This is a genomic window from Acetobacter sp. AAB5, from assembly GCF_050106715.1.
Lineage (GTDB): Bacteria > Pseudomonadota > Alphaproteobacteria > Acetobacterales > Acetobacteraceae > Acetobacter > Acetobacter oryzifermentans.
Genome location: NZ_JBNIEW010000006.1, coordinates 1 through 115,343 on the forward strand (window position 1 = coordinate 1; position 115,343 = coordinate 115,343).

The window sequence follows — 115,343 nt, forward strand, 5'->3', positions numbered from 1 at the left end:
GCATCTGCGCGAGATCGCCAGCGGGCCAGAGGCCAGCCGGCCAGAATTCCATCTCCAGCCCAACCGTCTGGCAGACTACAAAACCGTCATCCACGTCATGGCCGACGCACAACGCCTCGGCGTTACAAAACTCGGAATCGTCGGGCAGGAACAGTTCGCAGACGGTAAAATATAGGGGGTAGAAAGCACTCTCTTTAAGATTTGTTACTTAAAGAGAGTGCCGTTTTACAAGGCGCGTTAAAGACAGGCATATTTATTTTTTGGGTTTTTTAGTGGGTTTTTCAGGTGGTTCTCTATCTCCGGTAAAACCACTTCTGGACGGTGGATCACTTGCAGGAAAGCTTTCATCCAAAGCTTCATCAAGTTTTTCATCTTGAGCTTGTTTTTTGCTGTCTTTGTTTTTCTTTTCGGCCATAACAAACCTCATACATATTACTGTGGAAACAAGCCGCACCAAAAATGACAGAATTTTTGAGTGTCTGCCTGATTGGTGTAGGGCGTTTAGATACAACGTTCCCGGCAAGTAAGGTTTCCGTTTTTGAGCATCTGAAAAATGATTTTGTTATCTGCTGATCAGGTTACAAGAACTGAGATGTCTGTTTTGTAGATATGCTTTTTTATGCAGGTGGTATTTTAAAAACCTCTGTGGCCAAGTTACGTTGGGCCCGGCATTCTTTCGCCAGAAAATCTAGCAAAGCGCGAACAGCGGGAACAAGCCCGCGACGAGATGGAAACACAGCGTGAATAATACCAGCCTGCGGATGCCAGTCTGGAAGAACGCGTATCAGGCGACCTGCTTCAATATCTTGCCAAACCATCATGGTGGGCATTTGCACAATACCAGCACCTACAAGGGCTGCTTCGCGCAGCACAGCCATATCGTCTGTTGCCAATCGTGGTTCATGAAAAATGGTCGCTGTTTGTCCTTCCTGATTTTCCAGTAACCATGAGTGTGAACCCGGTGTGGTATGAAAATCCAAGCTGGGAAAGGCGTTTAAATCTGCCGGGGAAGACAGTGGGTGCGGCACAAGGGTTGGTGCCGCAATCAAACACTGCGTACTGGTATCAAGCGTGCGCATAACAAGATCTGATGAAGCAATGGGCGGAAATCGCACGCGTATTGCAAGGTCCATACCTTCTTTCAGGACATCTACGCGCCGGTTGGTGCTTTCAAGTTGTAGCGTCACGGCTGGATACAGCATGATAAAACGGGCAAGTAAGGCACCAAACTGAAAGTTCAGCAAAGCTACAGGGCAGCTTAGGCGTACAAGCCCACAGGGTTCGGTTTGTAGCTGGGCTACAGAACGTTCTGCCGTATCTGCTTTTTCCAACATGGCAATACAGTGTTCGTAAAATCGGTGTCCTGTTTCCGTAACGCTAAAATGGCGTGAGGAGCGTTGGATCAGGCGCGTATGCAGGCGCTCTTCAAGAAGGCGGATACGGCGGCTGAGGAGAGATTTTTGTAGGCCAGTTGCACGGGCCGCCGCTGAAAATCCACCATATTTTACAACCTGTACAAAATACCCAAAGTCATTAAGGTCTCTCATTGTCCTACCTATGAAACGCAATGTTTTATTTAGGAATCTTTATGCGACGATAAGAAGAGCGCATGTTTCGTGTCAACAAAAGGCGCATAAAGCGCTCTTGCTTCAGACAGGACAAAAGTCATGCAGAAGAAAATTCTTGGTCGTTATGGAAATGAGCGTGGGCACTGGGTCGGTGATGGTTTTCCTGTACGCTCTTTGTTCTCCTATACTGATTTTGGTGAGCACCTTAGCCCGTTTCTGCTGTTGGACTATGCAGGCCCGCATAAGTTTGCGCCAACAGATACACGGCGCGGTGTAGGCCAGCATCCACATAAAGGGTTTGAAACCGTTACCATTGTTTATGATGGTGAAGTGGAGCACCGTGATTCATCTGGTGGTGGTGGCATTATTGGCCCCGGTGATGTGCAGTGGATGACAGCAGGCAACGGCATCCAGCACGAGGAATTTCATTCTCCAGCTTATGCAAAAGCTGGGGGAGATTTCCGGATGGTGCAGTTATGGGTCAATTTGCCAGCTAAAGATAAAGGTGCGCCAGCTGGCTATCAAACCCTACAGGCTGCAGAAATTCCAACCATTGCATTGCCGGATAATACGGGCAGCCTGCGGATTATCGCGGGAGATTATGAAGGTGAGCATGGGCCTGCGCGCATTTTCTCTCCACTTAACGTGTGGGATGGGAAGCTGGAAGAGGGCGCACACATCACACTTTCTCTCCCTGCGGGGCATAATGCCGCCATTGTTTCGCTTGAAGGAAAGTTGATTGTAAATGGCGCGGAGGAAGTAGGAAGCGCGCAATTTGTGCTGTTGGATCAGGAAGGCGCAGAGGTAACATTGCAAGCTACCAAAGCCTCCAGCTTTCTTATTTTAACTGGTGCGCCTTTGAATGAACCTATTGCCGGATATGGGCCCTTTGTCATGAACACGCGGGAGGAAATCCGTCAGGCAATCGAAGATTTTAATAGTGGGCGTTTTGGCAACATTTCAGCCTGATACAGCGTGGCATGTCTCGCAACGATCATACAGCTTGCACGTCATGTCATCCATGACAGGCTATTTTTTCTATAAACACCTCAAGGCAGGACAGAAGCATGACACAGGAAAAAGAACATCTACATTTTGTAACTGTATTGGGGAGCCTGCGTAAGGCATCTTATAACGGTATTGTGGCACGCACGTTACCTGCATTGGCTCCAGATGGAATAACTATTTCAGCACTTGGTTCTATCGCTGATTTTCCGCATTACAATCAGGATGTGCAGGAGCAGGGGTTCCCTGCTTCTGTGCTGACAATGGGGGAACAGATCAGGAAAGCAGATGGCGTTATTATTGTAACGCCAGAATATAATTATTCCGTGCCGGGTGTGCTTAAAAATGCGCTTGATTGGCTTTCTCGCCTCACGCCGCAACCGTTTGCACGCAAACCCGTCGCGCTTCAAACAGTCTCACCGGGTATGATTGGTGGCGCCCGTGCGCAGTATCATATACGCCAGAGCATGGTGTTTATGGATGCCCTTGTGTTGAATAGGCCGGAAGTTATGATCGGTCAGGCAGCGGATAAGTTTGATACAGACAAACTGGAACTGACTGACGAGAAAACACGCGCTTTCCTCACGCGCCAGATACAGGCCTTGGCAGATCTGGCACACAGAGAACAAAAATAGACTATCTGGGGATTTGTGAGGCTAAAGATAAAAATTAATAAGGGCCTCACGCTTCATTTATAATAAGAATATGTTCCTTACCGTTAAATAAATGTGTTTTGTGTATAATTTCTCTTTCATTTAAGAGCGAGATGAGTAGTCTGCGCGCTTTTCTTCGTGCAGGAGTTCTGTTTCATGAAGCTTTCTTTGGCTTTATCTATGCTAGATGCTGCCTTGGCAGAGGCGCGTCGGCTTGAAGTAAGCGTATGTGTGTCCATTGTGGATGCCGCAGCATGGCCAGTGGTTTTTGCGCGGATGGATGAGGCACCTTTAGGTGTGGTTGATGTGAGCCAAAAAAAGGCGCGCACAGCAGCTTTGTTCCAGATGGACAGTGCGGACTTTGCCGCAAAAGGCCGCCCGGATGGTGAGGCCTATACGCTGGAGAATACAAACGGTGGTTTAACCAGCTTTGGCGGTGGGTTGGTGATTAAAGCCGCAGATGGCTCTTTTTTAGGTGCCATAGGTGTTTCTGGTGCCAAAACGGAAGATGATATTGCAATTGCCCGTGTTGCAATGAAACAGGCCGTAAAGAACTGAACTTTCTTATTTTTGAGTTTTTAAATGACAACTGCTCCTCAGCCTCCTCCCGTACCGACCTCGTTCATTGAACCGCCTCATGGGCGTGCTGCGGCTTTATTCATTCTTACTTTCGGCACTTTTGTTGTTGGAACAGGTGAATTTGCCATTATGGGCATGCTGCCAGAATTTGCGCGTTCCTTACATCTGTCTGCGGCAGATGCAGGATATGCCATTACAGCATATGCCCTGGGCGTGGTAATTGGCGCACCGCTTATTACCATTTTGGGCGCGCGGCTTTCCCGTCGGGAACTGCTTCTTTCTTTATTGGTGCTGTTTTGTTTCGGGAATTTCCTGAGCATTTGCATGCCCACGCCAGAGCTGGTTGAAGTTGCACGGTTTATTACCGGCCTGCCGCATGGGGCATTGTTTGGTATTTCTGCGCTTGTTGCGGCTTCAATGGTAGAGCGCTCTCGCCGTGGGTGGGCTGTGGGGCGGGTTCTGTCTGGCATTGCCATTTCTACTCTGGTAGGCGCACCGTTTTCTACATTTGCAGCGGATCATTTCGGCTGGCGTGTGGCGTACCTTATTATTGGTCTGTTTGGTTGTATTACCTTTTTGGGGGTATGGCGCTATATCCCGGCAGACCAGCCCAATCGCAAAAACTCACCACTTAAAGAAGTTTCTGCCATGGGCAACACTCAGGTTTTGCTTACGTTGCTGGCAGCGGCTATTGGCTTTGGCGGCATGTTTGCCATTTATACCTATCTTACCAGTATCTTGCAGAATGTAACCCATGTGCCGGAATGGTCTGTCATGCTTTACATGGTTATTTGGGGCATGGGTATGCTGGTTGGGGCAAATGCAGGTGCGTGGCTTGTAGATCGCAAATTGGATCTGGCTGCAATTCTGGCGCTTGGTGGCAGTGCTGTTGTTATGTTGGGTTTTTCTACAGTGTTACATCAGCCGTTGCTTTTGGCGCTTGCTGTCTTTCTTATCCCTACATTTGTAAATGGCTTAGGGCCAGCCTTGCAGACACGTCTGATGGATTTTGCAGGGGATGCCCAAACTTTGGCGGCTTCTCTCAACCACTCTGCGTTTAATATTGCCAATGCATTAGGGGCAGCATTGGGGAGTATGCTGCTGGCGCATCAGTTTGGATATTCTGCGCTAGGCATTGGTGGGGCTATTCTTTCAGCAGGTGGCCTGGTTGTGTATTTGCTGGCCATTCTGGTGTTGCGTCGGAGCGGGCAGAAGGAAATCAGACAACCTATTTCCTGAATAGGAATGGTAGAGTGTTATAACAAATAAGGTTTTAACGCTTTATACTCTTTTTCTATATTGAGTTCTGCACGAACGCTTTAAGCTGGAAGGCTCATATGCCTTCCAGCTTTTTTTGCATTTATTGTGTGCCAACAGGCATGGAGTGGGGCAGGGGAGAAAGCCTGCTGAAGCTGGATTTATACGAACCCACCATAAATAGGATAAGAGTTATAAGACGACTGGTCTAATTATAAATTGACTTCATCTATATCCGTTCATATACAGATAACCAGAACAGGCCATACAGATTCGGTAGGAATATTTCCAGTTTGTATATGGATTTTTGCCATCAGGAATTTTCCTGCCCGATAAAAGTTGACCGGTCTATTTTTTGGATGAGGGAGACGATGCCACACATTGGAGCATTCTGCTCTGCCGGGTGCATGCCGCATTTGCGGGCTCGTTCTGCTTTTTCCATTTCACTGTTCACGAGGTAAAAATGGCGTACGCGACAACCAATCCCTACACAGGGGAAGTTCTTGCTAATTTTCCTGAAGCTACAGATCAGGAAGTCCAGACCGCACTGTCCGAAGCTCATGCCGCTTTTGAAAAATGGCGTGATACCTCCTTTGCTGAACGCGCTCGTATTATGAATGCCGCAGCTGCCATTCTGCGTCGTGATGTTGATAAGTATGCTCGTCTGGGCACGCTGGAAATGGGCAAGCTGTTTGCAGAGTCCAAAGCAGAAGTTATTCTTTCTGCTGAAATTTTCGAATACTATGCAAAATATGCAGAAGAACTTCTGAAGCCGGAATCTCTGCCGGTTGCTGATCCGGCAGAAGGTAAGGCTGTTCTGGTGCACGAACCTCTTGGCATCGTGCTGGCAATTGAGCCATGGAACTTCCCATTCTATCAGGTTGTCCGCATTATTGCGCCGCAGCTTTCCGCTGGTAACGCTGTTCTGCTTAAGCACGCTTCCAACCTGCCGCAGTGCGCTGCTGCTTGTGAAGAGCTGATGAACGAAGCTGGCCTGCCAAAAGGTCTGTTCCGTAACCTTTATACAGCACGTCGCCACACGGAAGTTATCCTGAACGATCCCCGCGTTTGCGGTGTGGCTCTGACAGGTTCTGAAGGCGCAGGCACCATTATTGCTGGTGTTGCTGGTAAAGCCCTGAAAAAGGCTACCATGGAACTGGGCGGCGCAGATGCCTTTATTGTTCTGGATGATGCCGACGTAGAAAAAGCAGCTAAATGGGCTGTTATTGGCCGCCATTGGAATGCTGGTCAGGTGTGTGTATCTGCCAAGCGTCTGATTGTTGCTGATGCAGTTTATGATCGCTTCTTGGAACTGTACAAAAAGGGTGTTTCCGAGCTGAAAGCTGGTGACCCGATGGATCCTTCCACAACGCTGGCACCGGTATGCTCCAAAGGCGCTATGGATGATCTGCACCGCCAGGTGACGGAAGCCATCAAGCACGGTGCAAAGGTTGAAGTGATTGGGCCAGAAGTGCCCGGTAAAGGCGCTTTCTTCCGTCCGCTGCTGATGACCGGCCTGGATGGCAACAACGAAGCCCGCCATTGGGAATTCTTTGGCCCGGTAACGCAGCTGTACCGTGCAAAAGACGAAAACGATGCAATCCGTATCGCCAATGATTCACCTTATGGTCTGGGTGGTGCGGTCTTTACCAAAGACGAAGCACGTGGCGCACGTGTGGCTGCAAAAATCCGCACAGGCATGGTGTTCATCAACCATCCGCTGGTGCCTAAGGCAGATCTGCCCTTCGGTGGTATTAAAAACTCCGGTTATGGTCGTGAACTGATTGGTCTTGGTATCAAAGAGTTTGTGAACCACAAGCTGATCAACACGGTCGATATTGACGCACCGTTCTGATCATACTGTTAGCAGGCACCTGTAAAGGTGCCTGCTTGCACAGAATACGCATAGTATAAGAAATATAAGTAAATAGAATTATATAGTGTAGTAACAAAATAATTCTTTTTAATAAAAATATTCATTCCAAAACATAACGTTATCTCCCGCTTACTTCCTGAAAGAGGCATGTAAACCTGATGTCGTCCAAGTCTGAAATTCTTATTGTCGGTGGCGGAGTGGCAGGACTTGCCCTTGCAACGCGTCTGGGTAAAACACTTGGCCGGCACGGAAAAGCACGTATCACACTTATTGATAAAAGCTTTTCACACGTATGGAAGCCCATGCTGCATTGCTTTGCTGCTGGTACAGTGCAGAATGAAAACGACCGCATCAGTTTTATGGCTCAGGCCAGCAGCCATAATTTTGAATTCTGGCCCGGTGAAGTTGTCTCCATTGATAGAGATAAGCGGGAAGTTGTTTTAAGCCCCTTACATGCATCAGATGGCAGCAAGGTTCTGGATAGCCGAACCATGACATATGATGCCATTGTCCTGTCTATCGGAAGCCGCGCCAATGATTTTGGCACGCCCGGTGTGCTGGAAAACTGTCTGTTTATTGATAACCTTGTTGAAGCAAATGCTTTTAATGAAAAGTTCAGAATGGAAATTCTGAAGTCATTTGCTGATAATTCTGAACTGGATATTGCTATTGTTGGGGGAGGTGCCACAGGCACTCAGCTTGCCGCGGAACTTCATAAATCTCTCGAAATTGTTGACCCAGTAAGCTTGCATGCTTTTGGTAAGGCGCCGCCAAAACTCAGCATTACGCTGTTGCAGTCTGGTGCCCGTATCCTGCCGGCTTTTCCGGAATCTGTTTCAATGGCTGCGCAACAGGAGCTGGAGCGGATTGGTGTAAATGTGCGCACATCTGCCCGCGTTGCCGCAGCAGATGCTACGGGCTTTACGCTTAAAGATGGCACACACGTACCAGCAACACTGCGGGTATGGGCTGCTGGTGTTAAGGCTCCGGCGGTAACAAAAACCTATGGTGGTCTTTCTCTAAGCCGCTCTGGCCAGATCAACGTAAAACCCAATCTGTGCTCTGTTGATGATGACCGTATTTTTGCAGTGGGGGATTGCTCCTATATTGTAGATGATCCGCTACCCGCTACGGCACAGGTTGCCCGCCAACAGGCGCACCATCTGGCGCAACATCTGCCTGCATGGCTGGAAAGTGGTAAGGAAGTGCCTTCCTGCATTTTCCATAACAAAGGCGCTATTGTTGCGTTGGGTAATTACAATGGCTGGGCAGCACTACCGGGTGGCCGGGTTATGGGCGGTGGTATGTTGCACGGGCTTTCTGCACGTATGGGGCACATTATGCTGTATCGTCAGCACCAGATAGAGCTGTTTGGCTGGGTGCGCGGTTTGGCGTCTATCTTTGCTGATATGGTGGAAACCGTTATTCGCCCTTCTGTGCGCTTGGATTAAGTTGATTTGCAGTGCAACCAAGAAGTGTGTGCGAAGTTTGCCATGCTTCATCCAAAGGATGGGATGAATGCGTAATTTTCGTCATCAAGGTTGCACCCAGCCAGAGCTGATAGAGCGATGATGCGAGTTTGTGGGCGGGCAGGGAGGATTGTAGGGATCCGTCCTGCTGCCCAGTTTTAATGACCTGAGAGAGATGAGTGATAACAGAAGCGGTGCCGGTTTCCATAATACGGCGCATGCGTTCTGAGATATCGGATACCTCTGCGGCAAGTTTAACGATGAGGCATTTATCTCCCACCTGCCCCTTGATATGAGAGCGGCGCCAGAAATCCAGATAAGAAAATAACTTCTGTGCGCCGTTTTTATCTGGTGTGGAAAAGAGTGCATGAATATTTATTAAATAATCATGCATGTAAGAGCGCAGAAGTTCCTCTCCAAATGCCTCTTTAGATGCAAAATAATGGTAAAATGAGCCTTTGGGGATGCCCGCAACTTCCAGAATTTGCGAAAGCCCGACGGCCGAAAATCCGCGTTCAGCAATAAGCGCGCGTGCAGAATCTACAATTTTCTTTTTTGCGATATCATGTTTTGTAGGCGTATTCATGGGCGCGGAAATATCCTGATTTCTTTCAAAAAAGTTTATATGTCTTTTTTAAACGGACATAAATATAGGCCTGATGATGCCAGGCATGAATGATGTAGCTGTATAATATCATGAGACATGTTCATTTGGAAAACATTGTAGTGGAAACATTCTCAGGAATATCTGTTCTGGGCTGTAGAATCTTCACGCCCATCTGAAAAATGAGTATGCAGATTTTACCCATGATATTTTATTTTTGGTCCATTACTGAGGCTTCATGAAACAGACAGCGTTTTGCAGGGCAGAGCTTGTAGCCGTTCTTTTGAATATCAGAAAGGATACGCCCTGCGTGCTTACGCTGGAAAACGGTCAGGCTCTGCCTTCCGGCCCGTTAACCATGGGCGGCCATTCCTTGCAAAAGGAACTATGCCGCTGGGTAGAGCAGCAAACAGGCGTGGTATTGGGGCATACAGAACAGCTTTATACATTTGCAGATACACAGGTGGCCGATAAAAGTCGGTTGGTGCGTATTTCCTATATGGCATTAATTAGTTCTAATGCAGACCAAACAATAGCAGAACGTTCCATATATGATTATTTTCCGTGGGAAGATCGCAGGTGTCCAGCGGCTCATGCTCTGTTGCAGCATATTATTGGATTACTGAAAAATTGGGTTGGAAAAAGCATTGCTAAACAGCAAAGATGCGCCAGACTGTTTGGCCTTTCTCCACACCCGTGGAACGATGAGCTGGCCTTGGATCGTTATGAGCTTTTGTGGGAAGCTGGCTTGGTGCGCGAAGCCAAACATTTTGATGGGCAAAGCCAGCTAGGTTTGCCCATGCAGGCAGATTACCGGCGTGTTTTGGCAACAGCCCTTTCACGCGTGCGGGCGAAAATTCGCTATACATCAGTTGTGTTCGATCTGTTGCCAGAAACATTTACATTGTTGCAGCTTCAGCAGGCCATGGAAGCCTTGGCAGGGTGTTGGATGCACAAGCAAAATTTCAGGCGTTTGGTTTTGCAACAAAAGCTGGTGGAAGAAACCGGTGCTTTTGATACGCCCCAGCAGGGGCGGCCTGCAAAGCTATACCGCTTTCGGCCAGAAGCAGGGCAAAATTGCTATCTGGCTGGTGCCAAATTGCCGCTAACGCCATTGTTATAAAAAGTAGGTTAAAAGCGCTTGTTTTTCCCTTGCGGTACATATACTCAAATTGAGCATATGTACCGCAAGGGAGGGTATTCATGTTGGCATTCAATATTCCAGACAGGGATACTCTGTATCAGCCTGTGGCTGGCATTATGGCGCGAGATTTGTGGGAAGAGCGTTATGCTGCTGATATTGAGGCCATTATACGCCTTAAAAAGCAGCATAACGCCGTTATTCTTGCGCATAACTATCAAACGCCAGAAATCTTTCATTGTGTGGCTGATATCCGGGGCGATAGCCTTGCTCTTGCACGTGCCGCACAGAATATAGATGCCGATATTATTCTTATGGCTGGTGTGCATTTTATGGCAGAAACTGCCAAACTATTGAACGCAGAAAAGAAAGTTCTGATTCCGGATGTAGCTGCGGGCTGCTCTTTGGCAGAAGGCATTACGGCCGAGAATGTACGTTATCTGAAACAGACGTATCCGGGGGTGCCTGTTGTAACCTATGTGAACAGCACAGCCGCGGTTAAGGCCGAAAGCGATATTTGCTGTACTTCGGGCAATGCGCGCAAAGTGGTGGAAAGCCTGAACGTTCCACGTGTTATCATGATCCCGGATGAATTTTTGGCACGCAATATTCAGGCCGAAACCGGAATTGAAATGATAACATGGCCTGCGCATTGTGAGGTTCATGAACGTTTTACCCCGCAGGAAATTAGGCAATATCGGCGTATGCATCCGGGTGTAAAAGTGGTGGCGCATCCTGAATGTCCGCCAGAAGTAGTGGAAGCGGCGGATTATTCAGGCTCCACAGCCCAGATGATTGCATATATTGCAGAAGAAAATCCCGAAAAAGTTCTTTTGGTAACTGAATGTTCCATGAGCGATAATTTGGCAGCGCAGTATCCAAACACCACTTTTGTGCGCCCATGTAATCTGTGCCCGCATATGAAGCGCATTACATTACCCGCCATCCGTAAGTCTTTGGAAAATCTTGAAGCAGAGGTTGTTATTCCTGAAGCCTCGCAAGAGCGTGCGCGTCTAGCTGTTGAGCGCATGTTGCTTGTTTAAGGGATAGGGTAGGAGCGCCCATACATATGTCTTACGCATGTTATTTGCCCAGTTTGTTATGGAAACCTGTTATTCAAGCAGCATTGTTTGAAGATTTGGGTCAGGGCGGAGATATAACTACACAAGCATTAGCAACGCCTGGGCAGAAAATGCGCGCCGTATTCTGCGCGCGCCATCAGGGGGTTGTTGCAGGGCTTGAGGGCGCACGGCAGGCTTTTGCGCTTTTAGATGAGCATGTGCATTTTCGTGTCTTTAAGCAAGACGGGGATATGCTGGCGATTGGTGATGTGCTGGCTGAAGTAGAAGGTGATGCTCTAACTGTTTTGGCAGGAGAGCGGACAGCCTTGAATATTCTCTCTCATCTTAGCGGTATTGCCAGCCAAACGCGCCAGATGGTGGATGCTGTATCTGGCACAAAAGCTGTTATTTGCTGCACACGCAAAACGCTTCCGGGGTTAAGAGCGTTGCAAAAATATGCCGTAAAGGCAGGCGGAGGTGGCAACCATCGTTTTCGGTTAGATGATGCTATTTTGATCAAAGATAATCATCTGGCTTTGTGTGGTGGGCAAGTTGATGTGGCCTTACAAAGAGCCCGTGCGCGTGCAGGCCACCTTATGAAAATTGAACTGGAAGTAGATACGCTGGAGCAGTTGGAAGCCGCATTAGCCTGTGGCGGTGCTGATGCGTATTTGCTGGATAATATGGATACGGATACTCTGCGCAAAGCTGTTGGCATGATTAATGGCATGGCCATAGCCGAGGCATCAGGTGGTATTACGCAAGAAACAGTGCGCGCTGTTGCTGAAACTGGAGTGGATGTTATTTCCGCAGGTTGGCTGACGCATAGCGTAAAAGCTTTGGATATTGGGTTGGATTACGTCTAGTTTTTTCAAAACATATCCAAAAGCTTTTATACTATACGCAAACAGCTTCATGCTTGCATCTGACAACCTGCCTGAACCGCCACAGCGGAAACGGGAGGCCAGAATTCAGATGCAATTTGCCCCTGCAATTGAGAAAGCTGCTGTTGTATCCAGCTCATGTAATCATGCAGGCCACGAATAATAATATCTTCCGCAGTTTGTTCGGCAAGAGTAACGCGTAGCTCTGCAACACATTCTTGTAGTTCGCTGCAACGTGAACGCAAGCCGGGATAAGAGGCTAAAAGTGCGAGTGTTTCATCCATTAAGCGTAAATTAGCGGCTAAGGAGCGGCAGAAACCTTCATTTTTTAGCAAAAATCCTACAATATTGGCAGGTGTAACTGTAACTGGGCGTAAACGGCGGAAGGCATGGTAAGCCGCTGCAGAGCGCAATACGGCTGTCCATTGCGTAATGTCGATTTCAGAGCCGGGAGCTTCTCCTTGGGGCAGCAGCATATGGTAGCGAATATCTACCAGGCGCGTAATCTGGTCACACCGTTCAAGCGTTTTGCCCAACTTATAAAAGAGCCATGCCTGATCACGGTAAAGCGTGCCTTCCGTAACGCCAAAATGGGCTTGGCAGTCCTGCTTGATGCGAGTGCACAGGTTTGAAAGACTGTTTTGATAAATATCCTTTTCTTTCAAATCTAAAACCCAGCGTGTGAACACATTGAGCTGTGCCCACATTTCAATAGAAACAAGGGGCCGAACAGCACGCGCATTTTCACGTATGGCATGGGCGGTTGCGCAGATAGATGCCGGGTTTGCTTGTTCAGTCAGATAAAAATTGGCTACGGCATCTGCATCGCCTGATGGATGTAAGGCAAGGAAGGTCTGTTCATCCGAGTTAATTTGCACAATAGAATGCCATGCAATTTGCCCATTGGCATCGCGCACAAATGTTTCTGTTACTTCTAGAAGGCGGGCCAGATTTTCTGTGCGTTCCATATAACGCGCCAGCCACATCATGCATTCTGCATAGCGAGAGAGCAGGTGCCCCTGTGTTTCGTTCATCATGATGCCATTACCCATGTATCTTTAGAGCCACCACCCTGAGATGAATTGACCACCAGAGACCCCTTGCGGAGCGCCACACGGGCGAGACCTCCGGGCAAAACCCACACAGAACGGCCTGTTAAGGCAAAGGGGCGGAGGTCCACATGCCGGGCTTCCACGCCATCTGGGCAGAGTGTTGGGGTAACAGACAGATTGATAACGGGCTGGCTGATATAGTTGGCAGGATCAGCCAGTAATTTTTCTCTAAAATCAGCCAGTTCTTTCTGGCTGGCGTGTGGGCCAATTAACAGGCCATAACCGCCTGATTCTCCAACAGGTTTGATAACAAGCTTGTTCATATGCGCTAGTGTATAAGCAAGGCCGTCTGGTTCTGCGCAGATATGGGTTTCCACACTTTGCAGAATAGGGTCCTGCCCTAAATAGTACCGAATAATGCGCGGCATATAAGCATATACGGCTTTATCATCGGCAACACCTGTGCCCAAGGCATTGGCAAGTGTAACGTTGCCACGCCGATACGCTTCTACTAGCCCGGGAACCCCAAGAAGGCTGTTTGGGTTAAAGGCCAGCGGGTCCAGAAAATCATCATTCAAGCGACGGTAAATAGCATGCACAGCACGGGGGCCGTTGACCGTGCGCATAAATACCCGATGATTTTCAACAAACAGATCTTTCCCTTCCACAAGGGGCACACCCATCTCGCGGGAGAGAAAAACATGCTCAAAATAAGCAGAATTATAAATGCCGGGTGAAAGAAGAACGACTTGTGGATCAGCAATTCCTTCTGGTGCCACTTCACAGAGGGTTTGATGTAAGCGCAGGCCATATTCTTCCACCGAGCGAATGGGCAGACCAGATGCCAGATCTGGCATAAGGCGCAGCATCATGTGTCTGTTTTCAATAACGTAGGACACGCCAGAGGGCGTGCGGGCATTATCTTCCAGAATCAGAAACTGGCCGTTATCATCGCGTATCAGGTCTGTGCCGTTGATATGCACATAAACGCCGCCCGGAACATCTACACCCACCATGGCATCACAGTAATTGGGGTTATTCAGCACCAGTTCGGCTGGCAATATGCCATCACGCAGGATGTTTCGGTCATGGTAAATATCATGCAAAAACAGATTGATAGCCTGAATACGCTGTTGCACACCCCGCTCTACGTGGTCCCATTCCTGCGCGGTAATAACACGAGGGATGGCATCAAACGGCAAAATACGATCAATGGCTTCCTTATCTGAATACACAGTAAAGGTAATGCCCATGCGGTAGAGTTGGGCCTCAGCAGCCTGGGTTCTACGGCGTAATTCTGGCAGGCTAAGTGCTGCAAGCCGGTCTTTTACGCACTGTAGGGCTGGGGGCGTTGGATCACGCCGATTCATCAACTCACAAAAAAAATCTGGGATATGGTAGTTGTCCAGAAGCCCTAAGGAAGCAGCCTGAGGGGGAGCATGCAGGGCTGTTGGTGTCATGGTTTCTCTCCCGTCAGGCTGGCGGCCAGTGCGGCCTCAACTTGTTTCACTACCGAATTAACTGAACAGGTTTCCAGAGGTTTGCCAAGTCTAAAATAGCGGCTACTTAAGCAAGTTTTTGATTGTGTTGGATATGTATTGCATGTGCGTGCCATGCTGCTATGGTTTTACGCTACAAGCACGTGTTCTTGTTGAATGCGGCAACACTGCTTGCCATGAATAAGATAAAAGACAAGGTTAGGGTTTGATGAGTTCTCACGTTATGCTGACACATCGAACCTGTTATCGGTATGATAGGCCTGTCAGCATGGGGCCACAAACAATTCGGCTACGCCCTACGTTGCATTCTCGTACACCTGTGCTCTCCTATAACTTGCATGTGCAACCAACTGAGTGCTTGGTAAAATGGACACAGGATGCATTGGGTAATCAGATTGCTTGCGTTGAATGTGCGGATCAGGTGACGCACTTTGATATTGAAGTTGCGCTTATGCTTGATCTTACGCCGTATGACCCTCTTGCTGATGCGGCCACATGCCTTGAACCTTTGTGTGAGGAAGAAGCGGTAACATCGCAGTGCATGAGCGAGAACATGCGGTCACTCATCAGGGCGCACCAAGTAACGATTGCGCAAGATCCACTGGATAAAATCAAGGCACTTAATCAAGTTGTCGCACAGCGGATCCAATACCAACGGCGTATGGAACCGGGAGTTTGGACAGCAGAGGAAACATTGCAGCGCGCAAGCGGTTCTTGCCGAGATAGCGCATGGTTGCTGGTAAGCGCTGCGCGTCACCTTGGGTTTTCGGCCCGTTTTGTTTCAGGTTATCTGATTCAGGAAGAATGCAAGGAGGGTAAGCTTACAACGCTGAATGGTGATCTGCACGCTTGGGCGCAAGTTCTTATACCGCAAAAGGGCTGGATTGGGTTTGATACCACATCTGGTTTTCTGGCAGGGGCAGGGCATATTCCGTTAGCAGTTGCAAATACGCCGCAGGATGCAGCGCCAGTTTCTGGCGTGCTGGATTGTTGTAAGGCTGTGTTTGATGTGTTCATGCAAGTGCAGCACTTACCTCGGCAATGAAACGTTTTTCCTGCCAATCCTGCAATCATCTGGTGGGGTTTGAAGCAACGCAATGTCATTATTGCGGTGTTACTGTAGGGTACTTGCCAGAGTTTGCGGCCATGACTGCGCTGGAACCACAGGCAGATGGCACATGGTTGCCTTTGGAAAAAAAGGCCAGAGGGCAAGCACAGGCTTTTTGTATCAATCATGCCTATGGGGTGTGTAACTGGCTGATATTGGCGGCTGAAAATGGTGCAAACTCTGGGTTCTGTGTTGCCTGTCAATTTAACCGTATGATCCCCAATCTGAATGTTCCGGAAAATAAAAACCGTTGGTACAAACTGGAAGTTGCAAAACACAGGATGTTTTACACAATCCTGCGGTTGAAACTTCCGTTTAAAAACCGGCGGCAGAACCCGGAAAACGGATTGGCATTTGATTTTCTGGATGATGCGGCAGATGGTTCGGTTGCTATTATGACAGGCCATAACAATGGTATTATCACAATTGCAACCAAGGAAGCGGATGATGCTTACCGTGAGAAAATGCGTATTGAAATGGGAGAGTATTATCGTACTCTCCTAGGGCATTTTCGCCACGAAATTGGGCATTATTACTGGAACATTCTGGTAAGAGACGGCGGAAAACTAGAAGCCTGCCGCGCTGTATTTGGAGATGATAGTGCAGATTATCAGGCTGCATTACAAACCTATTATGCGCAATCTCCCCCACAGAACTGGCGCGAAAATTTTGTAAGCTTTTATGCGACATCTCACCCATGGGAAGATTTTGCAGAAACATGGGCGCACTACTTCCATATTATTTCTACACTGGAAACAGCTTTGGCTTACGATATGACAGTAAGCGATACAGTAGGGGGAGATGCGCTTCTTTCCCCCCATGGAAACCCTTACACATCCATGCCTTTTGAAGAAATTATCAACGCATGGGTTCCATTAACTTATGCGGTCAATAATTTGAATCGTTCCATGGGGTTGCCAGATTTTTACCCCTTTACGTTAACGCAGGGCGTTGTGCACAAACTGCATTTTATTCATGATCTTATTCGAAATGCGCAGAATAAATCATAGACTCTTGGTTTTTGGAATATTTGATGTGTGTGCAAAATAAAACCCGATGTAGCCAAAAGTGCTCCATCGGGTTTGTGGTATCGTAATATGCTAGGCTAACAGAAGTTTACGATTATACGCTTTCTGCCACCCAGTTTTTGCGTTTTGTGGCTTGGCCAATGCCGGGGTTCATGCAGTTGCACGGGTCAAGCTGCTGATAGTGGTCCAGCATGTTTTGCGGAGCCTTATACAGGTGGCCCACATTATGTTCTGCCGGATAGCGTGCTCCACGAGCATCCAAACCGGGAAGCATTTCATGTTCAACCGCAATGGCATTATAACCCTTCTTCACCACGTAATCCTGATGCATGACATGGCAGAGGAAGTGGCCGTAATAGAGCTTCACAATCAGTTTGTTTTCAATATCCTGCGGCAGTTTTTCAAACCACTCGCGGTCATTCCGGCGGAGGGCAACGTCTAGCGCCACAATATCTTCTGCTTCCTTATGGTGCACAGCGCGGTATCTAACAGCCGCACCAGCCGCAGCAAAACGATGCAGGAAGGCCAGCTTGCCTTCTTCTGGCGTGCATTCAAAATATTCGCCAGTTACGCTGCCAAAATATGTTTGCAAATATTGGCGCATAGGCCCAGCCAAATCGTGCGAGACTTTAAGCATGAGATGATGTTCAAACTTGTCCCGATAATCCAGCATCCGCTTAGGTAGCTGACGTGGCAGCAGGTAGCTGAGCGCCTGCATGATCCGGTCACTTAGATGATCGGGTAGGAAACCAAGTTTTTTGGAAAAAATGTCAAACTGTGATTTCATGGCGAACATTTTTGGCAAAAACTTGGTGCCAAAATAGCGGATAACTGCAAAGGTATCCTTGCCGTATTTTTCAGCAATATTAAACGCATCGCGGTGGATATACTCACCGCAAATTGGCAGTTCATTAAATGCTGTCAGCACATGGCGGCGCAGGTTTTCCAGTTCGTCGGTATTGTTGGTGCCAATATAGAAAACAGACGTATCTTTGTTGGCGGGAAAGGTATCAAGGCGCACAGCAAATACAACCAGCTTGCCAGCGCAGCCTGCGGCTTCATACCAGCGTGCCGGGTCTGCATTGTAGCGGGCAGGGGTATCGGCATCAATTTCACGCACATGATTGATATAGTTACCGTCGTGCCCTTTGCCGGCGTTCCAATCAATATCTGCTTCTGTAAAGGTACCGGCTTCCAGCTTCTGCAATATCGCTTCCGGGTCATTCCCCAGTTGGATACCCAGATGGTTTACGAGCTGTAGTTTGCCATCCGGCCCGATCTGACCAAACACGGCCATTTCCGTGTAAGCAGGGCCACGTTGCACCAATGCGCCGCCAGAGTTGTTGCTCACGCCGCCCAGAACGGAGGCACCAATACAGGAGGAACCAATAACAGAATGTGGCTCCCGCCCAATGGCAGCCAGTTTGCTTTCCAGTTCGTAAAGCGTGGCGCCGGGTAGGCATACAATCTGCTTGCCGTTACCGATCAAGTGAGATTTATCTAGCCGTAGCGTGCTAATAAGTACGATATCGCGGTCATAATTATTGCCATCAGGGGTAGAGCCGCCCGTCAGACCAGTATTGGCGGCCTGCATGATAATAATTTTGCCGGCATTTACGCAGGCCTGCGCAACGCGCCAAAGCTCGATAAGTGATCCCGGCTGAACAACAGCAAGCACCTTACCTGCGCCAAAGCGAAAGCCATGAGTAAAGCGGTATGTGCTGTCTTCTCCGGTCAGGACATGGTGCTGGCCAGCTATATTCTTCAACTGTTCAAGCAGTTGCTTGTTGTTTTCTGCGGCGGTTGTCACGCATAAATCCTTTCTACGGCAGCCGGAGGTTCTATTTTCAGATACCGGCAAGAGTATAACGTAAGGCTGTTTTCACGAGTGCACCTGATATTGCGCTGTGAATAACAAATGGCAAGAAACATGTCATAGGCAAGCAAGAAAGTCTCTGGTTACCGTCGTTTCTGGTAACGCATGGCTGTTATAACATGTTGGGGCGCGTTTGTCGTATTATCTTGAAACACCCATGGATCTGGCAGTTATTGGGAGGGTGATCAAATGAATTGTTTGGGAAATTCAGAAAGATTTTTTATCAACGGGCAGTGGGTTTTGCCTTCTGCGCAAGCTCAAAAAGACATTATCAACCCAGCCACAGAACAGCCATGTGGCCGTATTGCATTGGCAAACACGCAGGACGTGAATCGAGCAGTTGAGGCCGCTTATGCAGCATTTGGGGCATGGAGCGCCACAACACGTGCAGAGCGGTTACAGATTCTGGGCCGTATTCCATCTATCTATCAGCGCAGGGCAGAAGAGATGGCGCAGGCAATCTCTTTGGAAATGGGAGCGCCCATTTCCCTCGCGCGGGAAAGCCAGACACCAGCAGGCTTGGCGCATATAGAAGAAACTTTAGATGCCTTGCGCCACTACCAGTTTGAAGAATGTGAGGGTGATATTCTCATCACTCATGAACCCATAGGCGTTGCGGGGCTGATTACGCCATGGAACTGGCCCATGAACCAGATAGCCTGCAAGGTCATGCCCGCCTTGGCTGCTGGGTGCACTGTTGTGCTCAAACCCAGTGAAGTTGCCCCTTTATCTGCCATCATATTTACAGAAATCCTGCATGAAGCAGGTGTGCCAACTGGTGTATATAATATGGTAAATGGCGATGGCCCTGTGGCCGGAGAAGCCTTGGCCAGTCATCCGTTGGTGAATGTGGTGTCTTTTACTGGGTCAACGCAGGCAGGTATTGCCGTTGCTCAGGCCGCAGCGCCTACTGTTAAACGTGTTTTGCAGGAACTGGGTGGTAAATCTGCCAATATCATTTTTGCTGATACAGATTTTGCAGATGCAGTAGAGCGCGGCGCTCAGGAGTGTTTTGGAAATTCTGGCCAATCCTGTGATGCACCAACACGTATGCTGGTGCCGCATGATCTGATGGAAAAGGCTATGAATATTGCCGCTAAAGTTGCGGATAGCCTGCGTGTGGGGGACCCAACAGATAATATGACAGAACTTGGCCCCGTTGTAAGTGCCCCCCAGTTTAACCGTATTCAGGCATTGATTGAGAAAGGCACGGCGCAAGGGGCTATCTTGGCTGCTGGTGGCGTAGGGCGCCCAGAAGGGCTGACGCAAGGCTATTACGTGCGCCCAACTGTGTTTGGGCATGTAACTGCGGATATGGTGATTGCGCAGGAAGAAATCTTTGGCCCGGTTTTGTCCATTATGGGGTACGCGGATGAAGATGATGCTATCCGGCTGGCGAATAGTACCCCATATGGTTTGGCAGCCTATGTGCAGTCTGGCAGCATGGAGCGTGCTCGTAGGGTTGCACGTAAACTTCGGGCTGGTACCGTTACCCTTAATGGCGCAGCCTGGACGGTAAAGGCACCATTTGGTGGGTATGGCCTGTCTGGCAATGGCCGTGAATGCAGCCGTTTTGGAATTGCAGAGTTTCTGGAAACTAAAGCGATTGTTGGATATGGAGCAGATTCAACAAAGCTGTAAAACTTCTCAGAAAGGAACTCTTATCGCCCAGAGGCATTATGCTCTGAGTGTAAGTCTGTTCCAATCTTTCCATCATTTTGAAATGTCCAAAAATACACATTTGCAAGAATTGATGCAGGTCATGGTTGGGATATCTGATTCAGGCTGGGATCAGCACGCAATGCAACGTAAGGCATAGGTAGGGGAAGTATTATGGCACGTGTAGCAGGCAAGGTTGCCATTGTTTCTGGAGCCGCGAACGGAATAGGCAAGGCTACAGCACAGCTTTTGGCTAAAGAAGGCGCAAAGGTTGTTATTGGTGATTTAAAAGAAGAAGACGGGCAGAAAGCCGTTGCAGAAATTAAAAATGCAGGTGGTGAAGCTACATTTGTCAAATTGAATGTAACGGATGAGGCGGCATGGAAAGCCGCGATTGAGCAGACGCTCAAGCTTTATGGGCGGCTGGATATTGCAGTGAATAATGCAGGTATTGCGTATTCTGGCAGTGTAGAAAGCACATCTCTGGAAGATTGGCGGCGTGTTCAGTCCATCAATCTGGATGGCGTATTTCTGGGCACGCAGGCAGCTATTGAAGCCATGAAAAAGTCTGGTGGCGGTTCCATTGTCAATCTGTCTTCTATTGAAGGATTGATAGGGGATCCAACGTTGGCAGCCTATAACGCCAGTAAAGGCGGAGTAAGGCTGTTTACAAAATCTGCGGCCCTACATTGTGCCAAATCTGGGTACAAAATTCGGGTGAACTCAGTGCATCCCGGCTATATCTGGACACCCATGGTGGCCGGTTTAACAAAGGAAGACGCCGCAGCCCGCCAAAAATTGGTTGATCTGCACCCCATTGGCCATCTGGGTGAGCCCAACGATATTGCTTACGGCATTTTGTATCTTGCGTCTGATGAATCCAAGTTTGTTACAGGAAGCGAACTGGTGATTGATGGTGGATATACCGCACAATAAACAGGGCGCAAATGGTAGCAGCATGCAAGTGTAAAGGGATGAAATTTCATGTCTGGTAAAAAGCACTTTTCTCCACGAAGGGAGAAAAAACACGCAACACGTGAGGATCTGATCCTTGGCTTGCTTAACCAGTTTGGTTCTTCTGTAGAAACAGATCGGGATAAATATCTGGATCTTGTATCTGAAATTGCAGAAGCGGTAGATGGACGCAGGAAAAGAGCCAGCAAGGCAGAAACCGCTGGCAATAATCCAGACGTTAGCGGTTAAATATTTTTAGAAATTAAAGCGCATTAAAAAGAGCCAGCCATTTGTAAGAATGGCTGGCTCTTGGTTTATTTATGGCAGGGGGTGAGCAGCGTTCAGCTTTTCACGCTCTTCCAGCACAACACCCGGCTGCAAGGGTGTAGCACGTTCCTTTTTAATATCATCCGCTGTGAAGGTTGGCGTAGAAGCCGCGCCACTCAGGGAGGAAACGTAGGTCAGCAGAGCAGCAATTTCTTCATCAGACATGGATGACATGGAAGGCATGTAACCCATGTAGGAACCACCAGCGGCCTTCAGGCTGCCAGCAAGACCATTCAGCAGTACGTGTGTCACGTAGGTTTTGCCTTCAGGAGAAGCCGCAATTTTGTCAATGCGTCCTTTCAGGGGGGGGAATTGCCCTGGAACGCCATCGCCGCTGCTCTGGTGGCACATGGCGCAGTGCGTTGCATAAAGCTGTGCGCCATCCGCCGCTGCATGCGCCGCACCAGAAAAGCCTACGCCTCCGGTAAGAGCTGCCAGCAGAGCGAGAACGGTCTTTTTCATAAAATACTCCTGAAAACTGTTCGATAATGAAATGACTATACACGGATAGCCTATCTTCTCAACCTAAGGGAGCTGAAAGAATATGCTTTCTTTATTTCGAACAATCAGGGCGGAAGAAAGGCTTTATGCCTGCACATAAGGGATGAACTGATGAGATAGCTGCGCAAAAAGAGAGAACAGGCCGTATGCAGTCACACGCATTTTGCGTGAGCAAATCTGTTTTTCTAAATGGAATTGGAAGGTATTTTTGAAGGAACTGAGCCGACCGCAGCTGTAAATAAGCAACGTGCGGCTAAAACCACAAAAGGTGATTACACCAAATTATGTCAAACTATTTTTTGGGGAAGGGTGGCAGTTTACTGCCGTTTAATGGTGCCCAAGGGCGGGATCGAACCACCGACACTGCGATTTTCAGTCGCATGCTCTACCAACTGAGCTACTTGGGCACCGCAGCCTCGCGGCGTGAGAGAGCATGTATCTCACTCTTTGCAGGAGATCAAGTCACCTTTCGTCATTTCTTTCAGCTTTTTCATCATTTTCGATCACGGCAGGTGCGCCCGGAATACGATAATCGCCCGAAAACCAGCGGCCTAGATCAATATCTGCGCAGCGTTTTGAGCAAAAAGGGCGGAATTCTGCCTGTGCGGGCTTGCCGCATACGGGGCATTTAGCTGGTTTAGAAGTCATGCGTCCTGAACCGTCCAGAAAAAATCAGGCAAAGCAGGATCAGCCTTTAGGGCCAAAGGTTTGCCGCGGAGTTGTACACAGTCTGCCACGGCTTGCGGGTCCTGCTCCAGCGCCCGAATAAGGGGGATACTGCCACGTAAGATGGTTGCCGTAGGGGCTTGTGCCAAGATGGTTCGGAGTGCCTTAAGCGCATGCCCATGAGGAGAGTTGAGAAGCTCTGGAAGGGAGGGGTGAATGCGCGGGCGTACAATCTCAATCAACCCTAAAGCGCTCACACCAAGGCAGCGTGGGCGAAGTGGATCTGCCCGCAAAGCCTCTTGCACGACATCTTGCAAAGCCTGACGCTTGCGCATGGCCATGCCTGCTGGATCAATGACAATTGCTCCAGAAAGATTGCGCAGGCGGATTTGGTGTAAAAGTTCAGGCAACGCATCACGATTTGCGGCAAACTGTGCTGTCTGCTTGGGGCGGGAACCCGCAACAGGTGGTGCATCCATATCAATGGCAATAAGCGCGGGGGTTGGCGTAATGGTTGCCTGCATGTTGCCTGGCAGATCTACAGTGCTGTCTTCCAGAGCATGACATGCTGCCATAATTTCTGGCGGCATGGGCGTAAACCCGGCTTCTCTTTTTGCACGTAGGGACGGGGGCACAAGGGCGGCTGCCTGCGGGGTATCTACGGTAATGATCGCATTTGGCCATTGGGCCGCCAGACGTTCCAGAGGGGTTGGACCGGTGGTTACGAGGCCAACATCCTTACCCTGAGCAGAAGGCTCCAGCATGCGCACACGCACGCCTTTGCCGCCTTGCGCTGCGCGGGAAACGCAGACCGTTATGCTCTGGCCTTCGGTGAGGTGAGAGACTGCTTTCTGGTCGGATAGAAAGCCTTGCAGGCCATGCCCTAGATCCACAAAAGCCCCGCCCATAAAGGCAGCTTGTGCCGCTATGCGCGCAACATAGATATTGCCAACAAGATCGGGGGTGGCTGGCCGCCAGAGTGCGTAATCCAGCAGCGTATCATCTTGGGTAACAGCAAGGCGCATTTCACCCGGAAAGGTGGCAACGCGCAAATAATGCATCACGCCAGCCAGTGCCCGGGTTGCCCGCGTAAAAGTTGGGCTGTTTCAAATAGCGGCAAACCGATAACAGCAGAGCTGCTACCAGATAGAAAGCGAATAAAGCCTGCAGCATGGCCTTGCAGGGCATATCCGCCTGCTTTGCCTGTCCAGTCTCCCGTATCCAACAGCGCATTGATCTGATGCGGTGTTAGGCGATTAAACGTAACCGCTGTTTCTACTAGTCGCTCTGCTGTTTTACCTTGAGGCCACCTGGAACTAGGCATAACCGCAACCGATGTTATGACTGTGTGCCGTCTGCCAGAAAGGCGTTCCAGACAGAATTGCGCTGTTTCCCGGTTTTCTGCTTTTGGCAGAATACGCCGCCCCAATGTAACCACTGTATCTGCGGCTAGAATTAAGGCTGGTTCGGTAACGGTGGCAGCTACAGCACGCGCTTTTTCCAACGCCATACGGCGCGCATAAGCACGGGGAAGTTCTGTTTTTGCGGGTGTTTCGTCAATATCAGCCGGAACGATGCGGTCAGGCACTACGCCAATCTGGCGCAGCAGCTCTACCCGCCGGGGCGAAGCAGATGCCAGTATAAGGAGAGGTGCCTCTCCTTTAACGGAGTTCTGCTGGCCGGAAACTGTCACGGCTTTATTTGAAGCGGAACGTAATGCGACCCTTGGAAAGGTCGTAAGGTGTCATTTCAACATTCACGCGGTCACCCGCCAGAACGCGAATACGGTTTTTACGCATTTTGCCGCTGGTATGCGCCAGAATAACGTGTTCATTGTCCAGCTTTACGCGGAACATGGCATTAGGCAGCAGTTCAGTTACCGTGCCGCTAAATTCAATCATGTCTTCTTTAGACATTGCATCCTTCGTATGTTTCAGAGCCGTTAAAGGTCAATCTTGGTGAGCAGATATGGGTTAGCGGCAGCCTATGGTCAAGCATTAGGTGTTGAGGCTGCCAGAACATCCAATCTGGCGGAAACGCTAAGTGCGTGGGCTTCCAGCCCTTCGGCCTGAGCCAGCGCCACAGCAGCGGGCCCGATCTGGCGGAGGGCATCCGGGCCGCCAGATAAAAACGTTGTGCGCTTCATGAAGTCAAAAACAGACAGGCCAGAAGCAAAACGCGCGGTGCGGGATGTAGGTAGCACATGGTTGGGGCCGCCTACGTAATCCCCTATGGCTTCGGGGCAGAAACGGCCCAGAAAAGCAGCCCCAGCATGGCGTACATGGGCAAACAGGCTTTCCGGGTCATCCACCATCAGTTCAAGATGTTCAGGTGCTAGGCGGTTGGCCAGTTCTACGGCTTCCTGCATATCGCGGCTAATCAGCACTGCGCCGTTACGTGCCCAGCTTTCCCCTGCAATAGCTGCGCGGGATAGTACGCGCAGTTCAGCTTCCACAGCCTGAATAACGGTATCTGCAAATGCTGCATCAGGAGTAATAAGTGTGGCTTGCGCGCATTCATCATGCTCGGCCTGTGCCAGCAGATCCAGCGCAATCAAGCGTGGATTCGTATTCGAATCGGCAATCACCACCACATCAGATGGGCCAGCAATACTGTCTATGCCCACATATCCAAAAACCTGACGTTTGGCTTCGGCCACATATGCATTGCCTGGGCCAACAATGCGGTCCACCGGGCGGATGGTTTGCGTACCATAGGCCATAGCGCCCACAGCCTGCGCACCGCCAACACGGTAGATTTCTGTCACACCGGCTCGGTGCGCTGCGGCCAGTACCAACGGGTTAATCACCCCATCAGGAGTTGGCACACACATGGCCAAACGCTGCACCCCAGCAACCTTGGCGGGGATGGCGTTCATCAACACGGAAGATGGATATGCTGCTTTGCCACCGGGCACATACAGGCCGACTGCATCTAGCGGAATCCAACGCATGCCCAATGTCATGCCCACATCATCTGTGTAGCGGATATCAGAAGGCAGCTGGTTTTTATGGAAGGACTCGATACGCTGCGCGGCAATATCCAGTGCTTCCAGAAGTTCAGGGCTTACTTTTGCGCGTGCCTGCTCAATCTCTTGTGCCGTAAAGGCAAGCTGTTGAGCAGTAAGGGGCAGGCGGTCAAAGCGCTCTGTAAAAGCACAAAGTGCGGCATCACCTTCTTTGCGCACGGCAGCCAGAATATCTGCAACCGGTTTATGAACTTCCTGCCCTTGCTCCTCACGATTGGAAAGAAGAGCGGTAAAGGCGGTTTCAAAATTCGGTTCGCGCGTATCAAGCCGTTTCATGGAATGCGTCTGCCTTACACATTTTCCGCAACGGGCGAGGATGCAGCAAGCGCCGTGCGAAAGCGGGAGAGAATGCGGTCAATCTGTTCCGGGCGGGTTTTAAGGGCCGTTCGGTTAACAATAACGCGGCTGGTGACCTGAGCGATGGTTTCTACTTCCTTCAGGCCGTTGGCTTTCAGGGTAGAGCCTGTATCCACCAGATCCACAATGAGGCGGGAAAGCCCGAGCATTGGGGCCAGTTCCATGGCGCCGTGTAAGTGCACAATGGTGGCGTTGATGCCGCGTGCTGCAAAAAAGCGACGTGTGATAGCGGGGTATTTGGTGGCTACCCGCACTTCGGACCAACGCTTCCATTCCTGCGGATCATGCGGAAGGTGAGCAGGCTGCGCCACAGAAATGCGGCATGCGCCAATACCCAGATCAAGCGGGGCGTAAATTTCGGGGTAATCGAATTCCATCAGCACATCAGCGCCGCAAACGCCAACTTGTGCACCACCGCTGGCCACAAAGGTTGCAACGTCAAACGAGCGCACGCGCACCACATCAACCTGTGGGTCCTGCGTGGGAAAGCGCAGTTTGCGGCTATCTCCCCCCAGGCATTCTGGGGCGGGGGCCATGCCTGTGCCAGACATAAGGGGTGACACAGCTTTGAGGATACGGCCTTTAGGGAGAGCCAGAACAATACGCCCGTTATCTTCCGTGCCGAAAGATGTTTCGGTCTGATGGGCAGGGCGGGGATGGTTCATGAAAACTCCGGCGGAGGCAAGGCGTGTCAAATTAAGCCTGCACTCCTACCACAAGGCGCAGCAGAAGAAAAATATGTAGTGGCCACATCTGCCATCAGTTTGCTTCTGGCAGATATGGCCACTTACCAGATCTAAAGGAGAAAGCCCTTTAAATCTGGTAGAAGCGTGGTGTGATTTACTTTTTCCACCAGCCGGTACGCCTGCGCGTTGCCGGCGGGCTATCTTCGATCACGATAGGCTGAACAATAGCTTCTTCTTTATCAGCAACTTCAGATGCGGCCTCTTTAGGTGCGGAAGTAGCGACTGCTTCGCTTCCGCTGGCGGCTTCTGGAGTAGGTGCTGGTTCTGCCTTTTTACGAGTGGTGCGCCGACGCGTTGTTTTCTTCGGCTTTTCCTCGGCAGTGTCCGCTGTAGAAGCTTCAGCCGTTTCTGTGGCCTCATCCTTTGCCGCTGTTTTGCGGCGGGTTGCACGGCGGCGCACAGGTTTTTTGGGGGCCTCTGCTTCCGTTGGTGCAGCGTCTGCTTCTGGTGCGGCTACAGATGCTTCTGCCTGTTCGGCATTTTCTTCTGCTGCGGGCTCTACCTTCTTGCGTGTGCGGCGGCGGCGCGGTTTAGGCGCTTCTTCCGTTTTTTCAGGCTCTTCCGGTGCAGCCATAACGGGCTGAGGTGCAACCTCTTCCGTTTTGGCGGGTTCTACTGGCACGCTTGCAGCTTCTTCCTGCACGTCAGCCGCTTTAGGTGCTGGTGCAACGTCAACAGCCTGTTGGCGCGCAGTGTTTTCCAGGAGTTCGAAAATATCCGGCGCGCCGCCAAATGGATTGGCCGGTGTTGGGCCTTCCCATGCTGGCATATTGGGCCGTGGCGCGGGGCCTTCTTCGATATCTACGTGGATTTCTGTGCGTGTTTCAGCTGGTTTGCGCACACGGGAGCGGCGGGTTCTGCGTCGGCCCGGCACCAGATTGGTTTCTGCTTCGGCTTCTGCAACAGGTTCTGCCGTGTTTTCAGAAGCCGCAATGGGTGCGGTTTCAGCAGATTCTGGTGTTTCCGTATCAGACTGTGTCTGTGTTTCAGATACCTGATTGGTATCCTGATCACTCCGCCGGCGACGCCGACGCCGACGCCGACGGCGTGGCTCATCAGAATTATCGGCAGTTTCCTGAATGGCAGAAGGTTCTGCGGCCGGAATTTCTGGTGCGGCAGCAGCAACTTCATCTGCCACAATGTTTTCAACCGGCGGCAATGGCGGCTGAATCCGTGGCGGACGTGCATGCTGGCGGCGTTCGATCCGAACTTCCGGAGCTGGCAGCGTATTGTCTGCGGCAAACAGCACTTCCATCTGGTGGCGCTGTTCAATCTGGGTCAGCCAGTCCCGCTTGTTGTTTAGGATGTAGAAAGCAATATCCGCGGCAACATGCACGGTAATGGCGGAAGAACGGCGGCGTGCGCCTTCTTCTTCTACTGCACGCAGAACATGCAGGGCAGAGCTTTCAATGCTGCGCATCATGCCTGTGCCATTACAGTGCGGGCAAGGCATAAAGGCGGCTTCTGCCACAGAGGGGCGTAGCCGCTGGCGCGACATTTCCAGCAACCCGAAATGGGAGATAGAGCCAATTTGAATACGTGCCCGATCATGCCGCAAGGCATCTTTCAGGCGGCGTTCGATCATGGAGTTATGGCGGCGAGACTCCATATCAATGAAGTCGATTACAATCAGGCCAGCCAGATCGCGCAGGCGCAACTGGCGGGCTACTTCATCAGCAGCTTCCTGATTGGTGCGGAATGCTGTTTCTTCAATGTTACGCTGGCTGGTGGCTTTGCCCGAGTTTACGTCAATGGCAACCAAGGCTTCTGTCTGGTTGATAACCAGATAACCGCCGGAGCGCAGAGACACCACGGGGGAGAACATGGCATCCAGATGCCCTTCCACGTGGTAGTGGGTGAACAGGGGCTGGTTTTCCTTGTTCCACAGCCGGACTTTTTCTGCGTGCTGAGGCATCAGCATCCGCATGAAGTCCCGCGCGGCCTTCCAGCCGTTTTCTCCATCCACCACAATTTCGCTGATTTCGCGGGTGTAAACATCGCGGATAGCGCGTTTTACCAAGCTCGCTTCTTCGTAAATCAGTGCGGGGGCCACGGATTGAAGCGTATGTTCGCGAATATCATCCCACAGATGGAGCAGATACTCGCAGTCTCGCGTAATTTCTGGGCCGGGCCGTTGCGCGCCAGCAGTCCGCACAATCATGGCCATGCCGCGGGGCAGGTTGAGGTCGGAAACAATATCCCGCAGGCGGCGGCGGTCTGCCACAGATGTAATCTTGCGTGAAACGCCACCACCACGCAGGGCATTGGGCATAAGCACACAATAACGGCCAGCCAGAGAAACGTAGGTGGTCAGGGCTGCGCCCTTGTTGCCACGTTCTTCTTTAACCACCTGCACCAGCAGCACCTGCCGGCGGCGGATAACTTCCTGAATACGGTAGTTACGCAGGAATCGGGCAATGCGTTTTTGAATAAGGGCTTCTTCACCCGTATCTGTTTCGCCGCCTACGTAGTCTGGAGCATCCTGCTTGTTGGCAGAACGTTCTTCCCGTTCAGAACCTTCGCCTTCATTCTGAGCGGCGGTGTCAGATGCTTCTGTGTCCTGTTCTGCATCGGATGCCTGAGTTTCTGCATTGTCAGATGCATCATCCTCATCAGAACCATTTTCGCTGTTTTCCAGCAGGGCTTCTTCTTCCGCCTGAAGAGCCAGCAGCTTTTCGCGGTCAGAAACCGGGATCTGATAGTAATCCGGATGGATTTCGCTAAAGGCCAGAAAACCGTGGCGGTTGCCGCCATATTCTACAAAGGCGGCCTGCAGGCTTGGCTCTACGCGAACAACGCGGGCAAGGTAGATGTTCCCTTTAAGCTGCTTTTTTGCAGCAGATTCAACATCGTAATCTTCAAGCCGATTTCCGTCCATCACAACAACACGCGTTTCTTCCGCGTGTGTCGCGTCGATCAGCATACGCTTTGACATAAAAAGAAAAACTCCGGTGCGCCGGTGGCCAGCCTGTGTGGTGCTGCCGTGTAAATGGCATGGCACGACGGAGCAGGGGCTCTTCCGGCGGATATAAACAGGCGTGCGATAAAAATTGGAAGGCGTACGAAGTTTCCACAGCTGCCCCTGTATCAGCATCCTTCAGGCACGGTACGGCCTGTGGTCTGGCTGTTTTCAGCAAAGGGATGGGGCGGGCGATGGTCATGTATCCTTCAGTCAGTGTTTCTGCCCCTGATCTTTATGCGTGCGGGCGCGGTGTTGATGTAACCGGCGGCCCCCGTTCACGGCATGGACGGAGCGGAAAAAGCGCATGACGGGCATTTCTACCCTTGTGCCATACTGTGCGAACATGGCTCAAATAACCATAAATCGCAAGCCATTCGTAACAAACGCTGTTTTAGGGTGCCGATACATCTTTTTTCTGTCATTTTTAGTGCACACTTTAGCGTAAAGTGAACAGGAGCACTTTAATGGCTTTTCAGGCAGGCAAGATGAGCGGCAAAATCGTTGCTTCTGCAACGGTGCAGCGGGGTGTTACACGCCGTTCCGGGCTGCTGTATTTAGGCGGTGGCGGACTGGTTGCTGCTGCTACGCCAGCAGATGTTTGGGCCGCAAATAAGCAGGCAACAGGGCATAAACTGGCAGCTCCGGCTCTTGTAGGTAAGGCACGGCCCGCAGCCCCGCTTGTTATGCTAGACCCTGGGCATGGAGGCAAAGATCCTGGGGCCATTGGGTACACTGGCACGTATGAAAAACATGTAGCGGAAGCTGCTGCGCAGGAGTTAAGGCGGCAATTGTTGGCAACGGGACGTTACCGCGTGGCCATGACACGCGCTGGAGACCATTTTGTACCGCTGGATGGTAGGGTGGAACTGGCGCAGCAGCACGGAGCATCGCTTTTTATTTCCATGCATGCAGATGCTTTGCATAGTCCGCAGGTGCGTGGGGCCAGTGTTTACACCCATTCGCACGGCGCATCAGATAGCCAGACCGCAGACCTGGCCAAAACCGAAAACAGCGCAGACAGATATGGCGGCCCAATGGTGCATAGTGCATCACCAGAGGTGCAGCAGATTCTTGCTAGTTTGGTAACAGAAGAAACCCGCAAAGGCTCAGCCCATATGGCGCAGGCTGTGGTGTCGGCCTTTAATTCTCGGGTGCTATTGCTGCCGCATCCGCACAGGCATGCCGCTTTTGCGGTGTTGAAATCTGCCCAAATCCCCTCGGTTCTGGTTGAAATGGGCTTTATGTCTAACCGAATGGATGAGGCCGCGTTGCGTCAGGCAGGCCACCGAGCCATGGTGGCCGGGGCCATGCGAGACGCCGTTAATCGTTACTTTGCATCAGCCGGGGTAGGGCTTGCGGGCTGAAGGCGCGCCTGCTTGCGTGCAAGGCGCCGCTGTTTGAGTGCTAGCAGATGCTTGCGGAACCAATCCAGCATGCCGGATAAGGTAACAATTGTTACGCCAATAATGGTCCATTTATCCAGCGGTTCATGGAACAGCAAATAGCTAAACAGCACAGCCCAAACCATTTGGGTGTATTGTGGTAATGCCACGCGGCTGGCGGGGGTAAGGGCGGCCGCCAACATAATAAGTAATTGGCCTAGAGCCGCCAGAAATCCGTAACCAAACAAAAAGCTCCAATCCGTAACTGTATGGGGCCACGTAAAGTTGGGAAGGGCCAAAAGGCCATCTCCCAGCAGTGGCCCGGCCAGGCTAGAGCCAAGAACCCCCAGTTTTGTGGTGCCTGTGCCAGCTACACGGTAAGCAATAACATTTACGGCGCTGGCAATGGCAGCGGCTAATGCGCAGGCATGGCCAAAATGGAGTGGCCGCACGCCGGGGCGCAGCACAACCAGAACGCCCGCAAACCCGATAGCCACAGCAACCCATCCCCATGGGGATACTTTTTCCTTAAGTGCGACAACAGAAAGAATGGTGGCAATAAAGGGCATAAGGAACATCAGCGAGAGTGCTTCTGGCATGGACAGAAGCATGAAGGATTCTACGCTGGCGGCTGTGGCAATAAATGTTGCGACAGCCCGAATCCACCACATACCCGGTTTTTGAATGGGCAGAATGTTCAGCCATGATTGCCCGCGCGATTTAACAAACGGAACCAATAGCAGCCCAAAAACGCCACCAGAAAAGGCAACCTCAAACGGGTTGAGCCTGCCGGTAAGCAGTTTAGAAAAAGCATCACTTATGGAGAAAGCTGCAAACCCCAATAAAGACAGCAGCAGGCCCTTAGTGGGCGGGCTAAGTTTCATGTGTTGTGCTCTGCCTAATGGCGCGTAAGTGAAAAGAATAAAGAGGTGTCATAAACAGCCCGAAGGCTGAATTGAATACTCAATTCTTTATATTTACCATTTAGGGAGAAGAAAATATCATATAAGCTATATATGATATTTGGTGCCCAGAAGAAGACTCGAACTTCCACGACCTTGCGGCCACAGGTACCTGAAACCTGCGCGTCTACCAATTCCGCCATCTGGGCTCAAATGGCAACCAGGAGTGTTCCCGGCTGGTGAAGAGCCGTTTACCCCTCTGTGATGAGAGCGTCAACAGGGAAAATGATTTTTCTGACAGATTTGTGTCATTTGCCTGTCTGGCGTGGGCGGAGGGAATGGCACACAGTGCACAAAACACTGGATAAACGTGGAAGACGAGGGTGACTTATGGGTGCGCGTAAAATTGCAACCGTATTAGGTGGTGGCGGATTTGTAGGGCGTTATGTGGTGCAAAATTTGGCACGGGCCGGGTACGAGGTGCGCGTTGCCAGCCGTCGGCCAGATTTAACTGCGCGTTTACGCGCGTTAGGGCATGTTGGGCAGATTGCACCTTTTTATGCATCTGTTCTGGATGATGCATCTGTGGCCTGTGCGGTGCAGGGGGCGGATGTGGCGATCAACCTTGTGGCTGTCTTATCTTCCGTCAAGCAGCAAACACTGCAAGCCGTTAATGTAGAGGGCGCGGGGCGTGTGGCGCGTATAGCGGCAGAAACAGATGTGCCTGTATTTGTGCATATGTCGGCGCTTGGTGCTTCAGAAACGGCTCTTTCTGCTTATGGTAAAAGTCGGGCTGCGGGAGAAAAGGCCGTACGCCAATATCGGCCAGATGCTGTGATTATACGGCCTTCTGTTATTTTTGGGCCGGAGGATCATTTCTTTAACATGTTTGCGGGTCTTGCACGGTATTTGCCGTGTTTGCCGGTTTATGGTGCGCATTCGCGCTTGCAACCTGTTTATGTGGGAGATGTGGCGCAGGCAGTATTTGCGGCGGCGCAGTCTTCTGCGTTTGCGGGGAAAGAACTTTTGTTGGGTGGCCCGCAGGAAATGACCATGCTGGATATTGCGCGGTTTGTGTTGCGCGTAACGCAGCGCCATAAGCCTGTTTTTATTGTGCCATCAGCGCTGGCAAAGTTGCAGGCTATGGTTTTGGAGCGGCTGCCGGGGCATTTTCTGACGCAGGATCAATTGCGGATGTTGGCAACCGACAATGTTGTGCCCACAGGGAAATCCGGTTTTGAGGCGTTGAGTATCGTGCCGCAAAGTGTTGCGGCTATTGTGCCGTCTTATTTGGCACGGTTTAGGGTGGGTGAGGCTCAAAAAGACATATCCTTTTCGGTATAATGGGCTGGAGATAAAAAGGTCCGAAAATATACCTTTTTATCTGACCAATTGGATGGGTTTTGGTTTTATCATGAGGAAAAATATAAAAAGGTAAGCATTGCTGTCTTTTTATATTTACGGAGAACAAGCACCTTAGCCCCAGCAAAGTTTAGGGGCGGAGTCTGTCTGGCGCGCCCTTTCTCCGGGGATGCCACATGACGACCAAGATGCTTAAATTTGTCTCTGTGCCGCAAAAGCAGCCAGACAAGCGCACGGCTACGGCGCGGCGGGCAGATTTTGATGAAATTTATGAGGACTTCGCAACACCAGAAGCAACCGAGCAGGCCAGTCGGTGCTCGCAGTGCGGTGTGCCTTTCTGTTCAGTTCATTGCCCGCTCGGCAACAATATCCCTGATTGGCTGATGCTCACAGCACAGGGGCGGTTGGAAGAAGCCTATGGCGTTTCCTCCGCTACCAATACTTTCCCGGAAATTTGCGGTCGTATTTGCCCGCAGGATCGGCTGTGTGAAGGTAACTGCGTGATCGAACCGGGTTTCGAAAGCGTGACCATTGGTGCCGTGGAACGCTACATTACCGATACCGCATTTGAAAAAGGCTGGGTTAAACCTGTTAACCCAGTGCTGGAGCGCAGCCAGTCCGTTGCTATTATTGGTGCTGGCCCGGCTGGTTTGGCTGCGGCAGATCAACTGCGCGCGCAAGGTTACAAAGTACATGTGTATGATCGGTATGATCGGGTAGGCGGTCTGCTGGTTTACGGTATTCCCGGCTTTAAGCTGGAAAAACACATTGTGGCCCGCCGTCATAAGCTGCTGGAAGAAGGTGGTGTTGTTTTCCACCTCGGCCAAGGCATTGGGGATGGTGAAGGCGAACTGTCTTTTGCAGATTTGCGTAGCCGTCATGATGCCATTCTGATTGCAACAGGCGTTTACAAATCTCGTGAAATCGGAGGCCCCGGCGTTGGGCTGGCGGGTATTGAAAAGGCGCTGGATTACCTTACGGCTTCTAACCGGCGTTCCTTGGGGGATACCTTGCCGCCGGAAGCGCAGGCATTGGATGCCGCAGGTAAAAACGTAGTGGTTCTGGGTGGTGGTGATACCGCAATGGACTGCGTGCGCACGGCCATTCGCCAAGGTGCAAAATCTGTAAAATGCCTGTACCGGCGCGATAAAGCCAACATGCCCGGTTCTGCCCGCGAAGTAAAAAATGCGGAAGAAGAAGGCGTGCAGTTTGAATGGCTGGCAGCCCCTGAAGCCTTTTTGGGTGAAGGCCATGTTTCTGGCGTGCGGGCTGTGCGGATGAAGCTGGGCTTGCCAGATGCCACGGGCCGTCAGTCAGTTGAGCCGCTGGAAGGCTCTTCTTTCACGCTGGATGCTGATCTGGTTATCAAGGCTCTTGGGTTTGACCCAGAACCTCTGCCGCAGCTGTGGGGGCAGAAGGATCTGGCTGTATCCCGTTGGGGTACGCTCAAGGTTGGTCAGAAAGATTTCATGACATCTCTGCCGGGCGTGTTTGCCGCAGGGGACATTGTGCGTGGGGCCAGTTTGGTTGTGTGGGCCATTCGTGATGGGCGCGATGCAGCCGCCTGCATGCACACATGGATTCAGGAAAATGTAACGGCTACCGCCAAGGCGGAGCAGGGTTAATGGATATGGAACAGTTTCCCAACACCGTTTCCGCTGAAAGTAGCGAGGAATTTCTGAAAGCGTGGGATGCCAACGTGGCCGCGCTGGATGGGCTGTATGATCCGGCGGATGAGCGCGATTCCTGTGGTGTGGGCCTTGTGGCTGCACTGGATGGCAAGCGCCGGCGTGAGGTGGTTGAGGCTGGCATTGCCGCTCTGAAAGCTATCTGGCACCGCGGCGCAGTAGATGCCGATGGCAAGACAGGCGATGGTGCGGGTATTCATGTAGAAATTCCGCAGGAATTTTTTGCAGATGCCATTACCAGCACAGGTGATCGGCCAGATGAAAGCCGGATTGCGGTGGGGCAGGTGTTTTTGCCCAAAACCGATCTGGCAGCACAGGAACAGTGCCGCCAGATTATCGAAACCCAGATTCTGGCGTTTGGATACGGCATTTATGGCTGGCGTCAGGTTCCGATTGATACTTCCTGTATCGGTGAAAAAGCCAATGCAACGCGCCCGGAAATTGAGCAGATCCTTATCCGTAATCTTCCTAATAAAGGGGAAGAAGAGTTTGAGCGTGATCTGTATGTGATCCGCCGCCGGATAGAAAAAGCCGCCATTGCCGCGCAGGTTGATCTGTATATCTGCTCGCTGTCATGCCGGTCTGTTATTTATAAAGGCATGTTCCTTGCAGAGCATCTTACAGAGTTTTACCCAGATCTGCTGGATGAACGCTTTGTCAGCCGCTTTGCCATCTATCATCAGCGTTATTCCACCAACACCTTCCCTACATGGAAGCTGGCGCAGCCGTTCCGTCGCCTTGCGCATAATGGTGAAATCAACACCATTTCCGGTAATATCAACTGGATGAAAAGCCACGAAACACGGCTTTCTCACCCAGATCTTGATCCGTGGATGGCAGATATCAAGCCGCTGGTGCAGGCCGGTGGCTCCGATACCGCAACGCTGGATAACGTTTACGAACTGCTGACTTTTGCTGGGCGTGATGCACCTTTTGCCAAGGCGCTGATGATTCCGGCAAGTGTTGGCGGTAATTCCTCCATGAAGCCCGCGCACCGTGATATGTTCACGTATTGCAACGCGGTAATGGAACCGTGGGATGGTCCCGCAGCACTGTGCGCCACAGATGGCCGTTGGGTTGTGGCTGGGCTGGATCGCTCAGGCTTGCGCCCGCTGCGTTATACGGTAACAACCGATAATCTGCTGATTGTCGGTTCTGAAACCGGCATGGTACGCGTGCCTGAAAACGCCATTGTCAGCCGTGGTCGCCTTGGCCCGGGTGAGATGATTGGTGTCGATCTTCAGGAAGCCAAGCTGTATGGTAATACCGAACTGCTTGATCTGCTTGCCGCACGGCAAGATTTTTCCAGCTGGATCAAACGCACCCAGAAAATTGGCCATATCGTCCGTTCGGATGTGACAGAACCAGTTTATTACGAAGGCGAAGAACTGCGCCGCCGCCAGTTGGCTGTGGGCAGCACGCTGGAAGAACTGGAAGCCATTCTGCACCCAATGGTTTCTACCGCCAGTGAAGCCATTGGCTCCATGGGTGATGATACGCCTCTGGCTGTGCTTTCTCCGCGCTATCGTGGGTTGGCACACTATTTCCGGCAGATGTTCAGCCAGGTGACCAATCCGCCAATCGATTCCCTGCGCGAATCCCGCGTGATGAGCCTGACAACGCGGTTAGGGAATTTGGGCAATATTCTGGATCAGTCTCCCGAACAGTGTGACATGCTCCAACTGCCCAGTCCGGTGCTGACATCTGGTGAGTATGAAGGGCTGCGCCACTTTACGGGCACTTCTGGTTGCGTGATTGATTGCACATTCCCCGCCAAGGATGGGGAAGCAGGGCTGCGCGAAGCCATTGCCCGTATCCGGCGTGAGGCAGAAGAAGGCGTGCGTGGTGGCTGCACCCACGTATTCCTGACAGATGAAGATCAGTCTGCTGAGCGTGCATCTATTCCCATGATCTTGGCGACCGGGGCTGTGCATACGCATCTGGTGCGTACATCCTTGCGTACGTTTACATCCTTGAACGTGCGCACGGCTACAGCACTGGATGTGCACGCCATTGCAGTAACAATTGGGGTGGGTGCCACCACGGTTAACCCTTATCTGGCGCAGGAAAGCATTGCAGATAGGCATCGTCGTGGCCTGTTTGGGCAGATGAGTCTGCGTGAGTGCATGGAGCGCTACCGTAAAGCGGTAGATAAAGGCCTGCTTAAGATTATGTCCAAGATGGGTATTTCCATCGTGGCGTCTTACCGTGGTGGGTGCAATTTTGAGGCTGTGGGCCTTTCTCGCGCGCTTACGGCAGAATTCTTTCCCGGTATGCCTTCGCGTATTTCTGGTATTGGGCTTTCGGGCATTGCACGCAACGTGTTGCAACTGCACGAAAGTGCATGGGCCGCAACCAATACGCTCACCTTGCCTGTAGGTGGCCTTTACAAGCTGCGGCGGAGTGGAGAACAGCACGCATTTGATGGCGGCCTGATCCATATGCTGCAAACAGCAGTGGCTACTGGCAGCTTTACCATCTACCAGCGTTATGCAGATGCCGTACATGCGCAGCCACCTGTAGCCCTGCGTGATCTGCTGGACTTCCGTGATGGGCGTACGCCTATTCCGGTGGAAGAAGTGGAAAGCATTACGCAGCTGCGTAAACGCCTGATTTCCCCGGCAATTTCCTTGGGGGCCTTGAGCCCGGAAGCGCATGAAACGCTTTCCATCGCCATGAACCGAATTGGCGCAAAGTCCGATTCGGGTGAAGGTGGGGAAGATCCGGCACGTGCTAAACCGCGCCCGAATGGGGATAACGCATCCTCCGCTATCAAACAGGTGGCATCTGGCCGCTTTGGTGTAACGGCGCAGTATCTGAATGATTGCCGTGAGCTGGAAATTAAGGTGGCACAGGGTGCCAAACCGGGTGAAGGTGGGCAGCTTCCGGGCTTTAAGGTAACGGAACTGATTGCCAAGCTGCGCCATGCCACGCCAGGTGTGACGCTGATTTCTCCACCCCCGCACCATGATATCTATTCGATCGAAGATCTGGCGCAGCTGATTTACGATCTCAAGCAGATCAACCCGGAAGCAACGGTTACCGTTAAGCTGGTGGCGCGTTCTGGTATTGGCACCATTGCCGCTGGTGTGGCCAAGGCAAAAGCCGATGCCATCCTGATTTCCGGCCATTGCGGTGGCACAGGCGCAAGCCCGCTGAGCTCCATTAAATATGCGGGCTTGCCGTGGGAGCTTGGGCTGGCGGAAACGCATCAGGTGCTTATGCTCAACCGTCTGCGCCATCGGGTGCGTTTGCGGGCCGATGGTGGTATCAAAACCGGTCGTGATGTGGTTATTGCCGCCATGCTTGGGGCAGAGGAATTTGGTATTGGCACAGCCAGCCTTGTGGCCATGGGCTGCATTATGGTGCGCCAGTGCCATTCCAACACCTGCCCAGTGGGTGTGTGTTCTCAGGACCCCAAAATGCGTGCCAAGTTTGAAGGTACGCCCGAAAAGGTTATCAATCTATTCTCCTTCATTGCAGAGGATGTGCGGAATATTCTGGCTTCGCTGGGCTTCCGTTCTCTGAATGAAATTATCGGGCGCACAGATCTGCTGCGGCAGGTTTCCCGCGGGGATGATTATCTGGATGATCTGGATCTGAACTCTCTGCTGTCTCAGGCAGATCCGGGGCCGTTTGCACGCTACTGCACGCTGGATGGCCGGAATGAAGTGCCAGATACGCTGGATGCGCAGATGATTGGTGATGCCAAGCCGCTGTTCGACCACGGTGAGAAAATGCAGCTGCACTACAATGTGCAGAACACCCAGCGCGCCATTGGCACGCGCATTTCCTCTCTGATCGTGCGTCAGTTTGGTATGAAAACACTGGCGCCGGGGCATCTTACGGTGCGTCTGCGCGGCTCTGCGGGGCAATCTCTAGGGGCGTTTGCCGTGCAGGGGCTTAAGCTGGAGGTGCTGGGTGATGCCAACGATTACGTGGGCAAAGGGCTTTCTGGCGCAACCATTACGGTGCGTCCTTCCCCATCCTCTACGCTGGTGTCTAACAAAAACGCCATTATCGGCAACACGGTTCTGTATGGGGCCACTGCGGGTGAACTGTATGCCGCAGGGCAGGCGGGGGAACGCTTTGCCGTGCGTAACTCTGGTGCGATAGCTGTTGTAGAAGGCTGTGGTTCTAACGGGTGTGAATACATGACAGGCGGCACCGTGGTGGTGCTGGATGATGTGGGTGACAACTTTGGCGCTGGCTTTACTGGCGGCATGGCCTTTGTGCTGGATAAGGACAATGTGTTCGATAGCCGGGTAAACCCCGAATCCCTGTTGTGGGTGCGTGTAACTGAACCGAAATGGGAACAGATGCTGCGCAGCCTTGTTGAACGGCATGTGGAAGAAACAGGTTCTGCTTATGCCAGCATGTTGCTGCATAAATGGGATGAGGTTCTGCCACACTTCTGGCATATCGTGCCCAAGGATTATGCCCGGATTATCGGCTTTACGGTGCCGGAACAGCAACTGGAAAAAACAGCCTGAACCATAAGGCTGCATGTGAGTTGACAGAAGCAGATGGGCGGAGGGGAAACCTTTCGCCCATTTGTTTTTCATATCTGTTGTGCATGTGAACCGCGCTTATGTTTGCGGCCTCTCGCTTCCAGCAGAAATGCACTGTAAAGTGTTAGATATGGAACACACAGCGCATTCCCTCCGTTCACATCCGCTTCCGGTTTTTGCAACGGAAGCCGGTACCGTTGCCAACACACCTGCAGGGCAGGGGGCGGCCTCTCTTCCGCGTTGGGATCTTTCAGCCCTTTACGCGGGTATGGATGATCCGAAGCTGCATGCTGATTTGGCTGAGGCAGAAAAAAAAGCTCAGGCTTTTGCCAAGCAGTATCAGGGCAAAATTAGCGGCCTTTCCGGCAAGGAATTGGCAGACGCCATAGCAACCTTTGAAATTATTGAGGAAATGCTGGGCAAGGCAGGTTCTTATGCCTCTTTGCTGTTTGCCGCAGATTCTTCAGATGCTTCCATCAGCCAGTTTAGCCAGTCCATCAATGAACGGCTGACAGCCATTTCCACCCATTTGCTGTTTTTTACGCTGGAACTGAACCGTCTGGAAGAAGCAGACCTTCGGGAAAAGCTGAAAGACCCCGCACTGGCGCATTGGCAGCCTTACCTGCGTGATATCCGCATGTATCGTCCGCATCAGCTTTCTGATGATGTGGAAAAGGTTCTGCTGGAAAAATCTGTAACCGGTGGACAGGCATGGTGCCGCCTGTTTGATGAAACCATTGCGGCTTTGCGCGTCACACTGGATGGGCAGGAAATTACGGTAGGGGATGCGCTTAACCGTTTGTCCGATACAAATCGGGCAACAAGAGAGCAGGCAGGTAAAGCTGTAGGTGGCGTTTTTGAAAAAAATGTCCGCCTGTTTGCGCTCATTACAAACACACTGGCCAAGGATAAATCCATCTCGGATAATCTGCGGCATTTCGCACGGCCAACTTCCTCCCGCAATCTTTCCAACATGGTGGAAGATGAGGTGGTGGATGCCCTTGTTTCTGCCGTGCGGTCTGATTATCCGCGCCTTTCCCACCGCTACTATGCCCTGAAAGCCAAGTGGATGGGGCTGGATAAGCTGGAGCATTGGGACCGCAACGCCCCACTGCCCGGGAATGATGATAAGCTGATTCCGTGGTCTGAAGCCAAGAACATTGTGCAAAAGGCATATGATGGGTTTGACCCACGTATGGGGAAGGTTATCAACACTTTCCTGACCAATCCGTGGATTGATGTGCCACCAGCACCGGGTAAATCTCCCGGCGCTTTTGCGCATCCTACTGTGCCTTCAGCTCATCCTTATATTCTGCTGAACTATCATGGTCGTATCCGCGATGTCATGACACTGGCGCATGAGCTGGGCCACGGTGTGCATCAGGTTATGGCGGCAAAGCAGGGCTACTTCATGTCCGATACGCCGCTGACACTGGCGGAAACGGCCAGTGTGTTTGGCGAGATGCTGACATTCCAGTCTTTGCTGGATGCAGAAAAAGATCCACAGCGCCGCCGTCTTCTGCTGGCTGCCAAGGTTGAGGATATGCTCAATACCGTGGTGCGCCAGATTGCGTTTTATGAATTTGAAACCCGCGTGCACGATGCCCGTAAAAAAGGCGAGCTGCTTCCTGAACAAATTGGTGCCATCTGGCGCAGTGTGCAGACAGAAAGCCTCGGCCCGGCCTTTAACTTTACGCCGGAATACGATGTGTTCTGGGCTTACATTCCGCACTTCATCCATTCTCCATTCTATGTGTATGCCTATGCATTCGGAGATTGCTTGGTGAACGCGCTGTATCAGGTGTTCAGTGAGGGCGCGCCGGGTTTCCAGGATAAATACATTGCCATGCTGGAAGCCGGCGGCACCCTGCGCCATAAGGAGCTGCTGGCCCCCTTTGGGCTGGATGCATCTGATCCGGGTTTCTGGCGCAAAGGGCTGGATGTTATTTCCGGCTTTATTGACCAGTTGGAGCAGGGCTGATTATGGCGCGAGATATGGATAATACCGGCGTTTTTGGTGAACTGCGCCGTATGGTGCAAACAACCGGAACCGTTGGTGGCATTGCAGCCCGGCTGGCAGGCAACAAAATAGGTTTGCGCTCTGGCGGGGCTTCTCACGCAGAAGATCTTAAATCCATGCTGGGTGGGCTCAAAGGCCCGCTCATGAAGGCAGCGCAGCTTCTGGCCACCATTCCCGGCGCGTTGCCCGATGAATATGCCGATGAGCTTGCGCAGCTTCAGTCCAACGCGCCGCCAATGGGGTGGAGCTTCGTGCGCCGCCGCATGACGGCGGAACTTGGCCCGGGGTGGGAAAAGAATTTCCGCTCCTTCGGGCGGGAAGCCGCTGCTGCTGCCAGCCTTGGGCAAGTGCATCAGGCAGTGTTGGCCGATGGCCGCCGCGTAGCCTGTAAGTTGCAGTACCCGGATATGAAGGCCGCTGTTGAGGCCGATCTGCGCCAGTTCCGTATGGCTATTGGGGTTTACCACAAGCTGGATAACGCCATCCGGCAGGATGATGTGGTGGAAGAGCTTTCTGAACGCCTGCGGGAAGAGTTGGATTACCGGCACGAAGCCGCGAATATGCGCCTGTATCATTCCGTGCTGGCAGATTGCCCCGAAGTTACGGTGCCTTTGCCAATAGATGAACTCTGCACGCAGCGGCTGCTGACGATGGAATGGGTGCAGGGGCAGAATCTGAATGCAGCCATAAAGGCAGGTCTTACGGAAGAGCAGAAAAAACGCATTGCGCGTGCGCTGTTCCGGGCATGGTATGTGCCGCTGTATCAGTATGGCGTGGTGCATGGTGACCCGCACATGGGCAACTTTACCATGCGGGAAGATGCAGGCCTGAACCTACTGGATTTTGGGGCCATCCGTATTTTTCAGCCTTCGTTCATCAAGGGGAATATTGACCTGTATTACGCGCTCCGTAACAAGGATATGGACATGGCCGCCCATGCTTATGAAGCATGGGGTTTCCGTGACCTGACGCGTGAGAAAGTGGCTGTTCTGAACGAATGGGCAGGGCTGTTATATGCCCCGCTGATGGTGGATGAAGAACGCTACATTCAGGATGACAACAACCCAGCCCTTGGGCGGGAAATTCTTTCCAAGGTGCATGATGGGCTGCAAAAAGCCGGAGGCGTGCGCCTGCCGCGTGAATTTGTGCTGGTTGATCGTTCAGCCCTTGGGCTTGGATCTGTGTTCATGCGGCTGAAAGTTAAGATGAACTGGTACCAATTGTTCCATGAAATCGTGCAGGATTTTGATGAACAGGCTTTGGCCCAGCGTCAGCAGGCAGCCGTTAAGGCAGCACGTTTTCCACCAGAAACGCAGTCGGCTTCCTGATTAAAGGCAAAGCTTGCTTTGCTGGGGTGCGCCAAAAGCCCCCAGCAAAGTAAGGTGGCTTACCTCAGTAAGCCTGATAAGCCGCGCGTTTAAGATGAACCTGATTATATTCAAGCTGATCCTTGGTCAGCTGAAAACCAATTTCAAACCGATAATCTGAATCCACGTTTTTGGGTGGAATGGGCAGATCCACCGTGATCACCTTTGTATCGTCTTCAAAGGTGGAGAGGTTGGCCGGGAAGGACACGGTGTGGTGGAAGACATGCTTGTTCACAATTCTGTCTCCATGCAGCACGGCAATAAACCACGGTAGGGTAAGCGTATTGGCTGCCGCCGCTGGGCCGCGTTCGATCACAAAGCGCAACACGATTCGGGTTTTCAGATCCTTGGGGCCAGCGGCAAGGCAATCCCCCTGTAATTGCAGGATGCTGGCGCGGGCGATCATATTCTTAAAGCCCGTCCCCTTGCCTTGGTAGAGGTAGTAATCTGCGGCTTCGGATGGAATATGCGTAATGGGGCAGGTGGGCGCAAAATCCATGGATTTGCTTTCACCATCACCGCAGCCGCCAAGTGTGGCCAGCAGCCCAAGAGCTGCCAGACCCGGAGCGGCAATACGGGGGAACAGGCTGCGCCGTTGGTTGTGATTAAGGAACATGTATGGATCCGGCATTATCGGTTAAAACGGGTTGAACACAGCAGATAGCAGCCATCACACCCGGATAGGTATGTTTTTCAAGGCTTTGATGCCGTAAAACGGGTTGCATCCCATGCGTCCTTTGCGTAGGCCACAACTTCCGTCACCTTTATGGGTTTCGGGCATAGCCTGTTTTCAATATGCTTCTTCATAGCCAGTTTTCTTCTATACAGTCCGCTGCAACTTTGGGGAACACCATGCCCGATCAAACTGATACCCTTACCCCGCCCCAGAGCGCAGATGCTCAGCACGGCAGATCTCTTAAGGTTCTGCTGGCAGGCCCACGTGGTTTCTGCGCAGGGGTGGACCGTGCCATCCGTGTGGTGGAAGAAGCTATCCGCCGCTACGGTGCGCCTGTTTATGTCCGCCATGAAATTGTCCATAACCGGACAGTGGTGGAAGAGCTGGAAGCACAAGGCGCCATTTTTGTTGAGGAACTGGATGAAGTTCCCGTAGATGGCCACGTTGTTTTCTCTGCTCATGGCGTGCCAAAAACCGTGCCTGTTGAGGCCGAACGCCGTAACCTTCTGTATCTAGATGCCACATGTCCGCTGGTTTCCAAGGTGCATCGTGAAGCTGAGCGTCATTTTGCCGGTGGTGGGCCAGAAAGCCGCCATATCCTGATGATTGGCCATGCAGGCCACCCAGAAGTGGTGGGCACAATGGGCCAACTGCCACCGGGTGCCATGACGCTGATTAACGATGCAGAAGAAGCCCGCACGGTAGAGCCGGAAGATCCAACACGTCTGGCCTTTATCACTCAGACAACGCTTTCCGTGGATGATACGGCAGAAATTGTGGATATTCTGCGTGCGCGGTTCCCGCTGATTGAAGGGCCAAAGCGCGAAGATATCTGCTACGCCACCACAAACCGTCAGGAAGCCGTTAAAACCATTGCGCCTGAATGCGATCTGGTGATTGTTATTGGCTCTCCCAATTCTTCCAATTCTCAGCGTCTGCGTGAAGTAGCGGAACGCTCTGGCACACCGCGTGCGCTTTTGGTGCCTCGTCTGGATTCTCTGGATTGGTCCGTGCTGGAAGGCGTAAACACGCTGGGTATTACGGCTGGTGCTTCTGCGCCGGAAGCATTGGTGCAGGAAATGCTGGCAGAAATGGCCAAGCGTTATACGCTGTGCATTGAAGAGCGGATTGTGAAGGAAGAAAACGTAACGTTCCGCCTTCCCGCACCGCTAGGCTAAAGGTGCTGCATGGCCGTTTATACGGACGTTGGGAACGAGGCCCTAGAAGCGTTTTTACAGGATTACGCCATAGGGTCTCTGGTTGCGTTTCGCGGTATTGCCGAAGGGGTAGAGAACAGTAATTTCCAACTGCGTACAACAGATGGAGATTACATTCTTACCCTGTACGAAAAACGGGTGAATGCGCAGGATCTGCCTTGGTTTTTAGGGCTTATGCAGCATCTGGCGCGTGAGGGGGTAACATGCCCCCAGCCTGTGGCTGATTCGCAGGGCCACGTGCTCAAAACACTGGCAGGCAGGCCCGCTGCCATTACCACATTCTTGCCCGGCGTTTGGCCGCGTGTTGTCAGGCTGGAGCATTGTCGTCCATTGGGGCGTGCTTTGGCACAACTGCATGTGGCGGGGCGTTCCTATAAGCCGGAACGTCAGAATGGTTTGGGGCCAGATGCGTGGTTTGCGCTGCTAGAAAGCTGCGGTGCAGGTGCAGATAACGTGTGTGCAGGTTTGCGGGATGAACTGCAAAATGCACTGGAGCATATTCTGCCGTTTTGGCCGGGGCGGGGGAATAACCCGCTGCTGCCGCGTGGGCAGATTCATGCAGACATGTTTCCTGATAACGTTTTCTTTCTGGATCATGCAGTTTCAGGCGTGATTGATTTCTATTTCGCCTGCACGGATTTTCTGGCTTACGACATTGCCATTTGTTTGAACGCATGGTGCTTTCAGGCCGATGGGGCGTTTAACATCACCTTTGCCCGGCATATGATGCAAGGGTATGAGGAAATACGCCCATTGGAGCCAGCAGAACGCAAGCTTATGCCTGTTCTGGCCAGAGGTGCGGCTATGCGCTTTTTGCTGACCCGGTTGTATGACTGGATCAACACGCCAGCAGATGCCTTGGTAACGCCTAAAAATCCTATGGATTATCTGAAGCGCCTGCGCTTCCATCTGGAAACGGAAAGTGCTGATGCCTACGGATTCTGAAAATACCAGCGCAACAGAACAACCTGCTCTGGCGGTTGAAATCTGGACGGATGGTGGATGCCGCCCAAACCCTGGCCCCGGTGGCTGGGGTGTTCTGCTACGCTGCAAAGGCGTGGAACGAGAACTCTCTGGCGGTGAGCGTGAAACCACCAACAACCGTATGGAGCTAACAGCCGCAGCAGAAGCGCTGGAAGCTCTTACGCGCCCTTGTGTGGTGAATTTGCACACAGATAGTGAATATGTGCGCAATGGCATTACCCGGTGGCATACAGGGTGGGTAAGGCGCAATTGGCGCAATGCATCGGGTGATCCGGTTGCCAATATGGATTTATGGCGCAGGCTGCTAGATGTCTCCAAGCGGCATGAAGTCTCATGGCACTGGGTCAAGGGACATTCCGGCGTGCCAGAAAATGAACGGGTGGACCAACTCGCAACAGAAGCCCGAGAAAAAATAGAACAGTCTCTTTTAGAGAGCTAAAAACAAACCGGCTGAAAGGCCGGTTTTTTCATGAGGCATTGCGAGGGAAAGCCACTGTGGTTGAACGCAAAACATACCAAAACGTAGTAGGCTATTTGGTGGCGTTTGTGGTTTTAACGCTGCTTTATACCGCTTTGGGTATGACGCAGCCTTTTAATTCAGACAGTGTTTCGACCTTGCTGGCCGCGCAGGATATTCTGCACGGCAATGTTTTGCTGAAAGGGTGGGATCTTTCTACCCAGTCCTTCTATTTTACTGAAATACTGCCTTATGTTGTGGTGTTCGGCCTATTTGGTTGGCATGTGTCTTTTTATTACATTGTGCCAGCCATGTTGTGGGCTGTTGCTATGTTGCTGGCGTTTTGTATCGTACGTTCGGCAAAGGGCAGTGCCGGGTGGCCGCTTCTGGTTTTGTTAGGGGCGCCGAGCGCTTTTGCTATCCATCTGGTGTTGTCGCCCTGTTATCATGTCGGCGCATATGTGGGCATGTTGCTGTTTTGGCTGATGTGGTTACGCAAACCGCAATGGTTACAACCTAAAAGCGTATTCGGAATTTGTACGCGTTGGAGCGGCACTGTCCTGTTTGTCGCCCTGCTCCTGAGCAGTGATGATCTGGTTAAATATACTCTAGCTTTGCCGATTATTCTGGCGGCTATCGGATGTAGTCTTGAACAACGCAGCCCAAGATATTGCGGAATTGCCAGCAGCATGGTGGGGGCCTTGCTGCTGGAGCACGTTATTAAAACAGTGCTTGCCCATAATGGAGCGTTCCATGTGCCGGGGTTGTGGAGTTCATCTTTTGGTTCACAAAGTCGGGCTTCGTATAATCTAAGCGTTCTGTTTTCCGGCTTCTTACAGTATTTTGGTGCCGATTTTTTTGGAAAGCCGATAACGCTTTCTGGCTCTGGGCGTGAGCTGTTTCATCTGATGTGTGCAGGTGGCACGGTGTGGTGCTGCTTTCATGTGCTGCGTAAAAACCGGCAATGGACGCTGTTTGATCTTTCAGCCGCCCTCGCTATTCTTATTATGTTGGCAGCCTTTATTTTTGGCGAACTGACAATGGATGAGCAGTCATTCCGTTATCTGGTTTTTCCATGCCTGTTGTCTGTTTTGCTAGTTGTTCGGCATGCGCAGGTGCCGTGTGGTTATGGCTTTCTGTTTGGTGGCTGCTGTATTTTGTATGCGGCAACAATTCTGCCACGTCCCGTTTTAGGGTATGCGGCAGCAAACCAGAACTTTGCCGTAAACCACGCTCTGGAACAAATGGGCCTGAAGCAGGGTTTTGCGCCATACTGGAGCGCTGCCCGCAATAGTCTGCCATTTCAGGCACGGCTTGCGCCTATTGAGGTCACGCCATCAGGCATCAAAGCGTTTCATACCCTCAGCAAGCGACAATGGTATGAAACGGGTGGCAATTTTATTGTGTGTGAAAGTGCAGATCAGGCCGCGCAGGCTCAAACACAGTTTGGGCCTGCACAAAAAGGAATACGCATAGGCAGCAATATGCTGCTGGTATGGTCACACCCCTTTAAGGTGCCTGAAAACTGAAAAGATGCTCGTTTTTAGGGCACAACGTCAGACTGATAAATATCAATATAATCCTGCGGTGTGTTGGGTGCGGATTGTTTGGGCAGGCCAATAACGCGCACGTAAATGCGGGTAGAGGGTGTGCCACCATTCATGAGCACGCTGCGCGCAGCCAACCCACGGGCCAATGCCATACGCCGCGGCAATGATGGATCATCTACAGCGCCGGAACTGTAGGCATCTATCAGGGCGCGTTCATGCGGTTTGTCAGACAAACGCTGCCCAAATGCCAGAATGGCCTGATGTGTTTCTGGGTTAAGTGTTGCCGCATCTGGCGCAAAGGTAATGCGTACACCGCCTTCAATAGGTGTCACGGTGCCTGGGGCTTTTAAATCCACAGTTGGCTGCGGAGGCACCGGAAAGGGATGGGTTTCCACGTCTGATGGGGCAGGGGTAAGCTGCGGCAGCGGAGGTGGGGCATTTGGTATTGTTGCTGGCGGTGGCGGTTTATGTGGCTGGGCCGCAGGTGCTACGCTTTTGCTGTCTTGCGTCGGGGCAGGTGCGGCTTTAGCCACGGGTGCGGGTGCGGGTGCGGGTGCGGGTGCGGGTGCGGGTGCGGGTGCGGGTGCGGCGGCTGGTTTGGCTTCAACCGGGGGCTTGGTAACTGGCTTGGGGGCAGGTGCACTTTTAGGCGCTGCTGCGGCGGGCTGCGTGTTTTTTACGCTGGATGTTTCTTTTTTCTGTGCTGTGGAAGCTTGCGGCTTTTCCACTACGCGGCGGCGCGTTTCAGTATGCGCAGGCGTTGTTGCCCGGCGAGGTACCGCTTCATGCACAGGTGCCGCAGGTGTTGTGGGCGCGGTTACGGGTGCTGCTCCGCCCAAACTGTCCAGAGCCTGACTGTTGGTAACAATCTGAGCATGTGAAACCGCGCTGGTGGCAAGCAAGCTTGCGGCACACAAAAGGACAAGGCGGCGAGAGAAAGGAAACATGTTCTGCATTAAATGGAAGACTAATCCAGAAAAAGAGGAAGAAGACCAGAGGGAACCTGCTTTTGGTGCCTGAAAGCGGCCACACTGCGGCATCATGCAGAAAACTGTTCCGCTGCAATACGTTCAGAAAGGGTTTGCCCAGGGTCAAACAACAAGGTTACGGCCAATTCACGGTCTTCCCACGCCTGCACAGAAACAACATCCCGAATTTCTATCGAATCGGCAACGGCTGCAACCGGGCGCTTGTCGTGTTCCAGAACACTAAAACCGACATGGGCCGAGGAGGGCAGAAGTGCCCCGCGCCAGCGGCGTGGGCGAAAGGGGCAGATAGGGGTAAGCGGAAGCAAGTTGCCAGAAAGTGGCACAATAGGCCCGTGGGCAGAAAGGTTATAAGCGGTGGAACCGGCTGGGGTGGCCAATAAAGCGCCATCACAAATCAACTCGGGAATGCGCACCAGCCTGTCCACATCAATGCGTAATTTGGCGGCCTGTCGTGTCTGGCGGAACAGATAAACGTCATTCAGCGCCAGTGCTTCATGTGCTTCGCCATGTGCCGTTACGGCTTTCATGCGTAAAGGGTGAATGATTGCAGCCTGTGCGTGCGCCAATCTGTAAGGAAGATCTTCTTCATCCGTAGGGTTCATCAAAAACCCCACGGAACCACAGTTCATGCCATAAACTGGGGTTGTCAGCCCGGCTTCCAGAATAACGCGCAGGGTTTCCAGCATAAAACCATCACCGCCCAAACAGATCACCACGTCTGCTTCACCGGGGTGGCAGTTGCCATAACGGGTCACCAGCCGGTCAAGCTCATCACGGGCGGTTTCTGTAGGGGCCGCCATAAAAGCCAGATGTTGCGGAGGCCGCATAAAAATGGAGGGCGGGGTTGTAAGAGAAGTAGCAGTCATGTCTGTGTCCTGCTTCCTTCCAGGTCAGGAAAATTAAAGTCTTTCTTCCTTATCCCGCAAATGTTGGTTCCTGAAAGAGGGCAGGGTCATTTTTAATGCCAGCAAAGTGTTCTGCCAGAGTGGTGCCAAGCAGTTCATCATACACAGCCAGTGTGGCATGTTGCATGGCAAAGGTGCTGTAATGGCTCAGTACCATCTGGCGTGCGGTGTATCCGATAGCTTCCAGAATTTCTGGGGGCGCAACCAGCACGTCATAAATGGTCTGTGCCAGTTCGTTGGCGTTTTCTGGGGCAAAGCTAAAGCCCGTTTGGCCATGGGCAACGGTTTCTACTGCTGCACCATGATGCGCCACAATAACCGGGCAACACATGGCCTGCGCCTCCACCACCACACGGCCAAAAGGTTCAGGGCGGAGGGAGGGCACAACCACCATGTTGGCAAGCATCATGGCGGCAGGCATATCATCGCAATGGCCTGCAAAGCGCACGCGGTCAGTCAGGCCTAATTGTGCCGCTTTTGTACTGAGTTCCTGCGCATATTTATCTTCGGGCGAGCACCCGCCAGCAAACACGCAATGCCAGTTTATATCTGGCAAAAGGTCTAGAAGTTGCGCCAGCGCATCCAGCACAAGGCTCTGGCCTTTCCAGGCTGTTAGTCTGCCGGGCATAAGAATAACCGGTGCATCAGCCGGAAGTGCCCATGCTTCTACCAGACGGTGCACACGCTGGCCGGATACCATTTGCGGCGAAAACTGATCGGTATCTGCCCCGCGCGGGATAGTACGCAGCCGATCTGGCCCGACATGATAGTCTTCCGCAAGGCGCTGGGCGATGTGGTTGCTAATGGCAATAACGCGGTCCCCAGATGCTAAAACAGCGTTGTAGTGCCGCTTGCCGGGAAAGGTGTTGGCGTGCACGCCATGCCATGTTGTTACAAAGGGCGTTTGTGTGCGCTTGCAGGCCATTTTGGCCACCCATGCAGGCGCGCGGGACCGGGCATGAACAAGTTGCACATTGTGCTGGCGAATAATGTTGCTGAGGAAATGACTGTTTTTGGCAATCTTCAAAGGATTTCGGCTGCCGCAATCGGGAAGGGTAATGTGCTCTGCGCCACTATGCCGCAGCAGAGGTTCCATACGCCCACCAGCGCTGATGACAAGCGCCTTGCCCCCAGCTTGCGTAATGGCCTGCGCCATTTCTATGGTGCCTCTTTCCACTCCGCCCTGCTCCAGAGCGGGCAGGATTTGCAGGATGGAGGCAGAGGCCAGAAAACTGCTCATGAACAGGGTGTTATCATAATTTGCACATTTTGTGCCATAAGATCAGTAGGGCAGAACTGTTCTTCCTTTTCAGGTTCCCGGCCTGTGCGTGAATGAACCTGTTTGTTATGGAGGCAGGATGAAGTTTTCTTTTGTGCCTACACGGCGGCATCTTCCCTGCGTGGTTGCAGGTACAGCGTTGCTTGTTTCCGCCCCAGTTATGGCGGCTACAGCACGCGGCCATGCTGCGGCTACATCCGCGCCAGTAAACGGGCAGAAATGGTCTGTAGAAGCTTGTATGGCCATGGTGGGGGATGATCCATTTGGCGCAAGAGATTACGCACTGGACTGGGAGCGCCACGGTAACGGAGGGCAGGAAGCCAAGCATTGTCATGCCTTGGCATTGCTGGAAGCCGGGGATGAAGAAAGTGCAGCAGCGGAACTGGATGAACTTGCACACCAGCCCATAGAGCACGCAGAGCGCGCGCCTTCCAGCTTTCGGGCCGGGCTGGAGGAAGATGCCGCGGATGCCTGGCTTTCTGCTGGGCAACCAGAAAAAGCTTTGCGCAGTGTAGAGTATGGGCTGGCGTTTGAGGATGATACCCGCCTGCACCTGTTACGTGCTCGCGCTTTGCTGGCGCAGGATCAGGCCGATGTGGTGGTGAAAGAACTCTCTGCGCTGGTGGCTAAAAAGCCAGATATTGGAGCCGAAGGGTATGTTTTGCTAGCATCGGCGGAACGTCGCGCAGGCCAGCTTGATGCTGCGGCCATGCACGTAGCACATGCTTTGGAAATAGAGCCGGAAAACCCGGCAGCTTTGCTGGAACGCGGCATTGTGCGTGAACGCAAAGGGGATGCCACCGGCGCACAGGCAGACTGGCAGCGCGTGCTTGATCTGGCGCCAGATAGTCATGAAGCAGATCTGGCTCGGCAGGATCTTGCTGTTATGGCCGCAGATCCGGATACACCATGAGCCATTTGATACATTCTGAAAAACCCCAAGGGGCTCCCCCGCAACGTATTCTTGTTATCCGTTTGGGGGCGTTGGGAGATTTCGTGCAAAGTTTTGGCCCGTTTCAGGCCATCCGGCAGGCATATCCTGCTGCACATATCACTTTGCTTACAACAGCGCCGTTTGTTGAACTGGCCCAGCTTTCACCTTGGTTTAATGAAGTTCTTACGGATACACGCCCACATTGGGCAAATGTGCCGCAAATATGCGCACTGCGTAAGATGTTGCGCGGGTATGACCGGGTTTATGATCTACAGACATCAGCCCGTACAGCGCGTTATTTTGTGCTGGCAGGACGGCCCGCTTCATGGTGTGGGCATGTAGGAGAGGGCAAGCTTGCCCATTTAAACCCATGGCGGGATGAGATGCACACGCGTGCCCGCCAGCGTGATCAGTTGCGTATGGCTGGCATAGAAAATGTGCCGCAGCCAGATGTTTCATGGTTGCGTGATAAAGGGCCAAAGCTTGATACCCCCTATGTGCTGATTGTGCCGGGGGCAGCCGTGCATCGGCCAGCCAAACGCTGGCCTGCCAGACGGTATGGTGAGCTGGCGGCAGAAATTGCCCGGCGTGGTTTGTGCCCAGTATTGGTGGGGCATGAAACTGAACAGCCCTTGGCAAAGGATATTCTGTCTTATTGCCCACAAGCCCTAAATTTAATGGGCCAGACCACTTTGCCAGAACTTGCAGGGCTGGCAGCGCGGGCGCAATGCGCTGTGGGGAATGATACAGGCCCAATGCATTTGGCTGCCGTTATGGGCTGCCGCTGTGTTGTGCTGTTTTCTGCGGATAGTAACCCCGCGCTTACGGCTCCTTTAGGGTGGCGGGCAGGGCAGGTGCGCGTACTCCGTGTGCGTGATCTTGCATTGCTTTGTGTGCAAAGGGTTGCAGCCGCGCTCTGGTGGCGTCATTAAGCATCTTCTATCAGTTTCTGATTTTCTTTTCTGGAGCCTTTGACCATGCCCGCCATTACCTTGCCTGACGGTTCTGTTCGTAGTTTTGACGGGCCGGTAACAGGCACGACGGTGGCGGAAGCTATCGGCCCCGGTCTTGCTAAAGCCGCACTGGCCATGGAAGTGGATGGAAAGCTGTGCGATATCCGCCAGACCATCCAGAAAGATGCCGCCCTTCGCTTTATTACCCGCAAAGATCCGGAATCTCTGGAGCTTATCCGGCACGATGCCGCGCATGTGCTGGCCGAAGCCGTGCAGGCGCTGTACCCGGGCACTCAGGTTACAATCGGTCCGTCCATTGAAAACGGCTTCTATTACGATTTCTATCGTTCCGAACCGTTCTCCCCGGAAGATTTCGCGGCCATTGAAGCTAAAATGCGGGAAATTGTCGCCAAGGCTGAACCGTTTGTGCGCGAAGTCTGGAAGCGCGATGATGCGATCCAGTTTTTTGAAGATCGCGGTGAAAAGTTCAAAGCCGAGCTGATTCGCGATCTGCCGGAAGATGAAGAAATTTCCATCTATCGGCAGGGTGAATGGCTGGATTTGTGCCGAGGCCCGCATCTGCGCACCACCAAGGATGTTGGTAACGCTTTCAAGCTGATGAAGGTGGCTGGCGCCTATTGGCGTGGGGACCATCGTAACCCCATGCTCACCCGTGTTTACGGCACGGCATGGCGTGATCAGAAGGAGCTAGACGCGCATCTGCACCAACTGGAAGAAGCAGAAAAGCGCGATCATCGCCGGATCGGTAAGGAAATGGGCCTGTTCCATTTTCAGGAAGAAGCCGTGGGGCAGGTGTTCTGGCATGCCAAAGGCTGGCGGCTTTATACGGCGTTGCAGGATTACATGCGCCGTGCTCAGACACGCCACGGTTATCAGGAAGTGCGCACGCCACAGCTTGTTGACCGCGCACTGTGGGAGGCTTCTGGCCACTGGGACAAATACCGCCATCACATGTTCATTGCGACGGTTGAGGACGAAAACAAAACCCTCGCACTCAAGCCTATGAACTGCCCTTGCCACGTACAGATTTTCCGTCATGGCCTGCGCTCTTACCGTGAGCTGCCGCTGCGTATGGCGGAATTTGGCGCGTGCCACCGGTATGAGCCTTCTGGCGCATTGCATGGCCTAATGCGCGTGCGCGGCTTTACGCAGGATGATGCGCATATTTTCTGCACTGAAGATCAGATTGCAGATGAAACCGTGCGTTTCGTGAAAATGCTGCACGATGTGTATCAGGATCTGGGCTTTGAGCATGTGCGCGTAAAGTTTGCAGATCGCCCAGAACAGCGTGCTGGCAGCGATGAGGTGTGGGACAAGGCTGAAAACGCCCTGAAAGAAGCCTGCACCGTGGCGGGTGTGGAATACGAACACAACCCTGGTGAGGGCGCATTCTACGGCCCCAAACTGGAATTTGTGCTGCGTGATGCCATTGGGCGTGATTGGCAGTGCGGCACCTTGCAGGTTGATCTGGTTCTGCCTGAACGACTCGATGCTAGTTATATTGGTGAAGACTCCGGGCGGCATCGCCCCGTTATGTTGCATCGTGCCATTCTAGGATCTTTTGAGCGGTTCCTTGGTATTCTGATCGAACAGCACGCAGGGCGTTTCCCGCTCTGGTTGGCGCCTGTGCAGGTGGTGGTGGCCTCTATTGTAAGTGACGCCGCACCTTATGCAGAGGAAGTGGCTGCCGCTTTGCGTGAAGCCGGGCTGGCTGTGGAAGCCGATGTGCGGAATGACAAGATCAACGCCAAAGTGCGCGAACACAGCGTGGCGCGTGTTCCGGTGATTCTGGTAGTTGGCCGGCGTGAAGCAGAAGAGCACACCGTTGCCATGCGCCGTCTTGGCACGCAGGCGCAGGAGACTCTGAGCTTGAATGATGCGGTTGCACGCCTGAAAAATGAGGCAACGCCGCCAGATTTGCGCAAAAAAGGGTGAAGCGGAGTTTTCTTGTCACAGCAGGGCAGCAATGAAGATGTTTTTGTGCTTGCCCTGCTTGATAAAGCGCAGATAATTGCGCACATACTAACAACAGGTAGAAGCGCCCAAAAGGTGCCTCTGCAAATTATTGAAATGTACTACAGGAGCCGACCATAGCCAGATCACCGTATCCCGCGCCGCCCAGCCGAGAAGGGCCGCGAGTGAATGAAGAAATCCGTGTGCCGCAGGTTCGCCTTATTGATGAAAATGGCGAAATGGCCGGTATTATGACCGTGCGCGATGCTTTGGCAAAAGCGTATAGTGTTGGGTTGGATCTTCTAGAAATAAGCCCGAATGCCGAGCCGCCTGTTGCGAAGATTCTTGATTACGGCAAGTTCAAATACGAACAGCAGAAAAAGCGCAACGAAGCCAAAAAGAAGCAGAAGGTCATTGAAATCAAGGAAGTCAAGGTTCGTCCGAATATCGACGAAAATGACTACCAGGTTAAAATGCGTGCTGTGAAAACCTTTATTGGTGAAGGTGACAAGGTAAAGGTTACGCTGCGCTTCCGTGGTCGTGAAATGGCGCATCAGGAACTGGGTATTAAGGTTCTGGAACGCATTCGTGGCGAAATGGATGAGGTTGCCAAGGTGGAGCAGATGCCACGCCTTGAAAACCGCCAGATGATCATGGTTCTGGCCCCGCGCTAAACCGTGTTTTTAGTCTGATTGCCAGTAAAACCCCTGCTTTCTTATTAAGGAAGCAGGGGTTTTCTGTTTTACGGACCAAGCAGGATAGTTGCACGCGCGTTTGCGCGAACATGCTGGGTTTGTGCGGTGCTGGATGGCGCTGCTGCCGGGGCATCTGCACTGCGCGCCATGGACATCATCATAGGCATGGGGCGTATGATGGGGTTTTCAGATATAGTTACGTTTGAAAAGCGCACGACATGCAAGCCCAGAGATGCAGCCACCGTGTCTGCCTGCTTTTTTAGCTCGGCAATGGCGTTCTTTTCTGCATCCAGCAGCAGATCTTCACGCTTGTCATCAGAAATAGACCAATCCAGACTTTCCAGAATAAGGCCATTTGCCTGCAACTGTCCGGCTAAGGGCAGGAGCGCGTTGCCATTCTGGGCTTTCAGGCTCAATCTCTGGGTAGCTGTCCAAAAAGCGGGTTCTTTGTCTGGGCGCGTTTCAGAAACATCGTACCCTGTTATCGCCAACTGCACGGCATCATTTTTGCCGGTCTGTTCGGTAATCTTCTGCACTAGCGCATTTACAGCCTGCTGGGCTGTTGCTGCATTTTTGTTACGTGCTTCTGCCCGGAATGTGGCGGTAAGCTGATCTGGGGCGGAATCTGTTGTGCCAGAAGCAGAAAGCTCAAGCTTGGTAAAAGTATTTGTATCTTCCGCATGAGCTGGGGAGAGCATTGCCATGAATGCGCAGGAACTTGCGGAAAGCAGGAACAACATGGAGCGAGAATAAAAACGCATCAGCGGGTGTTTCCTTTTGATGTCAAAGTTGTTGGGCAAAAATGAATGAAGTTAGATGTTTCCCCGTTGGCAAAGAGCAGCGCTTTTTTCTGAGGCTGTCCACCACAGGTGAATACTTACTACTGCGATAACAATCTATCAGTAGGGCAAGTTCAAGGCAGAAAGGCAATGTATCTGCGGCAAAGGGATAATTGTATCAAAAACGTTAGATTAACGATTAATTTCCATAATCTTACTGATTTTAGTGCGAGGCAAGGGTACCTCAATATGCACGATTAACCCCGGATTGTTGTTGGCTAGATGAAGTTGGCCACCATGACGTTGCACAATTGCCTGCACAAGAGAAAGCCCAAGACCAGAGCCTGAAATATGGTGTGTCTGCTCGGCCCGAAAGAAACGTTGTGTGGCATGTGGCATGTCTTGTGGCGTCATACCTACGCCGTGGTCAGTTATGGTGATTTCTACGATACCGTCATTTTCTGAATGAGGGGAGGGTAGAACAAGCTGGGCGGAGCAGGCAATGACGCCTTTGGGCGGAGAAAATTTAATGGCGTTGTCCAACACATTGGCAATGGCTTGCTGGAACATGGCGCGATCACCATAAAACGGAAGTTTTTCGGGAAAAATGGTCTTGATTGTTATTCCACGATCTTCCGCAACAGCGGTGTAAAGTTCCAGAACATCCCGTAGGGCAGGCAGCAGATCAAACTGGCTAAAGGCCGAATGGCGGCCTCCAGCTTCTATCTGCGTAATACGTAACAGTGCGTCACAAATACTGGTCACATGGTCAAGCTGCTCAATAGCACGGTCAATGGCTGTGCGTAGTTCAGCTTCAGTGCGTGCGTGTAAGGCTCCATCTTCCAGTTGGGAACGTGCGCGGGCAATAGGGGCACGCAGATCATGCGCAATGGCGTTGGAAGTTTGTCGTACGTTATCCATCTGCTGGCTGATACTATCCAGCATGGTATTTATGGCGGCGGCAACCTCATCCCCTTCATTTCCGTTTCCGGTGAGTGGGATGCGCTGTGAGAGATTGCCATGAGTGATGGCGGCCGTAGTTTTGTGAATGAGATGAATAATGCGTTGGAACATTTCGCAGATCACTCACTCAAAACGGTAAAGATAGGCTTGCCAATTTAAACCGCATAAAAAGGTTTTTATCTGATCCTTTGGCCGCAAGAAATGTTCATTCTTGCAGCATGTATCCTGCATTACGGATGGTATGAACCAGCGGATGGTGGAACGGTCTGTCTATTTTTTGGCGTAGGCGGGAAATATGCACGTCAATGACGTTTGTCTGGGGGTCAAAATGGTAATCCCACACGCCTTCAAGCAGCATGGTGCGCGTAACAACCTGACCGGCATGGCGCATCAAAAATTCCAATAGGCGGAATTCACGCGGTTGCAATTCAATCTTCTGGCCAGCACGTCGCACATTGCGCGAGAGCAGATCTATTTCCAGATCTCCAATAGTAAGGCGCGTCTGCGGTTGGGCCTCGTTTCTGTTACGGCGCACTAGCGCTTCCAGACGTGCCTGAAGCTCGGAAAATGAGAAGGGTTTTGTAACGTAATCATCCCCTCCGGCTTTTAGTCCGGCCACTTTTTCATCCACATCAGCTAAGGCGGAAAGAAGGAGTACAGGGGTTAAGTTATTTTGGTTCCGCAATGTTTGCAGGATATGAAGGCCCTCAACACCACCCGGCAGAATGCGATCTAGAATGATCACATCAAACTTTTCGCTGGCGGCAAGAGATAACCCGCTTTTGCCATCTTCAGCCTGTTCAACCAAGTGCCCAGCTTCTGCAAGGCCTTTGGCTATAAAATTGCGAACTGTTTGATCGTCTTCAACAAGAAGAACGCGCATGATCCAGACCTTACATTATCCAGAGCGTATTACCAAAACCTTACGATAAATATACATTCATGTCACGGTCCGCGTTTAAATCTGGTCTTTTTCATCCAGCTTGGGGGTAAGGCCATCCAATGTCGCCATCAACACAGCCGTAAGCGGAGAGGCAAAAATCAGGCCTGGAAAACCCAAGATGGCGCCAAAAAGCGTCTGTGACAAAACTGTAAGAGCAGGGGGCATTTGTACGGCGTGGCGCTGAATAACCGGGGCCAGCACATTACCTTCTAGAAACTGGATCACGCTATAAAGTACAGCCACCATAATGGTTTCCCGCGTGCCAAGAGAAAGTGCCAGCAGCAACGCAGGAACGGCTCCCATAATGGCGCCAATATAGGGGATAAAGTTACACAACCCAGCAAGCACACCCAGCGCCAACGCCAAAGGCACGCCAATAAACCACAGGCCAAGGCCAGAAAGCGTGCCAACTACCAGCATGTCCAAAGATTGCCCGGCAACCCATGCCCAAAGTGTCTGTCCAGCCCGAAGCAGAAGATCACGCACTTTGGGGCGTTTGGAAACAGGCACCAACCGTAGAAAGCCGTTGGCGTAAACTGCGGGGGACATGGCAAAATACAACCCGGCTATCAGCACAACCAGCAATGTGCCGATAGCCCCAAAAGCAGACCCCAGAATGCCTGTCATGGATCCGGCAATGCGAGAGCCAAGAGAGGCAAGGCTGCTGGTATCTCCACCGCCAGCCTGATGCCCCCCCAAGGAAGCAGGCAAATAGTTCAGGATCATCTGGCCTGTGGGAGTGCTTTGCAAAGTGCTACGCAGTGCTGTTTCCTGCTGGCGCAAGGCATCTTGCAGGCGCAAAGCTTCGCTGATCATGGCCGGGCCGCTGTTCCAGACCAAAAAGACAGCACTGCCAATTAACCCGCAGATAACGGCACTGAGCGCCCACCCATATGGCAGCCGCAGATGGCGCACCAGAATTTTAGACAGCCCATGCAGCACCACAGCACAAAGCACGGATGCAAACACAACCATCAACACATCGCCCATCAACCAGACCACCAGAGCAATAACAGCGCCGCTGAAGGTCATACGCAGGATTCTGGAGATGGATTGCAGCCACTCTGCAGAGTGCGGCTTGCCTTCATACGGCCCGCCAGCAAGAGGGGTGGCAGGAGAAGAAGGGATGTCTGAAGGCATGCGCAAGTGTCTTTCGGAAGGCTGCTTGAAGCTGGAATGTTGGGAAGGGGAGGGCGTGGAAGCAGTGCTACTGCGTTTAAGATGTATTCTTATCCATGTGTCTTACGATCTGAGAAGGAAATTCTGAAAAGTCAGACACAAAAAGCTGGCGCATTGGCAAAAATGCCTCACGCCAGCAAAGACATCAGGCCTCGTTGGCGGCTTCTTCCATTTCAGCTTCGGCAGTTAGCCAACGTTCTTCCACTTCTTCCTGCTCTTTTTTAAGGGCGGCAAGGCGTGTGTTCAGGCGCGTGAGATCCTGTGTTTTTCCTTCGCTATACAGTGCAGGATCAGCCAAGCTGGCTTCAATTTTTTTCTGTTCCTGCGCCAGTTTGGCAAGGCGTGCTTCTGCATCTTTTATAATTTTGCGCAAAGGGGCCAAGGCTTTGCGTGCTTCTGCGCGTTCACGCCGGTCATCCTTGCGGCTGGGCTGGGCGGCATTATCTTGTTTTGGACGGTTTGCAGCGCGGTTGTGTTCGATCAGCCACGCGCGATATTCCGCCATATCGCCTTCAAATGGGGTAATCTTGCCATCACCTACCAACCATAGCCGGTCAGCCACCAGTTCAACCAGATGTGGATCATGGCTGATCAGAACTACTGCACCTTCATAGTCTGCCAGCGCACGAATAAGCGCATCGCGGGCATCTAGGTCCAAATGGTTGGTTGGTTCATCCAACAGCAGGAGTTGCGGGGCATCGCGCGTTGCCAAGGCCAGCAGCAGGCGTGCTTTTTCTCCGCCCGAAAGGTCTTTAACTGCTGTTTCTGCCCGTTCTGCATCTAGCCCAAAGCGTGCAAGCTGGGCGCGCACAACCGGGGGTGTGGCTTTTGGCAGGGCGCGTGCCATGTGGTCTATAGGTGTTTCGTTCAGGCGTAGTTCTTCCGCCTGATGCTGAGCAAAATACCCAATTTTAAGGCGGGGGTTACGCTCTACCGTGCCAGATAGTGGCTCCAACCTGCCTGCAAGAAGTTTGGCAAAGGTGGATTTACCGTTCCCGTTGGCGCCAAGCAGGGCAATGCGATCATCCATATCTAACCGAAGGGAAAGATTGCTGAGCACAGGCTTGCCCTCATATCCCACGCTGGCACGGTTCATGCTCAAAATAGGCGGAGGAAGTTGCTCGGGTTCTGGAAATGAAAAGTGAGCGGGCGTTTCTTCCACCACGGATTCGATAACGGGCAGTTTTTCCAATGCCTTTAGGCGGGCTTGTGCCTGCTTGGCTTTGGTAGCCTTGGCCCGGAATCTATCAACAAAGGACTGCATATGCGCCCGCTGGGCCGCAATTTTTTCAACCTGCCGGGCCTGCTGTAAAGCTTGCTCTGTGCGAATGCGCACAAAATTTTCGTATCCACCCGGCGTTAGGCTGAGCTTGCCATGGTCCAGATGCGCAATGGCATCCACGCAGGAATCCAGTAGCCCTCTATCATGGCTGACAATCAGCGCAGCCCCTGCGAATCGGCGGAGCCAATCTTCCAGCCACAGAGTGGCTTCCAGATCCAAATGGTTGGTGGGTTCATCCAGCAGCAGCAAATCTGGTTCAAGAAACAGCGCAGTTGCCAAGGAAACGCGCATACGCCAGCCGCCAGAAAAGTCTGAAACAGGGCGGGCCTGCGCAGCGGCGTTAAAGCCTAACCCAGCCAGAACAGAAGCCGCGCGCGCCGGGGCGCTATCTGCACGTATGGCGCGCAGGCGTTCGTGTATTTCCGTAATGCGCACAGGGTCAGTCGCCGTTTCGGCTTCTGCCAGAAGGGCGCTGCGTTCGGTATCACCAGCCAGCACGGTATCAAGAAGCGATGCGCCATCTGCTGGAGCTTCCTGCTTTACGCGTGCCATACGAGCGCGGGCAGACAGGCGAATTTCCCCACCATCTGGGGAAATATCACCCGCAATGGCGGCCAACAGGGTAGATTTTCCGGCTCCGTTGCGCCCGATAAGGCCCACCTTACGGCCGGGCTCTATAGACAGGTTTGCTTGGTCCAGAAGGGTGCGGCCTGCCATACGCAGGGTAAGATCGGATATGACAAGAAGGCTCAACGCAACTCTCGTTTCTTTATGAATCGTGCATTACATCCGGCATGGTACCTACCAGCCCGCGCCGATATGCTCTAGATGGAGCGCTACGGCTGCCACCCTTATGGTGCTGGTATGCCAGAAAAAAGGAGAAACCCAATGGCTAAAGAACGTACGCTATCCATTATCAAGCCGGACGCAACCCGTCGCAACCTGACCGGCAAGATCAATGCCGTGTTTGAAGATGCAGGTCTGAGCATTGTTGCCCAGAAGCGCATTCAGCTGTCCCCAGCTCAGGCTGGCGCATTCTATGAAGTGCATAAAGAACGCCCGTTCTATAATGATCTGGTGTCCTTCATGATCTCCGGCCCGGTTGTGGTGCAGGTTCTGGAAGGTGACAACGCAGTTGCTAAGAACCGCGAAGTGATGGGCGCAACAGACCCCAAAAAGGCAGAACCCAACACCATTCGCGCTCAGTTTGCTGAAAGCATTGAAGCAAACTCCGTGCATGGTTCTGACAGTGCAGAAAACGCAGCGAACGAAATCCGCTTCTTCTTTGCGGAAACCGAAATCCTGCCCTGATCCGTTTTTTTCGGATTCACTCTGGCTGGTGCATTTGCTGCCAGCCAGAGCGATATAAATATGTTGCTGCGGCCCTCTAATTAGGCGCAGTATGCAAGAGGTAATCACCTTTTGCATGGGAGGTGTGGCTGCAAAGATGGGGTCACGCCTAACATTTGCTCTATAAGCATTCCTCTAATATGTAAGCGTCCAGAGAATTTTTCCGGCTGCGTGTTGAGGAAACCTCCGCGCGCTGTTGGCTTTGCGAGCGAAAAGGAATGACATGAAAGTTCTGGCGGTTCACCCCAGCGCCCTGATGTACACGCGGGTCTTTCTCCGTCTGGAGCCTCTTGGCATGGAGCTGGTTGCTGGCGCAGCTCGGAGTGCCGGCCATGATGTGCAGATTTTGGATCTTCAGGCCGAAACGCATGAAGATTACTGGAAAATGCTTGATGAGTTTCAGCCCGATGTGGTGTGTTACTCCGGCAACTATCTGGCAAACGTGCCAGAAATTCTGGATCTGTGCCGAGAAACCCGCTACCGCAACCCCAATATCTTCCAGTTTGTAGGCGGTCACTCTGTGTCCTTTATTGCAAAGGATGTGCTGGAGCTTTCTGAAGGTACTATTAACTGCATTCTTAAAGGTGAAGGCGATGCCACGGTTGGGCTGCTGCTGGAAGCCGTGCAGAATGGCAAGGATATTCTAGAAGTACCCGGCGTTATCACCAAAGATGGTGAAGGGCCGCCACCTATTTTTGTAGAATCTCTGGATAAAGTGCGCCCAGCGCGTGATCTTCTGCGGCATCGCAACAAATACTTTATTGGCACGCTGGACCCGGCAGCCTCTATCGAATTTGCACGTGGCTGCCCGTGGGATTGCACGTTCTGTTCTGCATGGACATTCTATGGCCGTTCCTATCGTACAGCCAGCCCGCAGGTGATTGCGGATGAGCTGGAGGAAATTAAGGAACCCGGCATCTTTATCGTGGATGACGTGGCTTTCGTGCATGAAGAGCACGGCATGGCCATTGCCAACGAAATCAAGAAGCGCGGCATTAAAAAAGAATACTACCTTGAAACGCGTGCAGACGTGCTGCTGCGCAATAAGGAAGTGTTCAAGGTCTGGAGTGAAATCGGGCTTTCCTACATCTTCATCGGCATGGAAGCTGTGGATGAAGAAGGTCTGAAGCAGTTCCGTAAGCGTGTTTCTCTGGATAAAAACTTTGAAGCGCTGGAATACGCACGTTCTCTGGGGCTGATTGTTGCCATTAACATCATTGCTGATCCTTCATGGGATCGGAAGCGCTTTGAAACAGTGCGTCAGTGGTGCTTGGAAATCCCGGATATTGTGAATATTTCTGTCACCACGCCGTATCCGGGCACAGAAATCTGGCACAAGGAAGCACGCCGTCTGACAACGCGGGATTATCGTTTGTTCGATATTCAGCATGCGGTGCTGCCCACCACGTTGCCGCTGCCTGAGTTTTACGAAGAACTGGTGAAAACCCAGCAGGTGCTCAACACCAAGCACATGGGTTGGGAAGCGCTGAAAGACACCGCCGGTATTGCGGCGCGTCTGCTGCGTAATGGCCAGACCAACTTTGTAAAAATGCTCTGGAAGTTCAATTCGGTCTTTAACCCCAAACTTCAGCTGGCGGATCATCAGCGCCCTGCACGGTATCTGATGCCTGTGCAGCCTGATGCTGTTACCAAGCTGAATAAGAAAGACCTGTACGTGCATGGTCCCGGTGGGCGTAAAACACGTGCGCTGGATGATGATACTGAAAAGTTTGTTGATACAACCCGTATGGGTGAATGCGCAGAGGCTGACGCCGAAGCCTAAGATATAAGCAAAGGGGTTTTCGTTTATGCTGGCATGGCTGGCGGCGGAAACCCCAATGCTTCTGCGGTGTAGGTTTCAATTACCACACAAAAAGCGTGCCCTGTTTGCGTGCGTAGCACCGCCATATGGCGGAACAGATAGGGCGGCAGGCCAATAGGCTTGCCTGAGCCAGCCGGTATTCCATGTTGTTCCCATTGATCTGGAAGAGGGAACCACAGGCTCTCCCGTTTGATAAGTTGGCGAGAGAAGTTAAGTGCCGCCACAACAAGCCCAAAGGGCTTGTCTGTTGTGTCCAGTTGTGTGGCCATTTCCGGGGATAATCTAGCCGGAATATACCAGTTTTCTGCTTCTGAAAAAATCTTCCCATGTGCGGTAAGCTGCACCTTCCTGTAATGCACATCTTCTGTTTGCGTATCACCGGTGCCTAATAGCGTTTGCAGCAAGAATGGCGGGCAGGGCGCAGCGCCTTCTGTTTGTGTTTGGCGATGAGCATGCAGGTTGTTGTCTGGTGCCAGATTGTAAGTACTTATCCATTGTTCCAGAACACGTGTGGCACTGGGGTTGGCAAGCAGCCTGTTTTCCAGTTTTTCTATAAGAGTCGCCAACATCAGGCGGTGGAGGGGGATATCCTGCCACTGAAATAGGGTGGTGTGCATCTTGTTGGGGCCGGAATACATGGAAAGGCTGCTCATCCGGGCAGCATATCATGAGAATGCAGGATGGCAGACTGCCTATCTGCTTATTCCGTCTGGGCCAGAGCTGCGCTATAAGGCGGGCCACGTTAAATATGTTATTTTATAAAGGGAAAGATAAATGACCCAAACCACAGCAAGCTTTATGGTGGATGGTATGACGTGCGATGGCTGCGTGTCTGCTATCAAGCGCGCCCTTGCTGCTATTGATGGTGTAGAAGCCACAGATGTTAATCTGGCAACGCGCGAAGTGAAAGTAACGTATGATCCAACACGGGCTGGCGTTTCTTCCTTGCAGAATGCAATCCGTGGCGCAGGTTACGAAGTAAGCTAAAAGCGGCATTTTTCATTTTAGCCAGTTCTGCCATGCGGCAGGCAGACAGGGGGCGTGATGTTCCCTGTCTAGCTGAGGTAGGCAGAAACTGGCAGTATGAATGTTTCCGAATAACACGCCAGCGCGGCCTCCAGCCGCTGTTAAATATGCTGAAGCAAGGTGGCTGATCCGTTATGCAGATGAAAAATACATTACGCCTTGGGTTTGTAGCGGTAGGCCTAACCCTGCTGGGTGGTTGCTCTTCCGAGGTTGGGCGTCTGCCATTGGTTGATACGGATATTACCTGCCTGCGCAAGCAAATGGCCGGGCCGATGTATCTTAGCTTTCCGCTGGCCGCCAATACATGCCAGCGCATGACCAACCATAACTTTATGTTTGGTGAGAAAAACGCAAAACCGATTCCGCTGAACCTGAAAGATGCTCCGGATCTTCAGAAACAGGCAGATGAATACGGGTACAGCTATACGCGCTAAAAAGTGGCTGCCTGATTAGTTTTCTAGCTCTGTGTCCCAATACAGGTAATCGCGCCAGCTTTCATGCAGATAGTTGGGGGGAAAGGCGCGCCCATTTTCCTGTAGCTGCCACGAAGATGGACGTTCTGGCCGATGCCGGGGCAACATGCCGATAACATGCGGAAGGTGAGAGCCTTTGCGCAGATTGCAGCACCCGCATGCGGTTACAATATTTTCCCAGCTTGTTTTGCCGCCTTTGCAGCGCGGAATAACATGGTCAAACGTCAGTTCCTGCGTAGGATGGCGTTCCCCACAATACTGGCAGGAAAAATTGTCACGCAGGAACACATTAAAACGGGTAAAAGCTGGTTTGCGGGCTGCGGGAATATAGTCTTTTAAGGCAATTACACTGGGCAGGCGGATGGTATGGTGCGGAGAATGCACTTCTGTTTCGTACTCGCTCAGCACAGAAACCCGATCCAGCCAGACAGCTTTAATGGCATCCTGCCAAGCCCATAGGGAAAGGGGATAGTAGGAGAGAGGCCGGAAATCTGCATTCAGAACCAATGCAGGAAAGTTGAGGGCACTACCGTCAGGCAAGACTTGTCTCCTCGGCTTATCTTCGAGGGCGCATCTTTCTGCGATCGTAAAACTCGGAGCCGATTGCCTGCAAAAGGTGCGTCGTCGAGGTAATTACTACATGTAGTATTGCAGAGGTTCTGGAGTGAGGCAACAAAACGACTGTCTGTTTGATGTGTCTTTTGAGAGTTTAGTAATAGTTTCACGAAAAACATGAACAATTTATTACATAATAGTCAAACAAAGCATGCCGGGTGGGTAACGCGTTTTGCACCTAGCCCCACTGGTTTTCTGCATCTGGGGCATGTGGCCTCGGCTTTGTATGGGTGGCAAAAGGCCCAGCCGGATGGGGAATGGTTTGTGCGGCTGGAGGATATTGATACCCAACGCTGCAAGCCGGAATTTATTCCCGCCATTTTGCAAGATCTGGAATGGTTGGGCTTGCGTTCCGCTCGGCCTGTTTTAAGGCAATCGGCCAATATGCCTGCCTATCAGGCAACGTTGGCGAGGTTGGATACAATGGGGGTGCTATACCCCTGTTTTTGCACGCGCTCTGATATCCTGCGTGAAAGTGCCGCCATATTCTCAGCCCCACATACGGCCCCAGATGGCAGTTTGTGCTACCCCGGAACGTGTCGCCATCTTTCCGATCAGGAACGGCAGGAGCGCATCAGCCAAGGGCAACCCCATATGTTGCGGCTGAATATGAGCAAAGCCCTGCAATGGGTAAACCAATGCACACATGGCGCGCCACTGACGTATCAGGATCAAGAACGCGGAACAGTTTTATGCCATCCTGAATTGTTCGGTGATGTGGTGCTTGCACGCAAAGACATTCCCGCATCTTATCATCTTTGCGTCACGCATGATGATGCCGCCCAAGGCGTTACACTGGTAACACGCGGGGAAGATTTGCGCCCAGCAACAGACCTACACCGGGTATTGCAAGCCCTTATGGGTTGGAACGTGCCAGACTACAGCTTTCATCCGCTATTATGTAATGCAGAAGGCCGCAGGCTGGCCAAGCGGGATGGTGCATTGGCTGTGCGCGCTATGCGCAAAGCAGGCCTTTCAGCGGAAGATGTGCGCTGCAAGGCAGGTTTCCCACGCATTTTTGAGAGATAAACGCTGAATTGCGTACAAAAAACGCGGCGTATGAGAAATCTCCGGTTCCGCCAGAGGCCGAACAGGATTACTGTGCCGCCCCAGAACCGAATGTCTGTTTCAGGGGCATGTATGGTGTCCTGGTAACTGGCATGAAAAACATAGTGTCGGAAAGTAAGAGAACCATGAGCATTGTTGCTGACCGCATGAACAGGATCAGCCCGAGCCAGACGATTGTCATTTCGACACGGGCGCGTGCACTTAAAGCTGAAGGCCGGAACATCATCAGCCTTTCTGCTGGTGAGCCAGATTTTCGCACGCCCGAAAACATCTCCCGCGCAGCAGCCAAGGCGATTGAAAACGGCCAAACCCGTTATACCGATGTTGCTGGTACGCCAGAACTGCGTAAGGCTGTGGCAGAGCGTTTTAAGCTGGATAGTGGTCTGGATTATACGCCGGAGGAAATTATTGTTTCCACAGGTGGCAAACAGGTTATCTACAATGCCATGATGTCCACCCTTAATCCGGGTGACGAGGCAATTATTCCGGCGCCATGCTGGGTTTCCTACCCCGATATTGTTACGTTGGCAGAAGGCAAGCCCGTTATTGTACCCTGCAAGCGTGAAAATGGTTTTCGGATTACAGCAGAACAGCTGGAAGTCGCCATTACGCCGCGCACAAAATGGTTTTTTCTGAACTCACCCTGTAACCCTACAGGTGTGGCCTATTCTGCCGAAGACCTGCGCCCGCTGTGTGATGTTCTGCTCCGCCACCCGCATGTGTGGATCTTTACAGACGATATCTATGCCAAGCTGGTTTACGATGGCTTCCGCCCCGCTACGTTTGTGGAAGTAGAACCTCTGCTGCGTAGCCGCACCGTTACCATGAATGGTGTTTCCAAGGCGTATGCCATGACAGGCTGGCGCATTGGTTTTTCTGGGGCTCCGGTAGAGCTAACAAAAGCCATGAACAAACTTCAGGGGCAGTCCACCTCCAACACCTGTTCCATCGCACAGGCTGCGGCTGTGGAAGCACTTACCGGCCCGCAGGAGTTCATTCAGGAAATGGTTGCCACCTATCAGGGGCGGCGCGACATGGTTGTTTCCATGCTGAATGAAGCCGAAGGGCTGGAATGTGATGTACCGCAGGGTGCGTTCTATGTGTTCCCTACAGTTGAAAAATGCTTGGGCAAAACGTCTCCGGGTGGCAAAAAGCTGGAAACGGATGAGGATTTCGTAACAGCTCTGCTGGAAGAAGAAGGCGTTGCCGCTGTGCATGGTTCGGCCTTCATGTTCCCCGGTCATATCCGTATCTCCTATGCTACGGATACAGATAGCCTGCGCGAAGCTTGCGCACGTATTCAGCGCTTTTGCAAAGGGCTGCTGTAAAATATGGCGCGGTCTTTTGCAAACAGGCTGAAAGGTTTGCCTGCGCCTGCCACTATTGAAATGGCACGGCGTGCACGCGCGCTTAAGGCGGAGGGCAAGCCTGTTATCTCCCTTGCTTTGGGGGAGCCGGATTTTGCCACACCGCCTGCCGTGGTAGAGGCCGCCCATCAGGCCGCCTTGGCTGGGCAGACCAAATATCCACCCGTAGATGGTACGCCAGCCCTTAAGGCGGCCATTGCCCGCAAGTTCACGCGTGAAAACGGGCTGGATTACAAGCCGGAGGAGATTATGGTCTCCAACGGTGGCAAGCAGGTTATCTTCAACGCTTTTATGGCCACGCTGAATGCGGGTGATGAAGTGGTGGTGCCCACGCCTTATTGGGTCAGCTATCCGCTTATTGCCCGTATGTTTGGCGCAACACCTGTTTTTGTACCCTGTCGGGAGGAAGACGGTTTCCGCCTGAAGGCGGATGAACTGGCAAAAGTGCTGACACCGCGCACACGTTGGGTGGTGTTGAACTTTCCTAATAATCCAACAGGCGGTGTGTGCTCAGCGGATGATCTGCGGGCTATTGCGGAAGTGTTGCGGCAGTATCCAGATATCTGGATACTTTCAGATGAGATTTACGAACATCTGGTGTTTGATGGTGCAAAATCAGCATCTATTGCCGCTGTAGCGCCTGATCTGAAAGAACGCACCATTACCCTCAATGGCGTTTCTAAAGCTTATGCCATGACAGGCTGGCGCGTAGGTTTTGCGGGCGGTCCGGCAGATCTTATTGCCACCATGCGGGGTGTTCAGGGCAATGCCACATCTGGCGTGTGCTCCATAGCGCAGGCGGCGGCAGCGGCTGCGTTGGATGGTCCGGCAGATTTGGTGCAGGAAATGGTGGCAACATATGGCCGCCGCCGTCGGATGGTCGTGGAAGCATTGCGGGCCATTCCGGGGTTTACCTGCGCTATGCCCGATGGTGCGTTTTATGCGTATCCGGGTGTTGCCGGGTGTCTGGGCCGAACGACCGCTGCGGGTAAGCGGTTAGAAACAGACCATGACTTTGCATTAGCTTTGCTGGAAGAGGCTTTTGTAGCCACTGTGCCAGGAAGCGCCTTTGGGCATTCACCTTATTTGCGGTTGTCCTGCGCAACGGCAGATGAAACACTGCGCGAGGCCTGCCAGCGTATTGCTCAGTTTGTAGAAGGCTTGCAGTAAAGCTTTCAAGTAAAGTGCAGGCGCAATTAAAAATGTGCCTGCACTTTCTTTATTCTTTCAAAACATTCCGCGCATAATGATGAGCAAGTGCTGTGCTGTCTTCCGTGTCGGGCAGCAGGCCGACCAGTTGCAGTTCATCGCAATACTGCGCCAGTTGTTCGCGCAATGATTTGCCAATAACGGGCCGGATAGCAGGTTCGCTGTGTAGCATTGCGCGTATGCTGGCTGCGGAAAGATCCGTAATGTCTGGCGCAATCAGGGTTGCTGCATCATCGCGGTGGGTATCTGTCCAGCGTGCTGCATCACGTAGGGCCAGCACAAGGGCAATGGCGGCATCTGGGTCATCTTGAAGGGCAGAACTGGAGGCGCCAAGCACCATACTTGTGCGCTCAGCATAGTGGCCAGTATTGCTGCCTGCTAGCTCAATAAACAGATCAGGGAAGGATTGAAGCAGCCACCATGCCTGATAATCATGCGCAACAACGGCATCAATTCTTTGGCTGCGTGCGGCATCATCAATTTGTGGGAGAGGTAGATCCAGCCAGTTGATGCGATTCATGGCGTCCAGCCCTTTGCGGCGCATCATAATGGCAAAAAACAGCTTATCTGCTGCGTTCTGATCCATAACGGCTACAGTGTGGCCCATAAGCTGGTCTAGCCGTGTAATATGGCTGCTGCGGCGTACTAACAGCCGAAAATTGCCCGGCTGCACGCCAATAAGCAACTGCGCATTTAGCCCTGCATAAAGGTGCCTAAGCCACGTAAGGGCAGGGGCTACGGCGTAGGAAATATCCCCTCTGGCCAGTGCATTAATGGTGTCTTCCCCATTTATGGTGGCGAAGGGCAGATCTACATCCAAGCTATAATGCGCAAAAAAATCTTTTTGTGCAGCCACAGCCAAAACTGGTGCCGATCCAGAATTTGGCCAACCTATTTTGATCTGCCGATAAGCACCATCCGGCTGCTTGTGTGTGTGATGCTTGCCTCGTGTTGCCAGAAAGGTTCCTCCGCCAATGGCGGCAATACCGCCCATACCGGCTAGCAGGAGATTACGACGTGTTTGGGAAGGACCTTGGGCGTTCATTTTTGTAGGTTTACTATGTCTTGCTGTGTCTGTCGCTTTATGAGTGATGGAGGAAATATGAAAAAAAATAAAAAAGGGGGTTTACGGCGCGATTTAGGTTAGCTATATGCTCCCTCGCTGGTCCCGAATAGCTCAGTTGGTAGAGCAAGCGACTGTTAATCGCTGGGTCGTAGGTTCGAGTCCTACTTCGGGAGCCAGCCTTATTTCCCTTTAAAATTTATAAATTATATCAATGCATTAAAGCATTTGTTTATGCTTCGTTCTTTGTGGTGAACGGCTGGCAAATAGCCGTCCACCATTAAAGTAACTATGGCTGAGGCAGCGCGGCAATTCCGGTGAGTTCCACCTTCCATGTGGGGTCTGCCAGTTTGGCTTCTACCGTTGCGCGGGCGGGTTTGTTGTTCTTGTCCAGCCATGCATCCCATGCACGATTCATGCCAGCCATATCATTCATGTCGGCCAGAAAGATCTGCACGGAAATAAGGCGGCTTTTGTCCGTGCCAGCTTCAGCCAATAAGGCATCTACCTGCCGTAGAATATCAGCCATCTGGCCTTCTGCATCCAATGTGGAATCATCGGCAATCTGGCCAGCCAGATAAATAAGACCATTATGAATAACGGCGCCTGTTAAGCGTTCTTCGGGGGCAAGACGTTTGATGCTCATGATTTTGGGTTCTTTGCTATCGTGGAAAAAATTTTATGGAAAACCAAAGTTAGGCAAGCGGCATATTATCAATAAGCCGGATGTCTCCTAAGCTGGCAGCCACAAACAAACGTGTATCTTTGCTGGCAATAGGGGCAGGCGCCAGATTTTCCGCATGGCGGAGTTCCAGATAATGAACGTGAAAGCCTGCATTCTTCAATGCTTCACGGCATGTGGCCAAGCTGCTTTCTACACTTGTGCCGTTCCGCATGGCTGCAAGGCATGCCTTTAGGGCTTGGGGCAGGAACGTGGCTTGTTGGCGTTGTTGTGGCGTAAGCCTGCGGTTGCGGGATGAAAGGGCAAGCCCGTCTGCTTCTCGCAAAGTGGGTACGGGTAAAATATCTACAGGTAGATCCAGATCCTGCACCATGCGTTTGATGAGGCAGAGTTGCTGGTAATCTTTTTCACCAAAGGCCGCGATATTGGCGCGTGTTTGTAAAAACAGCTTGGTAACCACAGTGGCAACGCCATCAAAATGGCCGGGCCTGTCTCCCCCACACAGCATAGTATCCAGCCCGGAAACACTTATACGGGTTGCAAAGCCGGGAGGGTACATTTGGCTTTCATCTGGGGCGTAAAGCACGTCCACTTTGCCGGTATTGCGTAGCAGGCCAGCATCATCTTCCAGCCCGCGCGGGTAATGCTGGAAATCATTGGTGTTGTTGAACTGGATAGGATTTACAAAAATGGACACAATCCGACGGGAGGCTTTGCCATCCAGCGCATTTATGAGTGAAAGATGGCCTGCATGAAGTGCGCCCATGGTCGGCACAAAGCCAATAGTCTGGCCATCTTTCCGCCAACTGGTGCTGAGAGCTGCCAGTTCCGCTTTGGTTTTTACAATCTGCATGATGAATCCTGAGCGCCAGTAATTTAGTCAGCCGGAATAGGTGTTCCAAGCTTCAAAGTGCTGCAATGTATCCATGAATATGTCACTATTCCAGAAGTGGCTGGGCCCTTTTGTGGCTGGTAGATTCTTTGACAGTAAAATAATGCTATGGAATCAAGTGGTTCCACAAAGAGTGTTCCCCGCACACGCAGGGATGAACCGATCATCTTGTCCGACAACTCAAGCCAAGTGGCGTGTTCCCCGCACACGCAGGGATGAACCGGACCGTTGGGTTCTGTTTTTCAAAGACGAGAGGTGTTCCCCGCACACGCAGGGATGAACCGATGGCTCTAACTCAGGCTGATATTGCTGATTAGTGTTCCCCGCACACGCAGGGATGAACCGCACGCTCTCCGTGCCTCAAATCCATTGTGAGAGTGTTCCCCGCACACGCAGGGATGAACCGGTTGCATCTGGTGCCTGCTGCCACGTTCAAGGGTGTTCCCCGCACACGCAGGGATGAACCTCCGGCTGCTGTGCTCTCTCTATCTCTGGCATCGTGTTCCCCGCACACGCAGGGATGAACCCGTTGCAGATACCAATTTGCTGGTTGGTAGTTCGTGTTCCCCGCACACGCAGGGATGAACCGATAAGGGTGACGGCGCTCTGAATGAGCTGTCAGTGTTCCCCGCACACGCAGGGATGAACCGATATTGAGGGGCATCTCTCTGATCTGGTGGCGGTGTTCCCCGCACACGCAGGGATGAGCCGGGGCACGCAACGCAGGCTCTGGGCTGTCACAAGTGTTCCCCGCACACGCGGGGATGAACCGTCTCACCCGGATTACGGTCAATTGCAGCAATCCGATTTAGCACAGAACGAATAGGCTGCGTTGATCCAGAAACAATAACTGAGGGCATGACAGCGCCTTTCTTATGCTGCTATACAGGTTTTGCGAATGACATGCTGTGATCTGGCGATATTCTCCCGACCAGGGCACGCCTTAGTGGCGGAGCAAATTGTGGGGTTACTGGGAGGCCCCACCAGCATGTCATTCCGTATTTCCTGCTACATTTACATTCGGAATGTCCAGACGGCCTAACAGGCAGTGTTTCCTCCACACGTGGGGACTAACTTGAAACAAAACTTTAGGCAGAGTGAAAAGCTTCAAGTCTGTGCTATAAAGACGCATGTCTTACGCTGATTTTGTTCATCTTCGTGTTCATTCTGCCTATTCGCTTAGCCAGGGGGCCATTCGTGTTCCCGATATTGTGGGGCTGGCGAAGGAAATGCACATGCCTGCTGTGGGTATTGCAGATTCAGGTAACCTGTTCGGGGCGTTGGAATTTTCTCAGTATTGTACCAAAAGCGGTATTCAGCCTATTATTGGCAGCCAGATCGGCCTGCCTGCGCGTAATGACAAACCCGGTGCCCCCGCCGAGCCTGTAGTGCTTCTGGCGCAGAATGAAGCAGGGTTGGCGAATCTCCAGTTTCTTTCTTCAGCCGGGTTCCAAAATTCAGATCCGGCAGACCCTTTTGTTTCTCTGGATTTGCTATGCGAGAAAGCAGAAGGGCTGCTGCTGCTGACAGGTGGCACACGTGGGCCGCTTTTTCAGATGCTGGCAGAAGGACAAACGGAAGATGCCGAAAAATGGCTGGCCCGTGTGCATGAAGCCTTTGGTGATAGGCTGATTGTAGAACTGCACCGTCATGGATTAGGTGTTGAAAAAGCTGTGGAACCGGGCGTGCTGACATTGGCCGATCGGTTTGGTCTGCCATTAGTGGCAACGAATGAGTGCTTTTTTCCTACACCAAAAATGTACGAAGCACAGGATGCCCTGTTGTGCATCGCCCAAGGGCGCACGATGGCAGAAAAAGACCGCTTTCGTGTAACGCCGGAGCATTGGTTCAAGCCGCCGGAAATGATGCGCGCACTTTTTGCCGATCTGCCAGATGCGTGTGACAACACTTTGGAAATAGCCCGCCGCTGCGCCATTAAGGTAGAAACCCGCAAGCCTCTTTTGCCTGTTTGCCCTAAGGTAAGAGAAGGCGCGACAGAAGATGAAACCCTGCGTGCTATGGCGTGGGAAGGGTTGGAACACCGTATGTCCGGCATGAAGCTGGATACAGAAACAGTAGAAAAATATAAAGAACGTTTGCGTTTCGAGCTGGATATTATCTCCAAAATGGGGTTCCCCGGTTACTTCATGATCGTGGCGGACTTTATCCAGTGGGCCAAGGCGCATGGCATACCGGTTGGGCCGGGCCGTGGTTCTGGTGCGGGGTCTTTGGCTGCATGGGCGCTTACCATTACGGATATTGATCCTATTCCGTTTAATTTGCTGTTCGAACGTTTTCTAAATCCAGAACGCGTTTCTATGCCTGATTTTGATATCGATTTTTGTCAGGATCGGCGAGACGAAGTGATTTCCTATGTGCGGCATGAATATGGGGCAGATCGTGTTGCGCAGATTATTACCTTCGGTAAACTACAAGCGCGTGCTGCCGTGCGCGATGTTGGGCGTGTGCTGGGCTTGCCGTACGGTATGGTTAACCGTGTGGCAGAGCTTATCCCTAACAATCCTGCCAAACCGGTCACCCTGAAAGAAGCCATTGCAGGTGAACCCAAGCTGCAAGAAATGCGTGATAATGATGAGGCCCTGCGCAGGCTGCTGGAAATAGCCCAGCAGTTGGAAGGGCTCTTCCGCCATGCCAGTACGCATGCGGCCGGGGTGGTGATTGGCGATAGGCCGCTTGTGCAGCTTGTGCCGCTGTACCGAGACCCGAAAAGTGATACGCTCGTCACTCAATATAACATGAAGTTTGTTGAGCAGGCGGGGCTCGTTAAGTTCGACTTTCTTGGTTTAACAACACTCACTATTCTCAAACGGGGTGTCGATTTCATCCGCCGTATGGGCAAGGATGTAGATCTCAGCCACATTCCGCTGGATGACCCCAAAACGTATGAAATGTTGGGGCGCGGTGATACCGCCGGCGTGTTCCAGTTTGAAGGCGCGGGCATGCGCGATGTTCTTAAACAAATGCGCCCAACCCGCATAGAAGATCTGATTGCAGCTGTGGCGCTGTATCGCCCTGGGCCAATGGCGAACATTCCCGATTATTGCCGTAGAAAACACGGAGAGGCATGGGAGCCCCCGCACGAGGAAATTCGCGATATTCTTGAAGAGACCTATGGCATCATGGTCTATCAGGAACAGGTTATGCAGATTGCCCAAAAAATGGCTGGCTACAGCCTGGGCGGCGCAGATTTGCTGCGTCGTGCCATGGGTAAAAAGATCCGTTCGGAAATGGATCACCAGCGCGAAATTTTTACAGAAGGCGCCACCAAACGCGGGATTGACCGTGATAAAGCCGTTGAGGTTTTTGACCTTATGGCTAAGTTTGCAGATTACGGCTTTAACAAATCTCATGCTGCTGCTTATGCTTTTGTTTCGTACCAAACAGCATGGATGAAGGCCAACCATCCAGTGGCCTTTTTGGCTGCTTGTATGTCTTTGGCGCGGGAGCGTACGGAAAAACTTGCTGCTTTGCGTCAGGAAGCAGAGCGGATGCACATTGCAGTGTTGCCGCCAAATATCAATAAATCAGAAGCTGATTTTTCGGTCGAAAAACAGCCAGATGGAACATACGCAATCCGTTATGCGCTGGCTGCCATCAAAAAGGTGGGCTATGGCGCAATGGAATCTCTGGTGGAGGTGAGGGGAGAAAAACCTTTCAAAAATCTAGCAGATTTTGCAATCCGTATTGATCCCAAGCACATCAACCGGATGCAGTTGGAAAATCTGGCAAAAGCTGGTGCGTTTGAATGTATTGATAAAAACCGGGCCCGTGTTTTTAGATCAGCAGATGTTATTTTAAGGCGGGCGCATAGTCAGGCGCAGGAGGCAGCTTCTGGCCAGATTGGGTTGTTTGGTGGCCCAGGTGAAGTTGAGCCTCTGCGGTTGGTGGAAGGGCACGATTGGCCAGAATTTGAACGTCTGGCGATGGAAGCAGAAGCTATTGGCTTCCATATGACAGCCCACCCGTTGGATGCTTATGGTTCGGTACTGCGCCGTTTGGGTGTTACGCGCACATCTCAGTTGCTAACTGCGGCGGAGCTGGGTGGTGGCCGTGTTAAAATTGCTGGCTGTGTGGTGGATAAAAAGGAACGCCCAACACGCACAGGTAATAAAATGGCATGGGTACGCCTTTCCGATGCATCTGGTGGTTGTGAAGTAACTGTTTTTTCGGAAGTGCTGACGCGTGTGCGTGATATTCTGGTAGCTGGCACCGCTATACTCGTAACAGCCGATTTAAAGCTGGAAGGCGAAGCCCTGCGGCTTACCGCTACAGATATTGTGGATTTGGAAGCCGCTGCGGCGCAAGGGCAAAGCGAAATGCGGGTATGGCTAGAAAAGCCCGATGCCTTGCCAGACTTGCAAGCTATTCTGGAACCACAAAAGGGCGGAGCAGGGCGGATTGTTTTGTTGCCGGGTGTTGCAGATAGTTGCGATGTAGAGGTGCGCCTACGTGGCCGTTACAAGGTTACGCCCGTTTTGGGGCAAAGGCTGCGCACACTTTCCGGCGTTTCTCGGGTGGAACAGGTCTAACATTGGTTCAGGTAAAGGAGCTACAATGGAGGGACCCCGATGTTGTTTTATCGGTATGGGGTCAACAGCCATGGTGTGCTTTTCTGGATAGTGGCGGCAAGATAGATAATCGAAGCCGATGGCAGATTTTTTGCCGCAACCCATGCCATACAGTGGTGGCGTGGCCTCATGAAATAGAGGTAGATAGCACAAAAAAACCGATAATTTCTGCTGATGATATTTTTGAAATTCTACGTATTTTTCATAATGAGTTAAAAGAAGATATGGTTGGAACATGCCCGCAAGGCATTCCATTCTGGGGTGGTCTTATTGGGTTTGCCAGTTATCAAATGGGAATGATTCTGGAAGGCGTTTTGTCTCGCCATAAAGACCAGAATACACCCGCATTGGCGGCGGGTATGTATGATCATGCCTTTATTTGGGATCGTTTTGAAAAACGTGTGTTTCTTGCAGGAATTTCAAGTTTTTTTGTGAATGAAACCAATGTGGCGCAGTCTATAAGGGAATGGAACATGCTTCCTGAGCATGTTCCACCATATAAGCTACATGCGGCCAAGCCGTTTGTTCCAGACCAAAACCATGCAGCTTATTGTCAGAGCGTTACGCAAACGCGGGATTATATTGCTGCGGGAGATATTTTTCAGGCAAATATAACATGCCGGCATACAGCGGATGTGGCTGAAAATATGCTGAGCGCTGAGGTTTACCGTGCATTGCGGCAGCAAATACCAGCACCTTTTGGTGCGTATTTGTCATGCGGTCCAGATTTTGCGCTGCTATCTTCTTCCCCAGAAAGATTTTTGAAAGTGGATGCGAATGGTTGTGTCTCATCACGGCCTATCAAAGGCACGGCACCACGAGGGCAAACGCCGGAAGAAGATGCGTTTTGGCATAATGCACTTCTACATGATGAAAAAGAGCGTGCCGAAAACCTGATGATTGTTGACCTCATGCGGCATGATATCGGACGCATGGCACAAATAGGCAGCGTGTATGTGCCAGACCTACTGGTGGTAGAGCAGTTTCCGCATGTGCATCATCTGGTTTCAGAAATTCGTGGAAAGTTGCTGCCTGATAAAGATGTTTTTGATCTTTTGAAAGTAACATTGCCCCCGGGGTCTGTAACAGGGGCCCCAAAATATCGAGCCATGCAGATTATAGATGAGCTGGAAGCCTCTGCCAGAGGTGCGTATTGCGGCACTGTGTTTCGTATTGGAATAGATGGCAGTATGGACAGTTCCGTAATTATTCGCAGTTTGGAGCATTCCAAAAATCATCTGAGTATTGGTGTTGGGGGTGGTGTAACCATTCTATCTGACCCAGAAAAGGAATATAAAGAAATGTGCCTGAAGTTTGCACCATTTCAGAAGTTCTGGGGGCAGGCGTGAGTATTATCTGGTTAAACGGCAAAATATATCCCGTAGAACAAGCTGCTATCAGCCCGCTAGATCGTGGCGTAACATTGGGAGACGGGTTGTTTGAAACTTTGCGTATAAAGAACGGCACAGTTTTGCATTTTTTATGGCATTATCAGCGTCTTTGTAACGGTGCTCAAGTTCTGGGGCTGTCTGTTCCAGAGCAAGATAACACTTTGCAGGCGATCCGGGAATTTTTGGCATATGCGGGTTTTGAGAATGGCTCTGCCCGGTTGACTGTAACGCGTGGGGTGGCGCCACGCGGCTTGCTGCCGCCAGAACACTGCAAGCCAACAGTTTTCATAACAGGTGCTGCCGGTGTCTTTAGGGAGCAGGCTGTTCGTGTGTGTGTGAGTGAGCTGGTGCGCAGAGATGAGCTTTCCCCACTTTCTCGCATTAAATCGCTCAGTTATTTGCCCGGTATTGTAGCAAGGCAGGAAGCGGATAGAAAAGGCTGCGATGATGCCCTTTTACTAAATATGCAAGGGCATATAGCGGAAAGCACAATTAGTAATATTGTTGTGCAAACAGAGGCAGGATTGATAACGCCTCCTGTTATAGAAGGTGCTTTACCGGGCATTGCCCGTAGGCTGCTATTAGATGCAGGCGTAATGCAAGAGCGGTCTATCTGCTACGAAGATATTGTAAAAGCGCAAGGGGTGTATTTAACAAATAGCCTTTCCTTGCGCACTGTTACGCATTTGGATGGAAAAGCGCTCTCATGCCATCCAGAATCTTATGGAAAAATAAGGGAAATTCTGAAAAAATAAAATTTGCAACTCTTCCAAATTGCTGGCGTTGGAAAACGGGATACCTCATTTTATTAAAAGGAATATCCCATGCAGAAAATCTTAACTTCTATGCTGCTTGGCGCGTCTTTAAGTGTGATGCCAGCATTGGCTATGGCGCAGGATAATAGTGGCACGCCGCCTACAGCAGAGGGCGCAGCTTCCCAGCAGGGGCAGCCTCCCTCAAAAGCGGCCGAAGGGCCGAATGGTGAACATGTTGATCCATCTAAAAAGCTATGGAGCAACCCACGCACGGTAGATGAGCAACCCGGTACGCAACCGCCTTCTAACGATGGCAAGCACCCGGCTCATCCGGTTAAGGAATACCATCCTCACCATAATCCGCATGGCAAGAAATACGGGGTGATGGAAAGCCCAAGTGAGACAATCCCCGGTAACAATCAGCCGTCTTCTACGCATCTTCTGGAAAATCACGCCCCGCAATAATGCAATGAAGATTACCTGTTCTGTGAGGCATACGGTCTGGCAGGATAGGACCGTTGCGGCCAGTGCACAGCTTGGTTGGCTGTTTGCATCTGGGCGCAGCGTACAAAATCGGCTAACCTTCCCACCCATGTGATGGCGCGGCAGGGCTGAGCAAAAAGCAGCTTCAATATCTTGAAGGCGTCATCCCCGCCCATGTTTGCTCAGGCAGTTTCGTTATGCGGAACTGTAGGGCACGTGGGCATAGGCATGTTTTTAAGGTGATGTTGTTCCTGCTGCATCGGCCTTGTTGGATTCTGAAAGGGTGACGTCATGCTGGTGGAAGAGGCCAAGGGCAAACAGGCGGACGGTTCTAATACGCCGCATTATGATCTTCGGCAGATCGATTGTGATCCCAATTTCTGGTACCCTGTGGCGTGGTCGCACAAGGTGCGCCCCGGCAAAACATTTGCCGCGCGTTATGCTGGCCACCCCATTGCACTTATTCGCCCTGAATATGGGCCTGTTTATGCGCTGGAAGACCGTTGCGCACATCGGCAGGTGCCGCTGAGCAAGGGCGTTGTGGATGATAAGGGTTGCGTAAAATGCTGCTACCACGGTTGGGCATTTGACCGCGCAGGTAAGTGTGTAACCGTACCTTACCTGAACAAGGAAGGGGTAGGCCGTCCGGTTAAGTCTTACCCTTGCCGTGAAAAAAGCGGCCTGATCTTTATCTTCCCCGGTGATCCGGCTTTGGCTGATAAAGTGCCCGTGCCAGACGTGGCGCAGGTGGGGAACCCGGAATACAAAACCCGCATGTTCAGCCCGCGGCTGAAATGCCACTACACCTTTATGCATGAAAACCTGATGGACATGAACCATCAGTTCCTGCATCGGCGGCAGATGGGCTCTATCACGGCGCGTTTCTTGGGGCAGGATAAGGGTGATGATTTCCTGGAAGCACGCTACAGCTTTGCCCGTAAAGGTGGGAATCAGCCGCTGGCTGAAGCCCTGATTTTTGGCAAGCATCATGACTACGAAGACCGGGAGCAGCCGGTTGAAGAAGTTGTGTCCATCCGCACTACCTATCCATACCAGACACTTCAGATTCACGATAAGGATGGCGATCTGATTATGGATTTGTGGACATCCTATGTGCCGCTGGGTGAAACACAGCAGGTTACGCAGGCGTTTGGTCTGCTTTCTGTTAAAAAACCCAAATGGAACTTCCTGCTCAATCTGGCATGGCCTGCGCTGGGTATTTTCACACATCGCATCTTTGAAGAAGACCGCGAAATTGTGGAAATGGAGCAGAACGCATGGCGTGAACTGGGCGGAGATCACAACGTTGAAGTGTTCCCTGTTGTAAAGTCACTTCGTGCTCTGCTGGCGCGTAGTGGTGTGCCTAACAAATACGCCCATCCAGTAGAAACAGTCTCCAAGGCAGAAGACGCAGCCTGAAAAGAGCGTTTTTTATCTTGTCCGGGCGCAAAAAAACGGCCATAAGGGCCGCGCTCGGTCAAGGCCGGGAGCATAACGCACGCGAGGAAAACACCATCTGGTGCTCTGCCTGTCCGGCAGGGTAACGCCTCGCGGAGGAATAACCAGAAAGGTAGGAATACGCTTATGGCGATGCCTGATTTTACCCTTCGTCAGCTTCTGGAAGCTGGTGTTCACTTTGGTCACCACACCCGTCGCTGGAACCCGCGCATGGCGCCGTACCTGTTCGGTGTGCGCAACCAGGTTCATATCATTGATCTGCAGCAGACCGTTGGCCTGCTTGATCGTGCTCTGCAGGCTATCCGCAACACCGTTGCTGGTGGTGGCCGCGTTCTGTTTGTTGGCACCAAGCGTGCTGCGCAGGATCCGATTGCAGAAGCTGCTCGCCGCTGCGGTCAGTACTACGTCAACCACCGCTGGCTCGGCGGTATGCTGACAAACTGGAAGACCATTCAGGGTTCCATCAAGCGCCTGCGTGGCATTGAAGAAACGCTGGACGGCGCAACCGCTGGTCTGACCAAGAAAGAAATTCTGGACATGACTCGCCAGCGCGACAAGCTGGAACGCTCCTTGGGCGGGATCAAGGAAATGGGTGGCCTGCCGGACATCCTGTTCGTGATCGACACCAACAAGGAAAAGCTGGCCATTGAAGAAGCCAACAAGCTGGGTATCCCGGTTGTGGCTATTCTGGACAGCAACTCCGATCCGCGTGGTGTTACCTTCCCGATTCCGGGTAACGATGATGCCATCCGCGCTATCGGCCTGTATTGCGATCTGGTTTCTTCCGCTGTTCTGGACGGTATTTCCGCAGAACTGGGCGCTTCCGGTCAGGATATCGGCGCTGCTGAAGAACTGCCTGTTGAGCCTGCTCTGGAAGCCGCTCCGGCAGCTGCTGCTCCTGCAGCAGAAACACCGGCACCAGCACCGGCTGCAAGCTAACGGAATACACAAACAGCCCGGTTATCATGCCGGGCTGTTTTTTCCTGCATGAATGCCTGCATTGGCAGGCCATGGAATATTCCGGTTCGCGCCCCTATGTGGGCGCGTTCGGGTTTTTCAAGGAGTATAGAATTATGGCGGCAATTACGGCTGCACTGGTCAAGGAACTGCGCGAAAAAACCGGCGCAGGCATGATGGACTGCAAAAAAGCACTGAACGAAGCCAACGGTGATATCGAAGCCGCTATTGATTGGCTGCGTACTAAGGGCCTTGCTGCTGCGGCAAAAAAATCTGGCCGTGTTGCTGCTGAAGGTCTGGTAGGCGTTGCCTCTGCAGACAAAGTGGCTGCCATGGTTGAAGTGAACGCTGAAACCGACTTTGTAGCCCGTAACGAATCCTTCCAGAACTTTGTGGAATCCGTTGCTAAAGTTGCGCTTAAGGTTGGTGAAGATCTGGAAGCCATTAAGGCTGCCACGTTGGAAACCGGTCGTACCGTTGCTGATGAACTGACACATCTGGTTGCAACCATCGGTGAAAACATGACCCTGCGCCGGGCACGTGTGTTTACTGTGCCGTCTGGCGTGGTTGCTACCTATGTTCACGGTGCCCTGCGCCCCGGTCTGGGCAAGATTGGCGTTCTGGCTGCTGTTGAAGCCCCAACCGCTGATGAAGCCATCGAGCAGCTTGGCCGTCAGGTTGGCATGCACGTTGCTGCCACACGTCCTTCCGCTCTGGATGTTACCAGCCTTGATCCGGCAGAAGTTGAACGTGAACGCGCAGTGCTGATTGAACAGTCCCGCGCTTCCGGCAAGCCAGAAGCTATCATCGAAAAGATGGTCGAAGGCCGCATCCGTAAGTTCTACGAAGAAGTTGTGCTTCTGGAACAGGTATGGGTGCATGATGGTGAAACCCGCGTGAAAGACGTGCTGAAGAAAGCTGGCGTTAAGCTGGTTGGCTTTGATCGCTTCCAGCTGGGTGAAGGCATCGAAAAAGAAGAAGATGACTTTGCTGCTGAAGTCGCCAAGGTTGCTGGCGTCTAAGGTCGAGCTTTTTGAGTGATGGACAAGGGCGGGACTTCCTATGAAAAGGAGGCTCCCGCCCTTGTGCTTTTTGCAGGTGTGCAGGGTGAAACCAGCGCACGCATACATGTTCTAACAGAAGATTACGGCCCTCTGCGGGGTATAGCCTATGGCGGTGCCAGTAAAGCGGGCCGCGCCCTATGGCAGCCGGGCAATGTGGTTAAAACCAGCTTTCATAAACGCAGCGCCGCAGCACCATTACAAATTTCTGGCGAACTACTTTACGCCTGTGCAGCACGATTGCTGGATGCTCCGTTAGCGCTAGGCATGGTGCAATCCGTGTGTGTGTTGGCGGATGTTACGTTGCCAGAAGCTGATCCTTGCCCATTCCTTTTTGCAGAAACAGTGCGTTTACTTACCTTTTTGGGGTATGATCCTGTTGTTGCAGAACGGGAGGGTATGCCTCACGTAGTGCGGTGGGAAATGGCACTGCTGGCAACTTTAGGTTTTGGGCTGGATCTTTCCGCTTGTGCGGTTACCGGCAGCACAGAAAATCTGCATTATGTCTCACCACGCACGGGGCGCGCAGTTAGCGAGGAAGGTGCAGGAGAGTGGAAAGATCGGCTTTTGCCACTTCCGTCTTTTTTGCGAGATACAGAACAAACCGGTCATGCGGCAGATTGGTTGGAAGGTTTACGCTTAACAGGCCATTTTCTGGCGCGCGATGCCTTTGGCCAGCGCCATTTACCCTTACCCGCAGCACGCCAACGGCTATATGATCGGCTGGAAATGCGTGTTCTGGCAGACCAAACACCTATAACCGAGTAGCGCAAGACTGGCACAACCGATACGAGGGCTGTATGTCTTGTTTTTAATGGATCATGCACAGCTTTCCAGGGATGGCAGATGAGCGAAACCGCAGGACATATTGAGGAAACAAAACTGGCAGAGGCGCTTAGTGAGCGTTATCTGGCCTATGCGCTTTCCACCATCATGTCCCGCTCTTTGCCGGATGTGCGGGATGGGCTTAAGCCGGTGCATCGGCGCTTGGTTTATGCCATGCATCAGCTCCGGCTAGATCCGGCTTCCGGTTTTAAAAAATGCGCCCGCGTGGTGGGTGATGTTATCGGTAAGTTTCACCCCCATGGTGATGCCTCTGTTTACGAAGCACTGGTGCGGCTGGCGCAGGATTTTGCCGCACGTTACCCGCTGGTAGAAGGGCAGGGGAATTTTGGTTCTGTTGATGGTGATAACCCGGCCGCCATGCGGTACACGGAAGCTCGCCTGACAGAAGTTGCCGTGGCCCTGTTGGACGGCATTGAAGATGATGCAGTAGATTTTCGCCCCACCTATGATGGTGAGGAACAGGAACCCGTTGTTCTTCCATCGGCTTTTCCCAACCTGCTTGCCAATGGCGCGGCAGGCATTGCTGTGGGTATGGCTACCAGTATTCCGCCCCATAATGCAGCAGAAGTTTGCGCTGCTGCTGCTTTGTTGGTGCGCAAACCCTCTGCCACTACGCAGGAGCTGCTAGAGCTTATGCCGGGGCCGGATTTTCCCACCGGTGGTCTGATTGTGGAAGATTCGGATGCTATTTTGCAGGCGTACGAAACAGGCCGAGGCAGCTTTAGAATGCGCGCGCGGTGGGAGGTCGAACAGGGCCGTTTTAGCACGTGGCATATTGTGGTTACGCAAATTCCGTATCAGGTGCAGAAATCTCGCCTGATTGAGCAGATTGCTGATTTGCTGGACCAGAAAAAACTGCCTCTGCTAGGGGATATCCGTGATGAAAGTACGGATGAAATTCGTCTGATTCTGGAGCCCAAAACACGCGGTATAGAACCAGAAGTGCTGATGGAAACATTGTTCCGCGCCACACCTCTGGAAAGTCGCTTTGGCCTGAACATGAATGTGCTGGGGGCAGATCGTTCACCCGGTGTAATGGGGCTTAAGCAGGTTATTCAGGCATGGTTGAACCACCGGCATGAAGTGCTGGAACGCCGAAGCCGCCATAGACTGACAGCGGTGGAACGGCGGCTGGAAATTCTTTCGGGTTTCCTTGCTGTTTATCTTAACCTGGATGAGGTTATCCGCATTATTCGGGAAGAGGATGATGCTAAGGCCAGTCTGATAGCCACATTCAAGCTAACAGATTTGCAAGCAGAATCCGTGCTCAACATGCGGCTGCGGAGTTTGCGGCGCCTTGAGGAAATGGAAATCCGCAAGGAGCATGATGCGCTTTCTGCCGAGCAGGCAGCATTGATGGCATTGCTTGATAGTGAAAAACAGCGCTGGAAAACGATCGAGCGCGAATTAACGGGCATGATCAAAGCTTTCGGGAAAGGTCGTTTGGGTGAGCGTAGAAGCACTATTCTTTCTGCGCCCAAGCCTGTTGATATTTCCGTGGTGGAAGAAGTTGAGCGCGAACCGCTCACCATGATCCTTTCCCAAAAAGGATGGGTGCGTGCGGTTAAAGGCCACAATGTTGATCTGGAAAATCAGAAGTTTAAGGAAGGGGATGCTCTCAAGCTGGCTATTCCTTGCCAGACATCAGATAGGCTCTGCTTCTTTGCAACAGATGGGCGAGCCTATACCGTAAAAGGGGCCGATCTGCCGCGAGGCCGCGGGGATGGGCAGCCTATCCGCCTGTTGATTGACCTTTCCAACGATGAAGACCTTCTGGCTGTTTTCCCGATAGAAGATGGCAAACGCCGTTTGGTGGCCTCAAGCGCTGGGCGTGGCATGTTGGTGGAAGAAGAAGCCTTGGTGGCGGAAAAACGCTCGGGCCGACAGGTGCTGAACCTGAAGGAAGGCGAATTTGCCCGCATATGTGTACCCGCAGAAGGGGACCATGTTGCTGTTGTGGGGGATAACCGGCGGTTCTTGATTTTCCCATTGGAACAGTTGCCCGTAATGGCGCGCGGCCTTGGTGTGGCTTTGCAGAAATACTCGGATGGAGGAGGGTTGCGCCAAGCTGTGGTGTTTACCGCCGCAGATGGGCTGCACTGGCCGGGCACTGCGCGCGTGCGCCAGTTTGCTGATCTGCAAGATTGGGTTAGCCGCCGTGCGGCTGTTGGCAAAGTTGCGCCACCTTGGGCGGGTAAAAAGCCTTAAGCGCTGCCACTTAGAACAGAGGGCCTTCCGGAAACGGATGGGCCCTTTCTGTTTGGGGGGGGGAGTTTAGGTCCAACTTCTGCCATGTGCCATTGCGCAAAATTTCTGCGGGCTGAAAGCGTTCTTTGTAAGCCATTTTAGGGCTGCCCGGCACCCAATACCCCAGATACAGGTATGGTAATTCCATCTGCATGGCTAATTCTGCCAAGGAAAGAATGGCAAAACTACCGAGAGAACGTTGAGGGCAATCAGGCTCATAAAAGCTGTAAACAGCAGAAAGCCCATCTTCCAGAACATCAATCAAGCTGGCGGCCATTAAGGTGGCATCTGGCGCACGAAATTCGACAAGTCGCGTATCTACAGGCGTTTCTTCCACCATAATCCGGTAATCATGCATGGACATGCCCGCCATTTCACCATCGGAATGGCGGCTGTCCAGATACCTGCGGAAGAGCGTGTATTGTTCGTCTGTAGCGGTAGGGGGCAGGAGGCTGCGAATAAGATCAGCATTCCGCCGGACTGCGCGTTTTTGTGTGCGATGAGGCGTCAGGTTTCTGACAGGCAAACGAATAGGGATGCAGGCAGAGCAACCATCGCAAATAGGTGCGTAAGCCAAGGTATGGCTCCGCCTGAAACCGGCATGGGAAAGGCGGCTGTGCAGGAAGTTGGCATCCGGAGTTGCAAGATCCACCAGTATTTTACGCTCAATACGATTGGGCAGATACGGACAGGCACCGGGGGGTGCGGTGTAGAAAAAATGCGGCCTGTCTTGCGATGACGTCATGGGGAGAAATTATCCCGCAACAAAATTATGGGCCAGAAAACTCTGGCCCATATGCCGTGATATTGACTGGCAACTTATTGGCCGAAAGATGCCCGGATACGTTCTGCGGCTTCAATAGCAAAATACGTTAAAATGCCATTGGCACCCGCGCGGCGGAAGGCCAGAAGGCTTTCCATAACGGCACGTTCATGGTCTAGCCAGCCATTGCGGATGGCAGCCATCAGCATCGCATATTCACCAGATACCTGATAGGCAAAGGTGGGTACGTGGAATTCATCTTTCACACGGCGGATAATATCCAGATACGGCAGGCCGGGTTTGACCATCACCATATCTGCGCCTTCAGCAATGTCCATTTCTACTTCACGCAGGGCTTCATCGCTGTTGGCAGGGTCCATCTGATAGGTTTTTTTATCACCTTTCAGCATACCGCCAGACCCCAGGGCATCACGGAACGGGCCGTAAAATGCGCTGGCGTATTTAGCTGCGTAGGACATAATCCGGGTGTTAATCAGCCCGTTGCCATCCAGATCACGCCGAATAGCCTCAATCCGGCCATCCATCATGTCTGATGGGGCAATAATGTCTACACCGGCAGCAGCCTGATTTACGGCTTGCTGGGAAAGAATGGTTACGGATGGATCATTCACCACGTAGCCATTTTCAATCAGGCCATCGTGGCCGTGGCTGGTGTAGGGGTCCAGTGCTACGTCACCAATCAGCCCGACGTTTGGAAATTCTTTTTTAAGCAGGCGGGCGGCCCGGCACATCAGGTTATCCGGGTTTGTGGCTTCCGTGCCTTTTTCATCCCGCGCTTCTGTGGGCGTAATGGGGAAAAGGGCCAAAGCCGGAATGCCCAGCTTTGCAGCGGGCTCAACATGTGCGGCCAGCTTATCCAGCGTTACACGGTGTACGCCGGGCATGGAGGACACCTCGGTAACCGTGTTGGTGCCTTCCATAAAAAAGATAGGCCAGATGAGGTTGTTGATGCCCAACGTATTTTCAGCAACCAAGCGGCGCGTGAAATCATCAATCCGGTTGCGCCGGGGGCGAGCCAGAGGAAAACGGCCAGCCATCATGGGCAGGATCTCCTTGCTGCTGCCTGCGGGCGTGGCGGGGTACTTAAAAGAACCCCAACCACGGCGGGCGGGACAGACGGGTGAATGCTGCCCAGAAGTATGCGCGCCTGTGCGCTTTATGCAACCCTGTCTGGCGGAATGCTGGGTCGCGCTAATGCGCTATGGTAACGGCCATAGGTCAGGTAAATCACCATCCCGATGGCCAGCCATACGACCAGCCGTATCCATGTCAGTCCATCCAGCGAGACCATGACCGTGCCGCAGGAGAGAATACCCAGAATGGGAATAATGTCTCCGCCGGGAACCCGAAAAGCACGTGGATGATCAGGTGCCTTGCGGCGTAGGATCATCACGCCAGCGCATACCAGAATAAAAGCCAGAAGCGTGCCGATGGATGTCATGTGCCCCAGCTCAGAAATGGGCAAAAACGCGCTCAGCAGGCAGATGATAATCATGAAAAAGACGTTGGACATCCAAGGTGTCTGATATTTTGGATGTGTGGCGCTGAACATGGGGGGCAGCAGACCATCGCGGGACATGGCAAAAAACACGCGGCTCTGGCCTAAAAGCATACCCATGAGCACGGATGTAAACCCGCAAATAATGCCAATTTTGATAGCAAGTTGCAGCCATGTATAGGGCGTGCGGTTAATGGCTGTGGCTACCGGGGCGGCATCTCCCAGCATGTCTTTGTAATTGACCAGACCGGTCATCACAAAAGAGAAGCAAACATAAGCCAACGCGCAAATGAGCAAGCTGCCCAAAATACCAATGGGCATATCACGCGCCGGGTTTTTGGTTTCCTGCGCTGTGGTGGAAACGGCATCAAACCCCACATAGGCAAAAAAGATGGTGCCCGCAGCGCGCATGATGCCAGACCAGCCATACTGCCCAAAGGTGCCCGTATTTTGTGGGATAAAGGGATGATAATTGGCCGGGTTGATGTAGTGGATGCCAAAGCCAATAAACGCCGTAATCACCAATAGTTTGATGACCACCACAACGGCGTTCACCATAGCGGATTGCGAGATCCCGCGAATAAGGATCCATGAAACCAGGCAGGTAATAAAAACTGCGGGCAAGTTCATTAGCCCCGAAACCATGCTGCCATCGGGCATCTGCACGGTTTCAAAGGGGGAAGCCGTAAGCCGTGGGGGCAGCACGATCCCCCACGAATCCAATAATGACACCACATACCGAGACCAACTAACCGCAACAGTGGCCGCGCCCACGGCATATTCCAGCACCAGATCCCAACCAATAATCCATGCCATCATTTCGCCTAGCGTGACATACGCATAGGTATAGGCACTTCCCGCAATGGGGATCATGCTGGCCAGTTCGCTGTAGCAGAGCCCAGCAAAGCCACAGGCAATGGCCGCAATAAAAAAGGAAAGAACCACAGCAGGTCCGGCATTTTCAGAAGCGGCAATGCCGGTAAGAGAAAATAGTCCAGCCCCAATTGTGGCGCCAACACCCAATGCCACAAGGCTTCCCGGCCCCAGAACACGCTTAAGCCCCGGTGCTGCCTGTAGCTTGTCTAGCGGCAAACATCGCGTAAATGCCGATGTTACAGAGGGGGCAGACTTCTGCTCCATATATTTTTCTCCTGTCCGGGCCGCACGGAAAGCGGTAAGAAGCCTCCAACGGTCTTTTTTCTATAAACAGGCCAGCAGCACATCCTGGCAAGATGTGTTTCTAACGTAACAAACGGACACCGCCTGCCGCCCGGCAAATATGCTGGTGAACATATTGTCTGATTTTGAGGGAACACCTGAATGAGCCACACGGATCTGGATCGCTTTTTCCATGCGTCTCTAGCCCAGACTGATCCGGATGTTGCAGCCGCCATTGAAGGCGAGCTGAAGCGTCAGCAGGAAGGCATTGAACTGATAGCCAGTGAGAACATGGCGTCTGAAGCTGTGCTTCAGGCTCAGGGCAGCGTGCTAACCAACAAATATGCAGAAGGTTATCCCGGCCGCCGCTATTACGGTGGCTGTGTGGAAGTGGATAAGGTTGAAAACCTTGCCATCGACCGCGTGAAAACCCTGTTTGGTGCCGCATTTGCCAACGTGCAGCCGCATTCTGGCGCCAACGCCAACCAGGCGGCCTTTATGGCTATGGGCAAACCGGGTGACACGGTGCTGGGCATGAGCCTTGCTGCTGGTGGCCATCTTACCCACGGTGCAGCCCCCAACTATTCCGGCAAATGGTTTAATTCCGTGCAGTACGGCGTGCGTCAGCAGGACGGCATGCTGGATTACGAGGAAATGGAACGGCTGGCGCGTGAGCATAAACCATCCATCATTGTGGCTGGTGGCTCTGCATATCCGCGTATTATTGATTTTGCCCGCTTCCGCCGCATTGCGGATGAAGTTGGTGCACTTCTTATGGTGGATATGGCGCATTTTGCTGGTTTGGTGGCTGCTGGCCTGTATCCGAACCCGCTGGAATACGCGCATATTGTAACCTCCACCACGCATAAAACCCTGCGTGGCCCACGTGGCGGCCTGATCCTGACCAATGACGAAGCATTGGCTAAAAAGATCAACTCTGCTGTGTTCCCTGGTTTGCAGGGCGGCCCGCTGATGCATGTTATTGCCGGTAAGGCCGTGGCGTTTGGTGAAGCCCTCCGTCCGGAATTTAAGGAATACCAGAAAGCGGTGCAGAAAAACGCAGCCGTTCTGGCCGAAGTTCTGGTGGAACGTGGGTTTGATATCGTAACAGGTGGCACGGATTCACACCTGCTTCTGGTTGATCTGCGCCCCAAAAAGGTAACAGGCAAAGCTGCGGAACAGGCTCTGGAACGCGCTGGTATTACAGCCAACAAAAACGCCATTCCGTTTGATCCGGAAAAGCCCGCCATCACTTCCGGTGTGCGTTTGGGCAGCCCGGCGGCAACGGCTCGCGGTTTCCGTGAAGAAGAGTTCCGCCAGATTGGTGAAATGATTGACGAAGTTCTGACAGCTCTGGCCGCTTCTGGCGGTGAGGGGAACAGCGAAGTTGAAAACGCTGTGCATGAACGCGTTAAGGCTCTGTGCGCTAAATTTCCTATCTATAGCCGCGCATAATAACTTCGCCTTTTAGGGTATCAGAACGGGCATGTAGGCTTAGGCTTGCATGTCCGTTTTGTTATTAAGGCGCTTGGCAAGCCTTACGGCTGTATGCCCCCGGCGTGGGCGCAAATTGGGCATAACCAAGATGCAGTTATTATAGGGCGTGCGAATTTCATCTTGCCCATCAAAAGCAATAACAGTGCCCGCCTTTCGGATAACGCTGCCACTTACAAACGGCTGCACAAAAACAAAGCGAGATGTCAGCGCCCGTACGCAGTCTGTCACCACAGCTTGCCGTACAGGTTCTGAAGGTGATGCGAATGTTGGAGCGGAAGGGAGAGTGCCGGTTTGTGCCAGAAACAGGCGCGTGCTGAGCAACGCTTGCTGTGCGGCATCTTTTTGCCAGTGTTGCCCCGCTTCCAATAGGCAAGCGCGCGTATATGAATGTGGCGTATTAAAGCGGGTATAATCAATCAGCCTTAATCCATCCTCATGCCCACCATCCTGAACAACGGCAGGTGGGTTGGATTGCGCGCCAGATACGCAGTAGGCAAGGTCTCGGCTGTTTTCCGCCATGCTGCACAGGAAAAGGGGTTGTGCTGGCCAGAGCATGGTGTGGATATCTAAAAGAATATCTACCGTTTCCAGCACAGGCAGCACTTCGCGTACGCGTTGCATTTCTACAGATGTGTGCGCCGAGGCAATTAACTCCGGCTGCCATAACCGGTTCATATCTTCTTCTACAAAGCGGGATAAGGTGGGGCGTGCGGGGTTAAAGGTTTTATAAGCAGCCAGATTAAGAAAAATCAGGCTTAATCGCCCATGTAACGGGCGTAATGGCAGCATAAGAAGCTGTTGCAGGGCATAGGCCCCAGCGTATTCGTTGCCATGCATAAGGGCTGTAACAGCCACATGGGGGCCGGGGCGGCGGCTTTCAAAATGATGCACACCTTGAATACCGCAGTTTCCCGCAATCCACGGGCTGATGTCTGGCGGTGGATATTCAATACACACAGCAGGCAAGGCGGGGGGAGAAGGCGGCAGCAAGGCAGAAACAGCCCGAAAACGAAATGCGCTATCGGGCCGCACATGCCGCTTGGATGCACAACTCATAACCCGCTCTCCAGATATCTAGTGGGAGAAGGTATTTCGGCGTGTATGGGGGAATGAAAAAAGGAACAGCACCGCATGGGCAAAAGTATGCGGTGGGTTGTGCGGGGCTGCAATCCCTGCTTTGTCTCAACTTTCTTCTTATTTTCAGGTGACGGACAGTACGAGTGACATCTTCTCTTCATCCTCTCCATCACTTGTGGCGTCTGTTTCCTGTAGCCCAGAGGCGGCGTTTATTGGCCAAGGCCACTGCTTTGCTCGCCCCTAAAGCGGTTAGCCCCACGCCTGTTGCTGATGCAAACGTGATTATTGGAGGAGAGCTTGGCCGGGGTTCTGGCTTGGGTGAAGGGGCCAGATTGCTTCTGCGTGGTCTTCTTTCTCAAGGGGTAAAGGCAGAAGGTATAGAAGCAGGCCTGCTGCAATCGCAGGGGAAGGCAGGGCTGGATTCTGTTTTTGCAGATCCAAAAGCGGCTTTGGTGCTGCATGTAAATGCGCCACAAACGCCAACAGCCCTTTTGCGTTTGGGCCGCAAACATGTGCTCGGGCGGCGCATTGTAGGTTATTGGGTGTGGGAACTGCCGGTTGTCTCCCCAGAATGGCATGCAGGTGTACCGTGCGTGCATGAAATCTGGACTCCCTCGCGCTTTAGCGCACGGGCGCTGGAACCTCTTATGCCCGGCCGGGTCAAGGTTGTGCCGTACCCATTGGCGTGTGTGCCCCCGCAGCCTTCTAAACTAGACCGTCAGGCTTTTGGGTGGCCCAAGGATGCTGTGGTGGTGCTGGTTTCCTTTAGCCTTGCGTCCAGCTTTGAACGTAAGAACCCTTTGGCCGCTATAGCGGCATTTCGGCAGGCATTTGGAGACAGAAAAGACCGCCTGTTGGTCATGAAAATATCTGGCGCGGATCATTATGCAGCAGATATGCAACGCCTGAAGGACGCTGCGGGCGGCGCACAGAATATCCGTTTTGAAAACCGTATGCTGCCAATGCCAGATGTGTACGCCATGACACAGCAAGCTGATATTGTGCTTTCCCTGCACCGGAGCGAAGGGTTTGGGCTGGTGCCCGCAGAAGCCATGCTGCTGGAACGTCCTGTTATAGCCACAGATTGGTCTGCCACAGCAGAATTTCTGACATCAGACTGTGGTTGGCCAATTTCTTACAAACTTGTAACAGCTACAGATACGCGGGGCGTGTATCAGGTGCCTCAAGCTGTGTGGGCAGAGGCAGATATTGGGTGTGCGGTGGAAGCATTACAAACTCTTGCAAATGATGCCAATAAGCGCCGCCAACTTGGGCAGGCTGCTGGTAAGGCAGCATTGCGGGCTTTTGGCCCCACCCCTTTACTGAACGCCGTAGCTGCGTTGCAGAAGTAGATTAGGAAAAGTGGTTTGAGTGGCATACGGGTATTTATCTGGCAGTGGGGGCGCAAAGGGGCGGGCCCGCGCATTGCTGCGGAACTTGCCAAAGCCCTGAACACGTTACCCAATACGTCTGCTGTTCTTTCTCTTTCCTGTGGGGCGGAAGTGCTGCAGGCTGAGCCTGATCTGCATAACGATGTACCAGTGCGTACATATAAAAGCCTTTCCAGCTTTTTCATGCGTTTGTTGCAAGCTCCGCATATGCTGCACGCATTGGGCCGCATGTTACGCACTGTTCGGCCTGATGTTGCCATATGTGCTATGCCGGGGCCGCTTGATCTGATTATGGTTGCAGCTTTGCGTAAAGCTGGCGTGCCCGTTGTAGTGCTGGTGCATGATGCGGCAGCACATCCCGGAGATGGTTTTGTTGGGCAGATGTTTTTGCAGCGTCTGCTTATTTGGTTTGCTGATGTTCCGGTTACATTAAGTCGGCATGTGGCTGCCCAGCTTGAACGGCAATGGTGTATGCGTGGGCGGCGTGCGCTGGTGGCTTTTCATCCACCGTTTGCATTTGTTGCGCCGCAGGGGCAGCAAAGTGCGCCTTTTGCGCATAAAGGGCCTGTTCGGCTGCTCTTTTTTGGTAGATTGCTGTCTTACAAAGGTTTGGATCTGCTGGCGCAAGCTCTTACAGCCATGAATGCACAAGCCCATTATATCTGCCGTGTTGCAGGTAAAGGGCCACATAGTGTGGAGCTGGAGCAGTTGGCATCTTTACCCAATGTGCAGATTGAAAATAGATGGGTGCCGGAAACAAAAGTCAGCCAGCTTCTGGCATGGGCAGACGCGCTGGTGCTGCCGTATAGAGAGGCAACACAAAGTGGTGTAGGTGCCGCAGCCCTTGCCGCCGGACGTTGGGTGATTTCAACAGATGTTAGTGGTCTGGTAGAACAGTTTGCAGAACAACCTAATGTGGTGTTCTGCAAGCCAGAAGCCCAAAGCATTGCGGCAACGCTTACGGAATTTATAAAAGATAAGCCTGCCGCCACCCCAAACGCACAAGGTAAGCAAAAGGCAGAGCAGGCATGGCAGATTATGGCCGAACAGATTTTGAACGGCGTGAAGCAGGTTGAGGAGGCTTAGCCACAGGCAAAGCTTGTTCGGCGCTGATAATCCGTAATTTCACCTGTGCGCCAACCTCAATCTGCCGCAGGCTTTTACGATCATCCATTGTGCATAACGTAAGAGCAGACCCTTTTTCTCCGCCACGCCCTGTGCGGCCAATACGGTGCAGATAGGTTTCTGGCTGATCTGGCACATCGTAATTGATAACCTGTTTTACAGAAGGCACATCCAGCCCACGTGCAGCAACATCTGTGGCAACAAGAATAAAGAGCCGCCCGGATTCAAAGCTGGCAACTGTGCTGGTGCGTTTATCCTGCGCAATATCCCCATGTAAAGGAGCCGCAGCAAGGCGTGCTTTTTTAAGAATAGCGGCGAGCTGATCTGCTTCTGCCTTTGTGCGTACAAAAATAATGCTGCGCATTTTAGGCGCACGGCTAAAAAATTCTTTGATAAAGCCCGGCTTCTGAGAGGGATCTAAAAACAATGCGGCCTGACGAATGGGCCCGCGCTTTTGGGGGGCTTGTTCAATGCTGATTTCAACCGGCTTGTGCAGCAGGCTCAAAAGCGTGCTTTTAAGACTTTCGGGTTGGGTAGCGGAAAGCACCAACGTCTGCCGCATGGATGGCAGATAGGAGAGCAGCGTTTCTGTATCTTCCTGAAATTCGGGAGAGAACAGGCGGTCGCCTTCATCCAGAACCAGATACCCGCATTCTGAAAGATCGCAAATCCGGTTGGAAACAAAATCCAGCAGGCGGCCGGGTGTTGCAATCAGAATGCGTCGGCCAGTTGCTTGCGCAAGAAAATGCTCCTGCTCAGCCCGATCAGATCCGCCAAACAACGGCACAAGGGTAACCGCGGTTTGCTTCTGGCCTTTTTTGCTTTCTCCCAAACAGGTGCGAAAAACCTTTTCTACCTGCAAAACCAGTTCACGCGTGGGCACAAGCACCAGCACAAAGCGTGGCTTGCGAGATTTCAGCAGCTTCTGGCTAAGCGGCAAAGCATAGGCAGCCGTTTTGCCTGTGCCCGTGGGGGCGCGCACCAATACATCTCTGCCATCCAGAATGGCAGGAATAGCAGCCTGTTGCACTGGAGTAGGGGCAGCCATGCCCGCCTGCTGCGCATGTGCGCATAATGCTGGATCTAGGCCCAGATCATGGAAACTGCCGGACATTGTGTTGCCTTTCTCCTTATCTGGAATGCGCAAACACGCCTTGCACGCTTTCCGTTCCAGCGGCAAGGAGAGAAAGACACGGGAGCGCTTTTCAGCACTCTCCCTTGCGCAACAGAGGAATAACGCATCATGGCGCGTGCAGATTACGCCGGAACCCCAGAGGGTTCAAATATGTCGTCTTGCGGAACGCAGGCGGGCGTTGCTGCCTTTGTGGTGGGGGAAGATTTTGCTGGCATGCGGTCACAGGCTTTGGGGCTTGTGGCACGTGCAGGGTGGAATGGCACTTTCCATCCGATATGCCCCAGTAAGCTGGCCCGTGTTATGCTGCGTGGGCCGCGCTGGATTGGTAAGCCTTTTTTGCGCGGCAGCGATGGGGCGGAACTGGAAGAAAATCCTGCGTTTGCGCAATCCTCTGTTGTGGTGAGTGTTGGCGGTAAGGGTGGAGAAGTTGGCGCTGGTTTGCGCGGCTCACACCGGCCTGTGGTGCAAATTCAAAACCCGCGCAAAAATCTGTCACGGTTTGATCTGGTTATTGCCTGTCGGCATGATGATATTGCAGGCCCCAATGTTTTGCTGGGGCGCACAGCGCTGCACGGCCTTACGCCAGAAGCGTTGGAACAGGCGCGTGCAAAATGGCAGCCACAGTTTGCAGAACTGCCACGCCCTCTTATTGCAGCCTTGGTTGGGGGCTCAAATGGTCGCTTCCATTTTGGAGAGGCAGAAGCCCATCGTCTTGGCCAGGTTCTGGTAGAAACCCTTAAGGCGGAGGGGGGCAGTTTGGTTGTTACGCCTTCTCGGCGCACAAGCCCGGCAGCCATGAAGGTGCTGAAAACCATTGTAGAAGGCGCGGGTGGCCATGTTTGGAATGGGGAGGGGGAAAATCCCTATGAAGGCCTGATTGCCTGCGCAGATAACCTGATTGTCACGATTGATAGTGTATCAATGATATCAGAGGCTGTTGCCGGGTGTGCGCCAGTAACAATCTACCCTTTGCCGGGGCGTTCTCGTCGGATTACCGATTTTATAGAAGAACTGGAACTTGCCGGGCGGGTGCATGTGCTCGAAGAAACAGAAACGCGCCTTCCTGCCCCGTGGTTGGCGCTACCGCTGGATGATACACCTTATATTATCAGGGAACTGCACAAACGGCTTGGTTTTTAACCAAGCCGTTATTGTGTGCTGTGTTCTAGATCCAGATAGATCCAAGTAGAATAAGTGTGCCCACAATAAGCGCGGCCACATGGCGCATAACGTGCTCTGGCGTGTCTGGCGGCAAGTTCAGGTAAAAGACAAAGCAGTAAACCATCAGCCCACACCCAACAATCACGCAGATTGCACGGACGATGGGGTAAGTTGAAATATCACGCGGATCAAACTGCATAATCTTTTCCTTATGCCGTCATGCCAAATGTACTGATTAGTCCCTGATAAATGCAGAAGCAGGATACCCTTGCGCAAACAGAACCGTGCGCAGGGATGTATGGTTGATCTGGGCTGTAATTTCCTTGCGCACAACAGGTTTGGCGTAAAATGCCACACCAAGCCCGGCCTTGCGCAACATGGGCAGATCATTCGCACCATCGCCAATAGCCAGCGTGGCTTCTGCGGGCAGGTGATGGGTGGCTGTTAGCTTTTCCAGTAGGCTCAGTTTTGTATCTGGCCCCAGAACAGGTTGGCCGGTTGCGCCTGTCAGGCAATCTTCTGCATCAAAAAGCAACGTGTTGGCGTGGTTTTCATCAAACCCGCACAGGGCGGCAACCTTAGAGGTAAAAAAGGTAAAGCCGCCAGAAACCAGTGCCGTGTAAGCGCCGTGTGCGTGCATGGTTTGCACCAGTTCACGCGCGCCGGAGTTGAGTTTGACGTCCTTCCAAGCTTTTTCCAGCAATGAGGCGGGGAGCCCCTTCAGCAGGGCCACACGTTCACGCAGGGAGGCTGCAAAATCCAGCTCACCATTCATGGAGCGTGCGGTAATGGCGGCTATTTTTTCACCAATACCGGCATGGGCTGCCACGTCATCCAATGTTTCATTGGCCACAATGGTGCTGTCCATATCGGAAACCAGCAGCTTTTTGCGGCGCGTGGCTGTATGGGTCAGCACCGTATCTACGGGCAGGGTATTCAGCGCTTCCCGCACGGCTGGCAGCTTGCTGGCTGCACTTTCCGCGCAAGGAATATCAACTGCTTCCCCTGCTGAAAGCACAGTGGCTTCTGCAGTGGTGGCCAGAATGTCGCGCACCAGTGCAATGGTGGCGGTATCAAGGGGTGTTGCCTCACGCTGGGCAACAAGGGTCAGAACAAGGCTCGTCATGGCAAAGGGGTGTGTGGCAGGAATGCAGGCATGAGGCAAGCAGAACACCATATGGGCAGACTTGCGGAGCCTTCCGCCAATCTGCCCGCAGCACTTATTGTGGCCGGGCCAACATGCTCTGGCAAATCCGCTCTGGCGCTGGCATTGGCCCGCAGATTGAACGGCGAGATTATTAATGCCGATTCTATGCAGGTTTATAAGGACCTCCATATTTTAACGGCTCGCCCCAGTGCAGAAGATGAGCAGCTTGTGCCACACCGGCTTTACGGTGTGCTGCCAGCGGAAGAAAAAGGCAGTGTGGCATGGTGGCGAGAGCAAGCTCTGGCCTGCATGCAGCAGGCATGGGCGCAAAACCGTTTGCCCATTTTATGTGGCGGCACAGGGATGTACTTGCATGCCCTGACACATGGCTTGGCCATTATCCCAGATACAGGGGAGGAAGCGCGGCAGGAGGCTCGCCAAAGTGTGGCGCAGTATGGGGCTCCAGCCTTGCATGCCCGCCTGATGGAAGTGGACCCTGAAACAGCCTGCCGCTTGCGGCCTGTGGATTCCCAGCGTGTTTCGCGCGCATGGGAGGTGTGGCGTGGCACTGGGCACGGGCTGACATGGTGGCACAAACAGCCGGGCTTGCCGCCTGCTGCCTGCCGGTTTGTAGCTGTTCGCCTTAATCCGGAGCGTGCGGAACTGCGGGCGCGCATTGCTGCAAGGTTTGAGAACATGTTGCGCAATGGTGCCGTGGCAGAGGTGCAGGCATTACTGGCCCGAAAGTTGGATACCAGCCTGCCAGCCATGCGTGCGCACGGTGTGCCAGAACTTTCTGCCATGCTGCGTGGAGAAATAACCGAGCAAGAAGCTACGCAACGGGCTGTGCAGGCTACAGGGCGTTACACAAAGCGGCAGGCAACGTGGTTTGCGCACCACAGTTTGGCAAAAAAGGGCTTGGAATGCACAGTTGATGCATCTTTTTCTGATTTTGCGCAATTTTCGGAAAGAAAATACGAAGAAATTGTATCTTTCGTTCTCCGTGGGATTGACGCTACCTGATTCGAGGCCTAAAGATGCCGCCTGTCCCATTTCCGGGAAGAGAGGATGACATGACACTCAAAACTGCTTCGGCACCATCAGACGCACGGAACACACCAGCCCTTTCTGGTGCAGAAGTCCTTATGCGCGCGCTGGCTGAGCAGGGTGTGGAAGTTATTTTCGGGTACCCGGGCGGGGCGGTCCTGCCTATTTATGATGCCCTGTTTAAGCAAAACCAGATTCGCCACGTGCTGGTAAGGCACGAGCAGGCGGCTGTTCATGCGGCGGAAGCCTATGCACGCTCTACCGGCAAGGTGGGTGTTGTACTGGTTACCAGTGGTCCGGGGGCTACAAATGCCGTTACCGGCTTGCTGGATGCCATGATGGATTCTATCCCGCTGGTGTGTCTGTCTGGCCAGGTGCCCACAAGCCTGATCGGGAATGATGCTTTTCAGGAAGCAGACACCACCGGTATTACGCGGCCTGTTACCAAATACAATTATCTGGTGCGCAAGCCCGAAGATCTGGCGCCAACGGTGCATGAGGCTTTTGCCATTGCACGTTCTGGCCGCCCCGGCCCGGTGCTGATCGATCTGCCCAAAAACATTACTGTGGGCGATGCGCCATACATGGATGCAAAGGAAATTGCACCACGTACGGAAAGAACGCAGGCCAAGCCGGATAAAGATGCTGTGGCCCGCGCCGTAAAGGCCATGAAAAATGCCAAGCGTCCTCTGTTTTATACGGGTGGCGGCATTATCAATTCTGGCCCGCAAGCTAGTGAAGCCCTGCGCAAACTGGTGAAGATGACGGGCTTTCCCATCACCTCTACGCTAATGGGCCTTGGGGCTTATCCGGGTACCGATTCCCAGTTTCTGGGTATGTTGGGAATGCACGGCACTTACGAAGCCAATCTGGCTACGCATGATTGCGATGTGTTGATTGCGCTGGGCAGCCGGTTTGATGACCGCGTGACCGGGCGTGTGGATGCGTTTTCTCCCACATCCTTCAAAATCCATGCGGATATTGATCCGGCACAGATCAACAAGATCATCCACGTAGATGAAGCCATTATTGGTGACGTGGGTGAAACCATTGCCATGATGATTGAGGAATGGGAAAAAGAACCCGCCTTCACGCATCAGAAAGAACTGGCTGAATGGTGGAACCGGATTGATGCATGGCGTGCGCTGGATTGCTTGCGCTTTACGCAGGATCAGGCTCCGGATGCGGTTATCAAGCCCCAACAGGCGATCCGCCGTATTTACGAACTGGCGCGTGAAACCGGGCGCGATACCTATGTTTCAACCGAAGTTGGGCAGCATCAGATGTGGGCTGCGCAGTTCTTCCAGTTCGATCATCCCAACCGTTGGCTAACATCTGGTGGCCTTGGCACTATGGGTTATGGCTTGCCCGCAGCCGTTGGCGCGCAGATTGCACACCCGGATGCATTGGTAATGGATATTGCCGGTGAGGCTTCTACCCTGATGAATATTCAGGAGCTGGGCACCATTGCGCAGTATCGTCTGCCGGTAAAAATCTTCATCATCAACAACCATTACATGGGCATGGTGCGCCAGTGGCAGGAGTTGCTGCATGGCTCTCGCTATTCTGAAAGCTACAGCGATGCGCTGCCAGATTTTGTAAAGCTGGCAGAAAGCTTTCATGGCACGGGCCTGCGTGTCACGCAGCTTAGTCAGTTGGATGATACCATCCGGCAGGCACTTGCGCATGATGGGCCGGTGATTGTGGATATCTGCGTGGCGGAAGGCGAAAACTGCTTCCCCATGATTCCCTCTGGCGCTGCCCATAATGAAATGATTTTGGGGCCAGAGCAGGAAGAAAGCGGAGCCAAGATCACCAAGGAAGGGCAGATGCTGGTCTGAGACTGGTTGGGGTTCCCCAAGAGTTTCTTTCTTCTTCCAGTCTGATTTCAGGATACACTGACAATGCAGCAGGAAATTTCAGGTTCTGCCGTTATCTCTCTTCTGGTGGACAACGAAAGCGGTGCGCTGGCCCGTATTGTGGAGCTGTTTTCTGGCCGCGGATACAACATCCAGAGCCTGACAGTTGCCCCGGTTGATGAAAACCAGACCACATCCCGCGTGAATGTGGTGACAACTGGCACACCCTCCGCCATTCGCCAGATACGTGCCCAAATTGCGCGTGTGGTGCCCGTATCCCGCGTTGTGGACCTTACGGCAGAAGGCCCATATGTAGCGCGGGAAATGGCGCTGGTGAAAGTGGTTTCCTCTGGCGAGCCACGTACGGAAGCCCTGCGGATTGCGCAGGCATTTCGTGCACGGGCAGTGGACACCACGGCAAGTTCTTTTGTGTTTGAACTGACTGGCTCCACAGAAAAGCTGGACAGTTTTATCGAGCTGATGCGTCCGCTTGGGCTGGCTGAGGTTTCACGCACAGGCGTGGCCTCCATTTGCCGCGGACCGCAGACAATTCAGAGCATCTGAAGTATGAGAAAAGCCGGAAAAGCTATTCCGGCTTGCTAAAAGGAGCAAAAACCATGGCAATGCGCGTGTATTACGACCGTGACGCCGATGTGAATCTGATTAAATCCAAAAAGGTTGCCATTATTGGTTATGGTAGCCAGGGCCATGCCCACGCAAACAACCTGAAGGACAGCGGCGTAAAAGACGTCGTGATCGGCCTGCGCGAAAGCTCCTCAGCAGTTGAAAAAGCCAAGGCTGCTGGCTTCACCGTGATGACCCCAGACAAAGCTGCTGCATGGGCAGATGTTGTTATGGTGCTGACGCCGGATGAAGGCCAGGGTGCTCTGTACAAAGAATCTCTGGAAAAGAACCTGAAGCAGGGTGCTGCTCTGGCATTTGCTCATGGTCTGTCCATCCACTTCCGTCTGATTGAAGCACGCCCCGATCTGGACGTGTTCCTGATTGCACCTAAAGGCCCTGGCCACACCGTGCGTTCCGAATATCAGCGTGGCGGCGGCGTGCCCTGCCTGGTTGCTATTGCGCAGGATAAGTCTGGCAAGGCTCTGGACATTGCTCTGTCCTATGCTTCCGCTATCGGTGGTGGCCGTGCAGGCACGATCGAAACGTCCTTCAAGGAAGAAGTTGAAACCGATCTGTTTGGTGAACAGGCAGTTCTGTGCGGCGGTCTGGTTGAACTGATCCGCGCTGGCTTTGAAACGCTGGTTGAAGGTGGTTACGCACCGGAAATGGCATACTTTGAATGCCTGCACGAAATGAAGCTGATCGTGGACCTGATCTACGAAGGCGGCATTGCCAACATGAACTACTCCATCTCCAACACTGCTGAGTATGGTGAATACGTGTCTGGCCCGCGTGTGATTACGCCAGAAACCAAAAAAGCCATGAAGGGTATTCTGACAGACATCCAGAACGGTACGTTCGTGCGTAACTTCGTGCTGGAAAACCAGTCTGGCAACGTGTTCTTCAAAGCCACACGTGCTCGTAACGATGCGCACCAGATTGAAGCCGTTGGTGAAAAACTGCGTGGCATGATGCCGTGGATTGCAAAATCCCGTCTGGTTGACAAAACCAAGAACTAATTCGGTTCTCGCGTTAGCCTTAGCAAAAAGCCCTGCCACCTTATGTGTGGCAGGGCTTTTTCTGTTTTGGGGCTATCTTGCTGTTAAAACCATGAGCGGATACCAAAGGTAAAACGTAAATCCTCTGGCCCATTTTCCGCCATGCGGGTGTTGTTTCTGGCTACGCTGGCGGTGTTGCCATAATGCCCGGCATAGGTAACGGCAATATATGGCGCAATCTGGCGTTTGAACTCGTAGCGCAGGCGTAAACCTGCATCTATGTCAGAAAAACCCCGGCTGACACCACGCTCCGGGTCTGTATGAGAATAAAAGTTCAGCTCGGCTTGTGGCTGTAAGATCAGGCGGTTGGTTATCAGGAAGTCATAAGAACCTTCCAGTTTGCCTGCCACTCCTGTGTTGTTGAAATACGCCGTGGCAGATACATCAAAAAAGTAAAGTGCCAGCCCTTGCACACCTACGGCCCCCCATGCGCGGGTAGGGCCGCTATCTACATCTAACCGGATACCTGCCTGCACATCAAAATAAGTGGAGATGGCGCGGTCATAGAAAAACTCATGATCACCGTCTGAAAAACGATGGTGGCCATCTAGTAAGCCTTCGGACTTCACCCAGAACTTGTTGTAATCTGTGCCAAACCACGCTTGGCCAGAATACCGGAACAGGCTGTTGCCCGGAGTATATCTACCCTCGAACTGTTCCAGCAGCGCATGGAAATACGTGTTGTGGTCCATAACCGGGTGGATATGCTGCACGTAATGCACTTTGGGCACAGGTGGCGGTGTGGCTGGCCATTGTGCGCTGGGCGTTACGGGCGGATAGGCGGAGGTGCCCGATTTGTCGCTTTTGTGGGGTGCTACGCTTTGCGTAGAATGATGCGCGGGTGTTGAGCTTTGCGGATGCTCAGGCTTTTGGGCTGGCATGTCCATGTCGCCCATATCCATATCATCCATGCCTTCCATACCTGCATGGTGCATGGAAGCTGCTTTAGCCTGCGGAATAACCGTAAATGCCATAAGCAGAGCGGGCATGCCCAACAGGAGCCAACGACACAAAATCTGGCGGTAAAAACATGTTTTCATGACACCACCACCGTGCGGAACATGCCTAGATCCATGTGGTAAAGCAGATGGCAGTGAAAAGCCCATAAACCCGGTGTATCGGCAGACACCAAGTAACTAAGCCGCCCGCCCGGTTGCACAATAATGGTGTGTTTTACGGGGTTGTACAGGCCGTTCCCGTTTTCCAGTTCACTCCATAGGCCATGCAAATGGATGGGGTGTTCCATCATGGTGTCATTGATCAGGGTAAAGCGTACCCGTTCGCCCAAACGCAGCGGAATGGGCTCAGCTTCCGAGAATTTTTTACCATCAAATCCCCAGATATAACGCTCCATATTGCCGGTAAGATGCAGCGTGATCTCGCGCGATGGTGGGCGTTGATCTGTGGCTGGGTGGGGGGCGCGTAGGTCTGCGTATGCCAGAACCCGTCGGCCGTTGTTTTGTAAGCCATCACCGGGGTCTGCCAGCCGGTTGATGGGCATGGCGGCACGGTTTTGGTTTTCTACATTCAAAGGTGGCTCATGTGTTTTTGCTACCGGATGCATGGGCATGTCGTGCATATCCATGTCACCCATATCGTGGCCCCCATGCATGGCCATACCCATATCTACCATGGTGCGTACGGGGCGTTCATCCATGGGGGGAATGGGCGCACTCATGCCGGAACGGGGGGCAAGGGTACCGCGGGCGTATCCTGTTCTGTCCTCACTTTGGGCAAAAATGGTGTAGGCTTGGTTGCCTTGTGGCTGCACAATGCAATCATACGTTTCCGCCACACCAATGCGGAATTCATCTACCCGCACGGGTTCAACATTATTTCCATCTGCCTGAATGACATCCATCTGTAAGCCGGGAATGCGGATATCGTAAAAGGTCATGGCGGAGGCGTTGATAAACCGTAGCCTGATGCGTTCACCGGGTTTGAAAATACCGGTCCAATTGGCAGCAGGCGTGCAGCCATTCATCAAATAGGTGTAAATAATGCCGCTGACGTCTGAAATATCCGTAGCGGACATATTCATGCCTGCCCATTGCATACGGTCTTTTAGTGTGGGCCAGACGCCAGATTTCTTGGCGTCATGAAAGAACGAGGCAGCCGTGCGCTGGCGGAAGTTATAGTAGTCGTCCTGAAACTTCAGCTTGTTGATGATGGTGTGGGGCGCCACATCAGACCAGTCTGAAAGCAGGATAACGTAATCCCGGTCATAACTGTTGGGGTCTGGTTCCTTGGGGTCAATCACAATGGCCCCGTACAGTCCCATGGCTTCCTGCATGTTGGAGTGGCTGTGGTACCAGTATGTGCCGCTTTGTTTGACAGGAAAGCGATAGGTAAAGTGCGCGCTGGGTTCAATGCCTGCAAAGCTTAGCCCGGGCACCCCATCCATATGGGCTGGGCAGCGGATGCCATGCCAGTGGATGGAGGTTGTTTCATCCAACGTATTATGAATGTTCAGGCGTAAATCATCGCCTTCACGCCATCGCAGGATAGGGCCGGGCACACCGCCATTCATGGTGGGTACGCGCTGCGGCTTATCCAGAATATTTACGTTTGCCCAACCGATGGTCAGATCGAAAGTGTTGCTGGCGTGCGGGGGTACAATCCCGGATGTGTGGGAAGAAGCAAAAGCCTGTTGAGGTGGCCGAAAAGCATACATGGCCGCCAATGCGCTGCCGCCAGTTATAAACTGCCGACGAGACACATTTCTCCCTTTCAAGGCAGGAGGAATATGCATGGGTATTGTCCATTCTGCATCATGCTGCACGCATGTAAGAACGCGCAGACCGACTGATTAAAACGTACGAAAAATCAGGCGTTATGCAGTTTGGGTGGTCTTAGCAGAGGTGCGGCAGCATAATCTGGCAGAAACAGAACATTCCTGCGTAACCGATGCGCAGGTATTTGCCATGCGGCTTCATGCACAGGCGTATAAGGTGGAAGCGCAGAAAGCCCAGATGCAAAGCAGTCTGTCTGGCAACAATGCTGTTGATGATGGTGTGCATGGTTTTGCAAGGCACAATGCGCCGCATGGGCTGCCGGTGGTGCTACTGCCGAATGTTCCATCGGCATGTTCATGGAATCATGAGAATGGCATTCGGCGGACTGCATACTTGCAGGCTCCCCACCCATTGCATGAGTAGATGCAAACACCTTGCCCGGCAGAAGTGCATGCAAACCTACCAGCACTGCTACAAAAAGCAGGCCGCTCAGAATTTTTCTGAAAGGTAGGATGCGATCCATCATCTCGCCACCATATCTGCAATGTGTATATGAGAGCAAGAAAATGTCCTGCAACGCAGGAAGTCGTATCAAAGTTGGTTTTTGGTGCGATACGCAGGTGTGCAGCTACAGGCGGAGTAGGGTGAATGAGCCAGACAATCAGTTTCCCGGTAGAAGGGATGTCCTGCGCTGCATGCGCTGCCCGGCTGGAAAAAGTGCTGAACAGGTTGGAGGGCGTGCAAGCCTCTGTCAATTTTGCAACGGCCAAAGCACAGGTTGATCTGGGGGGCGGTGCAAGCAGCGTAACAGATGTGTTAGGTGCCGTAGCCAAAGCCGGGTTTGGGGCACAGACATCCAGCGTAGATCTGGCTCTTACCGGGCTTTCTTGTGCAGGCTGTGCCGGGCGGGTGGAAAAAGTGCTGAACGCCCTGCCATCCGTACATGCAAATGTTAATCTGGCTACCGAGCGTGCGCATGTGACCTTTGTTCCCGGTATTGTAACCGTGCAAACGCTGATAGCAGCGGTGGAAAAAGCCGGATATGGCGCAAGCGTTTTCCAGCAGAAAACAGCAGAAGAAGCCAAGCATCAGCGGCAGAAGGAATGGCGCACAGCGCTTACGGGTTTTGTGCTGGCAGCGGTTTTAAGCCTGCCGTTTTTGCTGGAAATGGTGGGCATGATGGTAGGCGCACACCATGCGGTTATGTTGCCGCTATGGGTGCAGCTTGGTCTGGCCACTATAGTTCAGTTTTGGTGTGGCCGTTCCTTTTATGCAGGCGCATGGCATGCGTTGCGCAGTGGTGCGGCCACTATGGATGTGCTGGTGGTTTTGGGCACCAGCATTGCCTATGGCTTCAGCGCGGTTGTGGTGCTGTTTGGGCTTGACCAGCCTGTTTATTTTGAGGCCAGCGCGCTGGTTATTACACTGGTTTTGCTGGGGCGTCTGCTGGAAGCACGGGCCAAGGCGCGCGCAGGGGCTGGGATGGAAAGTCTGCTACGGCTCCAACCCAAAACGGCGCATGTTGAACGTGCTGCGCAGATAACGGATGAACCCGTAGAACAACTGCAAATTGGCAATGTGTTTTTGGTGCGTCCGGGTGAGAGTATTCCCGTAGATGGCGTGGTGCTTTCTGGCGCATCGGATGTGAACGAAGCCATGCTGACGGGTGAGAGCGTGCCTGTTACCAAGCAGGTCGGAGCCAACGTGTTTGCAGGCACATTAAACCAGACTGGCGCGCTGCGGGCCAAAGTAACCGGAATTGGCAGCCAGACCGTTCTGGCAGGCATTGTGCATATGGTGGAGCAGGCACAGGGCAGTAAAGCCAGTGTGCAGCGGCTGGCAGATAAGGTGGCATCTGTTTTTGTGCCGGTTGTGCTGGCGTTGGCTGTGCTGACATTTGCAACAGGCTGGTTGTTGACAGGTGTGTGGGACCAAAGCCTTGTTAACGCTATTTCCGTGTTGGTGATTGCCTGCCCATGTTCTCTGGGGTTGGCAACACCTACCGCCATTATGGTGGGTACAGGGCTGGGCGCGCGTGCGGGTATCTTGTTCCGTAATGCAGATGCACTGGAGCAGACACGTAAGCTCACAACGCTTGTGGTGGACAAAACAGGTACTTTAACCCAAGGGCAGCCCGCAGTTGTGGATGTACAGGTTATAGCGCCTGCTTCTGCACAAAATGCGCTGGCTCTGGCATATGCGCTGGAAAGCCAATCCGAACATCCATTGGCGCGTGCGGTTGTTAATTATGCACGTGCGCAGGATGTAACAGCGGCAGAGATATCTGGCTTTCAGGCGGTGCCGGGGCAAGGTGTTACCGCAGAGTTTCAGGGGCAATCTACTGCGTTGGGTTCTCCTACGTATCTCAGCACTCTTGGCTGTACGGTAGATCATGAATTCACCCAAAGCTGGCAGCAGCAGGGGCGTACGGTTGTGGGGGTGGCGCAGGGGCAAACGGTTCTGGCGTGGTTTGCGCTGGCAGATCAGATCCGACCAGAAGCGCATGAAGCTGTAGCAGCCTTGCAGCAGCAGGGGCTGGATGTGGTTATGCTAACGGGGGATAACGCCCGTGTTGCGCAGGCTGTGGCCCAGCAGGTGGGTATAAAAACAGTTATTGCCGGTGTGCTACCAGATGGCAAAGCAGCTGAAATTCGTAAGTTGAAAGAGCAGGGTAAGTGCGTTGGCATGGTGGGCGATGGTATAAATGATGCCCCAGCCCTTGCCTCAGCCGATGTTGGGTTTGCCATAGGGGCTGGAGCAGATATTGCGCTGGAAACGGCTGATGTTGTGCTGATGCGCAGCAACCTGATGGCCTTGGTGGATGCGCTTTCCTTCTCTCGCGCCACGGTTTCCAAAATATGGCAGAACCTGTTTTTTGCCTTTATCTACAACATTCTTGGTTTGCCACTCGCCGCACTTGGTAAGTTGGACCCAGTGCTGGCAGGGGCTGCTATGGCCATGAGTTCTGTTTCAGTTGTCAGCAATTCTTTGTTGCTAAACCGGTGGAAGCCCAAATCCTGATAACATCAGGTGGGTAAAGAAGGATTGGTTTCACCAAGTAGAATACTGCCTTCTTCTGGCAACCATTCTCCTGTGTTTTCATCACGTCCTTGCAGGTAAAACTGGCGGGGCGTGGTGTCTGATGCAGATTGTGCAGCCTTTTGTAGAAATTTCTGCATAGGGGCAGATTGTTTGCGGTTAATCAGGCAACACAGCTTGGTATCAGGAAAAGCGTCCAGCATATGGGCGGAGCAGTCTTCCCCCGCAAAAATCATTAACGGGGGCATCTGCCGTTTTGCGACAAAATATTTGTGAATAATGGCTGTTTTGCCAGCATCTGCGGGGAAGGGGTAATGAGTAGCCTCGGTAGAAAGCAGGATTTTTTTGCGCTCAGCCAAACGTGCACCAAAAACATGCTCACGCGGCAGGTTGTATCCATATTCTGCCGATGTCGCGAACAATGCAGTAATATCCTCCATGCCGGAGGTGCAGATAACCGGGTCTATGCCGTGTTCTTGCAATATCTGGAACAGGTTGGCCATTTCTGGCGTAAGCCGTAGGGCCTGCACAACCTTGGCAGATACAGGGCCAGCTTTGCCGGGGCGTTCTGTCGGGCATTCCCACGTTTGTGTGGTAATGGAGGCCCCAAGGCACCATTCATTTGCCGCGCGGCTTAGGGCAATAACATCTGCTGCCGTTTGCCCAGCCACTAGCCGTATCATCCAGCGTTGTGCGGCTTCTGGCCCGTGCAGTGTGGCAACGGCCTGCTGGCAAAAGGCCATTCTGGCCCGAAAAGCTTGCAGAGTAATATCTTTTGCCAGCACATCACGTGGGAGCGGATGCGGCATATGCCCGTAACGGGCCGCCAGCGCACGATAATCCTCTATCAGATCATCCACCAACACCGGGAAGGAAACGGGTTGCCCAGCCATATTAAAAAAGGGTGCGGGCAAGGGGTGCGCAAACGCATGCACGTGGATAAGGTGCCGGAATTCATCTGCACGCATCAGAAAGCTGAAGTGTTCCAGCATGTAGAGGAACAGCGTTTCCTGCACATCGCCCACAATGGTTGTGTTGTTCCAGTCCACCACCACATAAGGCCGACGTTGCGGGTTATAGATGGAAGAATATTGCCCGTTGGCGTTGATAACGTTCTGAATGGCCTTATGCACATGCGGCGCCCATTTAAGGGTTTCCAGCATGGGCGGTTCGCGTTCCATCAGTTCGGGAATGGATGTTGCACGTGCAACAATGGGTGGTCCAGCCAGAGCAGAAATGCCCATACCAGCACAGCAAAGACCAAAACGACGGCGAGAAAAACTGTTACGCATAAAAACCTCTGGCTGGTTTGCGTAGGGTATGAATCAGCGTGTTGGGCAAGATGTGTGTAATTGTAAACCAGAATACAGCAAAATGCCTTTTGCCTGACAGGCCGTAAGAGCACTGGCGGGATCAGCCTCTAACCCTTTGGTGGCATCTGTTAGAAGCACGCTTGTATATCCGGCTTTTTGTGCATCTATTGCTGTGGCCTGTACGCAGTATTCCAATGCCAAGCCACACACAAAAACACGCATGATGGCATGTTGTTTTAAAACTGTATCCAGCAATAGGCCTGATTCTGTTTTGGCCCCAAAAGCAGAGTAGCTATCCTGATCGGCCTGCGCACCTTTGAACACATGCAGGGTATGTTCAGGTAGGTGTAAATCTTTGGGAAAATCTGCCCCATATGTATGGGCTACACAATGCGGTGGCCACGGACCCTTTTGATGGTGGGTGTTGAAAGAAACATGATCAGATGGGTGCCAGTCCTGCGAGGTCACGATCAACCCAAAAGGTAAACGTGCCAATTTGTTGATAACAGGCACAATGGCGTGGCCTTCAGGCACAGGCAGGGCACCGCCTGGCAGAAAATCGTTCTGCACATCCACTACAATCAGCGCGTCCCTTTTGCCCGGTATAAAGGTAGGTGGGAAAGGCGCTGATTGCGGGAGCATGCGTGTTATTCTTTATGCAGAAGGGAGCAGCCGCGCCAAGGCGCGATTGCGGCCAATTAATGGTAGAAGATCACGCAGTTCCGGCCCTTGTTCTTCACCTGTCAGGGCCAGACGAAGGGGGTGAAACAGGGCTTTGCCAGAACGGCCTGTTTTTTCACGCACAGCGGTTGTCCATGCCTTCCATGTGGTTTCATCCCACGGTTCGGCAGGTAGCAGGCTTGCGGCTTCTTTCAGGAAGTCATCTTCTCCTTCCTGCACGGGGGGAATGATGTCTCCATCCGTTACATTATGCCAAAGGCGTGCTTCTGAAAGCAGTTCGATATTTCCGCGAATAGCCAGCCAGAATGCCTCTGTGGACCCTTTAGGCAATCTGTCTGCCACATCTGCATAAGGCGTCTGGGCCAGTAGTTTGTGGTTCATGGCCAGCAACTGGCGGGTATCAAACCGAGCGGCAGAGCGGGAGATATGGGAGATATCGTAGATCTTGGCCTGCTCATCAAACGGCAGCAACACCGGGTCATCCGAAGACCCCAGGCGAGCAAGGTAGGAGATAAGGGCTGTTGCTTCTATGCCATCCTGCCGGAATGTGCGCAGAGAGCACGCATCAAACCGCTTGGAAAGTTTGCCGCCGTTTTCATCAAGCAGCAGTGGCAGATGGGCAAAACGGAAGTGATCAGGATGTGCCCCAAGGGCTTGGGCAATATCAATCTGCACGCCGGTGTTGGTTACGTGGTCTTCCCCACGAATAATGTGGGTAATGCCTGTTTCCAGATCATCCACAACAGAGGCCAGTGTGTACAGCACTGTGCCATCTGTGCGCACCAGAACGGGGTCTGAAACAGAAGGAAGCTTTACCTGGCAATCACCCATCACCATATCGCGCCAGCGTACGGTGGTGTTGGAAAGCTTGAAGCGCCAGTAGGGTACTTTACCGTTTGCTTCAGCCTGTGCGCGCTGCTGGGGGGTCATTTTCAGCATGGCACGATCATAAACCGGAGCACGGCGCTGGCGGATCTGTGTTTCGCGCTTGGCGGCCAGTTCCTGCTCACTTTCAAAGCAGGGGTAAAGGTGGCCAGAGGCCTTCAGTTTTTCAATGGCCGCAGCGTAGCGGTCCAGCCGTTCTGTCTGCCGGAAGGTTTCATCCCACTGAATGCCCATCCAGTGCAGATCTTTCTGGATAGCTTCCACCAGCTCCTCGCGGGAGCGGCCGATATCCGTATCATCAATACGAAGTTGGAATTGGCCACCGTGGCGGCGGGCGTAAAGGGCATTGGCAAGTGCCTGACGGGCATTGCCAACATGCAGGAGGCCGGTAGGGCTAGGAGCAAAACGGAGTTTCATGACAGAAGCTTATGGCGCGAATGAACAGGAAAGGCCAGCCACAGCGTTATGCTGTGTTAGTGCTGGTGGCCACCATTATCTGCATCGTCCGGCGCTGCGTAAAGGTCTGTCAGGTCTTCATTATCTTCAACCAGCCGGCGCGGGTCCAGCATACGCCAGTCTCGTTCCATGGGTGTTGCGCGGTGGGCTGTAAAATCATCCAGCTCATTGGCGGAATGCCAGCCATCTTCACCTGCATCCAGTACCACAGCATCTTCACCAAAGCTGAACCACGTTGTGAGCACATCCTTGGCGCTGGCGCCGGGGGTGCGGCAGCGTTCTATACTGTCGCGCACATAGGCGCGGGCAAATGCATTGGCGTGTGCCAGATCATGAAAAACACCAACATCTTCCACAATGTTATCTTCCGCACCGCCAGAAAGATCCAGAATGCGAACTTTCCATGTTTTGTCTTCGGTATCGGTTTTGTCGGTCATGTCTGTTCGCCTTTGGTGGTTTTGCGGAAGGAGGGAAGCAGGAATTCCCGCCCGATTTTTACCCGTTCAACGCCGTTGTAGGAGACAATATCGGCTGTGGCGTAGGTTTCGTTCCATAGTTCAGGAATAAAGGAGCCAGTGCCCACAACATCAACGGGGGCGTGTGCGTCTGCCATACAGGCGCATTTGGTAACACCGAAGCCAGAAGACGCAATAATTTTAACATGCGGGAAGCCTGCGTGATCCAGTTCCTCGCGCATTTTCCAGATAGCTGCGGCAGAAACGCCTGTGCCAATCAGGTAGCGCAGTTCTTTATCAGAACGGTAACGGCGTAGTGCTTCAGGCGCATGGCGGTTGACGACTGCATAAGATTCCTGCGGATTCAGCCCCTGCATAAAGCGGCCGCCATGTGTATCCAGCCTTACAGCCAGCTTGCCTTCTGCCGCCAGTTTGGGAAAGCGGTTGCAAACGGCCAGCGCGTCCGTAATTTCCTGCCCAAAGTAATCAACCAGAACAACCAGATCGGTATGGGGAAATTCCGCGTGGAACATTTCAGCCGCACGCACGGTGGAACCTGCATATCCAATTAAAGCATGTGGCATGGTGCCTGCGCCATGCGTGCCGCCAAAAAAGGGTGCAACGGCATCATTGGCTGTGCCTACAAATCCGATAGCCCCGTTTTCCTGCGCTTCACGCCCCCCGACAGAAGCCGCATAGGCCATAAGCTCCTGCATTTCATACCCAGCACAATGGCGGGCATCCATGGCTAAAAAGCGGGTATGCGGCAGGGAAAGTGCCATCTGATAAGCGCGATGTGCCGCAACACAGGGGCTACCAAGTTTTTGTAACAGCAGCGTTTCCAAATCAGCCAGGTGGGTAAAGGAGCCTGTTACGTAAACCAACGGCTCACCCGCGCCCACCCATTCACCTTCTGGGTGCACCACATCGACAGAGTAGGGGGCTTGGCGCTGGGCCATAACGTTTTTCAGCCATTCCAGCATCAGCCCCGGAGCAGAAATAACCGGGCGACGGATAAAGAAGGCGTATGTAACCTCGCAATCTCCAAAACGGCCGACAATCTGGCGGGTACGATTAAAATAGGAATCTGTACGCGCGCGAATTTCCGCATCGGGAAGCGGTGCTGCTGTGCGGGCGGAACAGACGCCTGCCGAAGGTTTGGAGAAGGAATGCGTCATCCTGATCTGCTCTTTCTGCCATTGGGGCTGCAGGGATGATGGGAACAACGGGGGGCAAGGTAAACCCCACCCCCCGGTTCTGTGATCAGCCTGAGCGTTCAGGCTGAGTTCATAAAAGCGTGTATGCCTTAGCGTTCGCTTTTGAGTTCTTCCGCAATCAGGAAGGCCAGTTCCAAAGACTGTTCAGCATTCAGGCGCGGGTCACAGAAGGTTTCGTAACGGTTGCCCAGATCTTCTTCTGTCAGGCAATGCGCGCCACCTACGCATTCGGTTACGTTCTGGCCTGTCATTTCCAGATGCACACCACCAGCAGGTACGTTTTCTGCCGCACACACAGCAAAGAACCCTTTCACTTCCTTCACGATGGAATCGAAGGAGCGTGTTTTGATCTTCTGCTGTGTAGAGGTGGTGTTGCCGTGCATGGGGTCTGTCAGCCACGTTACAGTCTGCCCAGTAGCTTTTACGGCCCGCATAAGCGGGGGCAGTTTTTCTGTAATCTTATCTGCACCCATACGAGAGATAAGCGTAATACGCCCGGCTTCGTTTTTCGGGTTCAGGATTTCTGTCAGCTTTTTAATGTCTTCCACGCTGGTAGTGGGGCCGACCTTAATGCCGATAGGGTTACGCACACCACGCAGGAACTCAACATGCGCGCCATCGGGCTGGCGGGTGCGGTCCCCAATCCATACAAAGTGGGCGGAGCAGTCGTACCATTCACCAGATGTCGAGTCGATGCGTGTCAGAGCCTGCTCATAAGGTAGCAGCAACGCTTCGTGAGAGGTGTAGAACTCTGTTTCATCAATCTGCGGGGCAGATGCTGCGTTCAGCCCGCATGCCTGCATGAACGCCAGCGTTTCGCCAATACGTTCCGCCATAACGCGGTAACGGTTGGAAAGCGGAGAACGCTCAACAAAGCCAAGATTCCAGCGATGCACCTGATGCAGGTTGGCATACCCACCGTGAGAGAACGCGCGCAGAAGGTTCTGGATACCGGTGGACTGGAAGTATCCGGTTTCCATACGAACAGGGTCTGGAATACGGGATTCCGGCGTGAAATCCGAACCGTTGATGATATCACCGCGGTAAGACGGCAAGGTAACACCGTTTACGGTTTCCGTATCGGAAGAACGCGGTTTGGCGAACTGGCCAGCCATACGGCCAATTTTAACAACTGGCACTTTGGCGCCAAATGTCAGCACCACGGCCATCTGCAACAACACGCGGAAGGTATCACGCACGATGTTGGCTTTGAATTCACCAAAGCTTTCAGCGCATGCGCCGCCTTGCAGCACAAAGGCCTGCCCGGTAGCAGCCTGTGCCAGATGGTTGCGCAGGGTGCGTACTTCCCCGGCAAACACCAGCGGCGGATAGGAACTCAGCCGATCTTCAACCGTTTTAAGCGCGGCCTGATCCGGATAACTGGGAATCTGCTTTACGGGAAACGAACGCCAGCTATCCGGCATCCAGGTCGCAGACGTCGGGTTGGGCTGGGTGAGCGTTGCACTCATAACGCGGTTCCTGTCAGTTTAAGGGTGGTCAGGTCAGAGGTTGAATAAAGAGACATAAAGCACCTTACACCCGCGTACGGATGCCAAGGGGAAGCCTTTATGTCTAAAACAGCGCCAATAGGCAAATTTCATCTTTATGCCAAACGCGTGCGCTTGCCTTTAATGTATGGCGGGCATATGGCCGCTTGGTTTGGCATTTTGCCATGTTGGTGCAATATAGCACCAGCACAACCCGGCTGGAACGGTTTTTCGGGCAGGGTAAATTTTCATTTTTTCGCGGGGTAACGCGCAATGGCGCAGCTGCGTAAACCGTTTGTAACGGTGCTT

The 115,343-nt window shown here is 52.6% G+C and carries 100 protein-coding genes, 3 tRNA genes and 1 CRISPR repeat array (1 of these 104 running past the window's edge); of the genes, 56 read left to right on the plus strand and 47 right to left on the minus strand.

All coding sequences use genetic code 11. From position 1 onward, the window contains the following. A partial coding sequence (locus ACP7IZ_RS07410) for an ExbD/TolR family protein (RefSeq protein ID WP_426848652.1) occupies positions 1 to 175 on the plus strand: 175 nt, incomplete at its 5' end. 78 nt (positions 176 to 253) lie between these two features. Here ACP7IZ_RS07410 and ACP7IZ_RS07415 read toward each other — a convergent pair. Continuing rightward, on the minus strand, positions 254 to 415 hold the full coding sequence (locus tag ACP7IZ_RS07415) for a hypothetical protein (RefSeq protein WP_426848536.1): 162 nt from the start codon (positions 413 to 415) through the stop codon (positions 254 to 256). A gap of 202 nt (positions 416 to 617) precedes the next feature. After that, entirely contained in the window at positions 618 to 1,547 is a 930-nt protein-coding gene (locus ACP7IZ_RS07420) for a LysR substrate-binding domain-containing protein (RefSeq protein WP_426848537.1), read from the minus strand. A gap of 120 nt (positions 1,548 to 1,667) precedes the next feature. Here ACP7IZ_RS07420 and ACP7IZ_RS07425 point away from each other — a divergent pair, with 120 nt between their 5' ends. From ACP7IZ_RS07425 to ACP7IZ_RS07450, 6 genes are all read left to right on the plus strand, one after another. After that, entirely contained in the window at positions 1,668 to 2,537 is an 870-nt protein-coding gene (locus ACP7IZ_RS07425; RefSeq protein ID WP_426848538.1) for a pirin family protein, read from the plus strand. Positions 2,538 to 2,635: 98 nt separating this feature from the next. Beyond that, positions 2,636 to 3,208, plus strand: a complete 573-nt coding sequence (locus ACP7IZ_RS07430) for an NADPH-dependent FMN reductase (protein WP_426848539.1) — start codon at positions 2,636 to 2,638, stop codon at positions 3,206 to 3,208. Between the two features lie 174 nt (positions 3,209 to 3,382). Continuing rightward, entirely contained in the window at positions 3,383 to 3,784 is a 402-nt protein-coding gene (locus ACP7IZ_RS07435) for a GlcG/HbpS family heme-binding protein (protein WP_150178974.1), read from the plus strand. A 24-nt stretch (positions 3,785 to 3,808) separates the two neighbouring features. Then, the gene (locus tag ACP7IZ_RS07440) at positions 3,809 to 5,044 is read left to right on the plus strand and encodes an MFS transporter (protein ID WP_426848540.1); all 1,236 of its coding nucleotides are present in this window, start codon (positions 3,809 to 3,811) and stop codon (positions 5,042 to 5,044) included. A 481-nt stretch (positions 5,045 to 5,525) separates the two neighbouring features. After that, a complete protein-coding gene (locus tag ACP7IZ_RS07445; RefSeq protein WP_006117525.1) occupies positions 5,526 to 6,917 on the plus strand; it encodes an NAD-dependent succinate-semialdehyde dehydrogenase in 1,392 nt (463 codons plus the stop codon). Positions 6,918 to 7,096: 179 nt separating this feature from the next. Continuing rightward, the gene (locus tag ACP7IZ_RS07450) at positions 7,097 to 8,389 is read left to right on the plus strand and encodes an NAD(P)/FAD-dependent oxidoreductase (protein ID WP_426848542.1); all 1,293 of its coding nucleotides are present in this window, start codon (positions 7,097 to 7,099) and stop codon (positions 8,387 to 8,389) included. Here ACP7IZ_RS07450 and ACP7IZ_RS07455 read toward each other — a convergent pair. Further along, complete coding sequence (locus tag ACP7IZ_RS07455; RefSeq protein WP_426848543.1) at positions 8,361 to 8,993, minus strand: TetR/AcrR family transcriptional regulator; 633 nt, start codon at positions 8,991 to 8,993, stop codon at positions 8,361 to 8,363. The genes ACP7IZ_RS07450 and ACP7IZ_RS07455 overlap by 29 nt on opposite strands. Positions 8,994 to 9,249: 256 nt before the next feature. On the opposite strand from ACP7IZ_RS07455, the gene ACP7IZ_RS07460 reads away from it, so the two are divergent. The 3 genes from ACP7IZ_RS07460 to nadC all read left to right on the plus strand — a co-directional run bounded on the left by ACP7IZ_RS07460 (position 9,250) and on the right by nadC (position 12,079). Next, a complete protein-coding gene (locus tag ACP7IZ_RS07460; protein ID WP_426848544.1) occupies positions 9,250 to 10,134 on the plus strand; it encodes an NUDIX hydrolase in 885 nt (294 codons plus the stop codon). 80 nt (positions 10,135 to 10,214) lie between these two features. Continuing rightward, positions 10,215 to 11,195, plus strand: a complete 981-nt coding sequence (nadA, locus tag ACP7IZ_RS07465) for a quinolinate synthase NadA (RefSeq protein WP_426848545.1) — start codon at positions 10,215 to 10,217, stop codon at positions 11,193 to 11,195. Between the two features lie 26 nt (positions 11,196 to 11,221). Then, positions 11,222 to 12,079, plus strand: a complete 858-nt coding sequence (gene nadC / locus ACP7IZ_RS07470) for a carboxylating nicotinate-nucleotide diphosphorylase (protein ID WP_426848546.1) — start codon at positions 11,222 to 11,224, stop codon at positions 12,077 to 12,079. A gap of 47 nt (positions 12,080 to 12,126) precedes the next feature. On the opposite strand, the gene ACP7IZ_RS07475 is transcribed toward nadC, so the two are convergent. Next, a complete protein-coding gene (locus ACP7IZ_RS07475) occupies positions 12,127 to 13,131 on the minus strand; it encodes an alpha-E domain-containing protein (RefSeq protein ID WP_426848654.1) in 1,005 nt (334 codons plus the stop codon). Then, positions 13,131 to 14,609 (minus strand): circularly permuted type 2 ATP-grasp protein, encoded by a 1,479-nt coding sequence (locus tag ACP7IZ_RS07480; RefSeq protein ID WP_426848547.1) that lies wholly within the window; start codon positions 14,607 to 14,609, stop codon positions 13,131 to 13,133. The genes ACP7IZ_RS07475 and ACP7IZ_RS07480 overlap by 1 nt, the downstream gene beginning before the upstream one ends. 247 nt (positions 14,610 to 14,856) lie before the next feature. Here ACP7IZ_RS07480 and ACP7IZ_RS07485 point away from each other — a divergent pair, with 247 nt between their 5' ends. Then, positions 14,857 to 15,693, plus strand: a complete 837-nt coding sequence (locus ACP7IZ_RS07485; protein ID WP_426848548.1) for a transglutaminase family protein — start codon at positions 14,857 to 14,859, stop codon at positions 15,691 to 15,693. Then, complete coding sequence (locus ACP7IZ_RS07490; RefSeq protein ID WP_426848549.1) at positions 15,690 to 16,766, plus strand: zinc-binding metallopeptidase family protein; 1,077 nt, start codon at positions 15,690 to 15,692, stop codon at positions 16,764 to 16,766. The genes ACP7IZ_RS07485 and ACP7IZ_RS07490 overlap by 4 nt, the downstream gene beginning before the upstream one ends. A gap of 112 nt (positions 16,767 to 16,878) precedes the next feature. Here ACP7IZ_RS07490 and dld read toward each other — a convergent pair whose 3' ends face one another. Continuing rightward, the gene (gene dld, locus ACP7IZ_RS07495) at positions 16,879 to 18,594 is read right to left on the minus strand and encodes a D-lactate dehydrogenase (RefSeq protein ID WP_426848550.1); all 1,716 of its coding nucleotides are present in this window, start codon (positions 18,592 to 18,594) and stop codon (positions 16,879 to 16,881) included. Between the two features lie 255 nt (positions 18,595 to 18,849). Here dld and ACP7IZ_RS07500 point away from each other — a divergent pair, with 255 nt between their 5' ends. From ACP7IZ_RS07500 to ACP7IZ_RS07510, 3 genes are all read left to right on the plus strand, one after another. After that, the gene (locus ACP7IZ_RS07500) at positions 18,850 to 20,301 is read left to right on the plus strand and encodes an aldehyde dehydrogenase family protein (protein ID WP_426848551.1); all 1,452 of its coding nucleotides are present in this window, start codon (positions 18,850 to 18,852) and stop codon (positions 20,299 to 20,301) included. A 192-nt stretch (positions 20,302 to 20,493) separates the two neighbouring features. Next, positions 20,494 to 21,255 (plus strand): SDR family oxidoreductase, encoded by a 762-nt coding sequence (locus tag ACP7IZ_RS07505; RefSeq protein ID WP_426848552.1) that lies wholly within the window; start codon positions 20,494 to 20,496, stop codon positions 21,253 to 21,255. Positions 21,256 to 21,303: 48 nt separating this feature from the next. Continuing rightward, on the plus strand, positions 21,304 to 21,522 hold the full coding sequence (locus tag ACP7IZ_RS07510; protein WP_426848553.1) for a hypothetical protein: 219 nt from the start codon (positions 21,304 to 21,306) through the stop codon (positions 21,520 to 21,522). Between the two features lie 69 nt (positions 21,523 to 21,591). Here ACP7IZ_RS07510 and ACP7IZ_RS07515 read toward each other — a convergent pair whose 3' ends face one another. The 9 genes from ACP7IZ_RS07515 to ACP7IZ_RS07555 form a co-directional block, all read right to left on the minus strand. After that, positions 21,592 to 22,062 (minus strand): c-type cytochrome, encoded by a 471-nt coding sequence (locus ACP7IZ_RS07515; protein ID WP_063354469.1) that lies wholly within the window; start codon positions 22,060 to 22,062, stop codon positions 21,592 to 21,594. A gap of 370 nt (positions 22,063 to 22,432) precedes the next feature. Next, positions 22,433 to 22,508: transfer RNA gene (locus tag ACP7IZ_RS07520), tRNA-Phe, on the minus strand. Between the two features lie 55 nt (positions 22,509 to 22,563). After that, entirely contained in the window at positions 22,564 to 22,749 is a 186-nt protein-coding gene (locus tag ACP7IZ_RS07525) for a DNA gyrase inhibitor YacG (protein ID WP_426848554.1), read from the minus strand. Continuing rightward, positions 22,746 to 23,831: a ribonuclease E/G gene (locus tag ACP7IZ_RS07530; protein WP_426848555.1), complete on the minus strand. Its 1,086-nt coding sequence runs from the start codon at positions 23,829 to 23,831 to the stop codon at positions 22,746 to 22,748. Before ACP7IZ_RS07530 ends, ACP7IZ_RS07525 begins: the two co-directional genes overlap by 4 nt. Further along, positions 23,828 to 24,460: a Maf family protein gene (locus tag ACP7IZ_RS07535; protein ID WP_426848556.1), complete on the minus strand. Its 633-nt coding sequence runs from the start codon at positions 24,458 to 24,460 to the stop codon at positions 23,828 to 23,830. The genes ACP7IZ_RS07530 and ACP7IZ_RS07535 overlap by 4 nt, the downstream gene beginning before the upstream one ends. A 4-nt stretch (positions 24,461 to 24,464) precedes the next feature. Next, positions 24,465 to 24,683, minus strand: coding sequence for a translation initiation factor IF-1 (infA, locus tag ACP7IZ_RS07540; RefSeq protein WP_003623225.1), 219 nt, complete (start codon positions 24,681 to 24,683; stop codon positions 24,465 to 24,467). Between the two features lie 74 nt (positions 24,684 to 24,757). Next, positions 24,758 to 26,071, minus strand: a complete 1,314-nt coding sequence (gene hisD, locus ACP7IZ_RS07545; RefSeq protein WP_426848557.1) for a histidinol dehydrogenase — start codon at positions 26,069 to 26,071, stop codon at positions 24,758 to 24,760. Between the two features lie 14 nt (positions 26,072 to 26,085). Next, a complete protein-coding gene (gene hisG, locus ACP7IZ_RS07550; protein WP_003623223.1) occupies positions 26,086 to 26,817 on the minus strand; it encodes an ATP phosphoribosyltransferase in 732 nt (243 codons plus the stop codon). A gap of 175 nt (positions 26,818 to 26,992) precedes the next feature. Next, positions 26,993 to 29,833, minus strand: a complete 2,841-nt coding sequence (locus tag ACP7IZ_RS07555) for an Rne/Rng family ribonuclease (RefSeq protein WP_426848558.1) — start codon at positions 29,831 to 29,833, stop codon at positions 26,993 to 26,995. 491 nt (positions 29,834 to 30,324) lie between these two features. Between ACP7IZ_RS07555 and ACP7IZ_RS07560 the strand changes: the two genes are divergently transcribed. Continuing rightward, positions 30,325 to 31,224, plus strand: coding sequence for an N-acetylmuramoyl-L-alanine amidase family protein (locus ACP7IZ_RS07560; protein WP_426848559.1), 900 nt, complete (start codon positions 30,325 to 30,327; stop codon positions 31,222 to 31,224). On the opposite strand, the gene ACP7IZ_RS07565 is transcribed toward ACP7IZ_RS07560, so the two are convergent. Next, positions 31,188 to 32,126, minus strand: coding sequence for a DMT family transporter (locus ACP7IZ_RS07565; protein ID WP_426848560.1), 939 nt, complete (start codon positions 32,124 to 32,126; stop codon positions 31,188 to 31,190). The two genes, ACP7IZ_RS07560 and ACP7IZ_RS07565, sit on opposite strands and share 37 nt — an antisense overlap. A gap of 140 nt (positions 32,127 to 32,266) precedes the next feature. Beyond that, a tRNA-Leu gene (locus ACP7IZ_RS07570) sits at positions 32,267 to 32,353 on the minus strand. 181 nt (positions 32,354 to 32,534) lie between these two features. Between ACP7IZ_RS07570 and ACP7IZ_RS07575 the strand changes: the two genes are divergently transcribed. From ACP7IZ_RS07575 to ACP7IZ_RS07595, 5 genes are all read left to right on the plus strand, one after another. Further along, entirely contained in the window at positions 32,535 to 33,488 is a 954-nt protein-coding gene (locus ACP7IZ_RS07575) for a complex I NDUFA9 subunit family protein (RefSeq protein WP_426848561.1), read from the plus strand. Between the two features lie 194 nt (positions 33,489 to 33,682). Then, complete coding sequence (locus ACP7IZ_RS07580; RefSeq protein WP_426848562.1) at positions 33,683 to 35,131, plus strand: NAD(P)-dependent oxidoreductase; 1,449 nt, start codon at positions 33,683 to 33,685, stop codon at positions 35,129 to 35,131. Further along, the gene (gltB, locus tag ACP7IZ_RS07585) at positions 35,131 to 39,687 is read left to right on the plus strand and encodes a glutamate synthase large subunit (RefSeq protein ID WP_426848655.1); all 4,557 of its coding nucleotides are present in this window, start codon (positions 35,131 to 35,133) and stop codon (positions 39,685 to 39,687) included. Before ACP7IZ_RS07580 ends, gltB begins: the two co-directional genes overlap by 1 nt. 61 nt (positions 39,688 to 39,748) lie before the next feature. Beyond that, positions 39,749 to 41,686: a M3 family oligoendopeptidase gene (locus ACP7IZ_RS07590; RefSeq protein WP_426848563.1), complete on the plus strand. Its 1,938-nt coding sequence runs from the start codon at positions 39,749 to 39,751 to the stop codon at positions 41,684 to 41,686. 2 nt (positions 41,687 to 41,688) lie between these two features. Continuing rightward, entirely contained in the window at positions 41,689 to 43,053 is a 1,365-nt protein-coding gene (locus ACP7IZ_RS07595) for an ABC1 kinase family protein (RefSeq protein ID WP_426848564.1), read from the plus strand. Positions 43,054 to 43,117: 64 nt separating this feature from the next. Here ACP7IZ_RS07595 and ACP7IZ_RS07600 read toward each other — a convergent pair whose 3' ends face one another. Beyond that, positions 43,118 to 43,723, minus strand: coding sequence for a hypothetical protein (locus ACP7IZ_RS07600; RefSeq protein ID WP_426848565.1), 606 nt, complete (start codon positions 43,721 to 43,723; stop codon positions 43,118 to 43,120). A gap of 221 nt (positions 43,724 to 43,944) precedes the next feature. Between ACP7IZ_RS07600 and ispH the strand changes: the two genes are divergently transcribed. Genes ispH through ACP7IZ_RS07620 form a run of 4 tightly spaced genes read left to right on the plus strand, consistent with a single transcriptional unit; the run spans position 43,945 to position 47,955 of the window. Continuing rightward, complete coding sequence (gene ispH, locus ACP7IZ_RS07605) at positions 43,945 to 44,946, plus strand: 4-hydroxy-3-methylbut-2-enyl diphosphate reductase (protein WP_026019375.1); 1,002 nt, start codon at positions 43,945 to 43,947, stop codon at positions 44,944 to 44,946. A gap of 9 nt (positions 44,947 to 44,955) precedes the next feature. After that, a complete protein-coding gene (locus ACP7IZ_RS07610) occupies positions 44,956 to 45,930 on the plus strand; it encodes a homoserine kinase (RefSeq protein WP_426848566.1) in 975 nt (324 codons plus the stop codon). Beyond that, on the plus strand, positions 45,914 to 46,408 hold the full coding sequence (rnhA, locus tag ACP7IZ_RS07615; RefSeq protein ID WP_426848567.1) for a ribonuclease HI: 495 nt from the start codon (positions 45,914 to 45,916) through the stop codon (positions 46,406 to 46,408). The genes ACP7IZ_RS07610 and rnhA overlap by 17 nt, the downstream gene beginning before the upstream one ends. Positions 46,409 to 46,464: 56 nt before the next feature. Then, entirely contained in the window at positions 46,465 to 47,955 is a 1,491-nt protein-coding gene (locus ACP7IZ_RS07620) for a hypothetical protein (RefSeq protein ID WP_426848569.1), read from the plus strand. Between the two features lie 14 nt (positions 47,956 to 47,969). Here the strand turns inward: ACP7IZ_RS07620 and ACP7IZ_RS07625 are convergent, their stop codons facing one another. From ACP7IZ_RS07625 to ACP7IZ_RS07635, 3 genes are read right to left on the minus strand one after another with little or no spacing between them, the layout of a single operon-like run. Then, positions 47,970 to 49,019 carry a hypothetical protein gene (locus ACP7IZ_RS07625; protein WP_426848570.1) on the minus strand — a complete coding sequence of 350 codons (1,050 nt, stop codon included), beginning with the start codon at positions 49,017 to 49,019 and terminating at the stop codon, positions 47,970 to 47,972. Then, complete coding sequence (locus ACP7IZ_RS07630; RefSeq protein ID WP_006117493.1) at positions 49,016 to 49,831, minus strand: NAD kinase; 816 nt, start codon at positions 49,829 to 49,831, stop codon at positions 49,016 to 49,018. Before ACP7IZ_RS07630 ends, ACP7IZ_RS07625 begins: the two co-directional genes overlap by 4 nt. A 49-nt stretch (positions 49,832 to 49,880) precedes the next feature. After that, a complete protein-coding gene (locus tag ACP7IZ_RS07635) occupies positions 49,881 to 51,110 on the minus strand; it encodes a glycosyltransferase family 4 protein (RefSeq protein WP_426848571.1) in 1,230 nt (409 codons plus the stop codon). An 88-nt stretch (positions 51,111 to 51,198) separates the two neighbouring features. On the opposite strand from ACP7IZ_RS07635, the gene ACP7IZ_RS07640 reads away from it, so the two are divergent. From ACP7IZ_RS07640 to infC, 4 genes are all read left to right on the plus strand, one after another. Further along, complete coding sequence (locus ACP7IZ_RS07640) at positions 51,199 to 52,062, plus strand: tetratricopeptide repeat protein (RefSeq protein WP_426848572.1); 864 nt, start codon at positions 51,199 to 51,201, stop codon at positions 52,060 to 52,062. Further along, complete coding sequence (locus tag ACP7IZ_RS07645) at positions 52,059 to 53,015, plus strand: glycosyltransferase family 9 protein (RefSeq protein ID WP_426848574.1); 957 nt, start codon at positions 52,059 to 52,061, stop codon at positions 53,013 to 53,015. Before ACP7IZ_RS07640 ends, ACP7IZ_RS07645 begins: the two co-directional genes overlap by 4 nt. Positions 53,016 to 53,060: 45 nt before the next feature. Then, entirely contained in the window at positions 53,061 to 54,992 is a 1,932-nt protein-coding gene (gene thrS, locus ACP7IZ_RS07650) for a threonine--tRNA ligase (RefSeq protein ID WP_063354455.1), read from the plus strand. A gap of 155 nt (positions 54,993 to 55,147) precedes the next feature. Further along, positions 55,148 to 55,684: a translation initiation factor IF-3 gene (infC, locus tag ACP7IZ_RS07655; RefSeq protein ID WP_035351884.1), complete on the plus strand. Its 537-nt coding sequence runs from the start codon at positions 55,148 to 55,150 to the stop codon at positions 55,682 to 55,684. Between the two features lie 68 nt (positions 55,685 to 55,752). On the opposite strand, the gene ACP7IZ_RS07660 is transcribed toward infC, so the two are convergent. From ACP7IZ_RS07660 to ACP7IZ_RS07680, 5 genes are all read right to left on the minus strand, one after another. After that, the gene (locus ACP7IZ_RS07660) at positions 55,753 to 56,466 is read right to left on the minus strand and encodes an SIMPL domain-containing protein (protein ID WP_426848576.1); all 714 of its coding nucleotides are present in this window, start codon (positions 56,464 to 56,466) and stop codon (positions 55,753 to 55,755) included. Positions 56,467 to 56,676: 210 nt separating this feature from the next. Continuing rightward, complete coding sequence (locus tag ACP7IZ_RS07665) at positions 56,677 to 57,558, minus strand: HAMP domain-containing sensor histidine kinase (protein ID WP_426848578.1); 882 nt, start codon at positions 57,556 to 57,558, stop codon at positions 56,677 to 56,679. A 94-nt stretch (positions 57,559 to 57,652) separates the two neighbouring features. Further along, on the minus strand, positions 57,653 to 58,330 hold the full coding sequence (locus ACP7IZ_RS07670; protein WP_426848580.1) for a response regulator transcription factor: 678 nt from the start codon (positions 58,328 to 58,330) through the stop codon (positions 57,653 to 57,655). A 75-nt stretch (positions 58,331 to 58,405) separates the two neighbouring features. Next, positions 58,406 to 59,530 (minus strand): AI-2E family transporter, encoded by a 1,125-nt coding sequence (locus tag ACP7IZ_RS07675; protein ID WP_426848582.1) that lies wholly within the window; start codon positions 59,528 to 59,530, stop codon positions 58,406 to 58,408. A gap of 184 nt (positions 59,531 to 59,714) precedes the next feature. Then, complete coding sequence (locus tag ACP7IZ_RS07680; protein WP_089179370.1) at positions 59,715 to 61,604, minus strand: ABC-F family ATP-binding cassette domain-containing protein; 1,890 nt, start codon at positions 61,602 to 61,604, stop codon at positions 59,715 to 59,717. A gap of 135 nt (positions 61,605 to 61,739) precedes the next feature. On the opposite strand from ACP7IZ_RS07680, the gene ndk reads away from it, so the two are divergent. Continuing rightward, positions 61,740 to 62,162 carry a nucleoside-diphosphate kinase gene (gene ndk / locus ACP7IZ_RS07685; RefSeq protein ID WP_026019373.1) on the plus strand — a complete coding sequence of 141 codons (423 nt, stop codon included), beginning with the start codon at positions 61,740 to 61,742 and terminating at the stop codon, positions 62,160 to 62,162. Positions 62,163 to 62,424: 262 nt separating this feature from the next. Further along, complete coding sequence (gene hpnR / locus ACP7IZ_RS07690) at positions 62,425 to 63,984, plus strand: hopanoid C-3 methylase HpnR (protein ID WP_426848584.1); 1,560 nt, start codon at positions 62,425 to 62,427, stop codon at positions 63,982 to 63,984. Positions 63,985 to 64,007: 23 nt separating this feature from the next. Here hpnR and ACP7IZ_RS07695 read toward each other — a convergent pair whose 3' ends face one another. After that, entirely contained in the window at positions 64,008 to 64,676 is a 669-nt protein-coding gene (locus tag ACP7IZ_RS07695) for a hypothetical protein (protein ID WP_426848586.1), read from the minus strand. Positions 64,677 to 64,797: 121 nt separating this feature from the next. Between ACP7IZ_RS07695 and ACP7IZ_RS07700 the strand changes: the two genes are divergently transcribed. Further along, positions 64,798 to 65,010 (plus strand): heavy-metal-associated domain-containing protein, encoded by a 213-nt coding sequence (locus ACP7IZ_RS07700; protein ID WP_006117480.1) that lies wholly within the window; start codon positions 64,798 to 64,800, stop codon positions 65,008 to 65,010. A gap of 173 nt (positions 65,011 to 65,183) precedes the next feature. Beyond that, positions 65,184 to 65,483 carry a hypothetical protein gene (locus tag ACP7IZ_RS07705; RefSeq protein WP_006117479.1) on the plus strand — a complete coding sequence of 100 codons (300 nt, stop codon included), beginning with the start codon at positions 65,184 to 65,186 and terminating at the stop codon, positions 65,481 to 65,483. A 15-nt stretch (positions 65,484 to 65,498) separates the two neighbouring features. Here the strand turns inward: ACP7IZ_RS07705 and ACP7IZ_RS07710 are convergent, their stop codons facing one another. Continuing rightward, positions 65,499 to 66,062, minus strand: a complete 564-nt coding sequence (locus ACP7IZ_RS07710; protein WP_006117478.1) for an HNH endonuclease — start codon at positions 66,060 to 66,062, stop codon at positions 65,499 to 65,501. Positions 66,063 to 66,254: 192 nt separating this feature from the next. Between ACP7IZ_RS07710 and gluQRS the strand changes: the two genes are divergently transcribed. Genes gluQRS through ACP7IZ_RS07725 form a run of 3 tightly spaced genes read left to right on the plus strand, consistent with a single transcriptional unit; the run spans position 66,255 to position 69,742 of the window. After that, entirely contained in the window at positions 66,255 to 67,166 is a 912-nt protein-coding gene (gene gluQRS, locus ACP7IZ_RS07715; RefSeq protein ID WP_426848588.1) for a tRNA glutamyl-Q(34) synthetase GluQRS, read from the plus strand. A gap of 8 nt (positions 67,167 to 67,174) precedes the next feature. Next, the gene (locus tag ACP7IZ_RS07720) at positions 67,175 to 68,533 is read left to right on the plus strand and encodes a pyridoxal phosphate-dependent aminotransferase (protein WP_426848589.1); all 1,359 of its coding nucleotides are present in this window, start codon (positions 67,175 to 67,177) and stop codon (positions 68,531 to 68,533) included. A gap of 3 nt (positions 68,534 to 68,536) precedes the next feature. Next, positions 68,537 to 69,742: a pyridoxal phosphate-dependent aminotransferase gene (locus ACP7IZ_RS07725; RefSeq protein WP_089179365.1), complete on the plus strand. Its 1,206-nt coding sequence runs from the start codon at positions 68,537 to 68,539 to the stop codon at positions 69,740 to 69,742. Positions 69,743 to 69,791: 49 nt separating this feature from the next. Here ACP7IZ_RS07725 and ACP7IZ_RS07730 read toward each other — a convergent pair whose 3' ends face one another. After that, positions 69,792 to 70,826, minus strand: a complete 1,035-nt coding sequence (locus tag ACP7IZ_RS07730; protein WP_426848591.1) for an ABC transporter substrate-binding protein — start codon at positions 70,824 to 70,826, stop codon at positions 69,792 to 69,794. Between the two features lie 121 nt (positions 70,827 to 70,947). Here ACP7IZ_RS07730 and ACP7IZ_RS07735 point away from each other — a divergent pair. After that, positions 70,948 to 71,023: transfer RNA gene (locus ACP7IZ_RS07735), tRNA-Asn, on the plus strand. Between the two features lie 110 nt (positions 71,024 to 71,133). On the opposite strand, the gene ACP7IZ_RS07740 is transcribed toward ACP7IZ_RS07735, so the two are convergent. Continuing rightward, positions 71,134 to 71,490, minus strand: a complete 357-nt coding sequence (locus tag ACP7IZ_RS07740; protein ID WP_426848592.1) for a RidA family protein — start codon at positions 71,488 to 71,490, stop codon at positions 71,134 to 71,136. Between the two features lie 49 nt (positions 71,491 to 71,539). Continuing rightward, complete coding sequence (gene panC / locus ACP7IZ_RS07745; RefSeq protein ID WP_426848593.1) at positions 71,540 to 72,379, minus strand: pantoate--beta-alanine ligase; 840 nt, start codon at positions 72,377 to 72,379, stop codon at positions 71,540 to 71,542. Positions 72,380 to 72,551: 172 nt separating this feature from the next. Then, positions 72,552 to 73,190: direct repeats of the CRISPR family, unit length 29 nt; unit sequence GTGTTCCCCGCACACGCAGGGATGAACCG. A 358-nt stretch (positions 73,191 to 73,548) separates the two neighbouring features. On the opposite strand from panC, the gene dnaE reads away from it, so the two are divergent. The 9 genes from dnaE to parC all read left to right on the plus strand — a co-directional run bounded on the left by dnaE (position 73,549) and on the right by parC (position 86,166). After that, positions 73,549 to 76,968 (plus strand): DNA polymerase III subunit alpha, encoded by a 3,420-nt coding sequence (gene dnaE / locus ACP7IZ_RS07750; RefSeq protein ID WP_426848595.1) that lies wholly within the window; start codon positions 73,549 to 73,551, stop codon positions 76,966 to 76,968. Between the two features lie 2 nt (positions 76,969 to 76,970). Next, on the plus strand, positions 76,971 to 78,356 hold the full coding sequence (pabB, locus tag ACP7IZ_RS07755; RefSeq protein WP_426848597.1) for an aminodeoxychorismate synthase component I: 1,386 nt from the start codon (positions 76,971 to 76,973) through the stop codon (positions 78,354 to 78,356). Then, a complete protein-coding gene (locus ACP7IZ_RS07760) occupies positions 78,353 to 79,153 on the plus strand; it encodes an aminotransferase class IV (protein ID WP_426848656.1) in 801 nt (266 codons plus the stop codon). The genes pabB and ACP7IZ_RS07760 overlap by 4 nt, the downstream gene beginning before the upstream one ends. Before the next feature lie 69 nt (positions 79,154 to 79,222). Continuing rightward, on the plus strand, positions 79,223 to 79,618 hold the full coding sequence (locus tag ACP7IZ_RS07765) for a hypothetical protein (protein ID WP_426848598.1): 396 nt from the start codon (positions 79,223 to 79,225) through the stop codon (positions 79,616 to 79,618). 309 nt (positions 79,619 to 79,927) lie between these two features. Further along, entirely contained in the window at positions 79,928 to 81,055 is a 1,128-nt protein-coding gene (locus ACP7IZ_RS07770; RefSeq protein ID WP_063354443.1) for an aromatic ring-hydroxylating oxygenase subunit alpha, read from the plus strand. Between the two features lie 165 nt (positions 81,056 to 81,220). Then, positions 81,221 to 82,033, plus strand: coding sequence for a 30S ribosomal protein S2 (rpsB, locus tag ACP7IZ_RS07775; RefSeq protein ID WP_426848599.1), 813 nt, complete (start codon positions 81,221 to 81,223; stop codon positions 82,031 to 82,033). 134 nt (positions 82,034 to 82,167) lie between these two features. Then, the gene (gene tsf, locus ACP7IZ_RS07780) at positions 82,168 to 83,073 is read left to right on the plus strand and encodes a translation elongation factor Ts (RefSeq protein ID WP_426848601.1); all 906 of its coding nucleotides are present in this window, start codon (positions 82,168 to 82,170) and stop codon (positions 83,071 to 83,073) included. 18 nt (positions 83,074 to 83,091) lie between these two features. Further along, complete coding sequence (gene recO / locus ACP7IZ_RS07785; protein WP_426848657.1) at positions 83,092 to 83,880, plus strand: DNA repair protein RecO; 789 nt, start codon at positions 83,092 to 83,094, stop codon at positions 83,878 to 83,880. A gap of 78 nt (positions 83,881 to 83,958) precedes the next feature. Beyond that, positions 83,959 to 86,166 carry a DNA topoisomerase IV subunit A gene (parC, locus tag ACP7IZ_RS07790; protein WP_426848602.1) on the plus strand — a complete coding sequence of 736 codons (2,208 nt, stop codon included), beginning with the start codon at positions 83,959 to 83,961 and terminating at the stop codon, positions 86,164 to 86,166. Positions 86,167 to 86,176: 10 nt separating this feature from the next. Here parC and ACP7IZ_RS07795 read toward each other — a convergent pair whose 3' ends face one another. From ACP7IZ_RS07795 to ACP7IZ_RS07805, 3 genes are all read right to left on the minus strand, one after another. Continuing rightward, entirely contained in the window at positions 86,177 to 86,950 is a 774-nt protein-coding gene (locus tag ACP7IZ_RS07795; protein WP_426848603.1) for an arginyltransferase, read from the minus strand. Between the two features lie 74 nt (positions 86,951 to 87,024). Next, the gene (hemB, locus tag ACP7IZ_RS07800) at positions 87,025 to 88,029 is read right to left on the minus strand and encodes a porphobilinogen synthase (protein WP_006117461.1); all 1,005 of its coding nucleotides are present in this window, start codon (positions 88,027 to 88,029) and stop codon (positions 87,025 to 87,027) included. A 116-nt stretch (positions 88,030 to 88,145) separates the two neighbouring features. Beyond that, positions 88,146 to 89,627 carry an amino acid permease gene (locus ACP7IZ_RS07805; protein ID WP_426848604.1) on the minus strand — a complete coding sequence of 494 codons (1,482 nt, stop codon included), beginning with the start codon at positions 89,625 to 89,627 and terminating at the stop codon, positions 88,146 to 88,148. Positions 89,628 to 89,807: 180 nt separating this feature from the next. On the opposite strand from ACP7IZ_RS07805, the gene glyA reads away from it, so the two are divergent. Beyond that, a complete protein-coding gene (gene glyA / locus ACP7IZ_RS07810; protein ID WP_006117459.1) occupies positions 89,808 to 91,100 on the plus strand; it encodes a serine hydroxymethyltransferase in 1,293 nt (430 codons plus the stop codon). Positions 91,101 to 91,139: 39 nt separating this feature from the next. Here glyA and ACP7IZ_RS07815 read toward each other — a convergent pair whose 3' ends face one another. Continuing rightward, on the minus strand, positions 91,140 to 92,198 hold the full coding sequence (locus ACP7IZ_RS07815; RefSeq protein WP_426848605.1) for a peptidase M14: 1,059 nt from the start codon (positions 92,196 to 92,198) through the stop codon (positions 91,140 to 91,142). Positions 92,199 to 92,362: 164 nt separating this feature from the next. On the opposite strand from ACP7IZ_RS07815, the gene ACP7IZ_RS07820 reads away from it, so the two are divergent. Further along, a complete protein-coding gene (locus ACP7IZ_RS07820) occupies positions 92,363 to 93,571 on the plus strand; it encodes a glycosyltransferase family 4 protein (protein ID WP_426848606.1) in 1,209 nt (402 codons plus the stop codon). Between the two features lie 15 nt (positions 93,572 to 93,586). After that, positions 93,587 to 94,696, plus strand: coding sequence for a glycosyltransferase (locus ACP7IZ_RS07825; protein ID WP_426848607.1), 1,110 nt, complete (start codon positions 93,587 to 93,589; stop codon positions 94,694 to 94,696). On the opposite strand, the gene ACP7IZ_RS07830 is transcribed toward ACP7IZ_RS07825, so the two are convergent. Then, complete coding sequence (locus ACP7IZ_RS07830; RefSeq protein ID WP_426848608.1) at positions 94,647 to 95,849, minus strand: DEAD/DEAH box helicase; 1,203 nt, start codon at positions 95,847 to 95,849, stop codon at positions 94,647 to 94,649. The two genes, ACP7IZ_RS07825 and ACP7IZ_RS07830, sit on opposite strands and share 50 nt — an antisense overlap. A gap of 129 nt (positions 95,850 to 95,978) precedes the next feature. Here ACP7IZ_RS07830 and ACP7IZ_RS07835 point away from each other — a divergent pair, with 129 nt between their 5' ends. After that, positions 95,979 to 97,010, plus strand: coding sequence for a mitochondrial fission ELM1 family protein (locus tag ACP7IZ_RS07835; RefSeq protein WP_089179355.1), 1,032 nt, complete (start codon positions 95,979 to 95,981; stop codon positions 97,008 to 97,010). 25 nt (positions 97,011 to 97,035) lie between these two features. On the opposite strand, the gene ACP7IZ_RS07840 is transcribed toward ACP7IZ_RS07835, so the two are convergent. Together ACP7IZ_RS07840 and serB are read right to left on the minus strand one after the other, a co-directional pair. Then, positions 97,036 to 97,230 carry a hypothetical protein gene (locus ACP7IZ_RS07840; protein WP_006117453.1) on the minus strand — a complete coding sequence of 65 codons (195 nt, stop codon included), beginning with the start codon at positions 97,228 to 97,230 and terminating at the stop codon, positions 97,036 to 97,038. Positions 97,231 to 97,266: 36 nt separating this feature from the next. Continuing rightward, complete coding sequence (gene serB, locus ACP7IZ_RS07845; RefSeq protein ID WP_426848609.1) at positions 97,267 to 98,157, minus strand: phosphoserine phosphatase SerB; 891 nt, start codon at positions 98,155 to 98,157, stop codon at positions 97,267 to 97,269. A 30-nt stretch (positions 98,158 to 98,187) separates the two neighbouring features. On the opposite strand from serB, the gene miaA reads away from it, so the two are divergent. The 4 genes from miaA to ilvC all read left to right on the plus strand — a co-directional run bounded on the left by miaA (position 98,188) and on the right by ilvC (position 102,727). Continuing rightward, positions 98,188 to 99,201 (plus strand): tRNA (adenosine(37)-N6)-dimethylallyltransferase MiaA, encoded by a 1,014-nt coding sequence (gene miaA / locus ACP7IZ_RS07850; RefSeq protein WP_426848611.1) that lies wholly within the window; start codon positions 98,188 to 98,190, stop codon positions 99,199 to 99,201. A gap of 14 nt (positions 99,202 to 99,215) precedes the next feature. Then, positions 99,216 to 101,066 carry a biosynthetic-type acetolactate synthase large subunit gene (gene ilvB / locus ACP7IZ_RS07855; RefSeq protein ID WP_426848612.1) on the plus strand — a complete coding sequence of 617 codons (1,851 nt, stop codon included), beginning with the start codon at positions 99,216 to 99,218 and terminating at the stop codon, positions 101,064 to 101,066. A gap of 63 nt (positions 101,067 to 101,129) precedes the next feature. Next, entirely contained in the window at positions 101,130 to 101,648 is a 519-nt protein-coding gene (ilvN, locus tag ACP7IZ_RS07860) for an acetolactate synthase small subunit (protein ID WP_003628530.1), read from the plus strand. A gap of 59 nt (positions 101,649 to 101,707) precedes the next feature. Further along, positions 101,708 to 102,727, plus strand: coding sequence for a ketol-acid reductoisomerase (gene ilvC, locus ACP7IZ_RS07865; protein ID WP_035351970.1), 1,020 nt, complete (start codon positions 101,708 to 101,710; stop codon positions 102,725 to 102,727). Between the two features lie 83 nt (positions 102,728 to 102,810). On the opposite strand, the gene ACP7IZ_RS07870 is transcribed toward ilvC, so the two are convergent. The 3 genes from ACP7IZ_RS07870 to ACP7IZ_RS07880 are packed head-to-tail and all read right to left on the minus strand — an operon-like array spanning position 102,811 to position 106,027. Next, complete coding sequence (locus ACP7IZ_RS07870; RefSeq protein WP_426848613.1) at positions 102,811 to 103,806, minus strand: copper resistance protein B; 996 nt, start codon at positions 103,804 to 103,806, stop codon at positions 102,811 to 102,813. After that, positions 103,803 to 105,548, minus strand: coding sequence for a copper resistance system multicopper oxidase (locus ACP7IZ_RS07875; protein ID WP_426848614.1), 1,746 nt, complete (start codon positions 105,546 to 105,548; stop codon positions 103,803 to 103,805). The genes ACP7IZ_RS07870 and ACP7IZ_RS07875 overlap by 4 nt, the downstream gene beginning before the upstream one ends. 44 nt (positions 105,549 to 105,592) lie before the next feature. Next, positions 105,593 to 106,027 (minus strand): hypothetical protein, encoded by a 435-nt coding sequence (locus ACP7IZ_RS07880; RefSeq protein ID WP_426848616.1) that lies wholly within the window; start codon positions 106,025 to 106,027, stop codon positions 105,593 to 105,595. Positions 106,028 to 106,149: 122 nt separating this feature from the next. On the opposite strand from ACP7IZ_RS07880, the gene ACP7IZ_RS07885 reads away from it, so the two are divergent. After that, the gene (locus ACP7IZ_RS07885; protein WP_426848618.1) at positions 106,150 to 108,522 is read left to right on the plus strand and encodes a heavy metal translocating P-type ATPase; all 2,373 of its coding nucleotides are present in this window, start codon (positions 106,150 to 106,152) and stop codon (positions 108,520 to 108,522) included. A 5-nt stretch (positions 108,523 to 108,527) separates the two neighbouring features. On the opposite strand, the gene ACP7IZ_RS07890 is transcribed toward ACP7IZ_RS07885, so the two are convergent. The 6 genes from ACP7IZ_RS07890 to ACP7IZ_RS07915 all read right to left on the minus strand — a co-directional run bounded on the left by ACP7IZ_RS07890 (position 108,528) and on the right by ACP7IZ_RS07915 (position 115,016). Continuing rightward, positions 108,528 to 109,832: a lipoprotein pyruvate-formate lyase gene (locus ACP7IZ_RS07890; protein ID WP_426848619.1), complete on the minus strand. Its 1,305-nt coding sequence runs from the start codon at positions 109,830 to 109,832 to the stop codon at positions 108,528 to 108,530. A gap of 33 nt (positions 109,833 to 109,865) precedes the next feature. Continuing rightward, on the minus strand, positions 109,866 to 110,495 hold the full coding sequence (locus tag ACP7IZ_RS07895) for an isochorismatase family protein (RefSeq protein ID WP_426848620.1): 630 nt from the start codon (positions 110,493 to 110,495) through the stop codon (positions 109,866 to 109,868). A 12-nt stretch (positions 110,496 to 110,507) separates the two neighbouring features. After that, complete coding sequence (gene gltX, locus ACP7IZ_RS07900; protein ID WP_426848621.1) at positions 110,508 to 111,836, minus strand: glutamate--tRNA ligase; 1,329 nt, start codon at positions 111,834 to 111,836, stop codon at positions 110,508 to 110,510. Between the two features lie 56 nt (positions 111,837 to 111,892). Further along, the gene (locus ACP7IZ_RS07905; protein WP_063354428.1) at positions 111,893 to 112,312 is read right to left on the minus strand and encodes a hypothetical protein; all 420 of its coding nucleotides are present in this window, start codon (positions 112,310 to 112,312) and stop codon (positions 111,893 to 111,895) included. Continuing rightward, complete coding sequence (locus ACP7IZ_RS07910) at positions 112,309 to 113,556, minus strand: nicotinate phosphoribosyltransferase (protein ID WP_082823191.1); 1,248 nt, start codon at positions 113,554 to 113,556, stop codon at positions 112,309 to 112,311. Before ACP7IZ_RS07910 ends, ACP7IZ_RS07905 begins: the two co-directional genes overlap by 4 nt. Before the next feature lie 80 nt (positions 113,557 to 113,636). Beyond that, entirely contained in the window at positions 113,637 to 115,016 is a 1,380-nt protein-coding gene (locus tag ACP7IZ_RS07915; protein ID WP_006117437.1) for a class II 3-deoxy-7-phosphoheptulonate synthase, read from the minus strand. A gap of 291 nt (positions 115,017 to 115,307) precedes the next feature. Here ACP7IZ_RS07915 and ACP7IZ_RS07920 point away from each other — a divergent pair, with 291 nt between their 5' ends. Further along, on the plus strand, positions 115,308 to 115,343 hold the beginning of the coding sequence (locus ACP7IZ_RS07920; protein ID WP_006117435.1) for a hypothetical protein. The gene runs 369 nt beyond the window's last position; the window shows 36 of its 405 coding nt (coding positions 1–36); the start codon lies at positions 115,308 to 115,310; the stop codon falls past the right edge of the window.

Excerpts from the sequence above, each read along its gene's own strand:
- ACP7IZ_RS07795 (WP_426848603.1), bottom strand. The coding sequence starts at position 86,950 with ATGACGTCATCGCAAGACAGGCCGCATTTTTTCTACACCGCACCCCCC.
- gluQRS (WP_426848588.1), top strand. The coding sequence starts at position 66,255 with ATGAACAATTTATTACATAATAGTCAAACAAAGCATGCCGGGTGGGTA.
- tsf (WP_426848601.1), top strand. The coding sequence starts at position 82,168 with ATGGCGGCAATTACGGCTGCACTGGTCAAGGAACTGCGCGAAAAAACC.
- ACP7IZ_RS07705 (WP_006117479.1), top strand. The coding sequence starts at position 65,184 with ATGCAGATGAAAAATACATTACGCCTTGGGTTTGTAGCGGTAGGCCTA.
- ACP7IZ_RS07500 (WP_426848551.1), top strand. The coding sequence starts at position 18,850 with ATGAATTGTTTGGGAAATTCAGAAAGATTTTTTATCAACGGGCAGTGG.
- ACP7IZ_RS07425 (WP_426848538.1), top strand. The coding sequence starts at position 1,668 with ATGCAGAAGAAAATTCTTGGTCGTTATGGAAATGAGCGTGGGCACTGG.
- nadC (WP_426848546.1), top strand. The coding sequence starts at position 11,222 with ATGTCTTACGCATGTTATTTGCCCAGTTTGTTATGGAAACCTGTTATT.
- hpnR (WP_426848584.1), top strand. The coding sequence starts at position 62,425 with ATGAAAGTTCTGGCGGTTCACCCCAGCGCCCTGATGTACACGCGGGTC.
- ACP7IZ_RS07610 (WP_426848566.1), top strand. The coding sequence starts at position 44,956 with ATGGCCGTTTATACGGACGTTGGGAACGAGGCCCTAGAAGCGTTTTTA.
- glyA (WP_006117459.1), top strand. The coding sequence starts at position 89,808 with ATGAGCCACACGGATCTGGATCGCTTTTTCCATGCGTCTCTAGCCCAG.
- ACP7IZ_RS07440 (WP_426848540.1), top strand. The coding sequence starts at position 3,809 with ATGACAACTGCTCCTCAGCCTCCTCCCGTACCGACCTCGTTCATTGAA.
- ACP7IZ_RS07700 (WP_006117480.1), top strand. The coding sequence starts at position 64,798 with ATGACCCAAACCACAGCAAGCTTTATGGTGGATGGTATGACGTGCGAT.
- ACP7IZ_RS07485 (WP_426848548.1), top strand. The coding sequence starts at position 14,857 with ATGAGTTCTCACGTTATGCTGACACATCGAACCTGTTATCGGTATGAT.
- ACP7IZ_RS07490 (WP_426848549.1), top strand. The coding sequence starts at position 15,690 with ATGAAACGTTTTTCCTGCCAATCCTGCAATCATCTGGTGGGGTTTGAA.
- hisG (WP_003623223.1), bottom strand. The coding sequence starts at position 26,817 with ATGAACCATCCCCGCCCTGCCCATCAGACCGAAACATCTTTCGGCACG.
- ACP7IZ_RS07645 (WP_426848574.1), top strand. The coding sequence starts at position 52,059 with ATGAGCCATTTGATACATTCTGAAAAACCCCAAGGGGCTCCCCCGCAA.
- ACP7IZ_RS07905 (WP_063354428.1), bottom strand. The coding sequence starts at position 112,312 with ATGACCGACAAAACCGATACCGAAGACAAAACATGGAAAGTTCGCATT.
- ACP7IZ_RS07630 (WP_006117493.1), bottom strand. The coding sequence starts at position 49,831 with ATGACTGCTACTTCTCTTACAACCCCGCCCTCCATTTTTATGCGGCCT.
- ACP7IZ_RS07830 (WP_426848608.1), bottom strand. The coding sequence starts at position 95,849 with ATGTCCGGCAGTTTCCATGATCTGGGCCTAGATCCAGCATTATGCGCA.
- ACP7IZ_RS07805 (WP_426848604.1), bottom strand. The coding sequence starts at position 89,627 with ATGGAGCAGAAGTCTGCCCCCTCTGTAACATCGGCATTTACGCGATGT.
- ACP7IZ_RS07505 (WP_426848552.1), top strand. The coding sequence starts at position 20,494 with ATGGCACGTGTAGCAGGCAAGGTTGCCATTGTTTCTGGAGCCGCGAAC.
- ACP7IZ_RS07600 (WP_426848565.1), bottom strand. The coding sequence starts at position 43,723 with ATGCCGGATCCATACATGTTCCTTAATCACAACCAACGGCGCAGCCTG.
- ACP7IZ_RS07770 (WP_063354443.1), top strand. The coding sequence starts at position 79,928 with ATGCTGGTGGAAGAGGCCAAGGGCAAACAGGCGGACGGTTCTAATACG.
- ndk (WP_026019373.1), top strand. The coding sequence starts at position 61,740 with ATGGCTAAAGAACGTACGCTATCCATTATCAAGCCGGACGCAACCCGT.
- ACP7IZ_RS07815 (WP_426848605.1), bottom strand. The coding sequence starts at position 92,198 with ATGAGTTGTGCATCCAAGCGGCATGTGCGGCCCGATAGCGCATTTCGT.
- serB (WP_426848609.1), bottom strand. The coding sequence starts at position 98,157 with ATGACGAGCCTTGTTCTGACCCTTGTTGCCCAGCGTGAGGCAACACCC.
- ACP7IZ_RS07460 (WP_426848544.1), top strand. The coding sequence starts at position 9,250 with ATGAAACAGACAGCGTTTTGCAGGGCAGAGCTTGTAGCCGTTCTTTTG.
- ACP7IZ_RS07890 (WP_426848619.1), bottom strand. The coding sequence starts at position 109,832 with ATGCGTAACAGTTTTTCTCGCCGTCGTTTTGGTCTTTGCTGTGCTGGT.
- ACP7IZ_RS07695 (WP_426848586.1), bottom strand. The coding sequence starts at position 64,676 with ATGAGCAGCCTTTCCATGTATTCCGGCCCCAACAAGATGCACACCACC.
- gltB (WP_426848655.1), top strand. The coding sequence starts at position 35,131 with ATGGATATGGAACAGTTTCCCAACACCGTTTCCGCTGAAAGTAGCGAG.
- dnaE (WP_426848595.1), top strand. The coding sequence starts at position 73,549 with ATGTCTTACGCTGATTTTGTTCATCTTCGTGTTCATTCTGCCTATTCG.
- ACP7IZ_RS07415 (WP_426848536.1), bottom strand. The coding sequence starts at position 415 with ATGGCCGAAAAGAAAAACAAAGACAGCAAAAAACAAGCTCAAGATGAA.
- hisD (WP_426848557.1), bottom strand. The coding sequence starts at position 26,071 with ATGAAACGGCTTGATACGCGCGAACCGAATTTTGAAACCGCCTTTACC.
- panC (WP_426848593.1), bottom strand. The coding sequence starts at position 72,379 with ATGCAGATTGTAAAAACCAAAGCGGAACTGGCAGCTCTCAGCACCAGT.
- ACP7IZ_RS07595 (WP_426848564.1), top strand. The coding sequence starts at position 41,689 with ATGGCGCGAGATATGGATAATACCGGCGTTTTTGGTGAACTGCGCCGT.
- ACP7IZ_RS07915 (WP_006117437.1), bottom strand. The coding sequence starts at position 115,016 with ATGAGTGCAACGCTCACCCAGCCCAACCCGACGTCTGCGACCTGGATG.
- nadA (WP_426848545.1), top strand. The coding sequence starts at position 10,215 with ATGTTGGCATTCAATATTCCAGACAGGGATACTCTGTATCAGCCTGTG.
- thrS (WP_063354455.1), top strand. The coding sequence starts at position 53,061 with ATGCCCGCCATTACCTTGCCTGACGGTTCTGTTCGTAGTTTTGACGGG.
- miaA (WP_426848611.1), top strand. The coding sequence starts at position 98,188 with ATGAGGCAAGCAGAACACCATATGGGCAGACTTGCGGAGCCTTCCGCC.
- ACP7IZ_RS07580 (WP_426848562.1), top strand. The coding sequence starts at position 33,683 with ATGACGACCAAGATGCTTAAATTTGTCTCTGTGCCGCAAAAGCAGCCA.
- ACP7IZ_RS07660 (WP_426848576.1), bottom strand. The coding sequence starts at position 56,466 with ATGCGTTTTTATTCTCGCTCCATGTTGTTCCTGCTTTCCGCAAGTTCC.
- rnhA (WP_426848567.1), top strand. The coding sequence starts at position 45,914 with ATGCCTACGGATTCTGAAAATACCAGCGCAACAGAACAACCTGCTCTG.
- ispH (WP_026019375.1), top strand. The coding sequence starts at position 43,945 with ATGCCCGATCAAACTGATACCCTTACCCCGCCCCAGAGCGCAGATGCT.
- ACP7IZ_RS07765 (WP_426848598.1), top strand. The coding sequence starts at position 79,223 with ATGCAGAAAATCTTAACTTCTATGCTGCTTGGCGCGTCTTTAAGTGTG.
- ACP7IZ_RS07725 (WP_089179365.1), top strand. The coding sequence starts at position 68,537 with ATGGCGCGGTCTTTTGCAAACAGGCTGAAAGGTTTGCCTGCGCCTGCC.
- ACP7IZ_RS07525 (WP_426848554.1), bottom strand. The coding sequence starts at position 22,749 with ATGACTTCTAAACCAGCTAAATGCCCCGTATGCGGCAAGCCCGCACAG.
- ilvB (WP_426848612.1), top strand. The coding sequence starts at position 99,216 with ATGCCGCCTGTCCCATTTCCGGGAAGAGAGGATGACATGACACTCAAA.
- ACP7IZ_RS07555 (WP_426848558.1), bottom strand. The coding sequence starts at position 29,833 with ATGTCAAAGCGTATGCTGATCGACGCGACACACGCGGAAGAAACGCGT.
- ACP7IZ_RS07880 (WP_426848616.1), bottom strand. The coding sequence starts at position 106,027 with ATGATGGATCGCATCCTACCTTTCAGAAAAATTCTGAGCGGCCTGCTT.
- parC (WP_426848602.1), top strand. The coding sequence starts at position 83,959 with ATGAGCGAAACCGCAGGACATATTGAGGAAACAAAACTGGCAGAGGCG.
- ACP7IZ_RS07625 (WP_426848570.1), bottom strand. The coding sequence starts at position 49,019 with ATGATGCCGCAGTGTGGCCGCTTTCAGGCACCAAAAGCAGGTTCCCTC.
- ACP7IZ_RS07840 (WP_006117453.1), bottom strand. The coding sequence starts at position 97,230 with ATGCAGTTTGATCCGCGTGATATTTCAACTTACCCCATCGTCCGTGCA.
- ACP7IZ_RS07635 (WP_426848571.1), bottom strand. The coding sequence starts at position 51,110 with ATGAGCAGTTTTCTGGCCTCTGCCTCCATCCTGCAAATCCTGCCCGCT.
- ACP7IZ_RS07420 (WP_426848537.1), bottom strand. The coding sequence starts at position 1,547 with ATGAGAGACCTTAATGACTTTGGGTATTTTGTACAGGTTGTAAAATAT.
- ACP7IZ_RS07480 (WP_426848547.1), bottom strand. The coding sequence starts at position 14,609 with ATGACACCAACAGCCCTGCATGCTCCCCCTCAGGCTGCTTCCTTAGGG.
- ACP7IZ_RS07870 (WP_426848613.1), bottom strand. The coding sequence starts at position 103,806 with ATGAAAACATGTTTTTACCGCCAGATTTTGTGTCGTTGGCTCCTGTTG.
- ilvC (WP_035351970.1), top strand. The coding sequence starts at position 101,708 with ATGCGCGTGTATTACGACCGTGACGCCGATGTGAATCTGATTAAATCC.
- ACP7IZ_RS07560 (WP_426848559.1), top strand. The coding sequence starts at position 30,325 with ATGGCTTTTCAGGCAGGCAAGATGAGCGGCAAAATCGTTGCTTCTGCA.
- ACP7IZ_RS07885 (WP_426848618.1), top strand. The coding sequence starts at position 106,150 with ATGAGCCAGACAATCAGTTTCCCGGTAGAAGGGATGTCCTGCGCTGCA.
- ACP7IZ_RS07895 (WP_426848620.1), bottom strand. The coding sequence starts at position 110,495 with ATGCTCCCGCAATCAGCGCCTTTCCCACCTACCTTTATACCGGGCAAA.
- ACP7IZ_RS07835 (WP_089179355.1), top strand. The coding sequence starts at position 95,979 with ATGGCGCGTGCAGATTACGCCGGAACCCCAGAGGGTTCAAATATGTCG.
- ACP7IZ_RS07665 (WP_426848578.1), bottom strand. The coding sequence starts at position 57,558 with ATGTTCCAACGCATTATTCATCTCATTCACAAAACTACGGCCGCCATC.
- ACP7IZ_RS07445 (WP_006117525.1), top strand. The coding sequence starts at position 5,526 with ATGGCGTACGCGACAACCAATCCCTACACAGGGGAAGTTCTTGCTAAT.
- gltX (WP_426848621.1), bottom strand. The coding sequence starts at position 111,836 with ATGAAACTCCGTTTTGCTCCTAGCCCTACCGGCCTCCTGCATGTTGGC.
- rpsB (WP_426848599.1), top strand. The coding sequence starts at position 81,221 with ATGGCGATGCCTGATTTTACCCTTCGTCAGCTTCTGGAAGCTGGTGTT.
- ACP7IZ_RS07670 (WP_426848580.1), bottom strand. The coding sequence starts at position 58,330 with ATGCGCGTTCTTCTTGTTGAAGACGATCAAACAGTTCGCAATTTTATA.
- ACP7IZ_RS07565 (WP_426848560.1), bottom strand. The coding sequence starts at position 32,126 with ATGAAACTTAGCCCGCCCACTAAGGGCCTGCTGCTGTCTTTATTGGGG.
- recO (WP_426848657.1), top strand. The coding sequence starts at position 83,092 with ATGGACAAGGGCGGGACTTCCTATGAAAAGGAGGCTCCCGCCCTTGTG.
- ACP7IZ_RS07515 (WP_063354469.1), bottom strand. The coding sequence starts at position 22,062 with ATGAAAAAGACCGTTCTCGCTCTGCTGGCAGCTCTTACCGGAGGCGTA.
- ACP7IZ_RS07450 (WP_426848542.1), top strand. The coding sequence starts at position 7,097 with ATGTCGTCCAAGTCTGAAATTCTTATTGTCGGTGGCGGAGTGGCAGGA.
- ACP7IZ_RS07510 (WP_426848553.1), top strand. The coding sequence starts at position 21,304 with ATGTCTGGTAAAAAGCACTTTTCTCCACGAAGGGAGAAAAAACACGCA.
- ilvN (WP_003628530.1), top strand. The coding sequence starts at position 101,130 with ATGCAGCAGGAAATTTCAGGTTCTGCCGTTATCTCTCTTCTGGTGGAC.
- infA (WP_003623225.1), bottom strand. The coding sequence starts at position 24,683 with ATGTCTAAAGAAGACATGATTGAATTTAGCGGCACGGTAACTGAACTG.
- ACP7IZ_RS07675 (WP_426848582.1), bottom strand. The coding sequence starts at position 59,530 with ATGCCTTCAGACATCCCTTCTTCTCCTGCCACCCCTCTTGCTGGCGGG.
- hemB (WP_006117461.1), bottom strand. The coding sequence starts at position 88,029 with ATGATGGCTGGCCGTTTTCCTCTGGCTCGCCCCCGGCGCAACCGGATT.
- ACP7IZ_RS07455 (WP_426848543.1), bottom strand. The coding sequence starts at position 8,993 with ATGAATACGCCTACAAAACATGATATCGCAAAAAAGAAAATTGTAGAT.
- ACP7IZ_RS07435 (WP_150178974.1), top strand. The coding sequence starts at position 3,383 with ATGAAGCTTTCTTTGGCTTTATCTATGCTAGATGCTGCCTTGGCAGAG.
- ACP7IZ_RS07730 (WP_426848591.1), bottom strand. The coding sequence starts at position 70,826 with ATGAACGCCCAAGGTCCTTCCCAAACACGTCGTAATCTCCTGCTAGCC.
- ACP7IZ_RS07475 (WP_426848654.1), bottom strand. The coding sequence starts at position 13,131 with ATGAACGAAACACAGGGGCACCTGCTCTCTCGCTATGCAGAATGCATG.
- ACP7IZ_RS07430 (WP_426848539.1), top strand. The coding sequence starts at position 2,636 with ATGACACAGGAAAAAGAACATCTACATTTTGTAACTGTATTGGGGAGC.
- ACP7IZ_RS07575 (WP_426848561.1), top strand. The coding sequence starts at position 32,535 with ATGGGTGCGCGTAAAATTGCAACCGTATTAGGTGGTGGCGGATTTGTA.
- ACP7IZ_RS07740 (WP_426848592.1), bottom strand. The coding sequence starts at position 71,490 with ATGAGCATCAAACGTCTTGCCCCCGAAGAACGCTTAACAGGCGCCGTT.